Annotated in this window: 138 protein-coding genes, 1 tRNA gene, 2 pseudogenes and 1 riboswitch (2 of these 142 only partly in view); of the genes and pseudogenes, 122 read left to right on the top strand and 19 right to left on the bottom strand. The window is 46.7% G+C overall.

Annotated elements, in window-relative coordinates; translation table 11 throughout:
* The 13 genes and pseudogenes from araD to ACQXR1_RS11800 form a co-directional block, all read left to right on the top strand.
* A protein-coding gene (araD, locus tag ACQXR1_RS11860; RefSeq protein ID WP_014664917.1) for an L-ribulose-5-phosphate 4-epimerase crosses the window boundary here: on the top strand, positions 1-136 show its end. It extends 554 nt beyond the left edge of the window; only the last 136 of its 690 coding nucleotides appear in the window; its start codon lies beyond the left edge, outside the window; the stop codon is at positions 134-136.
* Positions 114-932 carry a sugar-phosphatase AraL gene (gene araL, locus ACQXR1_RS11855; protein ID WP_430772230.1) on the top strand — a complete coding sequence of 273 codons (819 nt, stop codon included), beginning with the start codon at positions 114-116 and terminating at the stop codon, positions 930-932. The genes araD and araL overlap by 23 nt, the downstream gene beginning before the upstream one ends.
* On the top strand, positions 929-2,113 hold the full coding sequence (gene egsA / locus ACQXR1_RS11850) for a sn-glycerol-1-phosphate dehydrogenase (protein WP_430772229.1): 1,185 nt from the start codon (positions 929-931) through the stop codon (positions 2,111-2,113). Before araL ends, egsA begins: the two co-directional genes overlap by 4 nt.
* Before the next feature lie 30 nt (positions 2,114-2,143).
* Positions 2,144-3,445, top strand: coding sequence for an ABC transporter substrate-binding protein (locus tag ACQXR1_RS11845; RefSeq protein ID WP_306645229.1), 1,302 nt, complete (start codon positions 2,144-2,146; stop codon positions 3,443-3,445).
* A 35-nt stretch (positions 3,446-3,480) separates the two neighbouring features.
* Positions 3,481-4,422 (top strand): carbohydrate ABC transporter permease, encoded by a 942-nt coding sequence (locus ACQXR1_RS11840; protein ID WP_014664913.1) that lies wholly within the window; start codon positions 3,481-3,483, stop codon positions 4,420-4,422.
* Complete coding sequence (gene araQ, locus ACQXR1_RS11835; RefSeq protein WP_071581566.1) at positions 4,423-5,268, top strand: arabinose ABC transporter permease AraQ; 846 nt, start codon at positions 4,423-4,425, stop codon at positions 5,266-5,268.
* Between the two features lie 18 nt (positions 5,269-5,286).
* Entirely contained in the window at positions 5,287-6,789 is a 1,503-nt protein-coding gene (gene abfA, locus ACQXR1_RS11830; RefSeq protein ID WP_014664911.1) for an alpha-L-arabinofuranosidase AbfA, read from the top strand.
* Between the two features lie 150 nt (positions 6,790-6,939).
* Positions 6,940-7,266, top strand: a complete 327-nt coding sequence (locus tag ACQXR1_RS11825; protein ID WP_134975959.1) for a PadR family transcriptional regulator — start codon at positions 6,940-6,942, stop codon at positions 7,264-7,266.
* Positions 7,263-7,817 carry an HAAS signaling domain-containing protein gene (locus tag ACQXR1_RS11820; RefSeq protein WP_134975960.1) on the top strand — a complete coding sequence of 185 codons (555 nt, stop codon included), beginning with the start codon at positions 7,263-7,265 and terminating at the stop codon, positions 7,815-7,817. The genes ACQXR1_RS11825 and ACQXR1_RS11820 overlap by 4 nt, the downstream gene beginning before the upstream one ends.
* Complete coding sequence (locus ACQXR1_RS11815) at positions 7,814-8,707, top strand: DUF4097 family beta strand repeat-containing protein (protein WP_243572147.1); 894 nt, start codon at positions 7,814-7,816, stop codon at positions 8,705-8,707. Before ACQXR1_RS11820 ends, ACQXR1_RS11815 begins: the two co-directional genes overlap by 4 nt.
* A gap of 111 nt (positions 8,708-8,818) precedes the next feature.
* Positions 8,819-10,615, top strand: coding sequence for a carbon starvation protein CstA (gene cstA / locus ACQXR1_RS11810; RefSeq protein WP_172640516.1), 1,797 nt, complete (start codon positions 8,819-8,821; stop codon positions 10,613-10,615).
* Positions 10,558-10,745: pseudogene (locus tag ACQXR1_RS11805) on the top strand (hypothetical protein). Before cstA ends, ACQXR1_RS11805 begins: the two are co-directional and overlap by 58 nt.
* A complete protein-coding gene (locus tag ACQXR1_RS11800; protein WP_227099012.1) occupies positions 10,660-11,028 on the top strand; it encodes a VOC family protein in 369 nt (122 codons plus the stop codon). The pseudogene ACQXR1_RS11805 and the gene ACQXR1_RS11800 overlap by 86 nt, the downstream one beginning before the upstream one ends.
* 38 nt (positions 11,029-11,066) lie before the next feature.
* Here the strand turns inward: ACQXR1_RS11800 and ACQXR1_RS11795 are convergent, their stop codons facing one another.
* The 4 genes from ACQXR1_RS11795 to sspI form a co-directional block, all read right to left on the bottom strand.
* The gene (locus ACQXR1_RS11795) at positions 11,067-12,401 is read right to left on the bottom strand and encodes a (Fe-S)-binding protein (RefSeq protein WP_430772228.1); all 1,335 of its coding nucleotides are present in this window, start codon (positions 12,399-12,401) and stop codon (positions 11,067-11,069) included.
* Complete coding sequence (gene glcD / locus ACQXR1_RS11790; protein ID WP_430772227.1) at positions 12,398-13,810, bottom strand: glycolate oxidase subunit GlcD; 1,413 nt, start codon at positions 13,808-13,810, stop codon at positions 12,398-12,400. The genes ACQXR1_RS11795 and glcD overlap by 4 nt, the downstream gene beginning before the upstream one ends.
* A gap of 103 nt (positions 13,811-13,913) precedes the next feature.
* Positions 13,914-15,020, bottom strand: a complete 1,107-nt coding sequence (locus ACQXR1_RS11785) for a CdaR family transcriptional regulator (protein WP_134975964.1) — start codon at positions 15,018-15,020, stop codon at positions 13,914-13,916.
* A gap of 68 nt (positions 15,021-15,088) precedes the next feature.
* A complete protein-coding gene (gene sspI / locus ACQXR1_RS11780) occupies positions 15,089-15,304 on the bottom strand; it encodes a small acid-soluble spore protein SspI (RefSeq protein ID WP_003222464.1) in 216 nt (71 codons plus the stop codon).
* 118 nt (positions 15,305-15,422) lie between these two features.
* Here sspI and ACQXR1_RS11775 point away from each other — a divergent pair, with 118 nt between their 5' ends.
* The gene (locus ACQXR1_RS11775; RefSeq protein WP_014664902.1) at positions 15,423-16,169 is read left to right on the top strand and encodes a TrmH family RNA methyltransferase; all 747 of its coding nucleotides are present in this window, start codon (positions 15,423-15,425) and stop codon (positions 16,167-16,169) included.
* 66 nt (positions 16,170-16,235) lie between these two features.
* Here ACQXR1_RS11775 and ACQXR1_RS11770 read toward each other — a convergent pair.
* A pseudogene (locus ACQXR1_RS11770) lies at positions 16,236-16,443 on the bottom strand (hypothetical protein).
* Positions 16,444-16,524: 81 nt separating this feature from the next.
* On the opposite strand from ACQXR1_RS11770, the gene pheS reads away from it, so the two are divergent.
* Both pheS and pheT read left to right on the top strand, forming a co-directional pair.
* Positions 16,525-17,559 carry a phenylalanine--tRNA ligase subunit alpha gene (gene pheS, locus ACQXR1_RS11765; RefSeq protein WP_227098903.1) on the top strand — a complete coding sequence of 345 codons (1,035 nt, stop codon included), beginning with the start codon at positions 16,525-16,527 and terminating at the stop codon, positions 17,557-17,559.
* A gap of 15 nt (positions 17,560-17,574) precedes the next feature.
* Positions 17,575-19,989: a phenylalanine--tRNA ligase subunit beta gene (pheT, locus tag ACQXR1_RS11760; protein WP_227098902.1), complete on the top strand. Its 2,415-nt coding sequence runs from the start codon at positions 17,575-17,577 to the stop codon at positions 19,987-19,989.
* Positions 19,990-20,025: 36 nt separating this feature from the next.
* Here pheT and rnhC read toward each other — a convergent pair whose 3' ends face one another.
* A complete protein-coding gene (gene rnhC / locus ACQXR1_RS11755; protein ID WP_430772226.1) occupies positions 20,026-20,967 on the bottom strand; it encodes a ribonuclease HIII in 942 nt (313 codons plus the stop codon).
* A 133-nt stretch (positions 20,968-21,100) separates the two neighbouring features.
* On the opposite strand from rnhC, the gene zapA reads away from it, so the two are divergent.
* The 14 genes from zapA to ACQXR1_RS11685 all read left to right on the top strand — a co-directional run bounded on the left by zapA (position 21,101) and on the right by ACQXR1_RS11685 (position 37,472).
* The gene (gene zapA, locus ACQXR1_RS11750; protein ID WP_003229534.1) at positions 21,101-21,358 is read left to right on the top strand and encodes a cell division protein ZapA; all 258 of its coding nucleotides are present in this window, start codon (positions 21,101-21,103) and stop codon (positions 21,356-21,358) included.
* A 6-nt stretch (positions 21,359-21,364) separates the two neighbouring features.
* On the top strand, positions 21,365-21,898 hold the full coding sequence (locus ACQXR1_RS11745) for a CvpA family protein (RefSeq protein WP_014664899.1): 534 nt from the start codon (positions 21,365-21,367) through the stop codon (positions 21,896-21,898).
* Between the two features lie 72 nt (positions 21,899-21,970).
* A complete protein-coding gene (gene polX / locus ACQXR1_RS11740) occupies positions 21,971-23,683 on the top strand; it encodes a DNA polymerase/3'-5' exonuclease PolX (protein ID WP_227098900.1) in 1,713 nt (570 codons plus the stop codon).
* 20 nt (positions 23,684-23,703) lie between these two features.
* Positions 23,704-26,061 carry an endonuclease MutS2 gene (locus ACQXR1_RS11735; RefSeq protein ID WP_430772225.1) on the top strand — a complete coding sequence of 786 codons (2,358 nt, stop codon included), beginning with the start codon at positions 23,704-23,706 and terminating at the stop codon, positions 26,059-26,061.
* 14 nt (positions 26,062-26,075) lie between these two features.
* The gene (locus ACQXR1_RS11730; RefSeq protein ID WP_003222485.1) at positions 26,076-26,480 is read left to right on the top strand and encodes a DUF350 domain-containing protein; all 405 of its coding nucleotides are present in this window, start codon (positions 26,076-26,078) and stop codon (positions 26,478-26,480) included.
* A 189-nt stretch (positions 26,481-26,669) separates the two neighbouring features.
* Entirely contained in the window at positions 26,670-28,352 is a 1,683-nt protein-coding gene (gene lcfA / locus ACQXR1_RS11725; RefSeq protein WP_430772224.1) for a long-chain-fatty-acid--CoA ligase LcfA, read from the top strand.
* Between the two features lie 101 nt (positions 28,353-28,453).
* Positions 28,454-29,038 (top strand): fatty acid metabolism transcriptional regulator FadR, encoded by a 585-nt coding sequence (gene fadR, locus ACQXR1_RS11720; RefSeq protein ID WP_040082234.1) that lies wholly within the window; start codon positions 28,454-28,456, stop codon positions 29,036-29,038.
* Positions 29,039-29,052: 14 nt separating this feature from the next.
* The gene (locus ACQXR1_RS11715; RefSeq protein WP_103030797.1) at positions 29,053-29,829 is read left to right on the top strand and encodes an enoyl-CoA hydratase; all 777 of its coding nucleotides are present in this window, start codon (positions 29,053-29,055) and stop codon (positions 29,827-29,829) included.
* 14 nt (positions 29,830-29,843) lie between these two features.
* Positions 29,844-30,617 (top strand): electron transfer flavoprotein subunit beta, encoded by a 774-nt coding sequence (etfB, locus tag ACQXR1_RS11710; protein ID WP_014664893.1) that lies wholly within the window; start codon positions 29,844-29,846, stop codon positions 30,615-30,617.
* Between the two features lie 35 nt (positions 30,618-30,652).
* Positions 30,653-31,630 (top strand): electron transfer flavoprotein subunit alpha, encoded by a 978-nt coding sequence (gene etfA / locus ACQXR1_RS11705; protein WP_069839677.1) that lies wholly within the window; start codon positions 30,653-30,655, stop codon positions 31,628-31,630.
* Positions 31,631-31,844: 214 nt separating this feature from the next.
* Positions 31,845-33,332 (top strand): alpha-N-arabinofuranosidase, encoded by a 1,488-nt coding sequence (gene abfB, locus ACQXR1_RS11700; protein ID WP_227098895.1) that lies wholly within the window; start codon positions 31,845-31,847, stop codon positions 33,330-33,332.
* A gap of 322 nt (positions 33,333-33,654) precedes the next feature.
* The gene (gene trxA, locus ACQXR1_RS11695) at positions 33,655-33,969 is read left to right on the top strand and encodes a thioredoxin (RefSeq protein ID WP_014664890.1); all 315 of its coding nucleotides are present in this window, start codon (positions 33,655-33,657) and stop codon (positions 33,967-33,969) included.
* Positions 33,970-34,104: 135 nt separating this feature from the next.
* Positions 34,105-35,877 carry an excinuclease ABC subunit UvrC gene (gene uvrC, locus ACQXR1_RS11690; RefSeq protein WP_430772223.1) on the top strand — a complete coding sequence of 591 codons (1,773 nt, stop codon included), beginning with the start codon at positions 34,105-34,107 and terminating at the stop codon, positions 35,875-35,877.
* Positions 35,878-35,941: 64 nt separating this feature from the next.
* Positions 35,942-36,121: riboswitch (Lysine riboswitch) on the top strand.
* A gap of 124 nt (positions 36,122-36,245) precedes the next feature.
* Entirely contained in the window at positions 36,246-37,472 is a 1,227-nt protein-coding gene (locus ACQXR1_RS11685) for an aspartate kinase (protein WP_014664888.1), read from the top strand.
* A gap of 43 nt (positions 37,473-37,515) precedes the next feature.
* On the opposite strand, the gene ACQXR1_RS11680 is transcribed toward ACQXR1_RS11685, so the two are convergent.
* The gene (locus tag ACQXR1_RS11680; protein ID WP_003222508.1) at positions 37,516-37,962 is read right to left on the bottom strand and encodes a YslB family protein; all 447 of its coding nucleotides are present in this window, start codon (positions 37,960-37,962) and stop codon (positions 37,516-37,518) included.
* Positions 37,963-38,254: 292 nt separating this feature from the next.
* Here ACQXR1_RS11680 and sdhC point away from each other — a divergent pair, with 292 nt between their 5' ends.
* The 27 genes from sdhC to ACQXR1_RS11545 all read left to right on the top strand — a co-directional run bounded on the left by sdhC (position 38,255) and on the right by ACQXR1_RS11545 (position 56,511).
* Positions 38,255-38,863, top strand: coding sequence for a succinate dehydrogenase cytochrome B558 (gene sdhC, locus ACQXR1_RS11675; protein WP_003222512.1), 609 nt, complete (start codon positions 38,255-38,257; stop codon positions 38,861-38,863).
* Between the two features lie 33 nt (positions 38,864-38,896).
* Positions 38,897-40,657 (top strand): succinate dehydrogenase flavoprotein subunit, encoded by a 1,761-nt coding sequence (sdhA, locus tag ACQXR1_RS11670; RefSeq protein WP_014664887.1) that lies wholly within the window; start codon positions 38,897-38,899, stop codon positions 40,655-40,657.
* A gap of 2 nt (positions 40,658-40,659) precedes the next feature.
* Positions 40,660-41,421 carry a succinate dehydrogenase iron-sulfur subunit gene (sdhB, locus tag ACQXR1_RS11665; RefSeq protein ID WP_069839675.1) on the top strand — a complete coding sequence of 254 codons (762 nt, stop codon included), beginning with the start codon at positions 40,660-40,662 and terminating at the stop codon, positions 41,419-41,421.
* Between the two features lie 60 nt (positions 41,422-41,481).
* Complete coding sequence (locus ACQXR1_RS11660) at positions 41,482-41,925, top strand: acyl-CoA thioesterase (protein ID WP_040082240.1); 444 nt, start codon at positions 41,482-41,484, stop codon at positions 41,923-41,925.
* A 115-nt stretch (positions 41,926-42,040) separates the two neighbouring features.
* The gene (gene gerE, locus ACQXR1_RS11655; RefSeq protein WP_003184172.1) at positions 42,041-42,265 is read left to right on the top strand and encodes a spore germination transcription factor GerE; all 225 of its coding nucleotides are present in this window, start codon (positions 42,041-42,043) and stop codon (positions 42,263-42,265) included.
* Positions 42,266-42,510: 245 nt separating this feature from the next.
* Complete coding sequence (locus ACQXR1_RS11650; protein ID WP_304592468.1) at positions 42,511-42,951, top strand: MarR family winged helix-turn-helix transcriptional regulator; 441 nt, start codon at positions 42,511-42,513, stop codon at positions 42,949-42,951.
* A 7-nt stretch (positions 42,952-42,958) separates the two neighbouring features.
* Complete coding sequence (gene racE / locus ACQXR1_RS11645; RefSeq protein WP_080488111.1) at positions 42,959-43,777, top strand: glutamate racemase; 819 nt, start codon at positions 42,959-42,961, stop codon at positions 43,775-43,777.
* A gap of 114 nt (positions 43,778-43,891) precedes the next feature.
* On the top strand, positions 43,892-44,992 hold the full coding sequence (gene gerM / locus ACQXR1_RS11640; RefSeq protein ID WP_014664884.1) for a spore germination protein GerM: 1,101 nt from the start codon (positions 43,892-43,894) through the stop codon (positions 44,990-44,992).
* A gap of 110 nt (positions 44,993-45,102) precedes the next feature.
* Complete coding sequence (gene rph / locus ACQXR1_RS11635) at positions 45,103-45,840, top strand: ribonuclease PH (protein ID WP_003246039.1); 738 nt, start codon at positions 45,103-45,105, stop codon at positions 45,838-45,840.
* A 12-nt stretch (positions 45,841-45,852) separates the two neighbouring features.
* Positions 45,853-46,449, top strand: coding sequence for an XTP/dITP diphosphatase (locus ACQXR1_RS11630; protein ID WP_083252880.1), 597 nt, complete (start codon positions 45,853-45,855; stop codon positions 46,447-46,449).
* Positions 46,450-46,464: 15 nt separating this feature from the next.
* A complete protein-coding gene (locus ACQXR1_RS11625; RefSeq protein ID WP_416723276.1) occupies positions 46,465-46,974 on the top strand; it encodes a metallophosphoesterase in 510 nt (169 codons plus the stop codon).
* Between the two features lie 129 nt (positions 46,975-47,103).
* Positions 47,104-47,177 (top strand) — tRNA-Arg (locus tag ACQXR1_RS11620).
* 271 nt (positions 47,178-47,448) lie between these two features.
* Positions 47,449-48,393, top strand: coding sequence for a tyrosine-type recombinase/integrase (locus ACQXR1_RS11615; protein ID WP_430772222.1), 945 nt, complete (start codon positions 47,449-47,451; stop codon positions 48,391-48,393).
* Positions 48,394-48,602: 209 nt separating this feature from the next.
* Entirely contained in the window at positions 48,603-48,980 is a 378-nt protein-coding gene (locus ACQXR1_RS11610) for a helix-turn-helix domain-containing protein (protein WP_059336237.1), read from the top strand.
* A gap of 358 nt (positions 48,981-49,338) precedes the next feature.
* On the top strand, positions 49,339-49,668 hold the full coding sequence (locus tag ACQXR1_RS11605; protein WP_430772221.1) for a hypothetical protein: 330 nt from the start codon (positions 49,339-49,341) through the stop codon (positions 49,666-49,668).
* A gap of 35 nt (positions 49,669-49,703) precedes the next feature.
* A complete protein-coding gene (locus tag ACQXR1_RS11600; protein WP_430772220.1) occupies positions 49,704-49,904 on the top strand; it encodes a DUF7695 domain-containing protein in 201 nt (66 codons plus the stop codon).
* Entirely contained in the window at positions 49,894-50,277 is a 384-nt protein-coding gene (locus ACQXR1_RS11595; protein ID WP_430772219.1) for a hypothetical protein, read from the top strand. Before ACQXR1_RS11600 ends, ACQXR1_RS11595 begins: the two co-directional genes overlap by 11 nt.
* Positions 50,278-50,289: 12 nt before the next feature.
* Entirely contained in the window at positions 50,290-50,691 is a 402-nt protein-coding gene (locus tag ACQXR1_RS11590) for a hypothetical protein (protein ID WP_430772218.1), read from the top strand.
* A complete protein-coding gene (locus ACQXR1_RS11585) occupies positions 50,691-50,924 on the top strand; it encodes a hypothetical protein (RefSeq protein WP_430772217.1) in 234 nt (77 codons plus the stop codon). The genes ACQXR1_RS11590 and ACQXR1_RS11585 overlap by 1 nt, the downstream gene beginning before the upstream one ends.
* Positions 50,911-51,261 (top strand): hypothetical protein, encoded by a 351-nt coding sequence (locus ACQXR1_RS11580; protein ID WP_172861209.1) that lies wholly within the window; start codon positions 50,911-50,913, stop codon positions 51,259-51,261. The genes ACQXR1_RS11585 and ACQXR1_RS11580 overlap by 14 nt, the downstream gene beginning before the upstream one ends.
* A gap of 16 nt (positions 51,262-51,277) precedes the next feature.
* Positions 51,278-51,448 carry a hypothetical protein gene (locus ACQXR1_RS11575; protein WP_430772216.1) on the top strand — a complete coding sequence of 57 codons (171 nt, stop codon included), beginning with the start codon at positions 51,278-51,280 and terminating at the stop codon, positions 51,446-51,448.
* A gap of 20 nt (positions 51,449-51,468) precedes the next feature.
* On the top strand, positions 51,469-52,119 hold the full coding sequence (locus ACQXR1_RS11570) for a hypothetical protein (RefSeq protein ID WP_430772215.1): 651 nt from the start codon (positions 51,469-51,471) through the stop codon (positions 52,117-52,119).
* Entirely contained in the window at positions 52,116-52,328 is a 213-nt protein-coding gene (locus ACQXR1_RS11565; RefSeq protein ID WP_430772214.1) for a hypothetical protein, read from the top strand. Before ACQXR1_RS11570 ends, ACQXR1_RS11565 begins: the two co-directional genes overlap by 4 nt.
* A gap of 19 nt (positions 52,329-52,347) precedes the next feature.
* Entirely contained in the window at positions 52,348-53,130 is a 783-nt protein-coding gene (locus tag ACQXR1_RS11560; RefSeq protein ID WP_430772213.1) for a DNA replication protein, read from the top strand.
* Between the two features lie 218 nt (positions 53,131-53,348).
* Complete coding sequence (locus ACQXR1_RS11555) at positions 53,349-53,996, top strand: hypothetical protein (RefSeq protein WP_430772212.1); 648 nt, start codon at positions 53,349-53,351, stop codon at positions 53,994-53,996.
* Entirely contained in the window at positions 53,993-55,387 is a 1,395-nt protein-coding gene (locus ACQXR1_RS11550) for a DnaB-like helicase C-terminal domain-containing protein (RefSeq protein ID WP_430772211.1), read from the top strand. The genes ACQXR1_RS11555 and ACQXR1_RS11550 overlap by 4 nt, the downstream gene beginning before the upstream one ends.
* A gap of 110 nt (positions 55,388-55,497) precedes the next feature.
* Positions 55,498-56,511, top strand: a complete 1,014-nt coding sequence (locus ACQXR1_RS11545) for a toprim domain-containing protein (RefSeq protein ID WP_430772210.1) — start codon at positions 55,498-55,500, stop codon at positions 56,509-56,511.
* On the opposite strand, the gene ACQXR1_RS11540 is transcribed toward ACQXR1_RS11545, so the two are convergent.
* A complete protein-coding gene (locus ACQXR1_RS11540; RefSeq protein ID WP_157680846.1) occupies positions 56,508-56,747 on the bottom strand; it encodes a helix-turn-helix transcriptional regulator in 240 nt (79 codons plus the stop codon). The genes ACQXR1_RS11545 and ACQXR1_RS11540 overlap by 4 nt on opposite strands.
* A 53-nt stretch (positions 56,748-56,800) precedes the next feature.
* Positions 56,801-57,010: a helix-turn-helix domain-containing protein gene (locus tag ACQXR1_RS11535; RefSeq protein ID WP_100274961.1), complete on the bottom strand. Its 210-nt coding sequence runs from the start codon at positions 57,008-57,010 to the stop codon at positions 56,801-56,803.
* A gap of 93 nt (positions 57,011-57,103) precedes the next feature.
* On the opposite strand from ACQXR1_RS11535, the gene ACQXR1_RS11530 reads away from it, so the two are divergent.
* The 28 genes from ACQXR1_RS11530 to ACQXR1_RS11395 all read left to right on the top strand — a co-directional run bounded on the left by ACQXR1_RS11530 (position 57,104) and on the right by ACQXR1_RS11395 (position 76,275).
* On the top strand, positions 57,104-58,282 hold the full coding sequence (locus ACQXR1_RS11530) for an AimR family lysis-lysogeny pheromone receptor (RefSeq protein ID WP_430772209.1): 1,179 nt from the start codon (positions 57,104-57,106) through the stop codon (positions 58,280-58,282).
* A gap of 292 nt (positions 58,283-58,574) precedes the next feature.
* Positions 58,575-59,102: a hypothetical protein gene (locus ACQXR1_RS11525; RefSeq protein WP_430772208.1), complete on the top strand. Its 528-nt coding sequence runs from the start codon at positions 58,575-58,577 to the stop codon at positions 59,100-59,102.
* A 141-nt stretch (positions 59,103-59,243) separates the two neighbouring features.
* On the top strand, positions 59,244-59,399 hold the full coding sequence (locus tag ACQXR1_RS11520) for a hypothetical protein (protein ID WP_430772207.1): 156 nt from the start codon (positions 59,244-59,246) through the stop codon (positions 59,397-59,399).
* Entirely contained in the window at positions 59,396-59,962 is a 567-nt protein-coding gene (locus ACQXR1_RS11515; RefSeq protein WP_430772206.1) for a hypothetical protein, read from the top strand. Before ACQXR1_RS11520 ends, ACQXR1_RS11515 begins: the two co-directional genes overlap by 4 nt.
* Before the next feature lie 343 nt (positions 59,963-60,305).
* The gene (locus ACQXR1_RS11510; RefSeq protein WP_430772205.1) at positions 60,306-60,968 is read left to right on the top strand and encodes a single-stranded DNA-binding protein; all 663 of its coding nucleotides are present in this window, start codon (positions 60,306-60,308) and stop codon (positions 60,966-60,968) included.
* Between the two features lie 34 nt (positions 60,969-61,002).
* Positions 61,003-61,428: a hypothetical protein gene (locus tag ACQXR1_RS11505; RefSeq protein ID WP_430772204.1), complete on the top strand. Its 426-nt coding sequence runs from the start codon at positions 61,003-61,005 to the stop codon at positions 61,426-61,428.
* Positions 61,428-61,697 carry a hypothetical protein gene (locus ACQXR1_RS11500; RefSeq protein WP_430772203.1) on the top strand — a complete coding sequence of 90 codons (270 nt, stop codon included), beginning with the start codon at positions 61,428-61,430 and terminating at the stop codon, positions 61,695-61,697. The genes ACQXR1_RS11505 and ACQXR1_RS11500 overlap by 1 nt, the downstream gene beginning before the upstream one ends.
* Before the next feature lie 13 nt (positions 61,698-61,710).
* Entirely contained in the window at positions 61,711-62,958 is a 1,248-nt protein-coding gene (locus ACQXR1_RS11495; RefSeq protein ID WP_430772202.1) for a hypothetical protein, read from the top strand.
* A 165-nt stretch (positions 62,959-63,123) separates the two neighbouring features.
* Entirely contained in the window at positions 63,124-63,276 is a 153-nt protein-coding gene (locus tag ACQXR1_RS11490) for a hypothetical protein (RefSeq protein WP_164972506.1), read from the top strand.
* Positions 63,277-63,448: 172 nt separating this feature from the next.
* On the top strand, positions 63,449-65,602 hold the full coding sequence (locus ACQXR1_RS11485) for a DNA polymerase (protein ID WP_430772201.1): 2,154 nt from the start codon (positions 63,449-63,451) through the stop codon (positions 65,600-65,602).
* Entirely contained in the window at positions 65,599-66,660 is a 1,062-nt protein-coding gene (locus ACQXR1_RS11480) for a hypothetical protein (protein ID WP_259607505.1), read from the top strand. Before ACQXR1_RS11485 ends, ACQXR1_RS11480 begins: the two co-directional genes overlap by 4 nt.
* Positions 66,660-66,872, top strand: coding sequence for a hypothetical protein (locus ACQXR1_RS11475; protein ID WP_430772200.1), 213 nt, complete (start codon positions 66,660-66,662; stop codon positions 66,870-66,872). The genes ACQXR1_RS11480 and ACQXR1_RS11475 overlap by 1 nt, the downstream gene beginning before the upstream one ends.
* Positions 66,869-67,429, top strand: a complete 561-nt coding sequence (locus tag ACQXR1_RS11470) for a hypothetical protein (RefSeq protein ID WP_430772199.1) — start codon at positions 66,869-66,871, stop codon at positions 67,427-67,429. The genes ACQXR1_RS11475 and ACQXR1_RS11470 overlap by 4 nt, the downstream gene beginning before the upstream one ends.
* Positions 67,429-67,647 (top strand): hypothetical protein, encoded by a 219-nt coding sequence (locus ACQXR1_RS11465; protein WP_430772198.1) that lies wholly within the window; start codon positions 67,429-67,431, stop codon positions 67,645-67,647. The genes ACQXR1_RS11470 and ACQXR1_RS11465 overlap by 1 nt, the downstream gene beginning before the upstream one ends.
* A complete protein-coding gene (locus ACQXR1_RS11460) occupies positions 67,648-68,010 on the top strand; it encodes a hypothetical protein (protein ID WP_430772197.1) in 363 nt (120 codons plus the stop codon).
* A 196-nt stretch (positions 68,011-68,206) separates the two neighbouring features.
* Positions 68,207-68,368, top strand: coding sequence for a hypothetical protein (locus tag ACQXR1_RS11455; protein WP_172861190.1), 162 nt, complete (start codon positions 68,207-68,209; stop codon positions 68,366-68,368).
* The gene (nrdI, locus tag ACQXR1_RS11450) at positions 68,362-68,730 is read left to right on the top strand and encodes a class Ib ribonucleoside-diphosphate reductase assembly flavoprotein NrdI (RefSeq protein ID WP_430772196.1); all 369 of its coding nucleotides are present in this window, start codon (positions 68,362-68,364) and stop codon (positions 68,728-68,730) included. The genes ACQXR1_RS11455 and nrdI overlap by 7 nt, the downstream gene beginning before the upstream one ends.
* Before the next feature lie 10 nt (positions 68,731-68,740).
* On the top strand, positions 68,741-70,795 hold the full coding sequence (gene nrdE, locus ACQXR1_RS11445; RefSeq protein ID WP_430772274.1) for a class 1b ribonucleoside-diphosphate reductase subunit alpha: 2,055 nt from the start codon (positions 68,741-68,743) through the stop codon (positions 70,793-70,795).
* A 20-nt stretch (positions 70,796-70,815) separates the two neighbouring features.
* The gene (locus ACQXR1_RS11440; RefSeq protein ID WP_168781792.1) at positions 70,816-70,992 is read left to right on the top strand and encodes a hypothetical protein; all 177 of its coding nucleotides are present in this window, start codon (positions 70,816-70,818) and stop codon (positions 70,990-70,992) included.
* 31 nt (positions 70,993-71,023) lie between these two features.
* Positions 71,024-71,989, top strand: a complete 966-nt coding sequence (nrdF, locus tag ACQXR1_RS11435; protein ID WP_430772273.1) for a class 1b ribonucleoside-diphosphate reductase subunit beta — start codon at positions 71,024-71,026, stop codon at positions 71,987-71,989.
* A 96-nt stretch (positions 71,990-72,085) separates the two neighbouring features.
* A complete protein-coding gene (locus ACQXR1_RS11430; RefSeq protein WP_430772194.1) occupies positions 72,086-72,244 on the top strand; it encodes a hypothetical protein in 159 nt (52 codons plus the stop codon).
* The gene (locus ACQXR1_RS11425) at positions 72,241-72,792 is read left to right on the top strand and encodes a dUTP diphosphatase (RefSeq protein WP_430772192.1); all 552 of its coding nucleotides are present in this window, start codon (positions 72,241-72,243) and stop codon (positions 72,790-72,792) included. Before ACQXR1_RS11430 ends, ACQXR1_RS11425 begins: the two co-directional genes overlap by 4 nt.
* A gap of 98 nt (positions 72,793-72,890) precedes the next feature.
* Entirely contained in the window at positions 72,891-73,103 is a 213-nt protein-coding gene (locus ACQXR1_RS11420; RefSeq protein ID WP_430772190.1) for a hypothetical protein, read from the top strand.
* A 204-nt stretch (positions 73,104-73,307) separates the two neighbouring features.
* Positions 73,308-74,138, top strand: coding sequence for a thymidylate synthase (locus tag ACQXR1_RS11415; protein ID WP_430772189.1), 831 nt, complete (start codon positions 73,308-73,310; stop codon positions 74,136-74,138).
* Between the two features lie 129 nt (positions 74,139-74,267).
* On the top strand, positions 74,268-74,741 hold the full coding sequence (locus tag ACQXR1_RS11410; RefSeq protein WP_430772187.1) for a 3D domain-containing protein: 474 nt from the start codon (positions 74,268-74,270) through the stop codon (positions 74,739-74,741).
* A 15-nt stretch (positions 74,742-74,756) separates the two neighbouring features.
* The gene (locus ACQXR1_RS11405; RefSeq protein ID WP_430772185.1) at positions 74,757-74,921 is read left to right on the top strand and encodes a hypothetical protein; all 165 of its coding nucleotides are present in this window, start codon (positions 74,757-74,759) and stop codon (positions 74,919-74,921) included.
* Positions 74,922-75,599: a hypothetical protein gene (locus ACQXR1_RS11400; RefSeq protein ID WP_430772183.1), complete on the top strand. Its 678-nt coding sequence runs from the start codon at positions 74,922-74,924 to the stop codon at positions 75,597-75,599. It begins immediately after the preceding gene.
* 94 nt (positions 75,600-75,693) lie between these two features.
* Positions 75,694-76,275, top strand: a complete 582-nt coding sequence (locus ACQXR1_RS11395; RefSeq protein ID WP_430772181.1) for a dephospho-CoA kinase — start codon at positions 75,694-75,696, stop codon at positions 76,273-76,275.
* Here the strand turns inward: ACQXR1_RS11395 and ACQXR1_RS11390 are convergent.
* Entirely contained in the window at positions 76,248-76,628 is a 381-nt protein-coding gene (locus ACQXR1_RS11390; RefSeq protein WP_430772179.1) for a hypothetical protein, read from the bottom strand. The two genes, ACQXR1_RS11395 and ACQXR1_RS11390, sit on opposite strands and share 28 nt — an antisense overlap.
* 95 nt (positions 76,629-76,723) lie before the next feature.
* Between ACQXR1_RS11390 and ACQXR1_RS11385 the strand changes: the two genes are divergently transcribed.
* The 3 genes from ACQXR1_RS11385 to ACQXR1_RS11375 all read left to right on the top strand — a co-directional run bounded on the left by ACQXR1_RS11385 (position 76,724) and on the right by ACQXR1_RS11375 (position 78,399).
* A complete protein-coding gene (locus ACQXR1_RS11385) occupies positions 76,724-77,092 on the top strand; it encodes a sigma factor-like helix-turn-helix DNA-binding protein (protein ID WP_430772177.1) in 369 nt (122 codons plus the stop codon).
* Positions 77,092-77,721: a hypothetical protein gene (locus tag ACQXR1_RS11380; RefSeq protein WP_430772175.1), complete on the top strand. Its 630-nt coding sequence runs from the start codon at positions 77,092-77,094 to the stop codon at positions 77,719-77,721. The genes ACQXR1_RS11385 and ACQXR1_RS11380 overlap by 1 nt, the downstream gene beginning before the upstream one ends.
* 249 nt (positions 77,722-77,970) lie before the next feature.
* Positions 77,971-78,399 (top strand): helix-turn-helix domain-containing protein, encoded by a 429-nt coding sequence (locus ACQXR1_RS11375; protein WP_430772173.1) that lies wholly within the window; start codon positions 77,971-77,973, stop codon positions 78,397-78,399.
* A gap of 274 nt (positions 78,400-78,673) precedes the next feature.
* Here the strand turns inward: ACQXR1_RS11375 and ACQXR1_RS11370 are convergent, their stop codons facing one another.
* From ACQXR1_RS11370 to ACQXR1_RS11340, 7 genes are all read right to left on the bottom strand, one after another.
* Positions 78,674-79,483, bottom strand: coding sequence for an ATP-dependent DNA ligase (locus ACQXR1_RS11370; RefSeq protein ID WP_430772171.1), 810 nt, complete (start codon positions 79,481-79,483; stop codon positions 78,674-78,676).
* Positions 79,484-79,569: 86 nt separating this feature from the next.
* Positions 79,570-79,992 (bottom strand): hypothetical protein, encoded by a 423-nt coding sequence (locus tag ACQXR1_RS11365; protein WP_129093150.1) that lies wholly within the window; start codon positions 79,990-79,992, stop codon positions 79,570-79,572.
* A 15-nt stretch (positions 79,993-80,007) separates the two neighbouring features.
* Positions 80,008-80,190 carry a hypothetical protein gene (locus ACQXR1_RS11360; RefSeq protein ID WP_129093151.1) on the bottom strand — a complete coding sequence of 61 codons (183 nt, stop codon included), beginning with the start codon at positions 80,188-80,190 and terminating at the stop codon, positions 80,008-80,010.
* 175 nt (positions 80,191-80,365) lie between these two features.
* Positions 80,366-80,803 carry a hypothetical protein gene (locus ACQXR1_RS11355; RefSeq protein ID WP_430772170.1) on the bottom strand — a complete coding sequence of 146 codons (438 nt, stop codon included), beginning with the start codon at positions 80,801-80,803 and terminating at the stop codon, positions 80,366-80,368.
* Between the two features lie 105 nt (positions 80,804-80,908).
* The gene (locus tag ACQXR1_RS11350; RefSeq protein WP_430772168.1) at positions 80,909-81,112 is read right to left on the bottom strand and encodes a hypothetical protein; all 204 of its coding nucleotides are present in this window, start codon (positions 81,110-81,112) and stop codon (positions 80,909-80,911) included.
* Between the two features lie 364 nt (positions 81,113-81,476).
* The gene (locus ACQXR1_RS11345; protein ID WP_430772166.1) at positions 81,477-83,243 is read right to left on the bottom strand and encodes a right-handed parallel beta-helix repeat-containing protein; all 1,767 of its coding nucleotides are present in this window, start codon (positions 83,241-83,243) and stop codon (positions 81,477-81,479) included.
* The gene (locus ACQXR1_RS11340) at positions 83,243-84,007 is read right to left on the bottom strand and encodes a poly-gamma-glutamate hydrolase family protein (protein WP_430772164.1); all 765 of its coding nucleotides are present in this window, start codon (positions 84,005-84,007) and stop codon (positions 83,243-83,245) included. Before ACQXR1_RS11340 ends, ACQXR1_RS11345 begins: the two co-directional genes overlap by 1 nt.
* Before the next feature lie 130 nt (positions 84,008-84,137).
* Here ACQXR1_RS11340 and ACQXR1_RS11335 point away from each other — a divergent pair, with 130 nt between their 5' ends.
* From ACQXR1_RS11335 to ACQXR1_RS11175, 33 genes are all read left to right on the top strand, one after another.
* Positions 84,138-84,362, top strand: coding sequence for a helix-turn-helix domain-containing protein (locus ACQXR1_RS11335; protein WP_129092601.1), 225 nt, complete (start codon positions 84,138-84,140; stop codon positions 84,360-84,362).
* Between the two features lie 99 nt (positions 84,363-84,461).
* The gene (locus ACQXR1_RS11330) at positions 84,462-85,490 is read left to right on the top strand and encodes a glycosyltransferase family 2 protein (protein ID WP_430772162.1); all 1,029 of its coding nucleotides are present in this window, start codon (positions 84,462-84,464) and stop codon (positions 85,488-85,490) included.
* A 450-nt stretch (positions 85,491-85,940) separates the two neighbouring features.
* Entirely contained in the window at positions 85,941-86,111 is a 171-nt protein-coding gene (locus tag ACQXR1_RS11325; protein WP_326330373.1) for a hypothetical protein, read from the top strand.
* Between the two features lie 485 nt (positions 86,112-86,596).
* Positions 86,597-86,809, top strand: coding sequence for a hypothetical protein (locus ACQXR1_RS11320; protein ID WP_430772160.1), 213 nt, complete (start codon positions 86,597-86,599; stop codon positions 86,807-86,809).
* Positions 86,809-87,090 (top strand): hypothetical protein, encoded by a 282-nt coding sequence (locus tag ACQXR1_RS11315; RefSeq protein ID WP_430772159.1) that lies wholly within the window; start codon positions 86,809-86,811, stop codon positions 87,088-87,090. The genes ACQXR1_RS11320 and ACQXR1_RS11315 overlap by 1 nt, the downstream gene beginning before the upstream one ends.
* Positions 87,090-87,311 carry a hypothetical protein gene (locus ACQXR1_RS11310; protein ID WP_430772157.1) on the top strand — a complete coding sequence of 74 codons (222 nt, stop codon included), beginning with the start codon at positions 87,090-87,092 and terminating at the stop codon, positions 87,309-87,311. Before ACQXR1_RS11315 ends, ACQXR1_RS11310 begins: the two co-directional genes overlap by 1 nt.
* Entirely contained in the window at positions 87,308-87,538 is a 231-nt protein-coding gene (locus tag ACQXR1_RS11305) for a hypothetical protein (protein ID WP_430772155.1), read from the top strand. Before ACQXR1_RS11310 ends, ACQXR1_RS11305 begins: the two co-directional genes overlap by 4 nt.
* On the top strand, positions 87,535-88,074 hold the full coding sequence (locus ACQXR1_RS11300) for a hypothetical protein (protein WP_430772153.1): 540 nt from the start codon (positions 87,535-87,537) through the stop codon (positions 88,072-88,074). Before ACQXR1_RS11305 ends, ACQXR1_RS11300 begins: the two co-directional genes overlap by 4 nt.
* 332 nt (positions 88,075-88,406) lie before the next feature.
* Positions 88,407-88,703 (top strand): hypothetical protein, encoded by a 297-nt coding sequence (locus ACQXR1_RS11295; RefSeq protein WP_430772151.1) that lies wholly within the window; start codon positions 88,407-88,409, stop codon positions 88,701-88,703.
* Positions 88,693-89,034, top strand: coding sequence for an HNH endonuclease (locus ACQXR1_RS11290; protein WP_430772149.1), 342 nt, complete (start codon positions 88,693-88,695; stop codon positions 89,032-89,034). Before ACQXR1_RS11295 ends, ACQXR1_RS11290 begins: the two co-directional genes overlap by 11 nt.
* A 121-nt stretch (positions 89,035-89,155) precedes the next feature.
* Positions 89,156-89,479, top strand: a complete 324-nt coding sequence (locus ACQXR1_RS11285) for a P27 family phage terminase small subunit (RefSeq protein ID WP_065180427.1) — start codon at positions 89,156-89,158, stop codon at positions 89,477-89,479.
* Positions 89,454-91,235, top strand: coding sequence for a terminase large subunit (locus ACQXR1_RS11280; protein ID WP_430772148.1), 1,782 nt, complete (start codon positions 89,454-89,456; stop codon positions 91,233-91,235). Before ACQXR1_RS11285 ends, ACQXR1_RS11280 begins: the two co-directional genes overlap by 26 nt.
* Before the next feature lie 11 nt (positions 91,236-91,246).
* Positions 91,247-92,545, top strand: coding sequence for a phage portal protein (locus tag ACQXR1_RS11275; protein ID WP_430772146.1), 1,299 nt, complete (start codon positions 91,247-91,249; stop codon positions 92,543-92,545).
* Positions 92,499-93,245, top strand: coding sequence for a head maturation protease, ClpP-related (locus tag ACQXR1_RS11270; RefSeq protein ID WP_088110608.1), 747 nt, complete (start codon positions 92,499-92,501; stop codon positions 93,243-93,245). Before ACQXR1_RS11275 ends, ACQXR1_RS11270 begins: the two co-directional genes overlap by 47 nt.
* Entirely contained in the window at positions 93,245-94,399 is a 1,155-nt protein-coding gene (locus ACQXR1_RS11265) for a phage major capsid protein (RefSeq protein ID WP_371149623.1), read from the top strand. Before ACQXR1_RS11270 ends, ACQXR1_RS11265 begins: the two co-directional genes overlap by 1 nt.
* Positions 94,389-94,928, top strand: coding sequence for an Ig-like domain-containing protein (locus tag ACQXR1_RS11260; RefSeq protein ID WP_430772272.1), 540 nt, complete (start codon positions 94,389-94,391; stop codon positions 94,926-94,928). Before ACQXR1_RS11265 ends, ACQXR1_RS11260 begins: the two co-directional genes overlap by 11 nt.
* A 2-nt stretch (positions 94,929-94,930) precedes the next feature.
* Entirely contained in the window at positions 94,931-95,170 is a 240-nt protein-coding gene (locus ACQXR1_RS11255; protein ID WP_172861161.1) for a head-tail connector protein, read from the top strand.
* A gap of 4 nt (positions 95,171-95,174) precedes the next feature.
* Positions 95,175-95,516 (top strand): phage head closure protein, encoded by a 342-nt coding sequence (locus ACQXR1_RS11250; RefSeq protein ID WP_172861160.1) that lies wholly within the window; start codon positions 95,175-95,177, stop codon positions 95,514-95,516.
* On the top strand, positions 95,513-95,941 hold the full coding sequence (locus ACQXR1_RS11245; protein WP_239795043.1) for an HK97-gp10 family putative phage morphogenesis protein: 429 nt from the start codon (positions 95,513-95,515) through the stop codon (positions 95,939-95,941). Before ACQXR1_RS11250 ends, ACQXR1_RS11245 begins: the two co-directional genes overlap by 4 nt.
* Entirely contained in the window at positions 95,938-96,282 is a 345-nt protein-coding gene (locus ACQXR1_RS11240; RefSeq protein WP_129092588.1) for a hypothetical protein, read from the top strand. The genes ACQXR1_RS11245 and ACQXR1_RS11240 overlap by 4 nt, the downstream gene beginning before the upstream one ends.
* Positions 96,283-96,284: 2 nt before the next feature.
* The gene (locus ACQXR1_RS11235; RefSeq protein ID WP_239795042.1) at positions 96,285-96,887 is read left to right on the top strand and encodes a major tail protein; all 603 of its coding nucleotides are present in this window, start codon (positions 96,285-96,287) and stop codon (positions 96,885-96,887) included.
* Positions 96,888-96,968: 81 nt separating this feature from the next.
* On the top strand, positions 96,969-97,307 hold the full coding sequence (gene gpG / locus ACQXR1_RS11230) for a phage tail assembly chaperone G (protein WP_232567262.1): 339 nt from the start codon (positions 96,969-96,971) through the stop codon (positions 97,305-97,307).
* A 241-nt stretch (positions 97,308-97,548) separates the two neighbouring features.
* Complete coding sequence (locus tag ACQXR1_RS11225) at positions 97,549-103,041, top strand: phage tail tape measure protein (RefSeq protein ID WP_430772144.1); 5,493 nt, start codon at positions 97,549-97,551, stop codon at positions 103,039-103,041.
* The gene (locus ACQXR1_RS11220; RefSeq protein WP_129110663.1) at positions 103,041-103,859 is read left to right on the top strand and encodes a phage tail family protein; all 819 of its coding nucleotides are present in this window, start codon (positions 103,041-103,043) and stop codon (positions 103,857-103,859) included. Before ACQXR1_RS11225 ends, ACQXR1_RS11220 begins: the two co-directional genes overlap by 1 nt.
* A 9-nt stretch (positions 103,860-103,868) precedes the next feature.
* Positions 103,869-105,395 carry a phage tail protein gene (locus ACQXR1_RS11215; protein WP_430772142.1) on the top strand — a complete coding sequence of 509 codons (1,527 nt, stop codon included), beginning with the start codon at positions 103,869-103,871 and terminating at the stop codon, positions 105,393-105,395.
* 17 nt (positions 105,396-105,412) lie between these two features.
* Positions 105,413-106,990 carry a hypothetical protein gene (locus tag ACQXR1_RS11210; RefSeq protein ID WP_430772140.1) on the top strand — a complete coding sequence of 526 codons (1,578 nt, stop codon included), beginning with the start codon at positions 105,413-105,415 and terminating at the stop codon, positions 106,988-106,990.
* A gap of 36 nt (positions 106,991-107,026) precedes the next feature.
* The gene (locus ACQXR1_RS11205; protein WP_430772138.1) at positions 107,027-108,148 is read left to right on the top strand and encodes a BppU family phage baseplate upper protein; all 1,122 of its coding nucleotides are present in this window, start codon (positions 107,027-107,029) and stop codon (positions 108,146-108,148) included.
* 15 nt (positions 108,149-108,163) lie between these two features.
* Complete coding sequence (locus ACQXR1_RS11200) at positions 108,164-108,457, top strand: hypothetical protein (RefSeq protein ID WP_259606953.1); 294 nt, start codon at positions 108,164-108,166, stop codon at positions 108,455-108,457.
* The gene (locus tag ACQXR1_RS11195) at positions 108,458-108,628 is read left to right on the top strand and encodes an XkdX family protein (RefSeq protein WP_430772136.1); all 171 of its coding nucleotides are present in this window, start codon (positions 108,458-108,460) and stop codon (positions 108,626-108,628) included.
* Between the two features lie 24 nt (positions 108,629-108,652).
* Positions 108,653-108,856, top strand: coding sequence for a BhlA/UviB family holin-like peptide (locus ACQXR1_RS11190; protein WP_033881227.1), 204 nt, complete (start codon positions 108,653-108,655; stop codon positions 108,854-108,856).
* A gap of 72 nt (positions 108,857-108,928) precedes the next feature.
* Positions 108,929-109,864: an N-acetylmuramoyl-L-alanine amidase gene (locus ACQXR1_RS11185; protein WP_430772134.1), complete on the top strand. Its 936-nt coding sequence runs from the start codon at positions 108,929-108,931 to the stop codon at positions 109,862-109,864.
* A gap of 19 nt (positions 109,865-109,883) precedes the next feature.
* Positions 109,884-110,141: a holin gene (locus tag ACQXR1_RS11180; RefSeq protein WP_017695214.1), complete on the top strand. Its 258-nt coding sequence runs from the start codon at positions 109,884-109,886 to the stop codon at positions 110,139-110,141.
* 121 nt (positions 110,142-110,262) lie between these two features.
* On the top strand, positions 110,263-110,583 hold the full coding sequence (locus ACQXR1_RS11175; RefSeq protein WP_430772132.1) for a hypothetical protein: 321 nt from the start codon (positions 110,263-110,265) through the stop codon (positions 110,581-110,583).
* Here the strand turns inward: ACQXR1_RS11175 and ACQXR1_RS11170 are convergent.
* Both ACQXR1_RS11170 and ACQXR1_RS11165 read right to left on the bottom strand, forming a co-directional pair.
* Positions 110,580-110,915, bottom strand: coding sequence for a YolD-like family protein (locus ACQXR1_RS11170; RefSeq protein ID WP_430772130.1), 336 nt, complete (start codon positions 110,913-110,915; stop codon positions 110,580-110,582). The genes ACQXR1_RS11175 and ACQXR1_RS11170 overlap by 4 nt on opposite strands.
* A 45-nt stretch (positions 110,916-110,960) precedes the next feature.
* Positions 110,961-111,185, bottom strand: a complete 225-nt coding sequence (locus tag ACQXR1_RS11165) for a transcriptional regulator (protein ID WP_129092577.1) — start codon at positions 111,183-111,185, stop codon at positions 110,961-110,963.
* Between the two features lie 441 nt (positions 111,186-111,626).
* Between ACQXR1_RS11165 and ACQXR1_RS11160 the strand changes: the two genes are divergently transcribed.
* Positions 111,627-112,393 carry the 5' portion of an FtsK/SpoIIIE domain-containing protein gene (locus ACQXR1_RS11160; RefSeq protein WP_430772128.1) on the top strand. Its footprint extends 511 nt past the window's final position, so only the first 767 of its 1,278 coding nucleotides appear in the window; it begins with the start codon at positions 111,627-111,629; its stop codon lies beyond the right edge, outside the window.

Here is a 112,393-nt window from a genome sequence, read left to right as displayed (position 1 = left end):
TGTATTAGAAACGGTTGCCGAAATGGCCTATCACTCCATTATGCTGAACAAGGATGTAACCCCAATCAATACAGTCCTGCATGAAAAGCATTTTTATCGAAAACACGGAGCAAATGCGTATTATGGCCAGTCATGATACGCCTGTGTCACCGGCTGGCATTCTGATTGACTTGGACGGTACTGTATTCAGAGGAAATGAGTTGATCGAAGGAGCAAGAGAAGCGATCAAAACGCTTAGGAGAATGGGAAAGAAAATCGTCTTTTTAAGCAACCGGGGGAATATCTCCCGTGCCATGTGCAGAAAAAAACTTCTTGGAGCGGGGATTGAAGCGGATGTAAACGACATTGTTCTGTCGTCGAGTGTAACGGCGGCCTTTCTGAATAAACATTATCGTTTTTCAAAGGTATGGGTGCTTGGAGAACAAGGTTTGGTTGACGAGCTGAGACTGGCCGGTGTGCAGCGTGCGAACGAACCGAAGGAAGCGGATTGGCTCGTCATCTCCCTTCATGAAACGCTTACGTACAAAGATTTAAATCAAGCTTTTCAAGCGGCCGCCGGCGGCGCTCGTATCATTGCTACAAACAAAGACCGCTCTTTTCCAAACGAAGACGGAAATGCCATTGATGTGGCCGGAATGATTGGGGCGATAGAGGCTTCCGCTCAAGCGAAGACTGAACTTGTTGTCGGAAAGCCGTCTTGGCTGATGGCTGAGGCTGCCTGTACAGCAATGGGGCTGTCCGCACATGAATGCATGATTATAGGAGACAGCATTGAATCTGACATTGCAATGGGAAAGCTTTATGGCATGAAAAGCGCCTTAGTGCTTACTGGTTCTGCGAAACCGGGAGAACAGCGTTTGTATACGCCGGATTATGTGCTGGAGTCCATAGAGGATGTAATCAAATTGGCTGAGGAGGGGATTCTGATATGAATCGTATCGCAGCTGACGTTCAGCGTGCTTTTGAACACGCCGGAGAAGAGACGTCTCCTATAGAAGTTGAAGAAATTGTCCTCGGTAAACAAGCAGCTGATTCGCTTTTGGATTATGTAAAACGAAAAAACTACAAACATATTGTCCTTCTTTGCGACGTGAATACACACCGCATTGCAGGAATTGATTTGGAAAACCGACTGAATCAAGCAGGATTTCAGGCCGAGTGCCTGATCATTCCAGAAAATGAAGCCGGAGATGTGACAGCTGATGAACGATCGCTCATTCATGCGCTGATCCATACGAAACAAACAACGGATGTCATGATTGCAGTCGGTTCGGGCACGATTCATGATATCGTCCGCTTTGCGGCGTTTCAGAGAGAGTTGCCGTTTATTTCTTATCCGACTGCTCCATCTGTAGACGGTTTTACGTCAGCCGGGGCGCCGATTATTTTATACGGCACGAAAACAACCATTCAAACGAAGGCCCCATCTGCGCTGTTCGCTGATCTGGATCTATTAAAAGCGGCACCGCAATCAATGGTGGCGGCTGGCTTTGGTGACATGCTCGGTAAAATAACATCTTTAGCAGATTGGGAAATATCCCGGCATCTTGCCGGCGAGCCTTATTCGCCAGCAGGAGCTAAGATCGTTCAGGAGGCGCTTGACGCCTGTATCGCACACACAGAAGACATCGCGATGAAAACGGAAACTGGCATACGGGTGTTGATGGAGTCTTTAATCGTATCGGGGCTTGTCATGCTGGCCTTAGATCATTCCCGTCCGGCATCAGGCGGCGAGCATCATATTTCACATTGGATTGAGATGGAATTAATGGAGAAAAAACGGCCTCAGATTCTTCATGGGGCAAAGGTGGGCTGCGCCGCTGTTTTATTAACTGACACATACAGAAAGCTCGCAAAGGATGAGGGATTGAATGAATTTTCACCAAACCGGCGGCAAGCCATCCAATCGGCTTATCAAACGCTCCCGGAAGGAGAAGTGCTCGCTGACTGGCTGAGATCAGCCGGAGGCCCTGCGTATTTTGACGAAATCGGTGTCGGGCAGGATTCCGTCAAAAATGCCTTCAGACACGCGCACACCTTAAGAGACCGCTGCACCGGATTAAGAATGATCAATGAAAACAAAACGCTGATCAATCATGGTCTATATGAATAGCCCGCACCTCGAATGGAAGGGGTAACGCAGATGAAAAAAATGACTGTCTGTTTTCTTGTGCTCATGATGCTGCTGACATTACTCATTGCCGGGTGTTCAGCAGAAAAATCATCCGGCAAATCGGGTGAAACTGAGCTGACCTTTTGGACATTTAACGGGCTTCATGAGCAGTTCTATGTGGAAATGGTGAAGGAATGGAACAAAAAATATCCTGACCGCAAAATTAAGCTGAATACGGTCGTTTATCCGTATGGACAAATGCATGATAACTTATCTATCTCCTTAATAGCTGGAGAAGGCGTCCCTGATATTGCCGATGTGGAATTGGCCCGTTTTTCAAACTTTTTGAAGGGCTCTGACATACCGCTTGCCGACTTGACTCCGCTGATTGAAAAGGACCGCGATAAATTCGTAGAGGCGCGGCTGACCCTGTACAGCAAAAACGGAAAGCTTTACGGACTCGATACGCATGTAGGGACAACAGTCATGTTTTATAACATGGATGTGATGAAAAAAGCCGGCGTCAATCCTGACGATATTAAAACATGGGATGATTACCATAAAGCCGGACAGAAAGTACGCAAAGTGACCGGGAAGCCGATGGGAACGGTGGAAACAAATGATTCCGGAACCTTCTTATCTATGATTTCACAGCAAAACTCAGGCTATTTTGATAAAAACGGCAAGCTGATCCTCAATAATGACACCAACGTAAAAACACTTCAATATTTAAAAGACATGATCAATGATAAAACGATGATTCCTGCTCCAGGCGGCGGGCATCACAGTGAAGAATACTACGGTTTTATGAACCAAGGAGGAGCTGCTTCAGTCCTCATGCCGATTTGGTATATGGGAAGATTTATCGATTATATGCCTGATCTGAAAGGGAAGATTGCCATCAGACCGCTCCCGGCATGGAAAGAAGGGGGCGACCGCTCGGCAGGCTTGGGCGGTACGGCAACCGTTGTACCGAAGCAATCCAAGCATGTTGAGTTAGCAAAAGAGTTTTTGGACTTTGCGAAGGGCTCTAAAGAAGGAAATAAAAAACTCTGGAGCGTACTCGGGTTTGACCCGCTTCGCTGGGATGTTTGGAGCTCCAAGGAATTGAAAGAGAAAAACAAATACACGGATTACTTCCAAAACGGAACAGGCATTTTTTCCGTGCTGCTCGATATCAAGGATGAAATCAATCCAATTTATTTACATGAGGATTTTGCTAAGGCTTCAGACCTTGTCAACAGAAGCGTATTGTTCGACGCGCTTAAATCCCAGCAAAAAACGCCTAAACAAGCCTTGGACAGAGCGGCAGGTGAACTGAAACAGAATTAGAATCCCATTCAAAAAGTGAAAGCGGGGAGGTTCTCATGAAACCTGTGAAAACGGGAACGGTTCATCCCGTTCCTTCAGCTGCGAAACAATCAGGCTGGCGAGATCTATTTTATTCGAAAAAAGCGGCGCCCTATCTGTTTACAGCGCCATTCGTTTTATCCTTTCTCGTATTTTTTCTATACCCCATCATTAGTGTCTTCATCATGAGCTTTCAAAGAATTTTGCCGGGAGAGGTGTCGTTTGTCGGATTGTCTAATTATACAGCGCTAAACAACCCGACGTTCTATACCGCCCTTTGGAATACGCTGGAATACACCTTTTGGACGCTGATCGTGCTGATTCCTGTCCCATTGCTTCTAGCCATATTCCTGAATTCAAAGCTGGTCAAATTTCGAAATATATTTAAATCAGCGCTATTCATACCGGCATTGACCTCCACCATTGTCGCGGGGATCATTTTTCGGCTGATCTTCGGAGAAATGGAAACGTCTCTGGCTAACTCCATCCTACTCAAACTCGGCTTATCACCTCAGAACTGGATGAACAATGAACATACCGGCATGTTTTTGATGGTGCTGCTTGCTTCGTGGAGATGGATGGGAATCAACATCCTTTACTTTTTAGCAGGCCTGCAAAATGTGCCGAAAGAGCTGTACGAAGCCGCTGATATAGACGGGGCGAATACGATGAAAAAATTCCGACACATCACGCTGCCGTTTCTCAAGCCTGTTACCGTATATGTGCTGACCATCAGCATTATCGGCGGCTTCAGAATGTTTGAGGAAAGCTACGTGCTTTGGCAGAATAATTCCCCGGGTAATATTGGTCTGACTCTTGTCGGATATTTGTATCAGCAGGGGCTTGCCTACAACGAAATGGGGTACGGAGCGGCCATCGGCATTGTGCTTTTGATTGTGATACTTGTTGTCAGCCTGATTTCATTAAAGCTTTCAGGCTCGTTTAAGGGGGAGGGATAAATGTTGCGGCACAGTCCTCAGTTTAGCGTTTACAGAATTGCGCTGACCTTATTTTTTATGATGCTGAGCCTATTGTATATTTTTCCAATTTTCTGTTTGCTTTTAGGATCCTTAAAGCCGTCATCTGAGCTTTTGCGTGTGGGGCTGAATCTTGACATTGATCCTAAAGTAATGAGTCTTGATAATTATACATTTCTGTTTAACGGCGGCAGCATTTATTTCAAATGGTTTTTTAACAGTCTTGTACTTGGGCTTTTCACAACCGTGCTCACCCTGTTTTTTTCTTCAATGATCGGGTACGGGCTTGCGGTTTATGATTTTAAGGGCAGAAGTATCATCTTTGTTCTTGTGCTGATTATCATGATGGTTCCGCTGGAGGTTATGATGCTTCCTCTGTTTAAGCTAACCGTCGGACTGCACTTGATCGATTCATATACGGGTGTCATATTGCCGTTTATCGTTTCACCTGTTGCCGTATTCTTTTTTAGGCAATATGCGCTTGGTCTTCCAAGGGATCTGTTGGATTCTGCAAGAATGGACGGCTGTACGGAATTTGGCATCTTTTTCAGGATTATGGCACCGCTGATGAAACCGGCTTTCGGCGCGATGATCATCCTTCAGTCCTTAAACAGCTGGAACAATTTCTTGTGGCCGCTGATTGTGCTTCGGTCGAAAGACATGTTTACGCTTCCAATTGGGCTGTCCAGCTTGCTGAGCCCTTATGGAAATAATTACGACATGCTTATCTCCGGCTCGGTATTTGCGATTTTGCCGGTAATTATCATTTTCTTGTTTTTCCAAAAATACTTTATCTCCGGCCTGACGGTAGGGGGAGTCAAAGGTTAATGAAGGAGGAAACGTGTGATGAAAAAAGCACGAATGATTGTAGACAAAGAATATAAAATTGGTGAAGTAGACAAACGGATTTACGGATCGTTTATCGAACATATGGGGCGTGCGGTATACGAAGGCATATATGAGCCTGATCACCCTGAAGCGGATGAAAATGGGTTTAGAAAAGATGTCCAGTCGCTGATCAAAGAATTACAGGTTCCGATCATCCGTTATCCGGGCGGAAACTTTTTATCCGGATACAACTGGGAGGACGGTGTCGGACCAGTTGAAAATCGCCCGAGACGGCTTGACTTGGCATGGCAAACGACAGAAACCAATGAAGTGGGAACAAATGAATTTTTAACTTGGGCAAAAAAGGTGAACACCGAGGTCAATATGGCCGTCAACCTTGGCACAAGAGGCATAGATGCCGCCCGTAATCTTGTTGAATATTGCAACCATCCGAAAGGCTCTTACTGGAGTGATTTAAGAAGATCACATGGCTATGAACAGCCGTACGGCATCAAAACATGGTGTTTAGGAAACGAAATGGATGGACCGTGGCAGATCGGCCACAAAACAGCTGATGAATACGGACGGCTAGCCGCAGAGACGGCAAAGGTCATGAAATGGGTTGACCCATCAATTGAACTTGTTGCCTGCGGCAGCTCAAACAGCGGCATGCCGACCTTTATCGATTGGGAAGCGAAGGTACTTGAGCATACGTACGAGCATGTCGATTATATCTCCCTTCACACCTACTACGGAAACCGGGATAACAATCTGCCAAACTACTTGGCCCGTTCCATGGATCTGGATCATTTCATTAAATCTGTCGCCGCAACCTGTGACTATGTAAAAGCAAAAACACGCAGCAAGAAAACAATCAATCTCTCTCTGGATGAATGGAACGTATGGTATCACTCAAATGAGGCTGATAAAAAAGTCGAGCCGTGGATCACTGCGCGTCCGATTTTAGAGGATATTTACAATTTTGAAGATGCTTTATTAGTCGGCTCGCTCCTCATTACGATGCTGCAGCACGCAGATCGTGTGAAAATCGCGTGTCTTGCGCAGCTTGTCAATGTCATTGCGCCGATCATGACGGAAAAAGGCGGAGAAGCATGGAGACAGCCGATTTTCTATCCATACATGCATGCTTCTGTTTACGGAAGGGGCGAGTCACTGAAACCGCTTATTTCTTCTCCGAAGTACGACTGTTCTGATTTTACTGATGTGCCATATGTTGATGCTGCTGTTGTGTACTCTGAAGAGGAAGAAACCCTCACTATTTTTGCGGTAAACAAGGCTGAGGATCAGATGGAGACGGAGATTTCGCTCAGAGGCTTTGAATCCTACCAAATCGCAGAGCACATCGTACTTGAGCATCAGGATATCAAAGCGACAAACCAGCATAACAGAAAGAATGTCGTCCCGCATTCCAACGGAACATCGTCTGTTAGCGAAAACGGCTTAACTGCTCATTTCACGCCGCTTTCCTGGAATGTAATCCGCCTGAAAAAACAATCATAAGAGAAGCAAAGCCGGAGATTTCTCTCCGGTTTTTCTTTTTTCTCAGTAGATATCATTCAGTACCTTGTAATGTTCAGTAGTGGATGTTACCATATGGATAAGTGATGGGAAAAATAAACAAAATTGACCAGCCGCAGGGAGGATCTTATGATGAATGCTCAATTCAAAAAGGGAGCATTAGAGCTATGTGTGCTTGTATTAATATCCGAAAAAGACCAATACGGATATGAGCTTTCTCAAAACATTTCCAGACACATGGCGATAGCTGAAGGCACCTTATATCCTCTTCTCAGGAGACTGACGAAAGAAGAATATTTAGAAACATATATGGCGCCGTCTTCCGAAGGGCCTGCCAGAAAATATTACACGATGTCAAAGCTTGGTTTCATGCGAATGAAACTGCTGCTGGGAGAATGGGATCAGTTCACAGCATCTGTCAATCAAATCATTGATGCGGCAAGGGGAGGAGAACGATGAATCAAGAACAGTTTTTACAGGAGTTAAGTAAAGCGTTACAGCCGCTTTCTAAAGAAGAGCGGAATGAGGTCTTATTTGATTTTGAAGAACATATTACAGAAGGGATGAAAGAAGGCAGGCCGGAAGCGGACATCATCAGGGAACTCGGCTCACCAAAACAAATAGCAAAGGAATTGGTGCCAGATGTCACGGAAACTGCTTCAGCAGTGCAGCGCCCTAAGAAGAACCTCTTTCAGATGGCATGTTCAGCAGCAGCGATAAGCATCTTAAATTTGATTTTTGTGCTGGGACCAGCTATTGGCATTTTTGGAGTGTACGTGGGTTTATGGGGGGCGGCGCTTGCACTTTCTGTATCACCAATAATGTTTGTCGGCATGGTAATGTTTCAAATGAATACGCACATGATGCTGGAGTTCTTTTTATCACTCGTGTTTGGCAGTCTGGGGCTGCTCTTGTGTATAGGGCTGTGGCATTTAGGCAAGCTGCTGTATGGCATGAGTTTGCGATATATCAGATATAATTTAAAGCTGGTGACGGGGGCGCAGACATGAAAAAAATCATAATAGGATTGATCGCAGTATTTGCAGTCGGGGTAATCGGGGCTGTTATCTCTGCAGCTGCCTCGGATTTTACAAAAGAAGAGGTGAAAGCTGCCGAAACATATGATCCTGCAGATATTAAAAAAATTGAGGTAACAACGAGCTCGATGCATGCAGAGGTCAAAAGCGGGCAAACGGATGATATTCAGGTAGCTGCTGAAGGGCAGGTCAGTGATAAAAGCAAAAAGCTGTTCGATGTGAGCCAAGATGGAAATTCATTAACAATCAATCAAATAGCACGCGAGAATATCATCTCTTTTATACCGTGGGGCAGCGAAAAGGATATGAAAATCACAATCACGATTCCGGAAAAGAAGTATGATGAGATAACCGTAACGACAACCTCTGGCGATATTTTGATAGAAAATACGCAAGCGGATCAATCAGCTGCTGACTCTACATCAGGAAATATTGAGCTGAAGCATACACGCATCGAAAACGAGCTGACGCTAAAAACAACGAGTGGAGAAATTCAAACTGACCAAAATTCATTCGGCCAAGGTGAGGTAAAGACAACAAGCGGATCAATAAAAAGCAACCGCACAACAGCTGAAAAGGTGAACTATAAGACAACTTCCGGGGATATTGATCTTTTTCAGGATCATCAGAACGAAGAGGTCGACATCGTCACTACGAGCGGAAGTGTGTCAGTAGAGTATCAGAAAGAACCTGCATCTTTGGCAGTGGATTTTCAGGCTGACTCAGGTGATGCCGCGGCCAATCTCGATCACATCTTGTATAAAGAAAAATCAGAGCACCGTATTGTAGGTTATGTAGGTGATAGCGGAACCTCTAACCGTTTAAAAGTTCGTACAACATCTGGAGACATTGAACTAAACTAACTGCCTCAAGCCGGCCCATCCCAGCCGGCTTTTTTGTATAGGAAAAAATGACCGCTTTTCCCCATGAAATTATGATATATTTATGAAAAACAGCAAAGGGGATGGGAGAAAATGAATGCGGTTACAATTGTGATAGCGTCAATGTGTATTTTGGCTATTGCCTATCGTTTATACGGAACATTTATGATGGTGAAGGTTCTCAAAGTGAATGATGACAAGCCGACACCCGCTCACACGCTTGAGGATGGGAAAGACTATGTGCCTACAAATAAATGGGTTTCGTTCGGCCACCATTTTGCCGCGATCGCAGCGGCCGGGCCGCTGGTCGGACCCATTCTGGCGGCGCAGTTTGGCTATTTGCCGGGGCTATTGTGGCTGTTAATCGGGGCGGTAATAGGGGGAGCCGTCCATGATATTGTTGTGCTGTTTGCATCAATGCGCAAAAACGGAAAATCGCTGTCGGAAGTGGCGAAGGATGAGCTTGGCCCTGTTGCAGGCTTTTGTACGGGACTTTCCATGCTGTTTATTATCACGATTACGATGGCGGGTCTCTCGATGGTCGTGCTGCACGCGCTTGAACGCAATCCATGGGGAACATTTGCAGTAGGGATTACGATTCCGATTGCGATGGGCGTGGGCTTATTTTATAAGAAAACGGGAAATTTAAAGCTCGCGTCAACGGTCGGTTTTCTCTTTTTAATGACAGGAGTCTTTATCGGCCCATGGGTACAGACTACCGCGCTCGGTGACTTTTTAACACTAGATACGAAAACGCTTGCAATCGCGCTTCCTGTTTATGCGTTTTTTGCCGCTGCGCTTCCTGTTTGGCTGCTTCTCGCACCGCGTGATTATTTAAGCAGCTTTATGAAAATCGGTGTTTTTATCGCTTTGATTGTTGGTGTGTTTGTCGTCAATCCGTCCATTCCGTTTCCTGCGTTTACAGAATTCGTAAAAGGCGGCGGGCCTGTGCTGGCAGGACCTGTCTGGCCGTTCATCTCAATAACCATCGCCTGCGGGGCGATCTCTGGGTTCCATGCCTTTGTCGGCTCAGGAACAACACCGAAAATGCTGAATAAATGGAGTGATATGAAGCCGGTGGCGTTTGGCGCAATGCTTGTTGAGTGTCTTGTCGGCATCATGGCGCTGATTGCGGCAACCGCCTTACAGCCTGCTGATTACTTTGCGATTAACAGCACGCCGGAGGTTTTCCGTACGCTTGGCATGAATGTCGTCCATCTGCCTGAATTGAGCAGGGAAATCGGCTTGGACTTAGAAGGGAGAACTGGGGGAGCCGTCACGCTTGCGGTGGGTATGACTTATATTTTTACCGGAATGCCGTTTTTCAGCCATTTGGCCTCATACTTTTTCCAATTTGTCATTATGTTTGAAGCGGTATTTATTTTAACAGCGATTGACGCCGGCACACGTGTTGCCCGTTATTTGATCCAGGATTTCTTCGGAGAGGTGTATAAACCGCTGAAGAAAACAGACTGGATTCCGGGCTCTGTATTTGCCAGCGCGCTTGCCTGTTTGATGTGGGGGTACTTGCTGTATTCAGGAGATATCGGTTCCATTTGGGCGCTGTTCGGCGTTTCCAATCAGCTGATGGCGTCAGTAGGGCTGATTATCGGAGCGACCATCGTGTTGAAAATCGCCGATAAACGCCGATACATTTTGACCTGCCTTATCCCGCTTGCCTATTTATATGTCACTGTCAACTATGCGGGCTATTGGATGGTGCGCCATGTGTATCTTAATCCTGAAGCAGCAGGATATAGTGTATTGAATGGCGTATTATCTATCATCATGCTGGTGTTAGGCTTCATCATTATCGTAGCGGCCGTGAAAAAGTGGGCGCAGATGTGGAAAGATCCGAGTTTAAGGATGGAAGCATCTATACCGGGCTAGAAGGACTATTGAAAATGCTGAGGGGGTTGGCGATGAATCTATCAATGAAATATCTTATTCTATACGTATCGGACAGCAAGCGGGCTATTCATTTTTATCGGGATATTTTAGGACTGCCGATTCGTGCTGAACACGGCACGTATGTCGAATTTGAAACAGGATCGACGATATTGGCGCTTAATACACGGGAAAGTGCCAGAGATATCACAGCGCTGGATATTCCGGAAACATCTGCTTCAAACACATTTGAAATCGGGTTTGTTACTGAAAATGTAGAAACTGTCATCAAAAGGATGAGAGAACAAGGCGTCTCGATTATCGGGGAGCCGAAAGTGAAACCATGGGGGCAGACGGTCGCCTATATCGCAGATCCGGATGGACATTATATCGAAATTTGCAGTCCGATGGAATAACGAACAAAAGCCCAAAACAATTTCTGTTTTGGGCTTTCTCATGTTGTTTTCTGCCCGGTTGCTTCTAATAGCAAATCAGCCAGGTGAACGGCTCTGACTTTACCGCTTAGTCCTTCGCGTTCAATCCCGAGCTTCATCTGCAGCAGGCAGCCCGGGTTTGCTGTTACAATGAGGATCGCGTCGGTTGCTTTGACGGCAGCCATTTTACTGTCCAGTATTTTCATAGACATTTCAGCTTCGACGATGTTGTAAATTCCCGCTGATCCGCAGCAGCTGTCTGCTTTCTCCATTTCTCTGAATTCAGCCCCTTTGATGCTCTGGAGCAGCTGGCGGGGCTCAAGCGACGTATGCATTACATTTCTTAGGTGGCATGAATCTTGATAGGTAACGACCTGAGGCGTCCTGAGCGCTAAGTCCATTTGATGGAAATCCAGTTCAACCAAAACGGAAGAAAAATCCTTCAGCTTTTGAACAAAAGCGGCGGCGCGCTCCGACCACTCCGGCTCATCCTTCAGCAAATGATCATATTCAGTAAGAAAGGCTCCGCATCCTCCGGCGTTTGTGATGACAGCCTCCACGTCTAACGCTTCGAAAGCAGCGATATTTTGTTTCGCGAGCTCTTTCCCTGCGTTTTTTTCACCGCTATGCCCATGCAGTGCCCCGCAGCAAGCCTGTTCAGGCGGGATGACAATATCGCAGCCTGCCAGCTGCAGCAGCTTCAATGTGGCATTGTTAGTCGGTAAAAACATCGTATCCATTAAGCAGCCCGAAAAAAAGGCGACCCGTTTTTTCATGGGGCCAATGGACGGCAGGAAACGCGGCCGATTGTTCATTTCTTTGCTTTTTGGAACATCAGGAAGAACAGCTTCCATCGTCCGCAAATGCTCAGGCAGGACGCGAAGCATACCGGTTTTTCGCACAGCGGTTTGCAGTCCTGAACGCTGATACAAACCGATAAGGCTTACAGCTGAGCGCATGCGGCTTTGGTGCGGAAACAGCTCGTGAAAAGCCGTCTTTCGCATGACACGTGCGCCAAGCGAGTGTTTTTTATTTTGGTGGATAATATCTCTGGCTTCCTCCAGCAGCTGACCGTATTTCACGCCGGATGGGCATACGGGTTCACAGGCTCGGCAGCCGAGGCAAAGTGACAGCGAACGTTCGACATCATCATCCGGTTCAATCATACCGTCCGCCACGGCTTTCATTAAGGCGATACGCCCGCGCGGAGAGTATGTTTCCTGAAACCCTGATTCGATATAGGTCGGACAGGAAGGAAGACAAAATCCGCAGCGCATACAATTTAATAACTCACCTTCATCCATACGCTCTTTAAATTCATTTTGGATCTGTTTCATTTCTTTTTCTGTTGTCATCTTTGTGCCACCACACGTTTTCTGGCATCTTTTGCAAACACCTTGCCCGGATTTAATATGTTCTGGGGATCAAATGCCGCTTTCAACGCTTTCATCGCATCAATGCCTTCTTTTTTTAGCTTCATCTCCAAGTAAGGCGCTTTCATGGCCCCGACTCCGTGCTCTCCGGTTATCGTGCCGCCAAGTTCAATCGCTTTCTCAAAAATCTCGGCAAAAGCCTGTTCAACACGCTCCATCTCATCTTCATTGCGTATATCTGTCGTGCATGTCGGATGGAGGTTCCCGTCTCCTGCGTGGCCGAAGGTGCAAATGGAAATATCGTATTTAGCAGCAATATGATTAATCGCTTTGACCATATTGGCGATTTCTGAGCGAGGTACAGTCGCATCCTCTAAAATCGTCGTCGGCTTGAGGCGTGCAAGGGCAGAAAGGGCGGAGCGCCGAGCTTCAGTCAGGGCGAATGCCTCCTCCTCCGTTTGTGCGGTCTGAACGGAAACGGCGTCGCCTTTTTTGCAGATCGCCTCAATCTTTTCCATATCCCGTTCAACGGTTTCAAGCGGCCCGTCTTGTTCAATTAACAGAACTGCTTTTGCGCTTGTCGGAAGTCCGATTTTGGCATAATCCTCAATTACCAATAGTGTAGGCTGGTCGAGAAATTCAAGCGTTGCGGGTATCATTTTCGCGGCAATAATGTCCGATACCGTTTGAGCAGCGGCATCGATGCTTTCATAAAGGGCAAGCAGCGTCTTCTTGGTTTCCGGTTTTGGAACAAGTTTGACGATGGCTTCTGTCACAATACCGAGTGTTCCTTCTGAGCCGACAAAAAGACGCGTCAGATCGTATCCGGCCACATCCTTCGCGAGTTTTCCTCCGGTGCGGATGATGTCTCCATTTGCGAGCACAACCTCCAGACCAATCACATAGTCGCGGGTGACGCCGTATTTTAATCCGCGGAGCCCGCCGGAATTTTCATTGATGTTTCCGCCGATGGTTGATATTTTCATAGAACTCGGATCGGGCGGATAAAACAAACCTTTGCTTTCAACCGCGCGGATCATATCCAACGTAATGACGCCCGGCTGAACTGTGGCAGTTAAATTTTCTTCATCAATCTCAAGAATTTTGTTCATGTGCTTAAAGAGAAGCACAAGGCCGCCTTCAGTCGGGCACGTGCCGCCGCATAGGTTTGTCCCTGATCCTCTCGGAACGATCGGCACGCGATGTTCTCTGCAAATCGTTAAAATTTGTGAAATTTCATCTGTATTCCTGGGCGCAATCACGGCATCAGGCATAGATTGAAACTGCGGCGTCGCATCATAAGAATAAACGAGCCGGCCGGCTTTTGAGTCATCAAAGTTTTCGGGTCCGACGATTTGAATCAGCTGTCCTTTTACATCCTTTGTGAGCATTTTCACCAATCCCCCTGTTGAAAAACGCTTTCAATCTATTGTAAAAGAAAAAAAGAAAAGCTTTCCATGGAGAAACATACAAAAAAAGAATCTAAAACTCTTTCTATTTTGTATCTTGATCTAAAAAATAGAGTGCGACGTACATCGTGACGATATCCTCGGTGCGGTCAAAGTGCAAACCGGTCAGCTGTTCAGCCTTAGCCAGACGATAACGCAATGTATTGATATGAATATGCATATCTTCTGCGGTTTGTTTCAAAGACAAATCATGTAGAAAGAAGGTCCGTATCGTTCTCATTAGTTCCTGATGCCGAAGCGTCTCTCTGAATACTCTTTGCGGAAATTCGTTTCTGGTCCCTGGGCTGATTTCCGTCAGACACATATCAAGCTTCAGATCCTCTTCGAATATGGGCGTTTTTCGCTTAAGGCTGACAGCCAGCGCTTTTTCCGCTTGCTCGTATGAATCTGTCAGGCTGGAGCTTGCGACAGTCCTTCCAGCGCCAGCTGCTGTCAATTGGCTGTTTGCGGTATTGGCAAACGAACAAATGTGAAGGATCTGCCGTAAAAGCCGATCTCTTTGTTCATGCTGTGGCACTTCGTGATTAATCAAAATCCGTTCATTTCCCCACCTGATGAACAAATCCGCAGGGTACGAGGATTTCCAGCTACGTGCCATTTGCTCAATATCATGAGGTGACCACTCATACCCCTGAATCAGAATCATTTGACGCCGGGAGGCAAGGTCAACACCAAGAAGCTGAGCTTTCTCAAGAAAACCCGAAGACCACTCTTTTAATTGCAGCCAATCGATCATAAAAGATTCCAGCATTCTTTCACGCCACTGGGACTGCTCTAAATGCCATGATTCCTTAATGAACAGCTCTGTCATTTTTCGAAGCAGCTCCCCGTAAGGCTGAATCTCAGCGGGCTCACCTGTCAGCCCGAAGACAGCAATCACATCATGATCAGAAAATACAGGGAGGTTAATGCCCGCCTTTACTCCTTTTAACCTTTTTTCATCTTCCTTTGTAATAATGACGCTGCGTTTTTCTTTTGCGCAGAGAAGCGCTCCCTCATGAAATTGTCCGACTCGCTCATCGTTTGTGCTCGCCATAATAAGGCCATCCGTGTTTACGATAATGACCCCACGTTCGTACATTTTTTTGACTTCAGCAATAATTTTTTTCGCTAATAATGGCTGTAAAAACATGGCGTTCCCCCTCATCATGTTTTTATTATATAAGAAAAAAACCGGGCGCAGTCACCCGGTTTCATGTCTTATTGGGCGGGTTTTAATCCGCCTTCAAGCGTTTTCAGCATTTCGTTTTTCTCACTTTCGGATGCGTGCTGCCAAATGACTTCAAATAAAACGCCGAGCCCTGGAAGCATTTTTTCTTCACCGCTTTGAATCGCATCTACAATTGTATGCTCAAGCTGTTCCTGATTATTGCCGGTTACGTTGGCAATGACGGCATGACGTAAATTAAGATCCATGTAAAACGCTCCTTTTCCTAAAATGTAATACGTATATTCTAACCCTGCACCTGGTTTATTATGTGCTGTTCTTGCGATATAATAACATCATGTTAAAAAAAGGAGCGCCACACAGACAGTGAAACATATAGAATCAGCAAAAAACCAAAAAGTGAAGGATTGGAAAAAGCTTCACACAAAAAAAGAACGAACAAAAACAAATACATTTCTGATAGAGGGAGAACACCTCGTTGAAGAGGCGCTGAAAAGCCCGGGTACGGTGAAAGAAATTCTTGTAAAGGATGAAACAAAGATTCCTTCAGATCTTGAGGCGGGTATCCAGTGCTATGTGCTGAGCGAAGATGCGTTTTCAGCTGTGACTGAAACCGAAACGCCGCAGCAGATTGCCGCCGTATGCCATATGCCTGAAGAACAGCTGGCAACGGCACGTAAGATGCTGCTGATTGATGCCGTTCAAGATCCGGGAAACCTAGGCACAATGATTCGAACGGCTGATGCGGCCGGTTTGGATGCAGTTGTACTCGGTGACGGCACGGCCGACGCCTTTAACGGAAAAACACTGCGATCTGCGCAAGGATCTCACTTTCATATTCCTGTTGTGAGAAAAAACCTGCAGTCATATGTGGACGAATTGAAGGCAGAGGGCGTAAAAGTGTACGGCACGGCGCTGCAAAACGGAGCGCCTTACCGGGAAATCCCTCAGTCTGAATCCTTTGCGCTCATTGTAGGAAATGAAGGCGCAGGGGTGGATGCTGCATTGCTGGAAAAAACGGATTTGAACCTGTACGTGCCGCTTTACGGACAGGCTGAATCACTAAACGTCGCAGTTGCGGCTGCCATCCTCGTGTATCACTTGCGAGGATAGTATTGCGCCAAGCGGTGGATTTCTCTATAATAGAACATAATATTTTAAAAACCGTGACAGAGGACCTCAATTTCTGATCAACTGCTTTCCAGGGAGAAAATGCCGCTGACTGAGAGCATTTTTAACGCAGCCGGAAATTGGCTTCACCTCTTGAGTTGTCGCCGGGACCGCGCCACACTGCGCGTAAAGGTGAACCGGAATCTGATTCCGTTATGTCAATGAAGCTGACGACAGCATCAGTCTGTCTGAAATAAGGGTGGTACCGCGGCCACAACTCGTCCCTTGTATAAGGGACGGGTTTTTTTTATTTTCCAAAGACATATGACGGTTTGTTTACATAAAAGGAGGATGCAAAATGGAAGAAAAGCTAAAACAGCTGGAACAAGAAGCCATAGAACAAGTAGAAGCAGCAAGCTCATTAAAGGTTGTCAATGATATTCGGGTGCAATATCTCGGAAAAAAAGGGCCGATTACAGAAGTGCTGCGCGGAATGGGCAAGCTTTCTGCTGAGGAACGTCCAAAAATGGGGGCGCTCGCGAACGAAGTAAGAGAGCGTATCGCTAATGCGATTGCTGACAAAAACGAGAAGCTTGAAGAAGAGGAAATGAAGCAGAAGCTTGCGGGACAGACAATTGACGTCACGCTGCCTGGGAATCCTGTTGCAGTCGGCGGCCGCCATCCGCTCACTGTTGTCATTGAAGAAATTGAAGATTTATTTATCGGGATGGGCTACACAGTCGAGGAAGGGCCAGAGGTTGAAACGGATTACTACAATTTCGAATCGCTCAACCTGCCAAAAGAACACCCTGCGCGCGATATGCAGGACAGCTTTTACATCACAGAGGAAACTTTGATGAGAACGCAAACTTCTCCTGTCCAAACACGGACGATGGAAAAGCATGAAGGCAAAGGGCCTGTTAAAATCATTTGCCCGGGTAAAGTTTATCGCCGTGATAACGATGACGCGACGCACTCTCATCAATTTATGCAAATTGAAGGGCTTGTCGTTGACAAAAACATCAGCATGAGTGATTTAAAAGGAACGCTTGAACTCGTTGCGAAAAAAATGTTCGGGCAAGACCGCGAAATCAGACTCCGCCCAAGCTTCTTCCCGTTTACTGAGCCTTCAGTAGAAGTGGATGTGACATGCTTTAAATGCGGTGGGAACGGCTGCTCAGTATGTAAAGGAACAGGCTGGATCGAAATCCTCGGCGCCGGCATGGTTCACCCGAATGTGCTTAAAATGGCTGGCTTTGACCCGAAGAAATATCAGGGCTTCGCATTCGGAATGGGTGTTGAGCGCATCGCGATGCTGAAATACGGCATTGATGATATCCGCCACTTCTATACAAACGATGTCAGATTTATTTCGCAGTTTAAACAGGCGTAAGAGGAGGATGCAAGGATGTTTGTTTCTTATAAATGGTTAGAGGATTATGTTGATTTAAAAGGCATGGACCCGGCTGTTCTTGCTGAAAAAATTACAAGAGCCGGTATTGAGGTTGAAGGAATTGAATACAAAGGAGAAGGCATCAAAGGCGTTGTCATCGGCCATGTGCTGGAGCGCGAGCAGCACCCGAATGCTGATAAGCTGAATAAGTGCCTTGTGGATATCGGAGCGGAAGCCCCTGTGCAAATCATTTGCGGCGCGCCGAATGTGGATAAGGGACAAAAAGTCGCAGTTGCAACAGTCGGAGCGGTGCTGCCGGGCAATTTCAAAATCAAAAAAGCCAAGCTTCGCGGTGAAGAATCAAACGGCATGATCTGTTCTTTACAGGAGCTTGGGATTGAAAGCAAACTTGTGGCAAAGGAGTATGCGGAAGGCATTTTCGTATTCCCGAACGACGCTGAAACAGGAAGCGATGCTTTAGCGGCTTTACAGCTTGACGATGCGATTCTTGAGCTTGGCTTAACACCAAACCGCGCGGATGCCATGAACATGCTTGGTGTTGCTTACGAGGTTGCGGCGATTTTAGACACTGAGGTAAAGCTTCCGCAAACGGATTACCCGGCTGCTTCAGAACAAGCGTCTGATTACATTGCTGTCAAAATCGAAGATCAGGAAGCAAACCCGCTGTATGCTGCAAAAATCATAAAAAATGTCACGATTGCTCCGTCACCGCTTTGGATGCAAACAAAGCTGATGAATGCAGGCATTCGTCCGCACAACAACGTTGTTGACATCACAAACTTTGTCCTGTTGGAATACGGACAGCCGCTTCACGCGTTTGATTATGACAGATTTGGCTCTAAGGAAGTCGTAGTAAGAAAAGCAGCTGAGAATGAAATGATCGTCACTCTTGATGATCAAGAACGTAAGCTGTCTGCCGATCACCTTGTCATTACAAACGGAACGAAAGCGCAGGCCGTTGCCGGTGTCATGGGAGGAGCAGAGTCAGAGGTTCAGGAAGATACGAAAACGATTTTGCTTGAGGCTGCTTATTTCAACGGGCAGACGGTTCGCAAGGCTTCCAAGGACCTTGGTTTGAGAAGTGAATCAAGCGTAAGGTTTGAAAAAGGAATTGATCCTGCGCGCGTGCGTCTTGCAGCAGAACGGGCTGCACAGCTGATCCATCTGTATGCCGGCGGTGAGGTGCTTGCTGGAACGGTTGAGGAAGATCACCTGACAATCGAAGCAAATAACATTCACGTGTCTGCTGACAGAGTGAGCAGCGTTCTAGGCATGACGATCAGCAAGGAAGAACTGATCAGCATTTATAAACGTCTTGGTTTTACGGTTGGTGAAGCGGATGATCTTCTCGTTGTGACCGTCCCATCACGCCGCGGCGACATTACAATAGAAGAGGATTTAATCGAAGAAGCGGCAAGACTGTACGGCTACGATAACATTCCGTCTACGCTTCCTGAGACAGCGGGAACAACAGGCGGATTAACGCCATATCAGGCAAAACGCCGTAAAGTCAGACGTTTCCTTGAAGGCGCAGGCTTATCCCAAGCCATCACTTACTCATTGACAAATGAGAAGAAAGCGGCAGCGTTTGCGATTGAAAAATCACTGAACACTGTGCTTGCGCTTCCTATGAGTGAAGAAAGAAGCATTCTCAGACACAGTCTTGTTCCGAATCTGCTTGATTCTGTTTCTTACAACCTCGCGAGACAGACTGACTCAGTTGCACTGTACGAAGTCGGTTCCGTTTTCCTGACGAAGGAAGAGGACACAAAACCTGTTGAAACAGAACGCGTGGCAGGAGCTGTTACCGGATTATGGCGCAAGCAGCTATGGCAGGGTGAGAAGAAACCAGTTGATTTCTTTGTTGTCAAAGGTATTGTCGAAGGGCTGTTAGACAAACTCAACGTCCTAGACAGCATTGAATTTGTACAGTCTGAACGCAAACAGCTGCACCCGGGCAGAACAGCGAACATTTTACTGAATGGCTCTCTGATCGGCTTCATCGGCCAAGTCCATCCTTCATTGGAAAAAGAACTGGATATAAAGGAAACATACGTATTTGAGATTGATCTTCATGCGTTACTTGCAGCAGAAACAGCACCGCTTGTTTACACGGCGATTCCGAAATATCCGTCTGTTACACGTGATATCGCTCTTGTAACAGATAAAACCGTCACAAGCGGCCAGCTCGAGAGCATCATTAAAGAGGCTGGCGGCAAGCTTCTGAAAGAGGTAACCGTATTTGACGTATACGAAGGAGAGCATATGGAGGAAGGCAAGAAGTCAGTCGCTTTCTCACTCCAGTATGTTAACCCTGAACAAACACTGACTGAAGAAGAAGTGACAAAAGCGCACAGTAAAGTGCTGAAGGCGTTAGAAGACACATATCAAGCTGTTTTAAGAGGCTGATAAAAAAAGCTTGCAGAGAAATCTGCAAGCTTTTTTCTATGAACGTTTTTTATCAGCAAGGCGCTGCGCTTTTTGCGTATTGGCGAAATGGAGTTTTGTAAAGGCTCTGAGTGCGGATGCCCCTTTTTTGAGGATCAGCTTGGCTGCCGCTTCATCGACGTGCGGACCGGCTCCTTTCGGCAGCGTCATTCCTGCCTCGCGTGATAGTTTATCCATTTCCATTAAAAATGAAAATCTTGCAATGATTGAAGCAGCGGCGACAGCCAGGTGAATACCTTCAGCTTTTGTGCTAAAATAGGTCCGCTCCTTCACAATGTCTCTGCCCTTTAAATGATTGAAGTAGACGCCTGGCTCAGCGAATTGGTCAATCAAAATGGCCTCAGGCTTTATTCCATCCATTTTCCTTAATAAATGGGTGATCGCCTGATTGTGCAGCAATGCTTTCATTTTCCCTTGGCTCATGCCTTTTTCCTGCATGCTGTTATACTTTTCATTCTTTAACACCAGCAGGCTGTACGGAATGGTTTTAATCAGGTTTCGGGCAATCTCAATGATTTGCGGATCCTTTAAATCCTTAGAATCCTTCACACCGAGTTCCTTCATTAAAGGAAGCATGGTTTTGTCGACGTACGCGCATACAACCGTCATTGGACCGAAGTAATCTCCTGTTCCGACTTCGTCAGAGCCGATAACAGACATGCCGGCGATATCCGCCGGAGGGGCATAGCGGGGATCAGCGGGCTTTTTGGCCGGTTTCTTCTTTTCCTGAGGCTCAGCTGTTCCCCAGCGCGCGGATTCTGCCGCTGCGTTTTTACCTTGAAACAAGACCTTGCCTGATTGATATGCTGTAATGGTACAGCCGGGCGGTTTCGCCTGAAAAACGGCTCCCTGTGGAACAGAGGCGGTAAGCGAACCGCTGTACGTCATTTTCATTTGGTCAATAGCAGACAACGATACTTTTATCACTGAATGGGACACGTAATAATCTCCTTTTTTTACACTTTTCACTGTATATACCAGTGTATCATAACAGCGGGAGGCTCGTCTTTCCATTCATTTAATAAACGTGTTATGATAAGAACTAGGATTCTCGCGGAATGGAGGAGAAACGTTGTCTGACGGCAAAAAAACCAAAACAACCGTTGACATTTACGGCCAGCACTTCACGATAGTCGGTGAAGAAAGCAGAGCCCATATGAGGTATGTCGCCGGAATTGTTGATGATAAAATGAGAGAAATCAATGAAAAAAATCCATACCTTGATATAAATAAACTTGCAGTGCTGACAGCGGTAAATGTGGTGCACGATTATGTTAAGTTACAAGAGAAATGTGAAAAACTGGAGCGTCAGCTTAAAGAAAAGGATTGAACAACTATGCTGGATATCATCATCTTAATCTTGCTCCTGATGGGGACTTTACTGGGGTTAAAACGCGGTTTTATCCTGCAGTTTATCCGCTTGACGAGCTTTATTTTATCGATCGCCTTTGCGGCTTTATTCTATAAAAATGTGGCGCCGCATTTAAAGTGGATTCCCGCACCCGACTTTTCAGCGGGACAGCCGGCTCTTTCTTTTTTTACGGGAAATTTAGAAGCGGCCTATTATAATGCGATTGCGTTTATCGTTTTATTTATCATCGCTAAAATCTTACTGAGAATCATCGGCTCGTTCTTGAGTATTGTCGCCGGCATTCCGGTGATCAAACAAATCAACCAGTTGCTGGGCGCCGTTCTCGGTTTTCTAGAAGTCTATTTATTTACATTTGTGCTGTTGTATGTCGCATCCGTTCTGCCGGTAGATGCGTTGCAGCAAATGATGGGGCAATCGTCTCTCGCAAATGTGATCATTAACCATACACCGTACTTGTCAGGGCTTTTAGAAGAGCTGTGGACACAGTACGGGGCATAAAAAACTTCTCTTGTCCGGAGAAGTTTTTTTCGAGTATGATGGAAACATATGTGAACGTCTGGGGGTTATTGTATGCATAAAAAAGATATTATCCGGCTGCTTGAAACCATTGCAGTCTATATGGAACTAAAGGGGGACAACCCGTTTAAAGTGTCCGCATTCCGAAAAGCAGCGGCAGCCCTGGAACAGGACGACCGAAGCTTATCAGAAATGGACGATATGATGTCGCTGTCCGGCATTGGAAAAGGAACGTACAGCGTCATTAAGGAGTATATAGATGAAGGAAAGTCAAGCACGCTCGAATCGTTGCAGAAAGAAGTGCCGGAAGGACTCGTGCCTTTATTGAAGCTGCCGGGGCTCGGCGGCAAAAAAATCGCAAAGCTGTATAAAGAGCTCGGCGTACATGATGCAGAATCTCTGAAGGAAGCCTGTGAACAGCAAAAAGTGCAAGGCCTTGCGGGTTTTGGCAAAAAATCAGAAGAAAAAATATTACAGGCGCTCGGAGAAGCCGGAAAGCAGCCTGAGCGGTTCCCGATCGGATATGCCCTCCGGATCGCGCGGGATATTGAGGAGCATCTTTCTCAATTTACGCATATCATCAAATTTTCTCGTGCCGGAAGTCTTCGCAGAGCGCGGGAAACGGTGAAGGATTTGGACTATATCATTGCTACAGATCAGCCGGCTGAAGTAAGGGAACAGCTTCTTGCACTGCCAAACATCAACAGCGTGATCGCGAGTGGAGATACGAAGGTGTCCGTCATCCTTTCCTTTGAATATGAAACGAGCGTCGATTTCCGTCTTGTGACGGAAGAGCAGTTTCCGACAACACTCCATCATTTTACGGGATCAAAGGATCACAACATTAAGATGCGCCAAATCGCAAAAGAACGCGGCGAGCGGATCAGTGAATACGGCGTTGAGACAGTTGAAACCGGTGAGATCAAAACATTTCCGAGCGAACGTGAATTTTATGCGCACTTCGGCCTGCCGCTGATTCCGCCGGAAATTCGTGAAAGCGGACAGGAAGTGGAAACCTACAGCGATAGCATTGAACTGATAGAGCCAGGGCAAATCAAGGGAGATCTCCACATGCACTCAACGTGGAGCGATGGTGCGTTTTCGATCAGAGAGATGGCTGAAGCATGCATCAAAAAAGGCTATCAATACATGGCGATCACCGATCACTCACAATATTTAAAGGTCGCCAACGGGCTTACTGCAGAAAGACTTAAACAGCAGGCAAAAGAAATTGACGCGCTGAATGCTGAGTTCGAAAACTTCCGTATCTTGAAAGGCGTCGAGATGGATATCCTGCCTGACGGTACGCTCGATTATGATGACGATGTGCTGGCGGAAATGGATATCGTTATTGCATCGATTCATTCCAGTTTTAATCAGCCGGAACACGTGATTATGAAGCGGCTTGAGACGGCACTGACAAACAAACATGTTGACATTATCGCACACCCGACCGGACGCCTGATCGGCAGACGGGCCGGTTATGAAATCGATATTGATAAGCTGATTGATCTTGCGAAAAAAACAAATACGGCGCTTGAACTCAACGCTAACCCTGCGCGCCTCGATCTGCGCACAGAGCATTTACTGAAAGCAAACGAACAAGGGGTTACATTGGTGATTAATACTGATGCCCATAACATTGAGATGTTAGACGATATGAAAACTGGCGTTACTGCCGCGCGCAAAGGATGGACGGAAACGAAAAACGTTCTGAATGCCCGGTCGCTTGAAGACGTAGAGGCATTCCTGAAGCGCAACGATTAAGTAAGGAGGCTCACACAATCGTGCAGCAAAAAGTATTATCAGCTCTTGAATTTCATAAAGTGAAAGAACAGGTTATTGAGCATGCCGCTTCATCGCTCGGAAAAGAAATGCTTCTCCAGCTTAAGCCTTCTGCTTCTATAGACGAAATCAAAAAACAGCTGGATGAAGTAGACGAAGCTTCTGCCATTATCCGGCTGAGAGGCCGAGCGCCGTTTGGCGGTCTTGTTGATATCAGAGGAGCATTAAGACGAGCGGAAATCGGCAGCGTTCTCAGTCCTTCAGAATTCACTGAAATCTCAGGCCTGCTTTATGCAGTTAAACAGATGAAACATTTTATCACCCAAATGGCTGAAGACGGTGTTGACATTCCGCTGATCCATCAGCACGCTGAACAGCTTATCACGCTGTCCGATTTAGAACGGGACATTAATTCCTGCATCGATGATCACGGAGAAGTGCTTGATCATGCATCGGAAAAATTGAGAGGAATCCGCACGCAGCTCAGAACCCTCGAATCGAGAATCAGAGACCGGTTAGAGTCAATGCTGCGTTCCTCTTCCGCTTCAAAAATGCTGTCTGATACGATTGTTACGATTCGGAATGACCGCTTTGTAATCCCGGTCAAACAGGAGTACAGATCAAGCTACGGCGGAATTGTGCATGATACTTCGTCCTCCGGCGCAACACTATTCATTGAACCGCAGGCAATTGTAGATATGAACAATTCCCTTCAGCAGGCGAAAGTGAAAGAAAAGCAAGAAATCGAACGGATTTTGCGTGTGCTGACAGAGAAAACGGCAGAGCATACAGAAGAGCTATTTCTAGATTTGCAAGTGTTGCAGACGCTTGACTTTATTTTTGCAAAAGCAAGATATGCAAAAGCGGTCAAAGCGACAAAACCGATGATGAACGACACTGGCTTTATCCGCTTAAAAAAAGCCCGCCATCCATTGCTTCCGCCTGATCAGGTTGTTGCCAATGACATTGAGCTTGGCGGCGATTTTTCAACCATTGTCATTACAGGGCCAAACACCGGGGGGAAAACAGTCACCCTTAAAACGTTAGGCCTGTTAACCTTAATGGCACAATCAGGTCTTCATATCCCGGCAGATGAAGGGTCAGAAGCGGCGGTATTTGAGCACGTATTCGCTGATATCGGTGATGAACAGTCGATTGAGCAAAGCTTAAGTACGTTCTCATCCCATATGGTGAACATTGTCGGCATTTTAGAACAGGTCAATGAAAACAGCCTTGTGCTTTTCGATGAACTTGGTGCAGGGACAGATCCGCAGGAGGGGGCGGCCCTCGCCATGAGCATCCTGGATGACGTGCATCGCACCAATGCACGAGTGTTAGCTACGACGCATTATCCGGAATTGAAGGCGTACGGCTATAACAGAGAAGGCGTCATGAATGCGAGCGTTGAATTTGACATCGAAACGCTGTCACCGACCTATAAACTTTTAATTGGTGTGCCGGGACGAAGCAACGCTTTCGAAATTTCAAAACGCCTTGGACTTCCAGACCATATTATCGGGCAGGCGAAGTCAGAAATGACGGCTGAGCATAACGAAGTTGATACAATGATTGCGTCGCTGGAACAAAGCAAAAAACGTGCGGAAGAAGAGCTTTCTGAGACAGAGTCAATCAGAAAAGAAGCGGAAAAGCTGCACAAAGAGCTGCAGCAGCAAATCATCGAGCTTAACAGCAAAAAAGACAAAATGCTCGAGGAGGCTGAACAGCAAGCGGCTGATAAAGTAAAAGCGGCAATGAAAGAAGCCGAAGATATTATTCATGAATTGCGCTCCATAAAAGAAGAACACAAATCCTTCAAGGATCACGAGCTGATCAACGCGAAGAAACGGTTAGAAGGCGCAGTTCCTACCTTTGAAAAGTCCAAAAAACCGGAAAAAATGAAAACGCAAAAACGTGACTTCAAGCCAGGTGATGAGGTGAAAGTCCTCACCTTCGGGCAAAAAGGAACATTGCTTGAAAAAACCGGCGGCAATGAATGGAATGTACAAATCGGCATATTAAAAATGAAAGTAAAGGAAAAAGATCTGGAGTTTATCAAATCAGCTCCGGAGCCAAAAAAAGAAAAAATCATTACGGCGGTCAAGGGAAAGGATTATCATGTATCGCTTGAGCTTGATCTTCGCGGCGAACGCTATGAAAATGCCCTCAGCCGTGTTGAAAAATATTTGGACGATGCAGTGTTAGCCGGATATCCTAGAGTGTCAATCATTCACGGAAAAGGAACCGGCGCTTTAAGAAAAGGCGTGCAGGATCTTCTGAAGAACCACCGCAGCGTCAAAAGCTCCCGTTTCGGTGAAGCAGGTGAGGGAGGATCAGGCGTTACGGTTGTTGAACTAAAATAAAAGGGAGTATGGCCATGAGTGATTTTTGGGAAAACGAGCTTGTGGAAATCGCGGCGTATTACAGTGTCGCGGTTCTCTGCCTCGTCCTCTTTTTGACTGTGTTTGAGCTGGTGACGGCTTATAAAAACTGGGAAGAGATTCAAAAAGGAAATCTTGCGGTGGCAATGGCGACCGGCGGAAAAATTTTAGGAATCGCAAACGTGTTTCAGCATTCCATCTCCCAGCACAATTCGCTGCTGCAAATGATCGGCTGGGGCGTTTACGGATTTGTTATGCTTCTTTTAAGCTATTTTATTTTTGAGTTTTTGACTCCGCGGTTTAAAATTGATAAGGAAATCGAAAATGATAACCGGGCTGTCGGCTTTATTTCATTTGTCATTTCTGTCGGGCTTTCATTTGTGGTGGCAGCCGGAATATAAGGGGACGGAGAATAGATGGAAAAGCTTGCAAAAGTACTGCTCGCCGCGGCGGGAATCTTTTTGTTAATTGGTCTTATATATCTGTTCGTATGACGAGAAAAAGAAAGATTTACCTTTCTTTTTCTTTTTTTTGTCGTCCATCTGCTATAATGATAGGGTGGAACTCTAAAATCGAAAGGGGGAGATTTTATGCAGTCTCAAAAGCCGTGGCTTGCCGAGTATCCCGACGATATCCCGCATGAGCTTCCGTTGCCGAATAAAACCCTGCAATCCATCCTGACAGACTCCGCCGCACGATTCCCTGACAAAACCGCAATATCTTTTTATGGAAAAAAACTCACCTTTCATGACATTCTGACGGATGCTCTTAAACTCGCAGCTTTTTTGCAGTGCAATGGCCTGCAAAAAGGAGACAGAGTGGCTGTTATGCTGCCCAATTGCCCACAAACAGTGATTTCTTATTATGGTGTCTTGTTTGCTGGCGGCATCGTGGTGCAGACGAACCCGCTTTATACCGAGCATGAGCTTGAATATCAGCTCAGAGACGCTGAAGTAAGTGTGATTATCACCTTAGATTTGCTTTTTCCGAAGGCAATAAAAATGAAAACGTTATCAATAGTCGAACAGATTTTGATCACCAGCGTAAAAGACTATTTGCCTTTTCCGAAAAATGTTCTTTACCCGCTCACGCAAAAACAAAAAGTGCATATCGACTTTGACAAAACAGCTAACATTCACACGTTCGCTTCCAGTTTGAAGCAGGAAAAAACTGAACTCCTGACAATCCCGAAGATCGATCCTGAGCATGATATCGCTGTCCTCCAGTATACCGGGGGAACAACCGGAGATCCCAAAGGGGTCATGCTTACGCACCAAAATATTTTGGCCAATACTGAAATGTGCGCCGCTTGGATGTTCGATGTGAAGGAAGGCGCTGAAAAAGTGCTGGGCATTGTCCCGTTTTTTCATGTCTACGGACTGACGGCAGTCATGAACTATTCGATTAAACTAGGCTTCGAAATGATTCTTCTTCCTAAGTTTGATCCGCTTGAAACACTTAAAATCATCGACAAACACAGACCGACGCTCTTTCCAGGGGCACCGACAATTTACATTGGCCTTTTGCATCACCCCGAATTGCAGCATTATGATCTGTCATCCATTAAAAGCTGTCTTAGCGGATCAGCCGCGCTCCCTGTGGAGGTAAAGCAGAAATTTGAAAAGGTGACTGGCGGAAAACTTGTGGAAGGCTATGGTTTGTCTGAGGCATCCCCAGTGACGCACGCCAACTTTATCTGGGGGAAAAACAAGCCGGGCAGTATCGGCTGTCCTTGGCCGAGTACGGACGCCGCGATCTATTCTGAAGAGACGGGTGAGCTTGCCGCTCCGTATGAGCATGGAGAAATCATTGTAAAAGGTCCGCAGGTCATGAAAGGATATTGGAACAAACCAGAGGAAACCGCCGCTGTTCTGAGAGATGGCTGGCTGTTCACCGGGGACATGGGCTATATGGACGAAGAAGGTTTTTTCTATATTGCTGACAGGAAAAAGGATATCATCATTGCCGGAGGTTACAATATTTACCCGCGTGAAGTAGAAGAAGCGCTTTATGAACATGGAGCCGTCCAGGAAATTGTCGTCGCAGGTGTGCCCGACTCCTACAGGGGAGAAACAGTAAAAGCATTTGTCGTATTAAAGAAAGGCGCAAATGCCGATGCAGAAGAACTGGACGCCTTTGCGAGATCCCGACTGGCGCCATACAAGGTGCCCAAAGCCTATGAGTTCAGAAAAGAGCTGCCGAAAACGGCGGTCGGAAAAATTTTAAGAAGGCGTTTACTTGAAGAAGAAGCCGAAAATCATCATATCAAATAAAAAAGAACGCCTATGAATAAACTTGACAAACCCGAAAATCCTTCTTATCATGAAATTATGAATGAATAGTCATTCATTTCTATAGGAAGGAACGATGAACATTGAAGCAAAAACGGCCAAAGTATATGCAGATTATTGATGCAGCAGTAGAAGTCATTGCGGAAAACGGCTACCACCAGTCACAGGTATCCAAAATTGCCAAACAAGCCGGAGTAGCGGACGGCACCATCTATCTCTATTTTAAAAACAAAGAAGATATTTTAATTTCTCTTTTCAAAGAAAAAATGGGCCAATTTATTGAGCGGATGGAAGAGGACATTAAAGAAAAAACAACAGCAAAAGAGAAATTGGCGCTTGTGATTTCAAAGCATTTTTCCCTTTTAGCAGGTGACCATAATCTCGCGATTGTCACTCAGCTTGAACTACGCCAATCCAACTTGGAGCTGCGCCAGAAAATCAACGAAATATTAAAAGGCTACTTGAATATTTTGGATGGCATTTTGACGGAAGGTATACAATCAGGCGAAATAAAAGAAGGCCTCGATGTCCGCCTCGCCCGGCAGATGATTTTTGGAACGATTGACGAAACCGTGACAACTTGGGTGATGAATGACCAAAAGTACGATCTCGTTGCGCTTTCAAACAGCGTTTTAGAATTATTGGTATCCGGAATTCACAATAAGTAAAGGAGTTCTGTCCTATGAATGCAATTTCACTTGCGGTGGATCAATTTGTGGCAGTCTTGACGATTCACAATCCGCCGGCAAACGCGCTTTCCAGCCAGATATTAGAAGAGCTGTCTTCCTGTCTTGATCAATGTGAGACAGATGCCGGTGTACGAAGCATTATCATTCACGGCGAGGGAAGATTTTTCTCAGCCGGCGCTGATATTAAAGAATTCACATCGTTTAAAGGCAATGAGGATTCCTCATTGCTCGCTGAGCGCGGCCAGCAGTTAATGGAGAGAATTGAAAGCTTTCCAAAACCGATTATCGCAGCGATTCACGGCGCTGCTCTCGGAGGCGGGCTGGAGCTTGCAATGGCCTGTCACATCAGAATCGCGGCAGAAGATGCTAAGCTGGGGCTCCCAGAGCTTAACCTTGGTATCATCCCGGGTTTTGCAGGAACACAGCGTCTTCCGAAATATGTCGGTACAGCCAAGGCACTAGAGCTCATCGGCTCAGGAGAACCGATATCCGGAAAAGAAGCGCTTGATCTCGGACTTGTCTCAATTGGAGCAAAAGATGAGGCAGAAGTGCTTGAAAAAGCAAAAGCACTTGCTGCTAAGTTTGCAGAGAAAAGCCCGCAAACGCTTGCGTCTTTGCTTGAGCTTCTTTATTCCAACAAGGTGTATTCCTACGAAGGAAGCTTAAAGCTTGAAGCAAAACGATTTGGGGAAGCATTTGAGTCAGAGGACGCCAAGGAAGGCATCCAGGCATTTCTCGAAAAAAGAAAGCCTCAGTTCAAAGGCGAATAAAAGGGGATATGATCATGAATCTATTTGTACTGATGAAACGGACGTTTGATACAGAGGAAAAAATCGTCATTGAAGCAGGAAAGATTCAGGATGACGGAGCGGAATGGATCATTAATCCATACGACGAGTATGCAATAGAGGAAGCCATCCAACTGAAGGAAAAGCACGGCGGTTCGATCACCGCCGTCACGGTCGGCGGTGAAGAAGCGGAGAAAGAGTTGCGTACTGCGCTTGCCATGGGATGTGACCAAGCCGTTTTAATCAACATAGAAGATGATCTCGAAGAACCCGACCAATATTCCATTTCTCAAGTGTTATACCATTATATGAAGGATCAGGAGTTTGACTTGATTCTCGGCGGAAATGTTGCCATTGACGGAGGCTCAGGACAAGTGGCGCCTAGGCTTGCCGAGCTCCTGGACATTCCGTGTATCACTACGATCACCAAACTCGACATCAACGGAACTGATGCAGAAGCAGAAAGGGATGTCGAAGGGGATGTTGAAAAAATCAAAACGACGCTTCCATTGCTTGTCACAGCTCAGCAGGGCTTAAACGAGCCGCGCTATCCATCACTTCCGGGAATTATGAAGGCTAAGAAAAAGCCGCTTGAAGAGCTTGAGCTTGATGATCTTGACCTGGACGAGGAGGACGCCGAACCAAAGCTGAAAACCATTGAACGTTTTCTGCCGCCGAAAAAAGAAGCCGGGAAGCTTCTGCAGGGAGAGCCTGCCGAACAGGCAAAAGAGCTTGTCTCATTGCTCCGCAGCGAAGCTAAAGTCATTTAAAGCTTGGACATTCAAAGAAACAGGGGGATGTTAGAATGGGAAAAAAAGTGATCGTACTCGGAGAAATACGCGACGGAGAATTGCGGAATGTCACCTTTGAAGCAATAGCTGCAGGAAGGACCATTTCAGGCGATGGAGAAGTTATCGGTGTTCTGATCGGCGAAAATGTACAAAGCATTGCACAAGAACTTATCCACTACGGAGCAGATAAAGTTCTCACAGCCGAGGATCCGAAGCTGAAATCATACACGGCAGACGGATACAGCCAGGTCATGAGAGGTGTGATTGAGCAAGAAAAGCCTGATTCAGTCATATTCGGGCATACGGCAATGGGGAAGGACCTTTCGCCGAAGCTTGCTGCCCGGCTGCAAACAGGCTTAATTTCTGATGCTACAGATGTAAGCGTTACCGGAGGGAATGTTGTGTTCACACGCCCGATTTACTCGGGGAAAGCTTTTGAAAGGGTCATTTCCACCGATCCGATGATTGTTGCAACGATTCGCCCTAATAACATTCAAGCCTTAGAAAAAGACACAAGCAGGTCGGGAAACATCGAAAGCGTTGATGTTTCTCTAACTGATCTCCGTACCGTGATCCAAGAGGTCGTGAAAAAAACAGCCGACGGTGTTGATCTTTCTGAAGCGAAAATTATCGTTGCGGGCGGCCGCGGAGTCAAAAGCAAGGAAGGATTTCAGCCGCTGGAGGAGCTTGCTGAGGTCCTAGGAGCCGCAGTCGGGGCTTCTCGCGGTGCATGTGACGCTGATTATTGCGATTACGCTCTCCAAATCGGGCAGACCGGGAAAGTCGTCACCCCGGATTTGTACATTGCATGCGGCATTTCCGGCGCCATTCAGCATTTGGCCGGCATGTCAAACAGCAAGGTGATCGTCGCCATCAATAAAGACCCTGAAGCCGACATCTTTAAAATAGCCGATTACGGCATTGTCGGAGATTTATTTGAAGTCGTCCCGTTATTAACTGAGGAATTCAAACAGTTGAATATACACTCATAAAGAAAACCCGGACTTTAAAAGTCCGGGTTTTTTACATTCATAAATACATACGTACAAATATAAATAAGATAGAAAATATCGTTGACATGTACGAACATATATAATATGGTTACTTTAAAAGCGCTTACATTCATGCTGACTCCTCAGGCAAACGACAGATCACATATTTGACTGTGGTGCTTTTCATATTCGTATGAAAGGAATGATCAGAGGCATGTCTGAACATCAAGCAGTGATTCAAACAGATATCGTAAAAGGAACCATTAACAAAAATATATACGGTCATTTTGCTGAGCATTTAGGAAGAGGGATTTATGAGGGGATATGGGTCGGGACGGACTCAGACATTCCCAATATCAACGGAATACGAAAGGACGTGCTGGAAGCGCTCAAACAGCTGCATATTCCTGTCCTCAGGTGGCCGGGCGGGTGTTTTGCGGACGAATACCATTGGGCAAACGGTGTCGGTGACCGTAAAACAATGCTTAACACTCACTGGGGCGGTACAATTGAATCAAATGAATTCGGAACGCATGAATTTATGATGCTTTGCGAGCTGCTTGAATGCGAGCCATATATTTGCGGCAATGTCGGAAGCGGAACCGTTCAGGAAATGGCGGAATGGATTGAGTACATGACATTTGAAGAAGGCACGCCCATGTCAGACTGGAGAAAACAAAATGGAAGAGAAGAGCCTTGGAAGCTGAAATATTTTGGCGTAGGCAATGAAAACTGGGGCTGCGGCGGCAACATGCATCCCGAATACTACGCAGATCTGTACCGCCGTTTTCAGACTTATGTCCGCAATTACAGCGGGAATGAAATTTATAAAATTGCAGGCGGCGCAAATGTCGATGATTTTAACTGGACGGACGTGCTTATGAAAAAAGCCGCTGGCCTGATGGACGGATTGAGTCTTCATTATTACACGATTCCGGGTGATTTCTGGAAGGGCAAAGGATCAGCCACAGAATTCACGGAGGATGAATGGTTCATTACAATGAAAAAAGCCAAATACATCGATGAATTGATTCAAAAACACGGCACGATTATGGACCGGTACGATCCGGAGCAGCGGGTCGGGCTGATTATTGATGAATGGGGCACGTGGTTTGATCCTGAGCCAGGCACGAATCCAGGTTTCCTTTATCAGCAAAACACCATACGTGATGCTCTGGTGGCGGCTTCCCATTTTCACATTTTCCATCAGCATTGCCGCCGGGTGCAAATGACCAACATCGCTCAAACAGTAAACGTTCTTCAAGCGATGATTTTGACTGAGGGAGAGCGGATGCTTTTGACACCGACGTACCATGTGTTTGATATGTTTAAGGTGCACCAGGATGCTTCTCTTTTAGATACAGAGGTATTGTGTGCCGACTATGAATGGAAGGGTGAAACGCTCCCGCAAATCAGCATGTCAGCGTCAAAACAAGCTGGAGGCGATATCAATATCACGATTTGCAACATCGATCACCAAAACCAAGCGGAGGCTGAGATCGAGCTGAGAGGCTTACACAAGGCAACGGACCATTCCGGAGTCATTCTTACGGCAGAAAAAATGAATGCACATAACACATTTGACGATCCTCATCACGTCAAACCGGAAGCGTTCAGACAATACACGCTCAGCAAAAACAAACTGAAAGTAAAACTCCCGCCAATGTCAGTCGTCTTGCTTACGCTGCATGCTGATTCATAATCGTGCGAGAGCGCCGGCGCTTTGTCCCGGCGCTTTTTCATGTTTTAAAACAGCAACAAAAGGGCATGGTAAAGTACATGACAGTGAAGAGGAGATGTTATCCTATGCTTCGTACTATTCTAATGATTATCGGGGCTATTGTAGTAATCGGTGCCATTATCAGATTCGTGTTTTAATAAAAGTGACACATCCCATTCAGCCCGGATAAAAATGAGTAAACCGGTTATGATCAGGAAAAAATAATTTGTAAGCATTAAGATAGCGTGAACGAATGGGAGATGCTATACTAAAAATCATCATTTCACATTGGAGGAATTCAATAATGGCTATCGTAAAAGCAACTGATCAATCTTTCTCAGCTGAAACAAGCGAAGGCGTCGTACTGGCAGACTTCTGGGCTCCTTGGTGCGGACCTTGTAAAATGATTGCACCTGTTCTTGAAGAACTGGATCAAGAAATGGGCGACAAACTGAAAATCGTAAAAATCGATGTAGACGAAAACCAAGAAACAGCTGGAAAATACGGCGTTATGAGCATCCCGACACTTCTTATCTTAAAAGACGGAGAAGTAGTTGAAACTTCAGTCGGTTTCAAACCGAAAGAAGCGCTTCAAGAGCTTGTAAACAAACATCTTTAATTTTCGGCTGCTTACATGCCAGAGCGATTCCGATTGAGGGATCGCTTTTTTTATTCGCCAATTGTGAATCATAGAGAAAAACAAACGTTCGTGTTAAACTGGAAACAAAGGATTAAATATAAGGAAGGGTACTATATGAACAAACAACTGAAAGAAAAACTCGCCCTCCTTCCCGATCAACCGGGTTGTTATCTCATGAAGGACCGGCAGCAGACTGTGATCTACGTAGGAAAAGCAAAGGTGCTGAAAAACAGAGTGCGCTCCTACTTCACCGGTTCTCACGACGCGAAAACCCAAAGGCTTGTGACGGAAATCGAGGATTTTGAATATATTGTGACGTCCTCCAATCTTGAAGCGCTTATTTTAGAAATGAATCTGATCAAAAAGTATGATCCGAAATACAACGTCATGCTCAAAGACGACAAAACCTATCCTTTCATAAAACTCACCCATGAACGCCACCCAAGGCTGATTGTCACCCGCAATGTCAAAAAAGACAAAGGGCGATATTTTGGACCGTACCCGAATGTACAGGCAGCAAGGGAAACAAAAAAACTGCTCGACCGTCTGTACCCTCTCAGAAAATGCTCCAAGCTGCCGGACAGAGTGTGCCTTTACTATCATCTGGGCCAATGTCTTGCTCCGTGCGTAAAGGACATTTCCGAAGAGACGAACAGAGAGCTGGTTGAAAGCATTACCCGTTTCTTAAGGGGCGGCTATAATGAGGTCAAAAAAGAGCTCGAAGAAAAAATGCACGAAGCCGCTGAGAATCTTGAGTTTGAACGGGCAAAAGAGCTTCGTGACCAGATCGCCCATATTGAATCAACGATGGAAAAACAAAAAATGACGATGAACGATCTAGTCGACCGGGACGTATTTGCGTACGCATATGACAAGGGCTGGATGTGCGTGCAGGTCTTTTTCATCCGCCAAGGGAAGCTCATTGAGCGCGATGTCAGCATGTTCCCGCTTTATCAGGAAGCGGATGAAGAGTTCCTTACATTCATCGGACAGTTCTATTCAAAAAACAACCACTTCCTTCCGAAGGAGATTTTAGTTCCGGACAGCGTAGATCAATCCATGATCGAGCAGCTGCTGGAAACAAACGTTCACCAGCCGAAGAAGGGCCAGAAAAAAGAACTGCTCATGCTGGCCCATAAAAACGCGAAAATTGCACTGAAAGAAAAATTCTCCTTAATCGAACGGGACGAGGAGCGTTCAATCGGGGCTGTGCAGAAACTCGGTGAGGCATTGAATATTTATACGCCGCACAGAATTGAAGCGTTTGATAACTCAAACATACAGGGGACAAACCCGGTTTCCGCGATGATCGTGTTTATCGACGGCAAACCGTACAAAAAGGAATACCGCAAATATAAAATCAAAACCGTTACAGGACCTGATGATTACGGTTCTATGAGAGAGGTCGTCAGAAGACGATACACGAGAGTGCTTCGTGAAAATCTGCCGCTGCCTGATCTGATCATCATTGACGGAGGAAAAGGGCAGATCAACGCTGCAAGGGATGTCATTGAAAATGAACTCGGCTTGGATATTCCGATCGCCGGTTTAGCGAAAGACGAAAAGCACAGAACCTCAAACCTACTGATCGGGGAGCCGCTGGAGGTGGTGTATCTGGAACGAAACAGCCAGGAATTTTACCTCCTGCAGCGCATTCAGGACGAGGTGCACCGTTTTGCAATCAGTTTTCACAGACAAATCCGCGGAAAAAGCGCGTTTCAATCCGTATTGGATGATATCCCGGGTATCGGAGAGAAAAGAAAGAAAATGCTGTTAAAGCATTTCGGTTCCGTTAAAAAAATGAAGGAAGCAAGCCTTGAGGACATCAAAAAAGCGGGTGTTCCCACTGCGGCGGCTCAGCTCCTTTACGATAAATTGCAAAAATAATGTTGTCCTTTTCAATAAGATCTGATAAAATGTGAACTAATTTCATAGTTAGATCGTGTTATATGGTGAAGATAGAGGTGCGAACTTCAAGAGTATGCCTTTGGAGAAAGATGGATTCTGTGAAAAAGGCTGAAAGGGGAGCGTCGCCGAAGCAAATAAAACCCCATCGGTATTATTTGCTGGCCGTGCATTGAATAAATGTAAGGCTGTCAAGAAATCATTTTCTTGGAGGGCTATCTCGTTGTTCATAATCATTCATGATGATTAATTGATAAGCAATGAGAGTATTCCTCTCATTGCTTTTTTTATTGTGGACAAAGCGCTCTTTCTCCTCACCCGCACGAACCAAAATGTAAAGGGTGGTAATCATGGGTCTTATTGTACAAAAATTCGGAGGTACTTCCGTCGGCTCAGTCGAAAAAATTCAAAATGCGGCAAACCGCGCAATTGCAGAAAAACAGAAAGGCCATCAAGTCGTTGTCGTCGTGTCAGCTATGGGAAAATCCACTGACGAATTGGTCAGCCTTGCAAAAGCCATTTCTGACCAGCCGAGCAAACGCGAAATGGACATGCTGCTGGCGACAGGCGAACAGGTCACGATTTCACTCCTCTCAATGGCATTGCAGGAAAAAGGCTATGACGCCGTGTCTTATACTGGCTGGCAGGCGGGAATCCGTACGGAGGCCGTTCACGGAAACGCCAGAATTACAGATATCGACACATCGGTTTTAGCAGACCGGCTTGAAGAAGGAAAAATCGTCATTGTTGCAGGATTTCAAGGCATGACAGAGGATTGTGAAATTACGACATTGGGCCGTGGCGGTTCAGATACAACAGCAGTAGCTTTGGCTGCCGCTTTAAAAGCTGATAAATGTGACATATATACAGACGTGCCCGGCGTGTTTACAACTGATCCGCGCTATGTGAAATCAGCGAGAAAACTTGCCGGCATCTCATACGATGAAATGCTTGAGCTTGCCAATTTAGGCGCCGGCGTTCTTCATCCGAGAGCTGTTGAGTTCGCGAAAAATTACCAAGTGCCGTTAGAAGTGCGTTCAAGTACAGAAACCGAAGCGGGGACATTAATTGAGGAGGAATCATCCATGGAACAGAATTTAATTGTCAGAGGCATTGCATTTGAAGATCAAATCACAAGGGTAACCATTTACGGGCTGACTAGCGGCCTGACAACGTTGTCTACTATTTTTACGACACTTGCCAAAAGAAACATAAACGTGGATATCATTATCCAAACGCAGGCCGAGGACAAGACTGGAATTTCCTTCTCTGTCAAAACAGAAGATGCAGACCAAACCGTTGCGGTGCTTGAAGAGTATAAAGACGCGCTGGAATTCGAGAAAATCGAGACAGAAAGCAAATTGGCCAAAGTATCCATTGTGGGATCAGGCATGGTCTCAAATCCCGGTGTAGCGGCTGAAATGTTTGCTGTACTGGCGCAAAAAAACATTTTAATCAAAATGGTCAGCACATCTGAAATCAAAGTGTCAACCGTCGTAAGCGAAAACGATATGGTGAAAGCAGTCGAATCGCTTCACGATGCATTTGAGCTTTCAAAACACCCTTCAGCTGTGTAATGACAATCAAAAAGGCGGGACTAAGCAGTCACCGCCTTTTTGATTACACTGGGTCTTTCATATCCCATTTCACAGTCAGAACCACTTTATCGGCTCTCTTTTTCACTTGTTCGTATGATTCGGCAATCTGATCATTCATCAATTGAATTTGTTCAGCGATAAAACCAGCTTCCAGCTGAAAGCAAGGTTCTTTCTGATGTTTAAGCCGGTTGGAAATGATCGGCCCTTCGAGTTCAAATTCAAGCTCCTGTTTTTTAGCGCTTACGTTGGTGAGGGTTCCCCAGCCCGCTTCTTCAAAGAAGGCCGGAAATTCCTCCCATGATTCAAGAGGAAACTTACGGGCGAGATGTTTTCCTGCCCAATACATCATGGAAGAGTAATCTTGGCCAAGCATGTCTGGGAGAACGATCTCTCGTATTAGTTCGTAGGCATAGGCGTTCATTTCAATTTCTTTTAGGTTGTCAATAGATGCTTCAAATTTAGACTTCATATCTGTCTCCCCTCTCTCCTGCGTATATTATAGCTCAAACAGGGGGGAGGATTACAGAATGATCCTGTAATTCTTATGAAAAATTAAGCGAGAAATATATATTGATAAAATAAAATTTTTCAATCAACTAATCAATTCGGAAAATTATAATTTATGTACGCGTTTTCTTGACGCCCTTTTGAGGGAGGAGTAAAATGAAATTGTCAATAAATCTTAATAAAGTGCTTACAATTGAAAGAAGTGGAGGAAGAGATTTAGCACATTTCGCACTTATCAAACAGGGGGTAAAGTAATGTCTGGGAACAGAGAGTTTTATTTTCGAAGATTGCATTCCTTGCTTGGCGTCATACCGGTCGGCATCTTTCTCATTCAGCATTTAGTCGTCAACCAGTTTGCCGCAAGGGGCGCTGAAGCATTCAATAGCGCTGCTCATTTTATGGATAGCCTGCCTTTCAGGTATGCCTTGGAAATTTTTATTATCTTCTTACCATTAATTTATCATGCAGTTTATGGTGTGTACATAGCGTTTACTGCGAAAAATAACGCAGGCCAATACAGCTATATGAGAAACTGGCTATTTGTCCTGCAACGTGTAACCGGTATCATCACTCTTATTTTCGTCAGCTGGCACGTGTGGGAAACCCGCATTGCCGCACAAATGGGCGCTGAGGTCAATTTCGACATGATGGCGAATATTTTGAGCTCTCCGGCTATGCTTGGCTTTTACATTGTCGGTGTTTTATCAACAATTTTCCACTTCTCGAACGGTTTATGGTCTTTCGCTGTTACATGGGGCATCACGGTCACGCCTCGTTCTCAAAGAATTTCGACATACGTTACGCTGATTATTTTTGTTGCACTGTCATACGTAGGCTTAAAAGCGATTTTTGCATTTGTTTAAGAGTACTAGATTACTAGAGGGAGAGGGGCTATCATGAGTCAATCAAGCATTATCGTAGTCGGCGGAGGTCTTGCCGGCCTCATGGCGACAATTAAAGCAGCGGAATCAGGAATGGCGGTTAAGCTGTTTTCCATCGTTCCTGTCAAACGTTCTCATTCAGTTTGTGCGCAAGGCGGCATAAACGGAGCGGTCAATACAAAAGGGGAAGGTGACTCTCCGTGGGAACATTTTGATGACACGGTATACGGGGGAGACTTTCTTGCCAACCAGCCGCCGGTCAAGGCAATGTGTGAAGCGGCGCCTTCGATCATCCACTTATTAGACCGGATGGGTGTTATGTTTAACCGGACGCCTGAAGGCCTGCTTGATTTCCGTCGATTCGGGGGTACACAGCATCACAGAACGGCTTATGCGGGTGCGACGACGGGACAGCAGCTGCTTTATGCACTGGACGAGCAAGTGCGCAGATACGAAGTTGCAGGTCTGGTCACAAAATACGAAGGCTGGGAATTCCTTGGCGCTGTATTAGATGATGACAGAACCTGCCGCGGAATTGTTGCGCAAAACCTGACAAACATGCAAATTGAATCCTTCCGTTCTGACGCGGTCATTATGGCGACCGGCGGACCGGGGATCATTTTTGGAAAATCAACGAACTCCATGATTAATACAGGATCTGCTGCTTCCATCGTTTATCAGCAGGGAGCGTACTATGCAAACGGAGAATTCATTCAAATCCACCCGACAGCCATCCCGGGCGATGACAAACTAAGACTGATGAGTGAATCAGCGCGTGGTGAAGGCGGCCGCGTGTGGACATATAAAGACGGCAAACCGTGGTATTTCCTCGAGGAAAAATATCCGGCATACGGAAACCTGGTGCCGCGTGATATTGCGACACGTGAAATATTTGATGTGTGTGTGAACCAGAAGCTTGGCATTAACGGTGAAAACATGGTCTATCTCGATCTGTCTCATAAAGATCCGAAAGAGCTGGATATTAAGCTTGGCGGCATCATTGAGATTTATGAGAAATTCATGGGAGACGACCCGCGCAAGCTTCCAATGAAAATCTTCCCGGCGGTCCATTATTCTATGGGCGGTTTATGGGTGGATTACGATCAAATGACAAACATCCCTGGACTGTTTGCGGCTGGGGAATGTGATTACTCTATGCATGGCGGCAACCGCTTGGGAGCAAACTCCCTGCTGTCTGCGATTTACGGAGGCATGGTGGCCGGACCGAACGCGGTGAAATATGTAAACGGCTTAGAATCTTCAGCGGAAGACATGTCTTCTTCTTTATTCGACGCTCACGTTAAAAAAGAAGAAGAAAAATGGGCTGATATTATGAGCATGGACGGAACTGAAAATGCCTATGTTCTTCACAGAGAGCTCGGTGAGTGGATGACGGCGAACGTAACGGTTGTCCGCCATAATGACAAGCTTTTGAAAACGGACGACAAAATTCAGGAATTAATGGAGCGCTTTAAAAAGATCAACATCAATGACACGACAAAATGGAGCAACCAGGGGGCGATGTTCACACGCCAGTTCTCGAACATGCTCCAGCTTGCGAGGGTGATTACCCTTGGCGCTTACAACCGTAATGAAAGCCGGGGCGCCCATTATAAACCGGATTATCCTGAACGTAATGATGATGAATGGCTCAAAACAACAATGGCTAAACATGTAAGCCCGTATGAAGCGCCGGAATTTGAGTATCAGGATGTCGATGTATCACTGATAACGCCTCGGAAACGGGATTACTCGAAGAAGAAGGTGGCGAAATAATCATGAGTGAACAAAAAACCATACGATTTATTATCACACGTCAAGATACAGCCGACAGCACGCCTTACGATGAAGAATTTGAGATTCCATACCGCCCGAATCTGAACGTCATTTCCGCTCTGATGGAAATCCGCCGGAATCCGGTTAATGTCAAAGGTGAAAAGACAACCCCTGTCACATGGGATATGAACTGTCTTGAGGAAGTATGCGGCGCATGTTCAATGGTCATAAACGGAAAGCCCCGCCAGTCTTGTACGGCGCTTATCGACCAGCTTGAGCAGCCGATTCGTTTAAAACCAATGAAAACATTCCCAGTCGTTCGTGATTTGCAGGTTGACCGCAGCAGAATGTTTGATTCATTGAAAAAGGTAAAAGCGTGGATACCGATTGACGGCACGTACGATCTAGGACCGGGGCCGAGAATGCCGGAAAAACGCCGTCAATGGGCATATGAATTATCAAAATGCATGACGTGCGGCGTCTGCCTCGAAGCCTGCCCGAATGTGAACAGCAAATCGAAGTTCATGGGGCCGGCACCGATGTCGCAAGTCCGCCTGTTTAACGCACATCCGACAGGCGCCATGAATAAATCTGACCGATTAGAAGCACTAATGGATGAAGGCGGCCTTGCAGATTGCGGCAACTCGCAAAACTGTGTCCAATCCTGTCCGAAGGGCATTCCGCTTACCACTTCGATTGCAGCCTTAAATAGAGATACAAACTTACAAGCGTTCCGCAATTTCTTCGGAAGCGACAGAGTATAAGAAGAAAAAACCTCTTCCGCATGGGAGAGGTTTTTTTAAACAATAAGGAGATGAAAAAAGATGAAGCTTCCCGCTTATATTGATATGCCGTTTCCAGAATGGAAAAGATCCTTTTCTTTTTTTAATGAGGTATCCGTAAGATTTTCCGAGACGGACATGTTTGGGCATATGAATAATGTAACCCCTTTTATATATTTTGAGGAGGCGCGAATTTCTTATTTTAAAAAGCTGAATATGATGAGTGAAAACAAACAGACCATGACAGTTGTGGCAAGCCAGCAGTGCGATTATTTGCGCCAAGTCATGCCTTATGAAGAGCTGCGCATCTATGTGAAAACAAGCGCTGTCGGCAGTTCATCTCTTACCTTGCATTATCTCGGAGAGAACCACAAAGGCGAACCTTGCTTCACCGGAGCAGTCGTGATGGTTCAAGTCTCGAAGGAAAGCGGCAAGGCTGTCAGCTGGACGGATGATGAGAAAGAAACGCTTCTCCATACACGATAAACTAATTCTCTTGTAAACGTCACCTCCTGTGCCCTTCTTACATATGATATCTCGACTATATCAAAACCCATTCGTTTCTGATTCGCTCTCACCTTAGCAAGGAGGGTTACAATACTTGAAGGAGAAAGAATTTCAATCGAAGCCGCTGCTAACGAAAAGAGAAAGAGAAGTGTTCGAATTGCTCGTTCAAGATAAGACAACAAAGGAGATTGCAAGCGAGCTATTTATCAGTGAGAAAACCGTTCGAAACCATATTTCAAATGCCATGCAGAAATTGGGTGTGAAAGGGCGTTCGCAAGCCGTTGTTGAGCTTCTTAGAATGGGTGAGCTAGAGCTTTAATTCTTGCCGGTATTCCTTCTTTTCAGGAAGGAGCCGGTTATTGCTGTTTGTTTGGAACATCGAAACCATATTTTTGAATGCTGTGCAAAACGTAGGCAAGTCATAAAATGAATTTTTTTGCTTGATGTTGTTTGACTAAAGTCCTCTATTTCTCTCCTGCGAGTCTTGCATTTTCTTCAAAAAAGAAGGAAAATAGACACGGAACGCTTTTGTGCGTAAGAGATCCTTGAGTGAGGGATGGACAAATGACATCAAAACCTTTGGAGCATGTTGCGGATATTGAAAAGTCTCTCCGCCACATTGCCGCGATCATTAAGCAAAAAGGACGAGAAATCCTTAACCAATATGCAATTACGCCGCCGCAATTTGTCGGCCTGCAATGGCTTTATGAACTGGGAGATATGACAATCGGCGAACTATCGGGCAAAATGTATCTGGCATGCAGCACGACAACGGACTTAATCGACCGCATGCAAAAAAATCAGCTTGTTGAGCGGGTCAAGGACCCGGCGGACAGACGTGTTGTCCGGATACATCTGCTGCCTGAAGGAGAACGGATTATCCAAGAGGTCATTACAAAAAGGCAGGAATATTTGCGTGATATGTTCGAATCGTTTACAGATGAAGAAATAGCCATCTTCGAAAAATCTTTGATGAAACTGCAGCATGAAATGAAGAGAAAATGAGGCGATTTTGTTGGAACAACCAATAGGAGTCATTGATTCCGGGGTTGGCGGTTTAACCGTTGCGAAGGAAATCATGAGACAGCTACCTAAAGAAAATATTATCTACGTCGGGGATACGAAACGGTGTCCTTATGGGCCGCGCCCTGAAGAAGAGGTGCTTCAATATACGTGGGAGCTGACGAATTATTTACTCGAAAACCACCACATCAAAATGCTCGTGATCGCCTGTAACACAGCAACAGCGATCGCATTGGATGACATCCAGCGCAGCATCGGTATACCAGTGGTCGGAGTCATCCAGCCTGGTGCGAGAGCAGCGATAAAAGTGACGGATAATCAGCATATCGGTGTCATCGGTACAGAGAATACAATTAAGAGCAATGCATACGAAGAGGCGCTTTTGGCATTAAATCCTGATCTGAAGGTTGAAAACCTTGCCTGCCCGCTGCTTGTGCCTTTTGTGGAAAGCGGGAAGTTTCTCGACAAAACAGCAGACGAGATTGTTAAAACCTCGCTGTACCCGTTAAAAGACACATCGATTGATTCGCTGATTTTAGGCTGCACCCATTACCCTATTTTAAAAGAAGCCATTCAAAGATATATGGGAGAGCACGTAAACATTATTTCGTCCGGCGATGAAACAGCCCGGGAAGTCAGCACAATTCTCTCTTATAAAGGGCTGCTGAACCAGTCTGCGATTGCCCCGGATCATCAGTTCCTGACAACAGGGGCGCGTGATCAGTTTGCAAAAATCGCAGACGATTGGTTTGGCCATGAAGTGGGGCATGTGGAATGTATCTCACTGCAAGAACCGATTAAAAGATAGTTTTTTCCCGCAACGGAATGTTGCGGGTTTTTTCTGTTTTGCCGGAATTCTTCGGTCTATTTCCTAAAGAGGCTCGTATACATAATAGTACAAACATCCTTAGGAGGGAAAAGTATGCTGAAAAAAGGACCTGCAGTCATTGGTGCGACTTGTCTCACCTCTGCCTTGCTTTTATCCGGATGCGGTTTGTTTCAATCTGATAAGGCAGCCAAGGAAATTGATCCGCCTCAAGACGTTACATACGTGAACGATGAAGCGGGGGCTAAGTCAAATACTACAGCAGCCGAAAAAACAGAGAATAAAAAGAGTGATACCGCAAAAACGGATCAAGCCTCATCTGCTGTTATGAGGGAGCTATATCTTATTGATAAAAACGGGTATGTCGTCGCGCAAACGCTGCCTCTTCCTAAAAGTGAGAGCACGGCTAAGCAGGCGCTTGAATACCTCGTACAGGGCGGGCCTGTGTCTGAAATTCTTCCGAATGGCTTCAGAGCGGTATTGCCGGCTGACACAACGGTTAACGTTGACATCAAAAAAGATGGAACCGCGATAGCTGATTTCTCTAATGAGTTCAAAAATTATAAGAAAGAGGACGAACAGAAAATCGTTCAATCTGTGACGTGGACGCTGACGCAATTCAGTTCGATAGATAAAGTGAAGCTGAGAATAAACGGGCATGAACTGAAGGAGATGCCTGTAGGAGGTACGCCGATCTCAGATGATTTAAGCCGCAAAGACGGCATTAATTTGGAAACAGCCGGTGTAAATGATCTCACTGCTACCCACCCGCTGACAGTCTACTATTTGGCGGAAAACGAAGACAGTGAGTACTACGTGCCTGTGACGAAACGAATCGACAATTCGGAAAAAGACGACATTACAGCAGCCATCAATGAATTGGCTAAAGGCCCAAGCAAGGTGAGCGGGCTGTTAACAGACTTCAATGAAGATGTAAAGCTGGTCAGCAAACCGAAAATGAAAGACGGTCGCGTGACGTTGGATTTCAATCAATCTATATTCGGCAGCGCCGATGAGAAGACGAAAATGATTTCTTCAGAAGTGCTGAACAGCATTGTGCTGACGTTAACGGAACAGCCGGATGTAAAAGGCGTCTCTGTTAAAGTGAATGGAAAATCAGAGCTTGTAAACGAAAAAGGCGAAAAGCTCACAGAACCGGTCTCCAGACCTTCTCAAGTGAATACGGGTAGTTTTTAAATTGGGATTTTTGATATACTAGAAAGAAAGAGGTTAGCGTTCCGGCTGCCTCTTTCTTTATTCAATTCCGGGACAAAAATGGTTTATGTACATACAATCGGAGGTAAAACATGAGACATGACGGAAGACAACACGATGAGCTGCGTCCAATCACATTCGATTTGGATTTTATCAGCCATCCGGAAGGTTCTGTTCTAATAACAGCGGGAAATACAAAGGTAATCTGCAACGCGTCTGTTGAGGACCGCGTACCGCCGTTTTTGCGGGGCGGAGGAAAAGGCTGGATTACAGCAGAGTACAGCATGCTGCCGCGGGCAACTAATCAAAGAACAATTAGAGAATCTTCTAAAGGGAAAATTTCCGGCAGAACAATGGAGATCCAACGCCTGATCGGCCGCGCGCTTCGGGCTGTTGTAGATCTGGAAAAGCTTGGTGAACGGACGATTTGGATTGACTGTGATGTCATTCAGGCTGATGGCGGAACAAGAACAGCTTCCATTACAGGCGCATTTCTTGCGATGGCGATTGCCATTGGCAAGCTGATCAAAGCAGGAACAATCAAGACAAATCCGATCACTGATTTTCTCGCTGCGATCTCTGTTGGAATTGATAAGGAACAGGGAATTTTGTTAGATTTAAATTATGAAGAAGATTCCTCTGCTGAAGTTGACATGAATGTTATCATGACAGGCAGCGGCCGTTTCGTGGAACTGCAGGGAACCGGCGAAGAGGCGACTTTTTCAAGAGAGGATCTGAATGGTCTTCTCGGTCTTGCGGAAAAAGGAATTCAAGAGCTGATTGACAAGCAAAAAGAAGTGCTGGGGGATTCTCTGCCAGAACTGAAATAAAGACAGAAAGGCTTGATCATCATGATAGAAGCAATTATTGCGACACATAATCCGGGAAAAGTGAAGGAATTTAAAGAAATTCTTGAGCCAAAAGGCTACGATGTCAAATCGTTAGCTGAAATTGGATTCACAGAAGAAATTGAAGAAACAGGCCATACATTTGAAGAAAATGCCATTCTGAAAGCGGAAGCTGTTGCCAAAGCAGTGAACAAAATGGTGATTGCGGACGACTCCGGTCTATCCATTGATAATCTTGGCGGCAGACCCGGGGTTTATTCAGCCCGCTATGCAGGGGAACAGAAAGACGACCAGGCAAATATCGATAAAGTGCTCAGCGAGCTGAAAGGAATCGAAAAAGAACAGCGCACCGCCCGTTTCCGCTGCGCATTGGCCGTGAGTATTCCGGGAGAGGAAACAAAAACAGTCGAAGGCCATGTTGAAGGGTATATTGCTGAAGAACCGAGAGGAGAATATGGCTTTGGCTATGATCCAATCTTTATCGTGAAAGATAAAGATAAGACAATGGCTGAACTGACTAGTGATGAAAAAAATAAAATCAGCCATAGGGCTGACGCGCTTAAAAAGCTGTCTAAGCTTTTGGAGGCATAAGGAGGAAGCTTGTACATGAACGTGCTGATTATCAGTGACAGCCATGGGCTTGAAGAAGAACTCCAGACCATTGCGAAACGGCATGAAGCAGAAGTTGACCTTATGATTCATTGTGGGGACTCTGAGCTTGAAACGGGGCACCCTGCATTGGAGCCTTATGCGGTTGTAAAAGGCAATTGCGATTTTGCCGGCGATTTTAAGGACGAGCTTCTTCTAACTGCCGGTTCAAGAAAAATACTGGTCACACACGGCCACCTTCACGGTATAAAACAGACCTTGTTAAACGTATACTATCGTGCAGAGGAGCTCGGAGCGGATATTATCTGCTTCGGGCATTCGCACATCGCGGGAAGCGAAGTGCTGCGCGGAAAACTGATGATTAACCCAGGCAGCATCCGGCTTCCAAGGGTGCGCAAGACAGAAAGCTATGCTATACTGACATTAGAAAATGATGCTGCGACAGTCCGTTTTTACGACCAAGCAGGCAATGAAATTGAGGATCTGCAAAACCGAGTCACACTATGAAAATGTCATGAGGAAGAAAATTTTCTTCCTCATGAAAAAAATTCTAAAAAACCGTTGACTTATTGTTGCATCCCATATATAATAAATCTTGTCGCTGATAGTTAAAGCGAAAAACAAAAAACATAACGTGTCCCAGTAGCTCAGCTGGATAGAGCAACGGCCTTCTAAGCCGTCGGTCGGGAGTTCGAATCTCTCCTGGGACGTACCCATCATGACCCGTTATGGATTGCGGATTGTCTACGTTGAATCAACGATGACATATTCGCTGACATAGCGGGTTTTTTCGTTGTACGTAGGACTTACGCTGTCGTTTACGTAGGATCAAATGGCGCCCGACCGAACGATTAAGGAGGCGCAATAGACGTGGCACGAAAATTTATTACGGAAAGACGTCCGACGGCTAGTCGAGGAGTCCAACGGTCTCCGGAAGACCGACGTACGCCCGTTGACGTTAAATATTCGCTAGAAGAGGCGTTGGAAATATTCGTACAAGCAAAAGAAGCGGAAGGACTCCGGCCTCGAACGATTAAAGATTACCGGCAGCACATTTCGTATTTGCGCGAATTTTTATCGGAAGAATACCAGGAAGTCATCGAGGACATTAACGCTTTAACAGCGCAAATTATTCGCGCATATATTAACTACCTGCGGAAAGACAGGCGACCATATGAAGGCGCAGAACACCGGAAAGTAGTAGAGCGCGAAGGACTGTCCGTTAATACAATTAATATGCGATTGCGTACGCTGAAAACGATGTGTCGTTTTTGGTATGCGGAAGGTCTTACCGGGAAAAATGCGATGGAATCAATTAAACCGGTTCGCGACGATCAGCAAAAAGAAGTTCGCGGACTGACAGACGAAGAGATCGGTAAGATTTTCAACGCGCTTGATGACCGTCAATTTGCGGAATGGCGCGACAAGGTTTTAATGTACTTAATGTTAGATACGGGGCTCAGACCGGAGGAAGCCGTTTCGGTACACATATCGCAATTTGATTTCCGCAGTATGTCCGTATTGGTTCCGTCACAGATCGCAAAGAATCGAAAAGAACGCGAGATTCCTATTTCACGAGAAGTCGGCAGAATGGTCCGGGAACTTTACGAAGAGATACGCCAATATTTCGGCGAGCCCGATCAAGTATTTATGAATGCGTATGGAGATCCGTTCACTGCTGACGCTTTTAGGAAACGGTTGAATCGGATGAAAGTCCGACTTAAATTAGACGAACTGCATCCGCACATGTTCCGCCATACATTCGCAAGAAATTATCTATTAAATGGTGGCGATATATTTACGCTGCAGAAAATCCTCGATCACGCCGATATTAAAACAACGCGCAAATACGTTCAGATGAGTAACGCTGACGTGAAGGCGCAGCATAATAAATACTCACCAATACGAAAATTTTTACGTCGCTGATTAAGTTCAGCGGCTTTTTTTTCGTCCATTTTTGCGCGGTATTTATTTTGCGCGCATATTATCGGTCGTAAAAAAGTTTTGCTTCGGATGTCGCAAAATTGACGACAACCTACCCGTTATATAAATGAGTGAGGGAAAACTCGAATTTAAAACTAAACGTGAAATACGCGAATTTCAATCAAAAGTATGTTATGGCGAGGTGATAACGCATGACAAACGCAAAGCGTCCGATCGACTTTCACGACCACAGATTCGTACGTGTTACGAAGTCGGTTATCGCAGACGAAACGTATTTAGATAAGCCGGTCCAGAAACTCGTATACGCCGTACTTTGTTTCCACGCAGATAATACGAGTAAGAAGTCGCATCCAAGCGTTCAGACTATCGCGGATAAATGTCGGTGCTCAACGAATACAGTGCGGTCAGCATTGCGTAGGCTGAAGGAACTCGAACTTATTGACGTCAAAGAACGCAAAAATGGTAACGGTCAGACTTCGAATGAATACACGCTATGGGAGCCTCCGGATTGGTTCGTGGCGGGCGGCACTTCAAAAAACGATAATAGCCCCCTGCAAGATTTGAAGTAAGGTACTTCACAGTTTGAAGACGAACTAAACTCATTTAACTAGACTTATTTAACTAAACTAATAATAGCGCTCAATTAAAACCTTTCGCGCAGATACTTATTAATTAATAGAATCTTATCGCGATAAAGAATATCTGCAAGAGGGAGCGAAAGCGAACGATTGCTATGTCTTATTAATAACGAAAGGAGGGCGAGTATGTGCGAAGGTAACTCGACCCTATCCGAAGAACAGGCGCGGAAAATTCTCGCAACTGCCCCGATTAAATTGTCGAAATCCCAGTACGAAATGGGCGAAATTGAAAAGGCCCGAAATATCCTCGAATCGCGACGGCTAATTAACGAAAGGAGTAACGATAACCATGACGATTAACATTCCGGTATCACCCGATTACAAACTCACGTCAGACGAACGCAATATCATCGTAAAGGAGCGCTACTTCAGCGACCCGACCAAGGCGCCTACATTTGCGAAACGTATCGCAAAGGGCGAATGTCTCTATCCGGTTCCTAAGCACGTTGAGAATTGGCGCGAGGTAGCGTTTCACTCGACGGTCGAACGGGCGCTAATGGACGTAATGAACCGGAGGCTGCGGGCTTCGGATGAGCAATCGCTGGCGGAATTAGCACGATTAATACGGGAATTTCGCGGCGAATTAGCGGCGTTACTGACGGTCGAGGGTATTCGGTAGGGAAGACGATAAAACGGCGGAGAGGCGGCGAAAACATGAAGGGAAAGCGGATAATACGTAACGCAATTAGATGTAAACATTGCGGGGACGTAATCGAATCCAAACGGTCACATGAGTTTCGGAGGTGTAAATGCGGGGATGTTTACGTAGACGGCGGACTGGATTATCCTCGTCGTGGCTTCCCGGAACATCCGGCTGAGAATCATTACGAGGAGTTGATCGAGTATGAAAAATGAAATCGCAGACCTACGCTGCACTATTGCCGGATTGATTGCGGAGAACGAGCGGTTGAATAAGGAAAACAAAATGCTTATCGGAGAGCTAGCGACTATTCGCGATATGTTGCCGGACGAATATGGATTCGAAGAGGGCACGGTCGAGTATGCGGTAGGTCATCCGGAGGGCGTAAAAGACCTCGTAAAGCAGACGTTAGAGCGTATGAAGGGACGCATTGATATTAACCTGTGGTTATACGAAGAGGCCGACAAGAATATCTGCGATCTAATGGAACTGCTCGATAAATGTCTCCCGGCATTAGATAAAAGTAAGACCGGTTTTAGCGAACTATCAAAAGCGATACGCAGAGAAATCGAATCATTTTATATATAAGGAGGCGCTAAAATGAAGCCGACAATCACGAAGGAACAGGCGGAGGCAATCGAATTATGTATCGAAGTTTATGAACGTCAAGGACTGAAACGCGGGAATGAAATAAACGCTCAAATGCTAATACATCACGCAAAGGTATGCGATGGAGAGACAACTCCGTGGTTCGGACGTTTTGAATGTCTAAATCAACTCGACATCATGATGCTAGCAGCCGCATTGGTCAACGGATACGAAGTCAAAAAGACGCCGGAGGAAAAGGTTCGGGAGTATTACGAAAAGACAAAAAGAACGCGAGACGAGCGGCATTCGGCAGGTGATCGCGGAGGCAGGCAGTTTCATAACGGGGTATTGGACGGAATAGTCAGCACTATCAGCATTCTCGGAATCCATATCGAAGGAGTGAACATGCATTGATGAGTAAATATACGATTCTTAAAAACGAGGATGTTGCTCGGTATGGAACAGATGAACAGCAACAAGCGCTCTATGATCTTGGCGTAGAGATCGCTTTAAACCGAGTGATAGACGATAAACAATCCTTCCCTCAATACCTAGTGATTAATCAAGATGAGCCTTATGCGGAAGAGGTAATTAGCATAATGAGGAAGCATGGTCATTGGGAAGGTGACGAAGATGACAACGTATGAATCAAAGCCGGTCGCCAAGTGGAACACGCGCGATTTTATCGGCTACCTACACGCCAAGCACAAAGAAACTTACGGAATTCCTTACGTAACGAACAATCGCGGCATGGAGGCGAAGAACCTAAAGCTGATGATCGACGAGCAAGGCGCCGAGGTTACGCGGAGGTTCATCGATAAATGTTTCGCGGAGAAAAAGCCGACGCTGAAATATCCGGGCTGTAACTTTGCGTTCATGTTCTCGTATATGCGCGAAAGTGTTTTATCGCGTGTGCTTACGGAAGTCCAGGCCGAACAGCAAAGAGCCGAACGCAATGAAGGCGTAGATAATACGTGGTTTTAAACGAGGAGGGGTTGCGGTGGATATGAGAGTCGTAATTAACACGATAAACGATTCGTATTTTGACGAGGATCAGAAAACGATAGCATTCGAGATTGAAGGCGAAGTGATCCGAATTGGCGAAGGTTACGATCAGGTTTCAGTCCGCAAAGAGGACTTCGCAAAAGTAGCGGCGATTTTATGCGAGTAAATTACGAGGAGGCTGACGGAATGAAAATCGATTTGAACGCAATGGGATACGACGAGTTAATCGCACATGGCGATGCGGTAATGGAGGCGATTAAAAAGCGCACATTTCAAGAAGGATTTCGAGCGGCTAAACAAGTTCAGCGAAAGTTAGCGAAAATGAATGCCGAGAAAAGCGCCCAAGCCCGCCGTGATGAAATCGTTGAGCAGGCGAAGGCGGACGCTGAGGAATTGGTCATGGATAACACGTCAGAATGGTGCGGGATTGATTTCATTGTTAATCGTAATAAACGCACCGTTGTTGCGTTAATTAAAGGTGAGTACACCAGTGAGGTCTTTGCGAGAGGAATCGCTAAAGCTGCACCATCCGACTGTTTCAACGTTCACATCGGTAAAGCAATCGCTCTAAGACGTGCGCTAGACTTGGCGGTGCCAGACGAATACTTGAACGCGCCACAACCGACTGAGGTTCGTATAGGCGATGTTGTTCGCGGAAAGTACGAGGAGATTTATTATCAGTTATGCCGCGAAGACGAAGCCGGCGATGACAGCTACGAAAGAAAGATAAAAGAAATTGCGGATGGTAGATACCGATACGTCGGGGGAGGTTTCGATTTTATAGACGAGGCTGACCTAACGATTATCGACGACTCACGCGAAGAGGTGGGCGAATGAAGACGGTAAACGTTACGTATTTCAAACCAACCGGAAAATTTTATACGCATGAAACAATCGAAATCTCCGAGGAGCTTACCGGATATCATGCGTTATTTGAAGAGATACCGAAGCATCATCGTATTAAGGGTATGCGAATGCTCGTACAGGATAGTGGAGACGGAAAAGAGCCGTATATCGTACCGAATCTATACGATCCGATCTATTAATGAAAGGAGGTCCACGAATATGACTAACGAAAATAATTGCGTACTTGCTAACGGATGCATGGGGGCAGGTACGGCGGCTTGTACGAAACACTGTACGGCTTTCATTCAGATGCACGGCGTAAGCGGAAATGGAGGACGGTCGGGGGCGGCAGGACTTCCGCGTGAGTATCGGCTCGTGACGCTACAGAATTCGCCGGCGCGTGGTGACCAACCGGAGGCTTATAAAGCGGCTTATGCTTACGCGTCTACATTTAACCGCCAATTCGATCATCAAACCGGATCGGTAGCGGCAGCCGACCGCATAAAGTCGCTGTACCTCGTAAGTGAATCGCCCGGCACCGGTAAGACAACGACGGCCGCGGCGCTCCTTAACGAATGGCTGCGCGTTCATTACAGCGGTTCGTTGCGGCGTGGACTCGAACCGTTACAGCGGCCGGCGTATTTCCTCGACGTAAACGCGTGGCAGAACGACTATAACGAATTCAACCGTCCGCGTGTTCCGGATTCAGTCGCAGAGCCGGCGGCGGCTCGTTATTATCGCGCGTTAGAAGCGGCTAAGACGGCGCAGTTTGCGGTGCTGGACGATATAGGGGTGCGTGATGCAACGGACGGGTTCCGTGGCGATTTGCACGCTGTAATCAACGCGAGAGTAACGAATCAGCTGCCGACTATCTATACGAGTAACGTTGCGCTTGGATCGCTGGCGACCGTGTTCGGGGAAAAGCGGCTGGCCGACCGTATTGGCGACCTGTGCCGCGAGATTGAATTCGTAGGTGAATCGAAAAGGGGGATGCGTAGATGAAGCCGAAATTCGCTATCGGAGATATCGTCGCAGTAGACGGCTACAAAGATCGAATTTTCTACGTAGATTGCTGGCGCGAAGTAACTCAGCACGAAGAATAGGGCGCTTTTGATTACGTCGAGTACGACCTGACCGACGCGATTAACGGCGAATGGCTGGAAGCCGATAGCGATGATCTGCGTTTGGTCTGTCGGAAGGCAGCGTCGGAAGATTTCTTGATGACGTATGACATGACGAGCTATCCGGAGCCGACGAGCACGGCGTTTCACTTTACGGAAATCAACTTCGCAAAAGAGGAGGCGGTTGGGATGGCGAAAGAACCGAAGGAAACGCCGAAGACGGCGCGGGCGGCAAGTGCGCAAGAGGTGGCGAAACGCAAGCGAGAGACTGACGGGTTACTAGACGAATATAACGATTACATGCGCCTGTACGAGACGTTTGGGGATGCGGAATATAAAACGAAGGCTGACGGTGTGATGACGAAATTGAGACGGGAAGCAGGGCGAATAGTGGCTAACCGGTATGTAACGTCAGAGTATAAATGTTGGAACTTAACTAATCCGGTAAACCAACGGATACTTGAACCTAAAAATTCTTTGAACGACAAAATAGAAAGCGCGGTAACTTCTCACGTAGAATTTCTGGAAAGCGAATATAAAAAGGCATTCGAGCATTTTAACGTGCCTATTAACGAAGTACCAAACCGAGCGAAAATAGTCCGCAAAGTAGTAGATCGTAGTGAAGAATTACACATCGATGACATACCGGTTCTTGTAGCGTACGAACCAAAAGTGACCAGCGATAATTTATTTGAACACAGTGTTGTTTTTGAATACAAACGGTTGTACGAGGAGGTTAGCGAATGAACTACGGAACTTTACTAATATCGAAAGCCATCGAAGCGAACGATCCGAACGCTTTGTTGCGTTTTAATATCGCTGAAAACGACTTACCAACGCAAGGCGAACGCAAAGCCTTCCGGTACGTCATGCAATACGCCGAGCAGCACCGAGGCCAGGCGCCGACTGCCGAAATGGTTACGAATGAAGTGCCGGATTTCGAACCGAACTTTAATATCGAAGCAAGCTGGGATTACCTCGCGAAGAACCTTAAGGACCGGGCAGCCGAGCGCCAATTTATCGAGCTTGTTAGCGGTCGGGTTGATCCGGAAAATGGCCGCCAATTACAGGAACCGCAACTCGAAAAACGATTTATTGAAGCGCAAAAAAGCGGAGATATGGGAAGTTTCTTCGAGTGGTTGACGGAGCAGGCCGAAAGTCTTAAAATGAGAACAAACGTTCGAAATTCGGTTGGGACGGACATCAAGCGCGACATCGATAAATTCAAAGCCGAATACGAAAACCGCAAGGCCGGCGAGTCTTTCCGGATCTGGCGCAGCAAGTTCGACTTTATTAATCGGGCTATGGGCGGCTATGTATCGTCTAACGTTTACGTTATTTACGGAAAGTCGGGGCGCGGTAAATCGGCCATTGCGTTGGAGGAAGTCGTTAACTGTGCGATGCAAGGCGCGAACGTTCTAATTTGGTCGATGGAAATGGGCTGGTACGAAGTCCTAGTGCGCCTATACGTTTCAATTTCCGGAAGCCTGGGCGTTACGACTGCGACTCTTAATGGCGTCAATATGGAGGCCGGCTTTAATTCGCGCGATGTACGTCAGGGAAATTTAAACGAAGAATTCGAAGCGGGCTTTATGGAGTTCCTCGGACGGCTTAACGATATACTGCCGGGTAATATTACGGTACGCGGCGTGGATGACGAAGACTTTGGCTCCCGTACATTGCGCGATCTGAAGTCGGATATTATCGAAACGAAAGCCGACGTGGTGCTCGTAGATCCATTTTATTATTTAGACTACGAAGCCAATACGTCTAAGACGGCGGGCGGTGACGCGGCCAATACATCGCAAAAGCTCCGTCGTTTAGCGGGCCATACAAAGGCGACTATATTTGCGCTTACCCAGGCGGACGAGGAAGACGAAAAGGCGGGCGAAGATGGCGAGCGAGAACTTAAATTGCCGCAGCGTAAAGACGTTAAGAAGACGAAAGCCTTACTCGAAGATGCTGCGTTATTGATCGCGGTTGATACGAACGCAAAGGAAGGGCGCGGTATGATCGGCCTAAATAAAGGGCGTGACGGTGGCGAAGGAGAGTCTGCGGAGATTATCTACCTACCGCAAATAGGCGTTGTGAAGCAGCCGGAAGCCGGGGAAGCAGCGGCCGCACAGTTCGATTTCTAGACTGGAAAGAATTTCATATAAAATTCTGAATAGTTTCGACAAATTACGACTGTATGAAATGTAACATTCGTGTAATATGTTTTACAAATACATCTTTAGGAGGTGTTCGCATGCCTACTTTAATACTAAACGGACGCCACGTCGACGTAGATATCCGTTATGAGCTCGAGCAATTCGAATGGACGCGTCCTACGTGGACGGAAGACCGTTTGCTCGCAGCCAGTCCGTTCCGTTACGATCGAACGCCGAGCTTCTACGTATATCTCGAAGATACACCGTCAGCGAAAGCCGGCTACTGGGGCGATTCAGGCGCTTATGATGCCGAGTTTGCGCGCGGTGGGTTCGTTAAATTGCTCTCTTTCCTGCGCGCTGAAACCGAAGAGGAAACCGTTGATTACTTATTGGAAACGTATGCACCGACGGCTAAAGACGGGCGCCTAACGCTTCGCCTTCCGAAACTTAAGGCTGTCTCAAAGCCGGAACCTTTGTCGGAGTCTTTGTTGGCGGACGTTCAGGCCGGACCTAACGATTATCTGACCGGGCGCGGCATATCGGCTGAAGTACAGCGCGAGGCCGGCGTGGGTATCGTAGGCAATGCGGTCGCGATTCCGTGGCGGCTGCCGAATGGTCGGTTAGCCAACTTGAAATATCGTTCAACGCGCGGCAAAGCTTTTTGGTACGTAAAAGGCGGCTGGCCTATTCGCGATTTAGTTTACGGGATTGACCTCGTTTATGCGAAGCGGTTAAGGCGCGCGGTGATCTGCGAGGCGGAAATCGACGCTATGGCGTGGCGTTCGGTGGGGGTTCCGGCGATTGGAACCGGCGGCAGCGCATTTAATTTGAAAAAGGCGGACATAATTACGCAGTCACCTATCGAATATTTAACGGTAGTTACAGATAACGACAAAGCTGGCGATAAATTACGTGCGGCGATCGAGCGTTATTTAAACGGAAAGGTGCGGCTTGCGCACGGTTATATAACGGAGGTGAAAGACGCTAATGAACTATTGGTAAAGCGCGGTGCAGAGGCGTTGAGAAACGTTTATGATCGTGCGGAGGGTGTACGTACTGTATTACGTGTCGGTTCGGGAATTTCCGAACTTCAGGTCGGCCGGAGGTTCTAGCCCTCCGTTTCGTCGCCGGATACCTCTACCCATTCGTATAAGTCTTCGAGTCTACAACCGAGTGCACGAGCGATATTATAGGCGAGCTCGATATTCGGTATATTGCGAAGACTGGCGTAATCGGAAATACGCGATTTATCTAGTCCGACCTTGGCTGCGAGTTGTGCGTGTTCAATTCCGATATCTTTGCATAATTCGGGTATCCGGCATTTGCCGACCTTAAACGTAATAAACACCTCCGTACTACATCAGATAAGGTGTCACGCAGGAAATTATAGACTATAAACAGTTATTTTTCCACTTCATCAGGTAAAATTCGAACCACTTTCTCAATTGGTATGTCTAGGTGTAAGCAGATTGTCTCAATAGTTGCTAAACTGACGTGCTTATCCTCATTAATTTTAGTAACAAGGTTTCGGTGGATTACTTTGTCTCTTAGAATTCCAGTGGTTTCGCCACGTTCTTTTAAATAATTCCGCAAGGGTTCAAAACTAATCATAAAAAAATCTCCTTTTTCTAAATAATTCCGCACACAAAAGTGTGCATATGTAGTATACTATGGTTAAACAACTAAGTAAATTGTATTTGAGGGGTGTTCTGTTTGCAAACAATAGTTGATGAAGTTGTAAATTTACGGAATGAACTCGACTTGAATGTTCGACAGTTGGCTGAAAATACAGGGATAAAGTCAAGCTGTCTTTACGATTTCGAAAATGATGGAAAGATCGGTTTTAGAAAATTATTGAAGTTATCGCAATTTCTTTTCCAAGAAAAGTACCACGAGAAAATGAGGGAGTGGTGCATAAAGCTTCCTACTACTGAAGCGACCAAGCAGGCTTTTGAGTACGCAGCGGTTAAGCGGGATGTTGAATTGCTCGGAGAATTGCTTGAAATGTCTGAAGGTGATGAAGCACTTGTCCCCTACGTACGCACTTATAGAATACTCCACGACTACATGACTTATAAAACAGACTTCAAACAATTGTCTTCACAGATGTCTAAGCTTAAGGTTTATGGAAATAAAGAACTCAACACTCTAAAGAGGATCTATAAATGTGTATCTTACTATTACTATAAGGACTATTATGGAATAACTCGCGAAGCTGAAGAGGTAAACAAAGAGTTAAGTAAAATGAATACAGAAAGATCTTTATTTTACAAAGAATGCTATTCATATCGTTTATCAGAAGTGTTAGCTCCTGCATACTTAAGCTTAAATGAAGTGGCACTCTGCACATATCATGCAAACGTCCTTATAAAAGGGGAAGTTAACTTAAAGCATCAGTCAGATGGTTATTATTACTTGGGAATGATTAATCTAGATTCAGATAAAGACGCAAGTTTGCGTTATTTTAATAAAAGTTATGAAATTATGAAACAGGTTGGCGAATCCGTATTAGTAAGAGAAACCAAACACAACTTGGATTTAGCTAACATTTATTTCGCTCACAAGGAGGGTAGCGCGATACCAGATTTAACAAAATTCGAAAATGAATTACTTTTAGGAGGTGATGCTGACTTTTTGGTATATTTTAAGTATGTTCAGTGCCGTTCTATAGAGAAAATTCACCAAGGGTACGTGCACTTTCATACAGGGATGAACTATTTATTTGCTTCTTTAATCGCGAATGATTTAGTTTCCTTGGGTGGAGATGCAGGACATGCTTCAGTTTTAAAAACACTAAAAATCAAATCGAGAGGGGAAATTTTTTATGAAAAAGACTTTATTAATTGTTTTAGTTTTAGGAGCAGTTTTAGCAGCGTTGCCTAACCATCAGGTGAAGGAGGAAGCTTCTGGAGGGGTCCAGACTGCTGAAGTTAGAGTCGGAGGATAAGCTTAGCGTTTGGACCACTCTTTGTGGTCTTTTTTTATTTGTAGAAAATTCCGTCAAATAAAATAAAACAAAGAAAACTGAAAATTTATCAATGCACATAAACTCTATGCTAATATTTACATATAGAGGACAAACAATCTAAAAAATGAAAACTTTTTAGAAACAATGTCGCAAAATCAAAGGTAGCCTACCCGTTATATAAGTGTAGGGCGAAAGGGGAAAAGAAAATTGGAAGAAAAACAATTTAATAGACTGCAGCTCGCAGCTGAAAGTGGCGCAATTCCTTACGTAGTAAGAGAAGCGGAAAAGTTGGCGCATCTAATTCCGGACTTTACGTCATTCGAGCAGGAGTGTTATCAAGCGATTGGGAGGTCGTTAGAAAATCTCTCTAATAACGGACGCGAAAAGAAGGCGCTCATCAGGCAGATCATACGCGAAACTAGAAGTAGGTTTTTGAAAAACAGGCGATCGCGTAACGAAGTTGCAATCGAAGCTATAGGCGAAGAAGGTGCCGTTTGGGAGCCGGTAGACACTTTGGCGAGTGTCGAAGGCGAAGTTTTACTAAAAGAAAAGGCCGCCCTGTTGGCGCAGGACGACCCAAGAAAAACTCTTATTCTCGATACTTGGATTCGCGGATGTACAAACGATACGGAGATTTCCACGTTGTTGGCGCAACGTTTTGGAGGAAATGCTCCGGCACATCGAAAGTTTATCCAACGATTCCGATCAAACTGTCAACGCGAATTAACAGCTTAATATTTTTCGTAACTAGGTCCAGGGGACGTTCGTTACTCCTCTATAATACAATCTGTTGCCAACGGATTCAAGCGAACAATATACGAACGCATCCCCGCGACCTAGTACGATAATCTCAATTAAAACGGAGGCTAACGTACTATGACTACTTCAAATTTACCCAATCCTAACGAAATCCAAACGTTAATCGCGCTAGATGAGCGCAAACTTACCGAATTTATTTACCAAGGCGCATGGCCGCACGACGAAGATCCGGCCGATTACTATCCGTCTATAAAGGCGGTGCGCGTCGGATGAAACATTACGAGGTCACAAAGCACGCTGTTGACCGCGCTGTAGAACGATTAGGCATCAGTCGCCCACAGGCCGCTGGACATATTCGGCAGCTAATGCAAACGGCTTTCTATGTAGGCGATCTTACTAACGAATATGGGAAACGAGTAAAAGCTTTCGATCATATTAGATCAAGAACACGATTGATCGTCGATGGTATTCGCGTAGTGACCCTTTATAAAATGGCCGATCCTTTAGCGCCGGTTGAAGATAAACCGACCGCAAACACACCGCCAATTACCGATCTTCCTGACGAACTCAAGGCGGTACTTAAACGCAAGTCTGACGCTTTGATTGTCCGTCGTAATCGCGAATTACGAACTCTTACGATTCAGCTTGCGGAAAAGAATCTCGAAATCGCCCAACTCGAATTGAATCGCGCTAGAGCAAGAGCGCACAAGATTATCGCTGTTATCGACGCGAAAATAGACATTGCGAAGAAAGAATACGCAACTATTAACGAAAAAGTTAACGTGATTAAATCCGAAATCAAGTCGATTGAAAAAGGAGTGGCGGCATATGTCTGACGCAGTATGGATCGTTCCTATAGTCGCGATTATCAGCGCAGTCATTATCGGCGGCATGGCGTGGCAATTAAACGAAGACGAAGCGAAGAACACGCAGTAAGGGCGCCAGGCCCTCGGAGAATGTCGGGGTGGCCGTTAAGTAATTCGGGTCGCGTCGCTACTGCCAAGCGCTGGCGGCGTTTCGGGCGCAGATACCGGCATTTTGCGAGGGCTTAACGCTCAATATTAAATCGTAGGGGGAAAACGAATGAGCTTAAGAGATACTTTGAAACAACGTGAGGCACAACGTGAAGCGGCGCAATCAGGTGGTGAATTTCCGGAAGGTGTAACTCGATATGTTCGTATGGGTAAGCACGGAGAAGTGAACGCGGAAGGTCGTACATTCGTTATTCTCGCAGATCCAGACGATTGGTTCGCGTATTACGTCCACGAACACAGCACTTACAACGGTCAGAGAAATATTTATCACTTCCGTAAGCATACTTGTCTGCACTCGCCGAAAGCAATCCGTCCAGATCACGGCGCATTTAAAAAACCAAATCCGGAAGTTTGCCCGTCTTGCTTAGTCGGAGCACCACGTAAGCTTTACGCAATGATTCCGGTTTATGATCTCGAATATAAAACATATCGCGTAATTGATACGAAGGATTTCCACATCAACAACCTTGTAGCCGACTATGACAAAGCCGAAAAGATGGGCCGCAAGTTTAATCCGGATTATTCACTCGTAGGAGAGGCGATCCATATCAAGCAAGTAGACAAAACGTTCTCTATCGAATCGGGAGATGCGACGGAAGAACAGTTGGCTGAAGCGAAGAAGTTTATCGGAATTGATTACGGGTACGAAGAACTCGCTAACTTCCGTGAACAAGCGGATATTATCGGTCTATTACACGAGGCTGATGAGGATGCGAAGATTGATCGCGCTAAGTTACCGCCAGTTCCAGCGGATAAAGAATCGGCTGCCGAATCTAACGAACCTGCTTCCGAAGAATTACCGTTCTAATCGCAAATCAACCAAACGAAAAGGAGGCGCTTAGATGGCGCATAAAACAGAAGATACCGGCAAGTATTCGGAACTGATCGCTCGTGCTGCGCTGCTGGCTAGCGGCTGGCAGGCGGTCAGTACGTCCGAAACGGAAGAGGCGTTCGATATTAGCGCGAAAGATCCGTTGAGTGGCGAATGGAAAACGTTCCAGGTGAAGACGATTATCGTACGTGAAAAGCGCGGCGGCAAGCGGGTCGTCCAGGCGCGAAAGAATGACGGCACACCTTATACGCTTGATGAAGTCGATTATTTTATCGGCGTCGAGGTCGGCGCGGGTCCGGCGCCCGCCGTCTGGATGTTCGAGAACCGCGAGCTAACGGAGTATTGGGGGCCGCAGTCGAAGGAAGGCAAGCGTTGGGTACGGATGGACTTGGCGTTCAGTCGCGAAGATATTATTAACGAAGCGGAGGCGGTATGATGGCGGAATATAAACTGTTCAAAGTCGGCCTAGATGGTTGTTACGACATTATTGCGGCAGAAACAGCGGAGCAAGCACTAGCGCTTCAGCTGAGCTTAGTCGAGCCGAATCACTATTCGGTAGATGAAGTGCCGGAAGTTTCCGAAGTGGATAAGGATGCCGAGGGGATGTTTGAGACGGAAACGGGCGGATTTGAGCGCATGACATTTGCGGAATACTTGGCGGATTTTAAATACGAACAGCCGGCTATTGTTTGCTGGTTCGAATAAGGAGGACGAACGGATGGCGAAATTAGAAGGCGTTAAGACCCTCGATATGGTGAACGGTGAAATTACGAAGGTTGCGTATGGCGGTGCGGAATATGTGAAGACGGATAGTCCCGTTCAGGAAGGCGACATATTCCTATTAACGGAAGGACATCTCGTAATCGGTGGCGATACTGGAGCGTTTTACATGGCGAATAAACGTCCTGGCGGTGGTATCGAAATCCCAACGATATATAGAGGGAACGCTTCAGCCGTCCAAAAGAATGGTAACGGTATCGCTTTCCGCAAAGTGGCCGCCAGCACCAACCCGTCCGTAGAAGAACGCGTAGCAAAGGCGGAAGGCGAAATCGAATCGTTAAAATTCGACGTGGCTACGTTGAAGGGTGAAGCGGAATATAAGCGGATCAGTAAAAGCGAAGCGCGAGCGGGCGATTACGTAAAGTTCGATGATCCTCCGAGCTATCAAACCGATAAGGAATATTACGAAATTAAAGAATTTGATGACGGAGACCCCGTAATTATTGACGATGATAACGATGAATATGACACCTACAGTGACAATTTCGAAGTCTACCGCAAAGTCAGCGCCTCAAGCGTAGAGGCCGAGCCGAAGCCTGAGCGTCTGAAGGTCGGTGATTATGCGAAGGTGGTTCAGGAGCCTCATCGCCAAAACGGCGAAATCGTACGCCTTCGAGCTAACGAATTAGCGTGGCCAGATGCGTTTCCTTTCCGATCCGAAAGGCTTGACGGAACAACCGGCGATATTTTCGGACATAAAAATCTAGTACGCGCCACTGACGAAGAAGTTGCCGAAGCTAAACGCGCAGTAGAACTCGCTAAATTTAAGGAAGGCGCAAAGGTTCGACTGAAATCGGGCGGTGGTGAGTTTCCTCTTAACGGATATGAAAACGGAAAAGTTTACGAGATTTCATACGCCCATCTCCAACGTAACCGTATCGGCATCATTGGTGGCGAAATCACGATGGGATTTGCAACGCCAGACCAACTCGAAATTTTATCCGAAGAGGAAGCCTCCGAGTACAAGAAATGGGCGGGAATCGGACGCGAGGTTGGCAGCCTTAAGAAAGGCGATTTAGTACGAGTCGATAATTCTTGCGGAGCCCCACTGGAATTGTGTGAACTCGTTGAAGTAGTATCCGATTCAACCGAGGAAAGAGCGAGGGTTATCGGACAGCATGTTGACGGTGTGTGGAGCGTTTACGCAAAACTTGTAACGCCAGTCGAGGCGCGCTTTGACCGCTAAAGTCGCCGCCGTCTGCGCCAATTGCAACGCTAACCTCTACGAAGGGCGATCCGCCATTTACGATTCGCTCTTCGAGGTCTATGCATGCGACGCGACGTGTTGGTCGGAGTGGTATGCGGATAATGCCGATGAATATAAACGAAGATGGACGGAGGCGGTCGATTTATGAGGACGCTATGCTACGCGACGAATGTAATATTCGCGATATGTCTCGTCTTTTGGGTAATCGACGGAAATTGGCCGTTAGTTGCGGCGAACGTGATGCTTCTCCTATTGAACGGATTTTACTTAATCTACGAAGGCAATAACGAAAAGTAACCCGCAATTACTTCGCGAGGAAGGAGGACGACGGATGGAAGGCTTACGGTTAAACTTGAACGCGCTTAAGCCGGCGGCACCGAAAACGGACGCGGTCCAGGCGACGGCCAAGCGGAAGGCGAAAGCCAAGACCGCCGAGCCGATCGAGGAAAGCTGGCGCAAGATATTCGCGATGAAGCTATCGGATGCCGACCGTAAACGGCTCACCGAAGTCAAGGCGGCTATGGATGCGGGCAATCTGGCGCGAGATCCGGCTGACTGCGTTAATAAGGCCGGCAATCCTAAAGCGTTCAGCAAGGCGGAGGCGCTCCGGTTGTGGAAGTCTTTACAGGAAGCCCAGCGCGAAGAAACCTTGCGGCAGATGGTTGAGAGCACGCCGGATAATTACGAATTAATCACTACTGATGAACGATTCCGGGCACTGATCGATGCGTTAAATAACGAAACAGAGATCGCAGTCGATACCGAAACAACCGGCGTAGATGTTTATACGGACGTAATCGTCGGGCTTTCGCTGACGTTACCAAACGCTGACTGGCACGTTTATATACCGGTGGATCACGTTGATTGCGAGCAACTAAGTCGCGAATATGTACTCGAAGGTCTGGCGCCTGTATTTAACGATGAATCAATCGGCAAGGTTTTACACAACGCGATATTCGATATTGCGATGCTTCGGCGGCACGGATTCGATTTGAAAGGCGTCGCTTGGGACACGATGACCGCGATGCACCTTCTTAACGAAAACGAGAGTGATCGGACATTAGGCGGAGCCGGTTCGTTTAAGCTCAAAGACTTAGCGCCTAAATACTTAAAAACACCGGCAGACACTTTCGATGCTTTGTTCGGCAGGAATGCGCAATTTAAAGAAGTTCCGTTAGATATAGCGCTAGTTTACGCAGCGAAGGATACGGAATTAACGTGGAAGCTGTGCGAATTTCAGCGTTATCACATGGCGAAAATGCCGACGATTTTGGAATATTACCAAACCGTTGAAGTTCCGTTACTGTACGTAATCGTTGACTTAGAAGCTAACGGTTATATTCTCGACCTGGATTTCGCTAAGGAATACGGAGAAAAACTGCATAGACGTGCGGAAGAGTTGCGCACGGAATTGGTTGCAGAGTTGACGCCGTTCCGTGAAGGCGACGAACCGATAAATCTAAACTCGACCCAGCAGATGCGTCCAGCCCTTTCGAAGGCGATCGGCAAGGAGCTACCGAATATGGACGCGAAGAAAACACTCAAGCCGCTGAAAGACGACCACGAGATCATCGCTAAACTTCTCGAGTATAAAAATATCGTTAAGCTAAGCGGCACGTACATTGATACGCTACCTACAAAGCAGAATCCGACAACTGAGCGTTGGCATTCGCGGTTCAATCCGATGGGAACCGTTACGGGACGGTTCAGCTCCGGTAAGGACGAAGAGGATAAAACGCAGCAAGGGTTTAACGTGCAGAATCAGCCGCAAGAAGCACGTCCAATGTTCGGTCCTCCTCCCGGAAAGGTGCTAGTAGGCGCCGACTTTAAAGCGCAGGAAATTCGCTGTGTTGCGTATTTGTCGGGAGAGCCTGTATTGATTGACGCGTTTTTGAAGAATCTCGATCCGTACGCAACAATGGCCTCAAACTTTTATAAGCGTCCGTACGAGGAAGTTTATAAAAACCCTGACGGTTCTGATACGAAAGAGCGTAAGCGAATGAAAGTTGCTTGGCTTGCGACATTGTACGGTATGAGCGATTATTCACTCGCGGATATGCTTGGCGTTAGTAAGAAAGAAGCTACCGAGTTTAAGGAAGAATTATTCGGAAGCATGCCGGATTTATCGGCGTGGCTTAAAGAGAACGAAGAATTTGTGCGTAAGAACGGATATGTATGGGCGGACTTAAAAGCGCGTAAACGCCGGCTTCCCGACGCTAAACTGCCACGCAAAAACATTCCGTATGGAAAATGGAATGATCCGAAATATGATGCCGCAAGGAAACATAACTCACGGATCAATCGCGCTTTACGCCAAGCGACAAATGCCCGCGTACAAGGATCGTCGTCTATCCAAACGAAGGTCACGATGATTAAGGCGCACGAATATTGCGCTAACAAACCGGGATGGGCGCTGTGGTCAACGGTGCATGACGAACTCATTTTCGAAGTTCCGGAGGATTTTACGTGGGAAGAAGCGCAAGAAATTCGCGATATCATGCTTAATTCTTACCGATGGGGTGACGTTGTGCCGAACGGTACAGATATCGAAGTAATGCGCAAATGGGGCGAAGGTGTGCCCGTAGAAGAATGGTTTAAAACGAAAGGGGACGTGATTAATTGACGAACGCAAACGCACGATCAGCCGCAAACTCACTGCGCGCCCAATTAGCGCCGGCGCCGCCCGAGCCGACCACATACGCGCAGCAGATTGCGGATGAACTCATCGAATATCTAAACGAATGGCACTCGCAGCCCGAAGCTTGGGACAACGACTTGGATGCGCAAATACACCGATGGTATGCGGATGCTCCGAATATCAAACCGAAGTTTCCGTATTTCTCACCTTCGTCTGCTAACGCATGTGCTCGCGAATTATACCATAAAGCAAAGTACGGAAAGAAAGATAAATTCAAGATACCGCCATATCAAGGACGCTGGCAACGAATCGGTACCGCAATTGGGGACGTTATTCAACGCGATATTTTATTCATGGAAAAACATTTCGAAAAGTTAGTCGGACGACCGTGTCCGTTTAGTTTTGAGCGTAACAAGGACGGCACGCCGATGTTTGAGGACTTCGCGAAAAAGAATCACTTAGTAACGCATAATGGACAGTCGTTTCACCTTTTCGGAACATGTGACGGGATCATGCGCTATGTAACGGAGGACGGAGAAGTCTTACGCGTCGGCCTCGAAATCAAATCGAAGCAAACAAGCGCGGCGCGGACGTCTTATTACTCGCTGAAAAAGCCGGACGAAAAGCACGTAAAACAATGCTACTCATACGCGGTTATGTATGACGTTGATCTTTACGTAATCCTTTACGTTAATGGTTCGAAGAAGGCGTGGGAATACGACGAAGGTGAGTTCGAAAAGTCTCCGGATATTCGTGCTTTCGGATTAGAGATCGGAGAGTCCGAGATTAATTCCGTTCTTGATAGATTCGCAGATATCCAAGCATCTATCAACGCAGGAAAGCCGCCGGAGCTCGACCTTAACGGATGGACATTTAACGGATATAAAACGGAATGTGCGAAATCGCTTACGGACGCAGAACTGGAGGACGTACGCGATAAAGTTTCACGGGTCATGCGATCGAATGTGTACCCGTCTACTAAGCAACAGTACGCCGGGGCGTTAGAGTTTATCGAAAAAGTACGCAAAGGGGAGGCGGTTTGATGAGGACAGTTGCTAAAGCGAAAGTTATAGGTGGCTGTTTTGAAAATTTCAATAAAACCTTACAAAAGTTTATTGACGAATGTACAGCTGAAGGATTGATTGTTACAGTGCGGGATCACAAAAGTGTAGTTTATGGAGAGTTTGAAGGCTCAGGTGGCTACGGTGGAATTCGCGAGAGAGTGTTAGTAGTTGCTTATAAGGAGCTCCGATGAGTAGCGCCAAGCCTATCCGGTGCCTCGCGTTCGATACGTCGATGACTTGCCCGGGCGTCGCGATAATCGAGGTGCGCAACCGAAAGCCAACGATCAAAGCGCTGTCGCACGTTAAGCCGAATTCCAGTCGATCACATGCGCACCGGGCGGAAGTTATTGAAGGATGGGCGATGATGTTTCTCGACAAAAACTGTCCGCGGGATGGCTTCGACTATGTGGTGCGAGAGGACTTCGCAGGCAAAACGTCGACCTCAAACTATCCGGTGCTGGCGGCATGGAATGCGTGTGAACGGGCAACGTCGCGATTCGGGCTGACGTTCGATAAGTTCCGGAAGCCGGGCAAGCGTACGGCGGATCTCGGGATATCCGCAACGACGGTCAAGTCGAAGGTGGCCGGATCAGGCAAAGCGGAGAAGGACGAACTACAGGCGGCGGTGCGGCGCATGACTGGATATACCGGCGAGTTCGCTAATTTCGATGAAAGCGATGCAGCTGCGATTGGGCTTGCGTGGTTGATTCATGAAGGCGTAATAGATAAACCGAAGGAGGATAAATAATGTCAGCGATTATTTTAGCGGTATTATTGGCGTTTGGGCTACAGTTAGTCGTTTGGGAGTGCGTAGTTCTCGGAATATCTTACGGGATTCATTTGCTATCGGGAGCCGATGTTCCTTACGGATTAATTGCGCTGATTGTATTCGGAGTCTGGTTCGTGATTCTTTTAATCTACGGTTTATTTGCATACGGAGCACACCGTTTAGAAAGGGGCGAGTAGATGGAGCGCTTAATTAAATGGGGAACGATCGCGATAATCACGTTGGTTGTAATTGCTCTCGTAGTTGTGGCGCCGTTATTTACGATCGCGTCTTACAATAACGAAAACACTTACGTAATAAAGGTGACGGATAAAGAAACGAAAACCACCGAAGATTCCTCGAAGTATCTAATTTTCGGAGAGGACGAGAAAGGTAACGCAAAAGTATTCGAAAACACGGACGCTTTGTTTGCGCGAAAGTTTAATTCCAGTGATCTGTACGCGGAGATTGAGGTCGGTAAGACTTACGAGTTTAAGACGATCGGTTTCCGTGTTCCGTTTATGTCGCTTTACGAAAATATCCTGACAATAAAGGAGAAGTGATACGTATGATGGGATCAGCGACGGACGCACAACTACAGCAGATGTTACGGATTCATCGCGAAGGACTTGCCGAAGATGATTACGCAATCAGTCGGCACGAACGTCAGCTAATCGAATTGCGGATCGAAAGAGATCGTCGACTTGCGAATATAGCGGCACTGGAAGAAGAAATCGAGAGACGGAAGGGGTCGGTTAGATGACGTATCTAGCAATCGGATGTTTGGTCTTGCTGCTTGCGCTCGTAGCAAGTGCGGAAGTATCGAATGATGGAAGCTTCGACGAAAAAATAGTGAAAGGTATCCTCGTCCTGCTGATCGTGATTCCTCTCGCGGTCTTGGTGGCGGACGTCGTATGTTAATCGCCTATTATTCGCGGACCGGCAACGTACACCGATTCGTCGCAAAGACCGGCCTGCCCGCCGTTGGGATCACGCCAGACCTAACGCTTGCCGAGCCGTTCGTTTGCGTAACTGGAACGTACGGATTCGGACAGGTGGTGCGGCCGGTTGCGGATTTTCTTGCAGCTAATAGCGCGCACTTGGCGGGCGTGGCTGCGTCGGGGAATCGTATATGGGCGGATAATTACGCAAAGGCGGCGGACATAATCGCAGCACAATACGGCGTACCGGTGGTCGGGCGCTTTGAATTGGCGGGCACGGACGCAGATGTACGACAATTTATCGAAAGGGTGAATGCGCTTGACGAGTTACATCGAACTTAATAACGAAATTATGCTACAGAAGGACGGCCGGTTCCAATTCGAAAAGGATCTCGAAGCCGTCCGCGCTTATTTTATTGACTACGTAAATCAAAACACCGTATTTTTCCACGACCTTCGCGAAAAACTCGATTACCTACGCGATAACGATTATTACGAAACCGAATTCCTGGACGCCTATACTTTCGGGGAAATCAAGGCGGTCTATAAAGCGGCGTATGCGCACAAGTTCCGTTTCCCTTCGTTTATGAGCGCGTTCAAATTCTATAACGACTACGCGCTGAAGACGAACGACGGCAAAAAGATTCTCGAACGCTACGAAGATCGGGTCGCTTGCTGTGCGTTGTTCTTCGCGGAAGGCGACGCAGCCAAGGCGCTTGAGTACGTCGATTTAATGATGCGCCAGGAATACCAGCCGTCCACGCCGACGTTCTTGAATGCGGGCCGTAAACGACGAGGCGAATTAGTTTCGTGTTTCCTGCTCGAAGTTAACGATTCCCTTAACGATATTAGTCGCGCGATTGACATTTCGATGCAGCTCTCGAAGCTTGGCGGCGGCGTATCGCTTAATTTATCGAAGCTCAGAGCGAAAGGTGAGGCGATTAAAGACGTAGAGAATGCGACGAAGGGCGTTGTTGGCGTTATGAAGCTGCTCGATAATGCGTTCCGTTATGCGGATCAGATGGGTCAGCGGCAGGGCTCCGGCGCAGCGTACCTAAACGTATTCCATGCGGACATTAACGATTTCCTTGATACGAAGAAAATCAGCGCAGATGAGGACGTACGCGTTAAAACGTTATCCATTGGCGTTGTCATTCCGGATAAGTTCATCGAGTTAGCGCGAGAAGATCGGCCGGCTTACGTTTTCTATCCGCACACCGTTTACAAAGCATATGGCCAACACCTTGACGAAATGGATATCGGACAAATGTACGATCAGCTCGTCGATAATCCGGCCGTGTGTAAGGAAAAAATAAACCCGCGGAAGCTACTCGAAAAGCTTGCCGTGTTGCGGTCCGAATCGGGCTATCCGTATATCATGTTCGAAGGCAACGTAAACGCGGCACATGCGAACAATCACATTTCGAAGGTTAAGTTTTCGAACCTCTGTAGCGAAGTGCTTCAGGCGTCGAAGGTATCGGAATACACGGACTACGGCGAACCAGACGATATCGGCCTCGATATTTCGTGCAACCTCGGCTCGCTCAACGTTGCAAACGTAATGAAAAACGGCGACTTCGGTAAAATCGTTAAGCTGTCCGTCGATGCTCTAACGCGAGTCTCGGAAACTTCGAATATCAAGAACGCGCCGGCTGTTGCGCGAGCTAACCGCGAGATGCGTTCGATTGGGCTTGGCGCGATGAACTTGCACGGATATTTAGCGCAGAACGGAATCGCTTATGAGTCCGAGGAAGCACGCGATTTCGCTAACGTATTCTTCGTGCTGGTGAATTATTGGTCGCTTGTGCGTTCGAATGAATTAGCGCAAAAGACCGGCAGCACGTACGAAGGATTCGAGGGATCAACGTATGCCGACGGTAGTTACTTCGATAAATACGTCGCGGGAGATTTCCGCCCTAAAACGGAGAAGGTTGCGCGACTATTTGAAGGCGTAACGATTCCGGCACCGATCGAGTGGGAAGCGCTTCGAGACAACATTGTGATGCACGGACTATACCATTCGTACAGACTTGCGATTGCGCCGACGGGATCTATTTCGTATGTGCAGTCGGCTACGGCGTCGGTCATGCCGATTATGGAGCGCATTGAGGAGCGTACGTACGGTAATTCGAAGACGTATTATCCGATGCCGGGACTATCGCCGCAGAATTGGTTTTTCTACAAGGAAGCGTACGACATGGATATGTTTAAAGTCGTCGATATGATCGCAACGATTCAGCAGCACGTCGACCAAGGCATTTCGTTTACGCTGTTCTTGAAAGATACGATGACGACGCGCGATCTGAACCGGATTGACTTATACGCGCATCATCGCGGTATCAAAACGTTGTATTATGCGCGAACAAAAGACACCGGCCAGGATTCGTGCTTGAGTTGCGTAGTTTAAACGAAAGGGGAGGCGGATAGATGCGCTTGATCTTACTGAAAATTGTCGTCGTAATTTTCTGCGTACCACTTTGCGGTTTCCATTTGCTCGCATATTGGTACGACAAGTCAGGAAACGGAATAAAAGTGCAAAGAAGCGATATCAAACGAGAATTCACGGAGTACTGGATCGATTTTTGGAAATCTTTACGCTACTAAGGAGGACGAATAATTGACGAACGCAAATGCAATCCACACGGCGGCCGATTGGTCGCGCCACGAAGACGACTTTACGCAAATGTTCTACGCGCAGAACGTTAAGCAGTTCTGGCTTCCGGAAGAGATTTCGCTAAATGGTGATCTCTTAACGTGGAAGTCGTTGAGCCCGACCGAACAACTCGTTTATATGCGTGATCTCGCGGGCCTGACGCTTCTGGATACGGAGCAGGGAAACACCGGAATTCCTATCATCGCGCAGCACATCGCCGGTCACCAACGCAAGGCCGTCCTTAATTTCATGGCGATGATGGAGAACGCTGTCCATGCGAAATCCTATTCGAATATTTTCATGACGCTCGCTCCTACCGAAACTATTAACGAAGTTTTCGAATGGGTTAAAGAGAACCCGTATTTGCAGCGGAAGGCGGCGCGAATCGTCGGTTTATACAACGCGATTGAGCCCGGCGATGATATTTCGCTATATAAGGCGCTGGTCGCATCCGTGTATCTCGAAAGCTTTTTGTTCTACAGCGGATTTTATTATCCGTTATATTTCGCGGGGCAAGGCAAGCTAACGAACTCAGGCGAAATTATCTCGCTTATTATTCGCGATGAGGCGATTCACGGCGTTTATACCGGCTTGCTCGCGCAGGAAATTTATAATCGCCAAGCTCATAGCGTTCAGTTAGAATTACGCGACTTTGCGGTTGATTTGCTAACGGAGCTGTACGATAACGAGGTCGCATATGCCGAGGATCTTTACGATACGGTCGGTCTGACGCACGACGTTAAACGGTTCATGCGCTATAACGCGAATAAAGCGCTGCAAAACCTCGCGTTCGATCCGTACTTCGAAGACGAAACGCCGAATCCGATCGTGATGAACGGACTTAGTACGAAAACCAAATCGCACGACTTCTTTTCGCAGAAGGGTAACGGTTATAAGAAGGCGACGGTCGAGGCGCTTAAAGATTCGGATTTTTATTTCGGGGAATAACTGCGCGATTTTACTCCTAGGCGCATATTATTTTACGAAAGATGTCGCAAAACAGGCGCCCACCTACCCGTTATATAAGTAAGGAGGTAAACGCCAATGAAACGACATATAAGCATAGCGGCCACATGGATCGCCGGATTCCTTTTCGTCCTGCCTTATATCCATACGATAGGCTTTCGGTGGTTCGCTGCGGTGGCTGTGTTCGCCTTGATCGCGATATTAACGCATGAGAGTACGAAGGAGGAAACGAAATGAACGTAAATATAAAACGCTTATCACCGGACGCTCAAACGCCAACCTACGCACACGCAACGGACGCTGGCTTCGATCTAGTCGCGGCGGCCGACGTAATTATCTATCCGGGCGAGACGGTGTGTGTGCCTACGGGCTTGGCGTTCGAGATTCCGGAAGGCTACGAAATGCAGATCCGACCGCGCTCGGGGATTACGCTGAAGACGCCTTTACGCGTGCAGCTCGGTACGGTCGACTCGGGATTCCGGGGCGAGGTTGGCGTGATTGTCGATAATATTTCGCGGGGAGACTGGGGATCGACGCCTAGGTTGCGTGAACTAAACGGGGAGACAGAGCACCTTGACGACACTTATTATCCGAAATCTACGTATATCATCCGCAAAGGTGATCGCCTGGCGCAAGCCGTAATCAAGCCGGTCGAGCAGGCGGTGTTTACGGAGGTTGATACGCTCGGCGATAGCGATCGAGGTGCGGGGGGCTTCGGGAGTAGCGGAGTCGGCAGTCCACATCCGGAATATTTCGGAGAACCTACGGGGAAGGAACGGATATAATGGCGCCACTCCCTCGCAAAAGTGGTAAAACGCGATGGGCTATGCAGTTTCCGTTCCGAATACTTGACGAAAGAGCGCCGGAATTCATCGCGCTACACATGTCCGTGTATCACAAGCCGTTTAAAACTACGTTGCGCTGGATTGCGAAAAATAGACGTGGGTTATTCGTTAATCTGAACGCAATCTCAGCCGAACAGTACGCGGAGCTTGAGCGCGAAGTTGGATTGCATACATTGGCGCTTGCTGGGGCGAGTAGAAACGCAATTAAACGAGAATACAGACGATTGTTACAACGATTGGAGGACGAATAAGTGCGGTTTTGGATTATATACGGGGCATGTGTTTTCTTTTTCACATATTTGATCACACAGCTTATTACGTTTGAGTCGGATACCTATACAGGCTTGGCAGTATTTTTTATTCCTATTACAATGTCGGCGCTTATAACAGCCTTTATTGTTTCAATCGGATTATTCGGAAGTAGTTCTCATAGTGGATACGGAGGAGGAGAATAAATGGCGGATAAACAGTACTTAGACTTAGCGCGACACATACTAGAGAACGGCGTCGAGAAGTCCGATAGAACCGGAACGGGCACGCTCTCAACATTCGGTTATCAGATGCGCTTTAATCTTCGCGAAGGCTTTCCGTTACTTACAACGAAGAAGCTGCACTGGCCATCAATCGCGTATGAGCTGCTATGGTTTCTAAGCGGAGATACAAATACGAAATATCTAACGGACAATGGCGTACGAATATGGAATGAATGGGCGGACGAAAATGGCGACTTAGGTCCGGTATATGGTCAACAGTGGCGTAATTGGGAGTCGCAATACCGGCTAGATTGCATCGATAATAGTTTTGTTGAATTATCGACCGATCAAATTGCCGATGTTATAAAGCAAATTAAAACGAATCCAGATAGCCGTAGGTTACTAGTTAACGCTTGGAATGTCGCTGACTTACCGCATATGGCTTTACCGCCTTGTCATTTCGCCTTTCAATTCTACGTTGCAAATGGGCGATTAAGCTGTCAGCTATACCAACGATCTGGCGATGTTTTCCTTGGAATTCCGTTCAATATCGCAAGCTACTCGCTACTAACGCACATGATCGCGCATGTCACCGATTTAGAAGTCGGCGAATTTGTTCATACGATTGGTGATGCGCATATATACACGAATCATATCGATCAAATAAAAACACAATTGACGAGAGAGCAGCGAAGTCTTCCAGAGTTGCGTATAAAAAGAAAAGTCACGAATATCGACGACTTTAAGTTCGACGATTTTGAGATTATCGGATACGATCCGCACCCTAAATTAACCGGAAAAGTAGCGGTATAAGAAAGGACTGATTTTATCGGTATACTAACGAATCTAGCGATGTCAACGCAATTACTTACGAACCCGACCGCCAAGCCACCCGAACCTCCGCCGCCAGACCCGCCACGCATTACCGAAGAAGAGGCGGCGTTGCAGAAAGCAGAGCAAGAGAACGCGAAGGCAAACGAACGCATCAAGGCGCTTGAGGACGAAGTGGCGGCGTTAAAGGCGGAGGTCAAAGCGAAGCCTAAGGCGCGATCTAACGAAAGTGTTAACGAAAAGCCAAACGCGAAGGAACCCGCAAAGCCAAACGCATGGCAAACGTTCGAGGCTTCGGCTTATACGGCGGATTGCCCCGAAGGTTGCAGCGGCATCACAGCGACCGGCATAGACGTAACCGGAACGATCTACTACGCAGGCAAGCGCATTATAGCGGTTGATCCGTCAGTGATTACGTTGGGTTCGACGGTTGAAATAAAACAGGCGGACGGCACTACGTTTGAAGCCGTGGCGCAGGATACTGGAGGCGCGATTAAGGGCGCCAAGATTGACGTATTAGTTGCGCGAGAGACCGAGGCGGTACAGTTCGGACGGCAGTCGGTGCAGGTTCGCGTAATAAATTAACGGGAGGGCGATCGGATGGAGATTAAATTAAGTCATGCGGAGATACAGACCGCGGTAAACGATTATATTCGTAAGAAAGGATTAAACGTAGATGTGAAACGGGTTGAATACGTCGGTCCGTACGGAATCTTTCTTGACGATCTTGATGCGGTAATAAAATTCGAAAAGGAGGCGGAATAAATGACGGAAACTAACGCAAACGCAAGCGCAAATATCCACGTACTGGCTGACGAAACACTAGGAGGCATCAAGCGCGAATACGTAGAGGTGGGGCGGGATATAAGCGCACGAAGCATGGGAAGATACGTTCAGTTCACAGAGACACCGAATCTCGAGCCGACCGACATCGTACACATTGACGGACCTGACGGTACGACGCAACGCTACGCTTTAACCGATCGCAAGGCGGAAGTGGGCGAGAAGGTTATTATTACGAGGAAATTAGACTGCTGTATGCTCGATATGAAAATCGGATGTATCTACGAGGTTGTACGTCTAGTTGAGGGATCGCACGGAGACGTGAACGTAATCGATGATACAGACGAAGAAGCAACGGCGTCGTTTGGCGGCTATCGCGTACTCGTCCCGGTTGAAACCGAATCCGACGAACCGCAGCCAGCCGATCTAATCGATGTCGTATCTAATCTGGCGACGCGAGTAGCGGACTTAGAGCGTACGATCAAGCACCAAAAGGACGAAATCGACACGCTGCACAAAGACAACCTGACGCTCGGCGAGGAATTGGAACGGTTGAAAGAGCCGAAGGATAACGAAAGCTGGCCGGCGGCGGTTTCATTCGCGGATTTTTGTGAAGGATTTATCGCATATTCTAAAGCGATGCGGGAGGCGCAAAAGTGAACGATGTAGATTACGTAATCTATTACGGAGAAGATATCTGCCTCAGAACTTACATTTATTACGAATATTTCGAAGATACAGAGGAGGAACGCCCATGAAACTCGCCCTAACCGCACCGTTACGCGCTGGCAAGTCGGAAGCCGCCGGTTATTTATCGCTACATTACGATTTTCATCCATTCGCATTCGGCGACGAACTTAAAGCCGCCTTTCACCGTGCCTTCCCTTCCGTACCCGAAAAGCCGAAGCCACGCGCGTATTATCAAAAGTTCGGCCAGTGGGCGCGAGAAGCCTTCGGTGAGGACGTTTGGTTAAACGCAACCATGACGAAGGTGGACGCTTACCTGGCGCGGCATACTTGCGACTGTGGTGGCGGCCTAGCGCCGATGTTAAAGAACCGTGTGCTGATCGAGGACTGCCGGCAGCCAAACGAATACGCCCGACTACGAGCCGAAGGTTTTACGCTAATACGCATCACGGCACCGGAAGCCCTACGGATTGAACGCGCGAGAAAAGCCGGCGATGACTTCGACTTGGCGGCGCTGAAGCATCCGACCGAGCTTGCGTTACTAGATTTCGAAGTTGATTACGAAATTACAAACGATGGTACGATCGATGAATTATACGCGAAACTGGACGCGTTGATGGATCAACTGCGGCTTAACTCGAAAGCATAAACGCCTTCAGGATACGCCATATACGCCTGTTTGGCGGCCTCACCTTCGCCGATCATGTAGAAGCGCAACGGTAAGTCTTCTTCGCGGAATCCCGCGGTTTGTAGAACTTTGCTGGCGGACTTATTATACGAACGCTTATCGAACTTGAACGGGGAGACGTCAGCTTTTATGTTCTCAGGCTTTGCGCAAACAAGCCGGCGTGATTCCTCGTCGTATCCAAGCGTTAGATAAAACGGCGCTTTGTTAGGAAGTCCGATAATATTACGAGCGCCAGACGATATGTAGATTCTTCTTTGCGAATCAAGCGTTATATACGCGTCGTTATTCTGCGCTGATATCCAATTAATTACCACGGAAACCACCTCGATTATACATTATACGGAAATTATATTCGCTTTCAGGGCGAAAGTCAAACGATAAGGGGGCGATTGTTATAGGAACGGTAAAGGTGGATCTACACCGAAAGGAGCGCGAATTCGACGTAGCCTATGCGCTCGATAACGCAGAAGGTGTCAAGGTATTACTCGCCGATTATCAGAAGTTCGTCAGCCGGAAACGCTGCGGAGATTACGATGCAGCTACGATTCTTATCGATATTCACAAGGCGTTGGAATTAGCGAATCTAACGGACCGCCAGCGACAAGCGATCGAGCTTGTTTACTTCGGCGAACTAACGCAAGCTGAGGCGGGCGAACGGATGTGCATTACGCAACAAGCCGTCGTATTTCATTTAAACGCAGCGGTCGATAGTTTAACGGATGTATATTACTACTGGGCGAGCCACGGCGAAGGCTACGCGATAAGGGGGACGAATTAATGGATAACGCTTTATTGCATGAAATGATTACGGAATTGCAGCTCGAAGTTAGACGCGATTATAGGACGGGCGGTCCGTTAGCTTGGCGCTGCGTTTCCGGCCATCCGCAAGAAGGCGATCGGGTGCTCGTTGATGGCGAAATTGTTACGTATAAAGCTGATGAGCACGCCGGTCTTGAATTGCGGTCCATCTATATTTCCGATCGTGTAGCGCGCCTAGAACGAATCACAGCGCTTACTGACGCTTATATGGACGCGACTGACAAAGAACCGGACTCTATCGCGTTAGATCGCATGGCTGACCTAGTACTTTTCGAAGAATTAGCCGATACGAATAAAAACAAAATGAAGGCGGAATATCCGATCATGAGCGAACGACTGGAAACGACGCGCAAGAACGGAGAGCGGTCCGGAAAGCTTGCGGAAGAATACGATCAGAACGGTCGCAATCGTTCCGAACCAAAGCGCCGGTCGTTATCAACTTACGAATCTATTTTCGTTGATGCGCGCGCCAAGTCGCTAAATAAGCAACGCCGCAAGCGCTATAACGATTTCATTAGTGGACGCACGGACGGCCAGTTTACGGTCAATATCGCAACAGGCGAAAGGGTAGAGCATACGGGCGCATAGGCGCCTTTTTATTTATATATTTACGGAGGTGCGACCGGATGCCAAACGGCTATTATTACTGCTATTCTGCGAATCTATACGAATTCCTACGCGACCATAACCAACGCTATATCTGCGTAGGCTTAAACGAAAATACTTTACGGAAGTTTTGGCAATATGCGCGTACACCCGAACTCGATCGTTTATTGACGGAGTGGCAGCGCCGTAAGCCGGCTTAAGTCGAATATTATTTAAGTGGAGGACGATTATATGAGCGATAAAGCGAAGGCCCTTCCGTTTGATACTGCGGCGGGCTATACGGGCATACCTAACGTTATTCTTACGCATTATCAATACTTTCCGAAGCTAAACGGTAACGCCGTGTTGGTATACGCGTTTCTGCTGAAGTTTTATAACGCGGATTACGGTTACGCCTTTCCGACGCAAGAACAGGCGGCTCGGGCGCTGGCCATGAGCGATTCAACGTACCGTAACGCGGTTAAAACGCTAGTCCAGGCGCAACTTATACAAACGGCAGAGAACGGAGGCGGCGCGAAGAACCTCGTTTATTATTTCCGAAAGCCGATCGAAGACGAAGCCGAGTTTTTTCGCATGTTTCCGGAAGCTGCCGAGAATAAACGAAAGCAGGACGCGATATGGTCGAATATAGGTGCGAAAAGGAAAGCGCGCGTGGTATAATTTACCTACGCTGTTCTTAATATAGCGGAATTAACTTAAGGAGAAGATATACATGCCGAATAAAAATGTAGACGACTTAAAACATGAAGGCTCTCGGTGGGCTGCGCAGCAATGGAAAGACGCATTGGGGTTAGATAAGATGACTACAAGAGAGTGGAATCACGCTGCAGATCGCGCGGCTAATGGCGACAGTGACCAAACGATTCGAAAAAGTATCCTAGATAGTCGGAGAAAATAAAGTTAAAGGACGCCCGTCAAGGCGTCTTTATTTGCGTCAAAGCCACGTATCAAACGAAGGTATCCGTAGCAATCCTTTCCGCGTCCTAAACCGATGCTTCACACGGCACTTCAGCGGCTCTATATTCACGTACTTATCCGTTTCTCCTACGTCCTTACGCTGCGAATGAAATCTCCGCCGTTCATCGTACGGCATAAACTCCATCAGCCCCGCGTAATTGCCGTCCTCATACGCAAGCACCAGCGCATTATCTTCTTTGCGGTATCCCGTAATCCATACATCCGTATATTCGTAATTAACGATCTTCAGCCAGCGGTCCGACCGTTTACTTTCCGCATAAGACGAATCAGCGCGCTTCATAACGATGCCCTCGATGCGATTCTGCCGCACTAGCTCGAAGTAATCGGCCGCGTGTCCTCGCATGCCTTCGATGACCTTAATGTTAGGATGATCGATTGCGAGGCCGGCCAGTAACGCCTTTCTTTCGTACAACGGCTTAGACGTAACCGCGGCGCCATCCAACCGCAAGATATCGAACACGCAGAATACTATCGCGTGAAAACTTTTGCGCGACTGGAATCGTTCCATCATCGCTTCGAAATCGCCAGCGCCCGTCGGTCCGGGCACGATTAATTCGCCATCTAAAACGGTGCCGTCCGGTATTTGTAGCGTGTGGAGTTCGGGGAATTTAGCGGTGACTTCGTTGTTGTGGCGCGTGTAGAGGTGTATTTGTCCGTTAGTTTTAGACGCGATCAGACGGATGCCGTCGAACTTGGTTTCCGTAATGTAGTCGTCAGAGTCGAACGGGGCTTTGGTGGACTCTAATAACATTGGCGAAATAAACAAAAAATCACCTCGTTTCAGCTTCGTATTACTTTAATGATATAGTAATAGTCTGCGAGAACGAAGTGATTTGGTGTTGGTAATGTTTGTTACGAAATTATTTTATAACTGATCGTGTTATCAAGTATATAATCAAGCAATTCACTTGCGCTTATTTCCAATCCGTCAGACGGTTTTACTATATCTTCTGTGACTGTTAAAACAGTAAATAATCTTCCTCCTGTTTCTCCATCAAGTACGTCGATATTAGGTAAGGCGCTATCTATATCGCAGACTATCAATGTTTTAATTCCTGCGATTGAAATAAGGATTTTATCTTTTCCTAAATTATCACCCTCGTTATAGGCTAATTCTTGAGGATCAAAATCTATGCTGCTGTTCGAGGCTTTTAAAATGGTTTTATTCTTTTCTTCGAAGTTTTTAAGGTCTGTTGCTAATTTTTCAAACACCAAAACAGTTTGGATGTCTTTTTTAAACCTCTTTTGTAGTTTTCCTAGAAGTATTTCTGACATTAATAAATCGCTCCTTTATATATTCTTTTTCATTCCGCATCTTCTACACTCACGTAAAAACTTCCCGTGCTTTACCGAACTTTTAAATAACGTATAATCGCAGTTATCGCATCGCCCTGCACGTACGTCCGGCATTTCCTTGTACTCGTACGTTATCGTCGTATCGTATCCCTTTGTTTCGTAGTCTTTTTCCTCCATTTTTCGTTAACCTCCGTGTCCTACATCGTTGTTTAGGTAAATTATAACACGTTGTTTTAGCGTTGTGTGGCGGTCAGGTTTACGTACAGATTCCCACGAAATCAAAACGAAAGAGCCGCCTTAACGCCGACCAGGTACGCTAAGTACCCCGCAGCTTAAAACGGCTCACACACGCTTATTTCACGTTAAAACGCGCTGACTCAAAAGTCCCGATATAATGGCGCTTGCCCGAATCCGTATAACAATCGATCTGAATCACGTAGCTACCGGCGCCAGTTTTACCACGAATCGACTTTACGCTAAACGACTTCAGCGGAGTTGCGGTCTTAAAGCTTCCGCGCTGCACTAAACCCGTATCGGTCAGCCCGCCACCTGAGCGCTTTTTATAAACGCCGGCCGCATAATAAAGCGTGGCCGCGCCTTTCTTTTCGGCCTTCCAATCGACCGTTTTTGCGCTGCTTGTGTACGTAGTCGCATCCGTATAAACGCGCGCTTTGTGTCCGAACTTTTCCGTCTGCCAGCCCGACCAGGCTGCGTCTGCTTGCGGCGCCAAAGCGATAGTACTCGTCAATAAAGCCGCAGTGATTACGATTGATTTAAATAAACGTTTCATACGATTTCCTCCTCGACCTGCAGGCGCGATCCACACGTAGGGCAGCACGCGTCAGGTTTAATTTCTACGTCAAGTCTTGCGTAATTACATTCGTTACAAGCGTATTCAATCATCGTTCATAGACTCCGTTTCGACTTCGATCCGATAGCCGAAATATTGTAGCATCGAATTGATCCCAATTTGGTAAGCGCGCCCACATCGACCGAAATTGGCGGCGGGGCGCTCGTATAGATCGAGGATCTGCGCTTCCTGCTGCGGTGTAAGTGCCGGTGTATCCGACCATATTTCGCGAATCATAAGCTGCTGCATACCGTTATCGCCTCCGTTTGAGTGCGACGACCAGGCCCGCGATTGCAACGATCAGGGCCGCCGCCGTAATTACGATTGATAAAGCCGTTAACATGGCGCGCTCGCCTCCTTGTGTTTTCGTTTTTGATACGGTACTATAGGAGACACGGGGAGGACTCTCACATCTATCCCCGTATCAACGTTTCTGGCGCTAGTCGTTTTTGCGATTAGCGTTTTTTGCGTTAACGCAGGCGGTTGCCAAATTCGTTAGCGCAATGACGAAGTTTACTATCGCCGTTATAATTAGTACCGTGTCCGCGTTCAATTCGTTTTTCCCTCCTTTCTATAATTCTATTATACGATATCGTATAACGTAAGTCAACGATTAAATTGGAATATTATTCGTTTCAATGTCGGTTTTGTTTAGTGCAAGGTTGCCGGATATTTTGTTTCCGATAACTCGCGAATTAATAGATTCATCGGTCTTTATCGGACTGTATAATTTAAAGCCGCTGACGGAATGTACAACGTTTTCTTTAATTAGGGCGCCGTCTGTGTTTTTCGTTTGGATTCCATAGCCGCCGGAAGCTGTTCGATTAAACGTTATATCATTACCGGATATCTCGTGTTTTTTACCACCGATAACGTAAATTGGTATCAAACACTTCCCGTCAGTTATATCGTTGTCTTTGATGCGCACCGTACGACCTTCGGCGCTTTCTCCGTATATAGCCATATTTGTTGGCGTAGGAATTCGATTGTCTTTAATAAATACGTCGCTGCCTTTATCGAAAGCTACCGCATATCCCGTAGCGTTAGGATACTCGGTAAGATCGACGTCATTATCGAGTACTTTCGCGGAGGACCTCGTAATTACGACGCCTTGTTTGCTTCGCTTTATATCATTCGACTTTGCTTTAACGTTGGTAGAATCAATGATCTCCATCGCGGTGATATCCGAGTCATTTAATTCGTTACCTTCGAACGTTATATCTCTAGAATTGCGTGCGCAACACAGCTTTCCTGGACAGTGGTTTACGGTATTATCCGAGAATTTAACGTTCTTGGCTTCGAATGTGGCTAAGGCAATACCGTCCACGCTTAATTCTGAAATCGTATTGTCTGAAACAGTAACGTCAGCGCCGCGAACATCTATACCACTGCTGAAGCCTTTTATCGTATTACCAGAAATGGTTGCGTTATTTCCTATAAAACCTGCCGAAACACCGAGCCCCGCAATTGCAGTGTATTTTTTATCCTTACGAACAAATATATTATTTTCGATGTTTGTATCGGTTCCGTAGCCGTAAGAGATCGTATTGTCCGAATGGTTTTCGGATATAACGACCCCATAACCACTGAAGTTACACACCGACTGTGCCACGTTGCCCGCGAAGGTATTATTCGTTATCTTTACGTTGCGCGGTTCTTCGTAATCAATGTCGCCTTCACCATAGCCCTCGATATCTATACCGAACATCGGCATACAACCATCGTTTATGCCTGCGTTGGTAATTTCGTTATCGTGAATTTTAACGTCCTCGCCGCCTGTAACCGATATATTATTTCGGCGTGCTCCGTCTAACTTGCAGTTCTTAATCGTTATATTGCGAGCAGGGCGGTAAGTCGTCCAGGAAACGTTAAGCATGCCTTGCGCGTTAACCATAATGCAGTCGCCCGTACAATCGGCAATATCAACGCCTTCAATTACGACATTCCTAGCGCCGTGTACGTTTATTCCGTAACCCCATTCGTGCGTTTCTTTCTTTTCGAAGTCGCCGTGACCGGTAAAGTCGTGCTGATAACGTTCACCGCGTATCTTGCCGCCTCTCAGCGTCACATTTTCGACTTCTCCGATATAGAAGCACGAATACCCGAACGAACTATTCGGCACCACGCGGAATTCAGCCTGCGGATGTTTTGTTATCGTAATATTACCAGGCACGATGATTCCCGCGCCTTCTTCCGGTTTTAGTGCCGATTCTTTATTAACAGCATCGATATAATAAATACCTCGCGGAATATAAATCTCCGGATAGCCGATCTCTACTGCGTCAAGGAGGGCGCGGTTAAATCCATCCGTAGTTCTGTCTGCCTGCGTGATATCGCTACTAATACCGTACTTTTCGACTTCCAAAGTATATCGCATCATTATTCGTTACCTCCAACGTTATAATTTTCGTCAATAAAGGCCGACAGCAACCCGGTAAACTTATAGAACGTTGCGGTTTCGGTTCCAGCGCGTCCAGTAAGCGAGAACGTTCCGAACATGCTTCTCCGCAAACCGGTGCTAAGTTCCAGCTGCAGACTTTCGCCGGTTACGCACTTATTCGCTATGTTCGCAGCACTGGCGCCCGCAAAGCGATGTCCTTCGCCTACGAGTTCGGCGCTAAAGCCGGCGGCATTCAAGCGGTCAACTAGCGCCTGGCCGCGTATAGGATCGGTGCCGCCTACGATTATGTGTTCGGCACTGTCGCTATAACCGTGGAGCGATATAACGCGTTGGTGGCGCGTAACCAGGTCAAGCGCAGTCGGTTCGTCAAAGTGGGTGCTCGTGATGTGGAGGTCGAAGCCGTTCGGCGTCTTAAGCGATTCGAAAAGATACGTTGAATAGTCGTTGCTGAGTTCGCGAGCAAGTTCGCTGGTGCCGCCTTCAATACTCCCGCCGTGTGGCGCAAGTATCAAAACTGGCGTGGCGTGGTCAGTCGCGAATATATTGTAGTTCGTCTCGGGTTCGTTAGCTTGGAGTTCGGCAAAGTTGCGGTAAACATCGGTGGCTTTCGTGGTGGCTGAAGTTGTGATATACTGGAAGTGCTTCGCTTGATTCGGACGGTGCAGCTTTGCTTTGGTCGGTGGGGCTGCGCCTCCGTTTCGTTCTAAAATCGCCTTATTCAGTTTTTGTGGTACGTTAATCATTTCGTTACCCCTCTCGGATTTTATTAACGAGGGCCCTTCGTTGACCTAAATATACGATATACGATATTGTATGTCAACGGATTTGCGGAAATTTATTCGATATCGTATAATAGTCGCAGAGGTGATCGAAATGAAATTAAACGCTACGCCGCGCCTAAACGCCGTCATGAAGGCGAAAGGATGGACGCAGGTAAGGTTGTCGGAAGCATCGGGCGTTCCGCAAGGTTCGATATCGCGATTCGATAAGAACAGCCGCCACGAAGATTGGCACGTTTTTTCAATTGCGAAGGCGCTCGAAGTAGAGGTCGAGGAGCTATTCGAAATTGAAGAAGCTACGGAAGAAGACGCTAAATAAACTGGCGTCTTTTTTTTTGTCTTGAATTCCTGCCCTTATCTGGTATAATTATCCTATTAACGTTAGTACGGGAATTCCCGAACCGAAAGGGTGGACGAAATGAAACCGAAAGTCAAAGTGAGCGTTATTATACCGGTATACAACGGCGAAAAGTACCTGCGCGAATGCTTAGACAGCGTGCTCGGACAAACGCTTAAGAATATCGAAGTTTTGATCGTAGACGACGGCTCGACCGATTCAACGCGCAATATTCTGAAGTGTTACGAAGCTGTCGACGAACGTATTAAGCCGATCTATCAGGCGAATCAAGGACCGGCCACGGCACGCAATAATGCGCTTAAACAGGCGCGCGGCGAATTCGTTGCTTTTATTGACGCCGACGATTGGATCGAGCCTGAGGGTTACGCGACTATGTACGAGGCTGCCGTCGCAAACAATGCCGATATTGTATTTACGGACATATGCTGGGATTACGAAGATACAACGAAAAGCTACACGAAAAGTTATCGCGCAAAAGCAAATACGCCGTTGGACCGTGACGCGATAAAGGCGGAAATACTAACGGACTTTTTATATAACGGATCGTACGGCGGCGTATGGAAGGTAATCCGCAAAAGTTTAATAGATACGTATGGCTTAACGTTCCCCGACGGCAAGTATCTCGGCGAGGATTGGCTGTTTAATATGGACGCGTTTACGTACTGTCAGACGGCTTATTATATCGATAAACCGTTGTATCATTACCGGCAAATAAACGACGAGAGCTTGATGCGCAAATATAACCCGCAGCTATTCGATTCTTACATAAACGGCAATACGCTGGAGACGTACGCGAAACGGTGGGGTTTGTACGACGAAAAGGTTGCGGTTGATCTGGCGCGGCGGAAGTGTTATATCGCGGTGAACGGGTGTATACAGAACGAATTTAAGCCGGGCTGCGATAAAGGGATGCGCGAAAAGTTAGCGCTGATTGAGCGCATAGTCGAGCATCCGAACGTAGGGAAGGCGGTGGAGATAGCGTTGCAGTACGAGGAAAGCTGGGCGCGGCGGATTTACCTGGCGATGCTAAAGCGGAAGGCGGTTTTCGGGTTATTTCTGGCGGGGAAAATACTGTCGATGCGGTCATAGGCGGATTTGTCCGGTGATTTTCACTGGATCATACAGCGATTTTTACTGGACGTTCCAGTGATTTTCACTGCGTATAAAGACTTACTATATATACTTACTTATAAAGACTTACTTAAATAATAGCGCCACTATTCGCTTACGCTCATTAGCGGACGCAGATATTAATTACATAGTACTTTGATCGCGATTAGAATTTAATAATACAAAGAGAAGCCAAATTACGTTGTCCGGTGATTTTTACTGGATGAAAATAATTTGGTTTTTTATTTGAAAAATACTTGTTAAAGTGCCCAATATGCTGTCTTACGTTATGAAACCCGATCGAGGTTTACGGTATTCAGTATGTACGGTAAAGGACGCCACCCCTACGGAATAACAACGGGCACTAGCCGCAACTTGGCGTCCTTTTAATACATATTGCGGCGTTATATTAAACGGAGGTGTTCGCGAATGAAAGCTAAGTTTGCCGTATTTAGTGATTACGGACCGGACGCTGGTCAAGTCGTATGTGAAACGTATGAAGAAGCATTAGCCGAATACAACGAACGTATCAACGAAGATTCTTGGAACGGCGTAGACGCGTATCTCTGCGTAGTAATTGACGAATATAAAGCGAAATAAGCGCGCCACAGCCGTTTTAATCCAGTCGGAGGGTATTTACTTCGCTCGTTAATATACGGGCAAATCACGCATATATAATGCGATTCAATCACGAATGCGGTGGCGGAATAGGTAGACGCAAATTCGCGGGTGCATCGAGAGAGTGAAAGACTCCTGCCTTTGCTGGTATACGAAGCACACACGGCCCGGGATAACCAGTATGCTAGGTGCAAATCCTAGCCCGCATATCCGATAGCGACGTCGGATTCTCCGCCGGTGGGGACGTTAAATACGTACCGGAAAGCGTGTAATATTGTCGCGTATATCTGCGATAGGTAGCTTCGCATTCCCTCGTCTTAGGGACGCTATACCCGTCTTGACTGCGGATAGATATAAGGCAGTCGGCTACCAAACGCAATCAGAACGAGGCTTCTGCCAATACGGCGGAGGTCTTTTTGTGCTTGCGTTAAGGCGAGCGAATAAGAAACGAAAAGGAGACGATGAAGATGACGAAGATAGAGGAATTGTTCGCATATTTAGATCGCCTGATTGCGTTGCAGTCTGCCGGACATGCGGTGCGCAAAGAGATTGCGGAAGTTATAGCCGAGATTAGGCACGAAGTTGGACTCGCTAAAGAGAACGATGAAACGACGGTATTGATTGACGGTAAGACTGTTGGCAACTCTAGTACGAAAAGCATCTGGAAGGGGATGCTTTGATGAGCGAGAAGGAGCAGCGTACATTGCACATGTATTTAGGCGATGAGTATATCGGGCCTGTAACGCCACTCGATCCCGAAGTGAATAGCTTCGAAGATTTATCGCGAGGACCTCGAGTTTTCGTACTGCAAAATAAAGATGGCACAATTACCAACGGGTGGTACAAGGATGAGGTCAAAAGCATCGAGGAAGAGGATGGGGAAACGGTCATTAGATTCTATTGCGGTTCTTGGATTTCTGTAACTACACCGCGATTAAGTTTCGGAAAGGGAGTGCGCTGATGAACATAAACGTTAATCAGATGGAGCGTATGCGAGACTCGATATTTTTTGACGATAATGGCGGATTGCCTCATCGGCAGAGTATAGGAACCAAAGTCGAAGCCATTATCGAATTTGAATCCGGTAATCGCGCACAAGCCGTTTTTGAGTTTCCGAATGACGCCGACCTTTCTTTCGAAGAAGCCGAGCGATTGATTCGGAAGGAGTTGGGCGCAGAGTGAGCCGATATTTCTTATTCGCGTTTGACGACTTTTATCCAGGCGGAGGGCTAAACGATTTACACTTAACGTTTAATACAGCCGAAGAGTTAGCGGTTTATTTAGCGACAGCAAATCCGCGCGACATGTATCAAATTCTCGATACGAAGACCGGTAAACAAAGGACGTTTTATTCTGCGGAAGAGCTATCCGAAATAAATAACAGCGCATTGGGCGGGGATAGCCGATGACTAACGTTGTAGCGCTTAACAGCGGCGATCAACCAGAACGAAAGCCAATGCCGAATGACAAAGCCGCGCTCTTAGACAGTCCGCAAGGGTTCGAAGTATACAGCCGCGAGCTTATGCGCAAGGTATTTCCGCGCTTGATTAACGAAGCCTGTGACGTAGCTTATACCGATTACAAACGTAAGCCGGAGATACGCGATGTGGTGGCGTTTTATTTCCTGCTGCAGTCGTACATTGACGGTAATCATACGCGTAGTGACGGTAGCACAAACGACAGGTTCGGCGCATGCTTCTTAAACTACGAAACTATTCAGCAGCACCTTCGCGTAGATCGTAACCGGATTAATTTGCTGGCCGCGATCTTAGAGACTAACGGGATCATACGAACGACCGGACACTTCGAAGGTACTAAGCGATTCAAGTGGTACTTTCCGTCATTCTGTCCGCACATAACTGACGATGGGTATATCGTTAATGAGTTCGGTGAAACGGTGCGGCCGGACTTTAGCGTGTACTTGCCGAAGCGTCGCAAACGTTGATATGACGCATAGTATGCGCAGGACATACTACCGGTGATATGCGCAGGACATACTATCGATCGTATGCACAGGACGGACTGTAAAAAGAGAAAGAAGTAAAAGAGCAATACGTAAAAGAGAAACAAATAATAGCGATCTATTCGCTGCGCTCATACGATACGCAGATATTAGTAATCATCTATTAAATACCTTATCGCGATAAAGAACTTATATAAAGACAAAGTGCAACGGTATTGGTGGGGCGCGCTAGGTTTTATATCTATTAGAACGGAGGGATAGCGTTGAAAGACGGATCATCACGGTATATCGATATGAAGTCAAGTGGTCTAACGGTGAATAGTTTTCGTCGGTTATACGATAGGGAAACGGAAGGGGATTCGGATACTAAGGCGTCAGCATCACCGAACCTACTAACGATAGAACTAACAGATGAGCAATCGATACCACGCATCGTATACAAAGGCGAAGATATTACTGCTCTTGTTGCGGTAGACTTCGAATGGCGTACGAGAGATGAGGATCAGATCGGCTCTACCTACTTCCGTATCAAGCACGCTAATACAAACGTTAAGAAGCCGGTTGTAGAGACGAAGGAACTGGCGGTAGGCGAACGGGCTTATGGCGCATAACTACTACGACAAGCACAAGCGCGATCCTGAAGCACGAGCGTTCTATAAGTCGAAGGCATGGACGGAATGCAGAGCGTTGGCTCTTACGCGCGACCACGGCTTATGCCAAGACTGTCTCAAAGAACGTAAGATAACGAAGGCTCAGACGGTTCATCATATCAAAGAGCTACGTGATCATCCGGAACTCGCGCTAACGCTCGAAAATCTCGTAAGTTTGTGCAATCCGTGCCACAACCGAAGGCACCCGGAAAAAGGCGCTGGACCGGCTGCGAAAACGGCTAAGAAGCGCAGAATAAACGTGGTGAAGGCGCAGGCTAATCCGGAGCTATAGCCCCCCGTACCTTGGGATTTCGAAGGCAAAAACGTAGGGACCGGCGGGGCCCCTTCGCTTGTAGCGCGACCGGAAATTTTACATTAAAGGGGGTAAATCCCCGGACGAAAGGAGCGATCATATGGCGGTACCCACTGCGAAAAGGCTACGCGAATATCTTGGCGACAGGTATACGGAATCGGACGAAGAGCTTATCGAACTTTACATCGATACGCATAAGTTCTACCGCCGATTAAAAAAGGAAGTGGCGGAAAACCCTTTAATGATGCGGCATACGAACAAGGCAGGCGCGGAAAACCTCGTCAAAAATCCGTTAGCGATTGAGCTTACGAAGACGGTTACGACGTTAAATAACCTTCTGAAATCGCTCGATCTTACGCCGGCACAGCGCAAAGAATTAAACGCGGGCGGTGATGACGATGACGACGATTTCAGTAAATTCTAACGCTACAGAGGTCGAAAAATGGTACGAAAACTGGCTAAAAACGCAAAAAATAGCCGGATTTATACGCGAAAAACCGTCCGAAAAGTTGCTAACGACTTGGTATGCGGAAAAGGTAGCGTCAGGTGAAATAGTTGCGAGCAAGAAAAATATTCTCGCTTGCAAACGTCACCTTCGCGATCTTGAACGCGCCGGCACAGACGAGTTCCCTTACGTTTTTGACGAAGAAAAAGGACACCGGCCGATACAATTTATCGAGCGGTACTGCAAGCCGTCGCAAGGCCGGTATTCAAACTTAACGCTTCAGCCGTGGCAGCATTTCGTAATTGGATCGCTGTACGGGTGGGTTCATCGCGATACTGGGCTACGACGTTTCCGCGAAGGCCTGATTTTTGTTGGCCGTAAGAACGGAAAAACCACGAAAATCAGCGGTTTAGCCAATTTCGCGATCACAAAAGACGGCGAACCAGGCGCCAGAGCCTACGTTTTAGCCAACTCGAAGCAGCAAGCGGGCGTGCTTTTCGAAGAGAGTCGCGCAATGATTAGAAAGTCGCCAAAGCTTCGTAAACATATTCGCGAAAATCAGAAAGGCATTTATCACGACGCGTCAATGAGTCAGATCGAAGCGCGGGCGTCAGATAGCGAAAAGTTGGACGGCTTAAATACGCACCTCGGCATATTCGATGAGATCCACGAGTTCAAAGATTCGAAGCTTATCAGCGTAATCAAGAACTCGAGGGCTGCGCGGACTCAGCCGTTAATCATCTACATTACGACGGCGGGATATCAGCTCGACGGTCCATTAGTCGAATATTACGAAATTGCCTCCGATGTTCTTGACGGAAGTAATGTACAGGAGCGAAATTTCTACTTTATGGCGGAATTAGACGACATATCCGAGGTCGAAAACCCGGAAATGTGGATCAAAGCGAACCCAAACATCGGCGTAACGATGGATATTCCGTCAATGATCCAGGACTTTAATGCGGACCGACACGTACCACGCGAATACAACGACTGGCTGGTCAAGCGGTTCAATATCTTCGTTGACAACGGCGAAGAAAGCTTTATCGACTTCGAAGTCATTAAGCGCAATAACGGACATGTAGATCCGGAATCATTGCGCGGAATGAGATGTATCGGCGGATTCGACTTATCGCAAACGGAAGACTTTACGAGCGCGTGTCTGGAATTTATTTTGCCGGATAATCGCGTTTTTGTTTTGTCTCATTCGTGGGTTCCGGCGGCAAAAGTACAAAAAGATAACGAAAAAATCGACTACCGTGGGTTTGAATCCGACGGTTATTTGACGATTATTCCGGGCGAATACGTAGAATACGAGTACGTTTACGACTGGTTCGTGGAAATGTCGCGCAAATATCAGATCGAAAAGATCACGTTTGACCCGGCGAATGCGATGCGGTTGGTGCAAGACCTGCAGAACTACGGATTCCAAACGGAGGTCGTGCGGCAGGGTTACATTACGCTAAGCGATCCGTTGAAGAACGTTAAAGAATTATTGCTCGACGGAAGAGTCGTATATAACGAAAACAAACTCTTTACGTGGTACTTAAACAACGTCAAGCTGGTCGAAGATCGTAACGGAAACTGGCTGCCGACCAAACAGACACGCTACCGAAAAATAGACGGCTTTGCTGCGTTCCTTAACGCCCATTCGCAGGTATATCTCGATATGACGAAGCCGGTTGGAGGCGGGAGCGTCGGGTTTATCTCGATTAACGATCTATTAAACGGTTAGGAGGTGAGAAAATGGGCTTTTGGAGCAACGTACGAAGCTTTTTCGGAGGCGCAACCGAAGCAAAGGCGGCCGTTAAAAAGGATTTAACGCGTTGGTTTATTCCTCGCGCTACATTGTTTGGAACTTACGGAGAACATGCGCTGGCGGATAACGAAACAGTCTTTTCGGCTGTATCGCGGCTATCAAATACGATGGCGAGCTTACCGATAAAAGCGTACAAGAACTATCAACCGATCGAGTCACAGGCATCCGAACTATTAACGTACGCGCCGAATCATAACATGACTTCCGGTGAAATGATCGGACTTTTAGAGACGCATCGAGCTGTTTACGGTAATGCTTACGCGATAAAACGGTACAACATTCGTTACGAAGTCATCGGATTAGACGTTTTAGACCCTTCGAGGGTGCAGCCGGTCATTGAAGAAACGTCTCGTGAGCTCTGGTACGAGATATTCGGAGACAATGGAAACTACTTAGTTCACAACATGGATATGATTCACGTTAAGTATACGTCGGTTGACGGCCTCAAAGGAATCTCGCCCTTAAAGGTATTGCGGAATGCACTCGACTTTGATCGCGATGTAAGGACGTTCAGTCTCGAACAGATGGACGGCGCCAAGATATCGTTTATTCTCAAAGTCGCTAATCAACTCGATGATGACCGGAAAACAGCGATGTTAGAGAACTTCCGGAACTTTTATTCGAACAATGGCGGCATTCTAATTCAAGAACCTGGCGTTGAAATTAAGGATTTAAAGAAGGAATTTATCGATACAAAGGCGTTCGAGGTCGAAAAAGTGACCCGTTCAAGGGTTGCGCAGGCTTTTAACATTCCGTTATATATGCTCGGTGAAACGCAAGGCAGCGTATCGAACATGGAGCAACTTTACATCGATTATGTACAAGGCACGTTGATGCCTATCGCAACTCAATACGAAAAGGAATTTAACCGGAAGTTGCTGACCGAAAAGGAACGCAAGGCCGGTTATTATTTTAAGTTCAGTATGAACGCGTTATTGCGCGGAGACATGCAGACTCGCGGTAATTTCTATCAACAAGGCATCCGGAGCGGTTGGTTTAAGCCGAACGAGGTGCGTGCATGGGAGGATTTACCGCCAGAAAAGGGCGGAGATACGCTTTATTTAAGCAAAGACTTATTCCCGATCGATCAAGTCGCGCAGCAGAAAATCACAAGCACCGACGCGCCAACGCCTCCAACGTTAAAAACTAACGAAGATGATAACGAAGACTCGAAAGGAGGTGAGGACGATAAAGAAGTTCTGGGAAATCAAAGCGGCGAAGAATGACGCTAAAGCTGGAGAGGTATACATTTACAGCGAAATTAGTTCGGCTCAATTTTGGGGCGACGAAGTAACAGCGCAGACTTTTAAGGCGGATTTAGACGAACTTGGCGACGTTTCTACGCTAAATATCTATATTAACTCGCCTGGCGGGTCCGTTTTCGAAGGAAATTCGATCTACAACATTATAAAACGGCACAAAGCCCACGTTAACGTTTACGTCGACGGGCTGGCAGCCAGTATCGCAAGCGTCATTGCAATGTCCGGTGACGCTATTTTTATGCCCGCAAACGCGATGATGATGATTCACAATCCGTGGACGTTAGCGCAGGGAAACGCGGACGAACTCCGCAAGCAGGCCGATGACATGGATCGTATTCGCGAAAGTCTTATCGAGGCTTATCTCGGAAAAGCAGGCGAAAAGCTTGATCGCGACCGTTTAATCGCGCTTTTGGACGCTGAAACGTGGCTTACAGCGCAAGAATGCCTCGAATTAGGGCTTTGTGACAGTATCGAAGCACCTAAGCAAGTGGCTGCGAAAGTAGATACGAAGTTATTCGCGAGTTATCGGAATACTCCGGACGCTTTACTTAATCAAACGCAAGAAGACGAAAAGCAGGCGGAAAGAGAGCGCCTGGAACGCGAGCAATTAATCGCGGAAGCACAAACCAACTTACTAAAACTCAAAAATGGGGGAATTATTTAATGGAACTATTTGATCTGAAGGCTCACTTAAACACAGTAGGTACACAATTAGCGGCAGTTGAAAAAGAAATCATGGATAAAGCGGCAGATCCAACTATCTCTATCGACGATGTTAAAGCACTTAAAGGAAAAAGAGAGGACCTTAAAGAGCGTATGGACATCCTTCAAAACCAACATGATTCTTTAGAGCGCGAGCAAAAAGCCAAAATCCAAGCGAGCTTAGAAAAAGCAAAAGCTGGTGTATCTGCGGGGCTATCCAGTAACGATCCTGAAGTACAAAAAATCTCTGCTAAAGCCGGATTCATTCGCGCAGCTGTACGTAAAGAAGTCCCTGCACAAGAAGTTAGAGCGGTTTTAGGAGACAACAATGGAACTGGTGGCGAAAAACTCCTTCCTAAAACAGTTTCACAAGAGCTTTTACACGAGCCTTTTGTAACAAACCCACTACGCAGTGTATCAACTTACACTAACGTTACAAATCTTGAGATCCCTAAAGTGGACTTTTCTTTAGATGATGACGACTTCATTCAAGATACACAGACTGCTAAGGAACTAGAAGTTGAAGGCTCAGTCGTTACTTTCGGCCGTCGTAAGTTCAAAGTTAAAGCTAAAATCTCTGAAACTATTTTGGCTGCTACTGATACTGACTTGGTTTCAACTGTTGAGAGAGCGCTTCAGTCTGGTTTGGCTGCAAAAGAAAAGAAAGTTTCTTTCGCTGTGACTCCGAAAACTGGTGAAGAAGAAATGTCATTCTACGGTGCGGGAATCAAAGAAGTTCAGGGAGACAGCACATATAAAGCAATCAAAGCGGCAATTGCTGATCTTGCGGAAGACTTCCGTGATAACGCAAAAGTTATGATGCGCTACTCTGATTACCTAGAAATGATCGAAACTCTCGCAAACGGCAGCGCAACTCTTTACAACGCTCAGCCAGAGCAAATCATCGGTAAGCCGGTTGTATTCTCTGATGCTGCGGTTAAACCAATCGTGGGTGACTTCCGTTACTCTCACTTTAACTACGATCCAGCGATCACTTACGAAAGCGACAAAGACATCAGCACAGGCGAAAACTTATTCGTTCTGACTGCTTGGTTCGATCACAAAATCAAACTTAAATCTGCTTTCCGTATCGCATCTGTCGTAACTGCGCCCTAATGCGCCCCAAGGGTTAACGGCGACTCCTAAAGACACAACGGTGTCCCTTAGTTGGGACGCCGTAACCTTTAATGGGGGCATCAAAGAATATGAAGTATATAGAGACGGATTATCAATCGGAACACGCGTAGGCACATCGTTTGCAGACAGCGGCTTGACGCAATTAACGACGTATAAATACCAGGTTCGCGCAATTCCTAACGTCGGTGATCCGTCACCACTTAGCGCCGAGCTTTCGGTTACAACGTTAGCGACCGAACCTACGAGCGTTAACGTAACGGAATCATCTAAGACATTAACGGTCGGCGATACGTACCAGATTAACGCAACAGTTTCGCCAGCAGGCGCAGACCAAAACGTGACCTATACGTCTAGTAGCACCGCAACAGCAACCGTATCAAGCTCCGGCTTAGTAACGGCTAAAGCGACCGGCACAACGACGATCACAGTCGCGTCTAAGGTTAAACCTTCGGTTAAGACAACGGTTGCTATTACCGTTAACGAACCGACACCACCGGCAGGTGAATAACGATGGCTCTTACGCTTGATGAAGCAAAAGAATACTTGCGGATTGACGGAGATGAGGACGACAACCTCGTCTCCTTTTTTATTTCCGCAGCAGCCAAGCACATGGAAAACGCAGGCGTAAAGGATACCGAATCGGACCTATACAAAATGGCGGCGCTAATCTTTGTCGCGGATGCCTACGAAAATAGGACGACAGCCAACAGCGGCACAAAAATCGCCGGTATGATCCTTCAATTGAGGTGAAGCTATGGCGGTAAATATCGGAAGTTTAGACAAGCGAATCACGTTTTTACAATACGCAAACACAACGAATGACGAAGGGTTTGAGATCGATGGCTGGACGCCAGTCGCTACGGTATGGGCGGCAGTAAAGACGTTACAGGGCCGGGAATATATCGCGGCGGCTACGATTCAGGCCGAGAGAACGACCCGTTTTATCATTCGGTACTCAAAGCGGATGAATTCGCTGCTCAACAATAAGATGCGCGTTAAGTATGGTGCACGAGAGTTCGAGGTTGATAGCTTCATTAACGATAACGAAGCGAACGTTACCTTCACGATTATTGCGAAGGAGGTCAACGTTAAGTGAGTTCAAGATCAAATGTAAAAGGGATGCGCGAATTAATGGCGCGGCTTAATCGGCTGGGGCGCGAAGCTCAATCCGTTAAGAAAGGCGCTCTCGAAGCCGGCGCTAAACCGGTATTTGACGAGATGGAAGCGCGAAAGCCTAGCGAACAAAGCAAGATCCTAGTCAGCGACGTTAAGAACGACATTATCGAAATCGGACCGAGCGACCTCGACTTTATATCGCGATTCGCTGAGTTCGGCACTAGTCCGCACTTAGAGAAAGCGAAGAACAAAAAGGTCATGAGCGACGGTTCTACGTTTTACGGAAGAGAAGTCGACCACCCCGGACACCAAGCGATGCCTTTCATTGAGCCGTCTTTCAACGCGAAAAAGAACGAAGCACAGCGCGAAATCAGACGCTATTTAGAAAGGGAGTTATTGCGATGAGTGCACGGGCAATCGTTAATTCGGCGCTTAAACCGTTGGGCGTGCCCGTTGTTTTTCTGAAGTATCGCGGAGAGGACGAAACGTATATCCGTTTTTTCTTCTACGACGAAAAGAGCGCACTCAATGCGGAAGATGCCGAGGAAGCGACGGGCTTTTACGTTCAAGTTGATATTTATACGAAGGACCCTAGCGAATACGCACGGCTAGAAACCGGCGTTAAGAAACAGCTCGTTGATGCGGGCTTTGGGCGCTTAGGACAGTACGACCTATACGAAAACGAAACGGAGATCTATCACAAGGTGCTCCGTTTTTATTATGCGCAAAATACAGAGGAGGAATAAATTTGGCAGGAACACGCATGGGATTACGCGATATTTACTTTGCGAAATTGATTAAGGACGATGCTACGGGTGCCACTTACGATACGCCGGTTAAGGTCGGTAAGGCAATCGAGGCATCTATTTCACCGAATACAAACAGCGAAACTTTGAACGCGGATGATGGTCCGTCAGAAATCGAAACAGCTTTCGGAGGCGTTGAGGTAGAAATCGGCGTTGACCAATTATCTCACGATATCCAGGCGTTATTGCTCGGTCACACTATTAACGCTGACGGTGTACTCGAAAAGAAAGACACTGACTTGGCGCCATATGGTGCGTTGCTCTTTAAGTCGCAAGTATCGGGCGGCGGCGATAAGCTTTACGCGTTATATAAAGGTAAATTCCAGTTGCAAGAAGAAGAATTCGCAACTAAAACGGATAGTCCGGAATTCCAGACGGATTCAATTTCCGGAACATTCATGCGTCGTGAATTTGACGGCGTTTGGGGACGTTCAGTTTACACGAAAGGTGAAGGCGTTAATCAGACGGTCATTAACGATTGGTTTAAGAAAGTTTACGAGCCTTCTACGTCTGCACCTGCACCGGAAGAAAATACAGGAGCTTAATAGATTCAACGGAGAGTTCGGCGCAAGCCGGCTCTCTTTTTATTTGACTACTTAAAAAACAAAAACTAGGAGAGTGTTTATATGCAAATTACATTACTAATCAACGGTGAAGAAAAAGTATTTAGCGCGCCATTCATTAAAGGAAGAATGCTTCGCGAAGCTATCAAACTTTCGAAAACAAGCAACTTCGATGACCTGGACGTTGGCGATCTTGACAACCTCGTTGATTACGTTGTTCGCGTTTATGACGGTCAGTTCTCCCTTGACGAATTCTACGACGGCATTTCTTCCGAAAAGATGATCTCAACTATTTCCGATACGATCCAAGGCGTCGTAGGAACGGTTAATGCAGGCGTTGAACCGTCAGAAACTGCGAAAGGTGAAGGCGAAGCCACTGCGGAGACTCCGGCAAAAAACTAACGCCGGGGTACCTTTTCCCCTTAGACTTCCTCGAAAAGCTCGAACACGACATTAAAAAGCTTTATCTCGACAGCATGGAACGCCCGCAGGACATCTATTACCTAGACGAAATGGACATCGGCTGGTTCTTCGAGCTCATGCAATATTCCGATAGTGGCAAAAACAAGCGCAGCAATTCAAGCGGCGGGAAGCAGGAAGTCTATATCGATCAGGTACTCGGTTTTTAGAAAGGAGGTAAAGCATGGCGGAATCACTCGGCTCATTGCGAGTCAGTATCGGACTAGAAAGCGCAGACCTAACGCGAGGACTTGCAGATATCAACCGAAAGCTCGGTGCGCTTAATAGCGAATTCAAGGCGACTATGGCTGGCGCAGGTAAATTCGATAATAGTCTCGATACTCTTAATCAGAAAGCGAACGTACTAAATCGGACGCTACAAGTACACAAAGCGAAACTAACCGATCTTAAGCGTCAGTACGAAGAAAGCGTGCGGACAAAAGGAAAAGATGCGGCTGCCTCCGTTAGGTTACTAACGCAGTACAATAAAGCGTTAGCGGCCATGAGGAAAACCGAGGACCAACTCGATCTCGTCAACAAACGGATTAAGGAACAGAGTACAGGTTTCGCACAGCTAGGCGCTAAGCTAAACGCGAGTGTCAATACGATCACGACGAAAATGCGTGCGCTTGATGCGGCGTTTAAAGCGTCAACGGCTGGCGTTGATAACTTCGGATCGACCTCGGACCAACTGAGGCAGAAAGCCGACCATTTAAATAAATCGATTGATCTTCAGCAGCAGCGCCTCAAAGACCTTCGCCGTTTATATCTCGAATCTAAACGCGCAAAAGGTGAGGACGCACAGGAAACGCAGGAACTTAGCGCTCGTATGAACGAAGCGACCGCACAGCTTCGCGAAACGCAGGCGCAATTAAGATCGACCAATACGCAAATAGAACAGCAAGCCAACGCATGGCATCGCATGGGAACGCAAGCACAAGAGAGCGGCGAAAACCTCCGGACGGTCGGCGGAAATTTACAGTCGATCGGCTCGGAAATCGCGACATCATTCGGCGCGGCTACCTTAGCGGTTGGTGGAGCGCTTGGCCTTGCGACTAAAAAGTCGATGGACTTCGAACAGCAAATGTCGAACGTTAAATCGGTTATGAATCCGGAAGAAGCGAATAAGTACAGCGATGCTTTAACGAACCTTGCGGTCAAACTCGGTGCTGATACGAAATACAGCGCACTAGAGGCTGCGCAGGGTATGGAAGAGCTAGTAAAAGCCGGTGTAACTACGCAGGATATTATAAACGGCGGGCTTTCCGGAGCGCTATCGTTGGCAACGGCGGGCGGTCTTGAATTGGCGGATGCGGCAGAAATCGCTTCGACTGCGCTTAACGCGTTTAAGGACGACAATCTCAGCGTTGCGCAAGCAGCGGATATTCTGGCAGGGGCGGCCAACTCTTCGGCAACCGACGTTCAAGAAATGAAGTACGGGTTATCGATGACTTCTGCGGTTGCTGCCGGAATGGGGCTGACGTTTAAAGATACGGCGACGGCGCTTGCTGTTTTCGCGCAGAACGGTCTTAAAGGATCGGATGCGGGTACGTCACTTAAAACGATGCTAAGCCGTTTGGTACCGATGACTGAAGGCGCTTATACAACGATGGAATCTCTCGGTCTAGTAACGTTGGATACGAATAAGGCGTTCGATGTCCTTTCTAAGGAAGGATTTAAGCCGGCAAGCAAGAACCTCGGCGACGTATATAATGCGTTAGACAAGTACGTAGAAAAAAGTACCGGACTTAAGAAAGGAACGGACAGCTTCGAAAAGGCGTTTTCTAAGGCGTCTAACGCACTCGGCATAATGGACAACAAATTTTTCGATGCGCAAGGGAACATCAAAAGTATGACGGAAATCTCCGGAGAGCTTTCGAAAGCCCTTGACGGCATGACTGCGAAGGATAAGCAAGAAGCGCTGTATAAAATATTCGGTTCTGACGCAATCCGCGGCGCGTTGATCCTCGGAAAAGAGGGCTCTAAAGGATTTAACGACATGGCGAAAGCGATGGGAAAAATCAAAGCGGCCGATGTTGCGGCTGAGCGGATGAATAACCTTAAAGGTCGGATCGAAGAGCTTTCGGGCGCATTCGAAACAGCGCAGATTAACATCGGTAAAGCCTTAACTCCGGTCGTATCGGCGTTAGTGGCCGTGCTTCAAAAGGTCGTTGACGCGTTCAATAATCTATCGCCAGGTATGCAGAAATTCGTTGCTATCACGCTAGCGGCGACTGCGGCAATTCTCGGCGTCGTAACCGTTCTCGGCGTTCTACTGGCCGGAATCGGAGGCGCGCTTGTCGGTTTAGGTTCTTTACAAATCGCGTGGGGTCTTTTGTCGGTTCAGATTGCGGCGGCAGGCGGCATGATGGGAATATTTACGTCGATATTAGCGGCCCTAACGAGTCCAATTTCGTTAACAATAGCGGGCATAGCCGCACTAGTTACCGTCTTTGTTCTCGTATACAAACACTCGGAACAACTACAGAAACTCCTTGGCGTAGTGTTTAACGCAATCAAAGCCGGAGCCTTAGTCGCATATAACGGCGCGAAGGTAGCTTTTGACGGAATCGTAGCGGCAGTCGATCGCGTAGCAGCGTATTTGCTCGAAAAAGGGCCGGCCATGTGGAACGGGTTTGCAGCGGGAGCGGTTAACATAGGTACCGCAATACAAAGCGGATTTAATGCGGCCATTAGCGCAATCGGATCGTTCTTTTATTCAATCGGCCAGAAAGCATCGGAGTCTTTTGCTCAGGGAATCGGAGCTAAAGTATCGGAAGCTGCGGGCGTGTTCTTCGCACAACTTAAGACGGCATTCTCAAGCGTAAGCGGCGTTATTTCTATCGTTGCGCCGACGATCACAGCGTTTGGTTTGGCGTTAATGGGCGTATCTGGGCCGATTGGCTTCGCGATTACAGCGTTGGTCAGCTTGACCGGATTCTTATTCCGACTTTACCAATCTAACGAACAGTTTCGCAACTCGGTTACAACTGTTTGGTCGCAAGTATCAAGCGTCATTAGTAGCGCAATGACGTCGTTGCAACCGGTGTTTGATGCGTTTAGCCTATACTTCGGACAGATTGCGGCTGAACTAGCGCCACAGTTTGCGGAAACAATGAACGTTATGGTTACGAGTCTAGCTACGTTAAAGCCGGCATTTTCGGATTTAGGTACAGCGATCGCAGAGCTCGGTCCAGCATTCGCGCAATTAGGTACGACGTTCGTAAGTTTAGCGGGTTCTTTAGGAGCTGCGTTTTCTGATGCGGTTGTTCAAATTACGCCTTTACTCGGAGAATTGGCGGGTGCTTTTGCGCAGGTTCTTCCGGGAATCATAAGCTTGGTTGGTGGACTAGTAAGCGTGTGGGCGCAGGTCCAAGGCACGTTGTTACAGGTCGTTACAGAAATCGTAACGGCAGTAATTCCGATACTTGTTCAAGGTTTTACGTCACTACTTCCACCGATACTGAGCATTGTTCAATCAGTATTTCCACCAATATTAAGTATCATTAAAGCGCTTGTTCCTGTAATTCAAGTAATTGCGAGCGTTTTATTACCACTGCTATCGAGCGCAGTTCAAACGATTTTTCCAGTTATTCTGTCGATAATCCAAGCGGTTATGCCAGTTGTCTTAACGATAATTAAGTTATTCGCCTCAGTAATAAATGATTTAGCAGTTAATATACTTCCACTCATTCTTAGTGCAGTGCAGGCAGTATTTCCAATAGTTTTGGCTGTTATACAAGCATCAGTTCCAGTTATTGTAGCAATACTTCAAACTGTTTCTTTTATAATTCAAAATGTCTTGATACCTGCAATACAATTCATACTCAAAGTCGTGCAGATAGTATTCCCTGTTATTGTTGGTGTAATAAAGGGCGCTCTGGGCATTGTTACAAACATTATCAATCTGTTCTCATCTTTACTTAAAGGGGATTGGGAAGGTGTCTGGAATGCGGTTTTAGGGATACTGAAGAGCGTGTGGACAATTATTGGTTCTGTTATAAAAGGTGCCGTTAACTTAGTTTTATTAGCTGTTACAACTGCGTGGAACCTAATAAAGTCTGTAACTTCTTCTGTTTTTAATGCGATATGGGGATTTCTGAAGAGTATATGGAACAGTATATGGGGAACCGTTAAAAACCTGGCAGGAAAAGTAGTCGACGGTGCGGTAAATGCTTGGGACTCTTTGTGGGGAAATACTAAAAAATTCTTTAAACGAATAAAAGATTTTGCGGTTGAAACTTTTGACAAGATGGTTACAAATGCGAAAGAACTTCCCGGTAAGATAGGCGATGGAATTAAAAACATGGCGCATAAGGCTATGGGTGGAGTTAAATCTTTAGGTAATAAACTTCTTGGTGGCATCGAAGGAATTGTCAATGGTTTAACGCAGAGCGGAATCAACAAAGTTCTAGGGCTAATCGGCGTTGACAAAAAGCATTACATTCCGAAATTAGAGATTCCTAGATACGCGAAAGGTACGTCAGCAGGCGGACATCCAGGCGGTCCCGCAATCCTCGGCGATGGTGGCGGTCCTGAATTATTCCGTACACCTTCCGGATTTACCGGCCTAAGTCCCGGCAGAGATACGCTATTTAATTTGCCGAAAGGAACGCAAGTCCTTCCGCATAACATGACGAAAAAACTTATCGCGCAAGGTATCCCGGCCTTTAAGAAAGGTACGAAGAAGAAAAACCTATTCGAAAAAGGCGTCGACGCAGTTTCAGGTGCGAAAGACACCGTCGTTAATGTCGCGAAGGGTGCCGTTAACAAAGTCAAAGAATTCGCTTTTGACGTATGGGATTACGTTTCAGATCCGAAGAAACTAGTCTCGAAAGTTGCCGACAGTCTCGGCCTAAAACTTCCGGAAATCTCTGGCGTATTCGGTAGTATGGCGAAAGGGGCCTATGAAAAGATTAAGTCGTCAATGGTCGGCTTCGTCAAGAAGCAAATAGATGATTTTGGCGGCGGTTTCGGAAGCGGAGAAAAAGCGACAGGCAACGTTAAACAGTGGATTCGGAAAGCGATGGAGATTACGAAGGTTCCGAGCAATTGGTTCGGTCCTTTAACGACCATGGCGATGAAGGAATCAGGAGGACGTACTGGACCTTCTACGATCAACAAATGGGATAGCAACTGGAAGCGCGGAACACCGTCGATGGGGCTTATGCAGACAATTAGAACAACGTTTGATTCGCATAAGATGAAAGGCATGGGCGATATAATGAATCCGGTCCACAATGCGGTTGCAGCAATCCGGTACATCATTTCGCGCTACGGAACAGTATTCAATACGCCGGGCATCAAGTCAATGCGCGCAGGTGGCCCGTATAAAGGTTACAAAATCGGCGACATCGTAACGCAGAAACAGCTTGCTTGGGTTGCGGAAGAAGGTCCGGAAGCTGTTATTCCGTTAAAGAACAACCGTCAACGAGCGCTTCAGCTTTATAAAGAAACCGGTAAGAAATTAGGCGTAGAAAGCGGAACAGATCAGACGGTTGTAGCGAACCTACTTGAGCGCTTAGTTAGTGTTGAGCAACGATCTTTGGCGGCACTTAATATAATCGCGCAAAAAGATCCGAGCGTACGCGTAGACAAGGACGCTTTAACTAACTACGTCGACAGCTCGCAAGCGCAACAAGCTACGATGAAAAGATTATTTAGGGGTGATCGGTAGTGCATCTAATAATTATAAAAAACGGTGAAACGATCGATCACCGTAATTTCGGTTTGCGTCTCCTTAGTTTTCGCAAGGACTCGTTAACCCACCGTACAGATCTTCAGGAAGTAGACGGCCGCAACGGATCAATCGATATGGGTACGACCTTCGATGTTCGTAAGCTAACGGCCGTCTTTCTTTTTAAAGGCGTCGATCATATCGATTATCATTTACTATTAGACGAGGTGTACGATTTATTCGCGACGCAGAACGAAATGGAAATAATAGATTCGCGACAGCCCGGAAAGGTTTGGTCCGTAAAGGTAAGCAGCACGTACGAACCGGAAGATATCACGCCGAGGAGCGGGAAACTTACGGTTGAGTTTACGGCTGCTTTTCCTTTTGCGGCTTCTTTAGGTTCGACGCTCGACCCGTTAACGTTTGATTCCGATAAGTGGCAAATATCGCAAGGGATGATTTTATCTGACGATATGAAATATCGGTTCACAACGACTAGGTTTCGTGTCTATAATGCCGGCAATGTTACCGTAGATCCCTCCGAAGACGTTCCGTTAAATATCGTATATAAAGGCGCTTCAACTAACTTCGCGATTACAAACAAAACGACAAATCAATCGGTATCATATACGGGGAGCTCCGGAACTAGCGATACTATCACACTCGAAGGCCTTCGCCATTTAAAGAACGGTGCGACCATATACGCTAATACGAATCGAGGTTATATTTCGCTTGCGCCCGGTTGGAACGAGGTTGAACTTTCCGGCACGTCGGGAAGCTTCGAAATATCTTTCGATTTCCACTTTCTATATAAGTAGGTGTATGCGATGACTATATTAGCAGTTAAAGACATATCGGGAATCGCCGAACCTCTGCCGGGATTTTATGTAACGCGAAGTAACGGTGTCGAAGGCGAGAAGACGTTAAGTGTGACGGGCCATAAGACGGAGATTAATCAGCACGGTTATAAACTTGTGAAAAACGAAAATATCCTCATCTATAAAGACGAGGAGTACGTGATCAAAACGCATAAGGAAAAAACGTTTAAAAACGGTGTGGGCGTCGAAGTGACGGCCCTTCATCGCATATTTGACGACTTGATAAACTATCGAGTTTACGAAGAGAAATCGGGCACGCTGCGAATAAATGCGATGCTCGATTTTGCGTTAAAGGGCACCGGCTATACGTACGAGGTGGATAATACGGACTTGCCGACATCGGTTGAGGTTCAGAACTTCGGTTGGGATAATTCGTTAGCTTTACTGCGAAGCATTCTCGAAAAGTTTGGCGCGGAATTTGATTACGTCGGAAAGCACATTTTCATTGCGAAGAAGATCGGCAGCAAAAAAGACGAACCTTTCCTGCGGTATAAATACAACGTCAGTGAGCCGGAGAAAGAGATTGATACGAGTAGCTTTGCGACATACATTCGCGGTTATGGTAAGCAAAGAGAGGACGGCACCTATGTTGTCCAGGCGGAGTATACAAGTCCCTTAGCATCGATCTACGGAATAAAGCACGCTGAACCGGTCAAGGACGAGAGATTTACGGATAAAGCTTCGTTACTAGCGGAGATGAAAAGCAAACTTGGCGACAGTATGGAAATATCGCTTACATTCACGGCTATTGAACTCGCAAGTATGGGCATTACAGACGTAAGAAAAGGCGATTATTTATGGTGCGTTATTGAGCCGTTTGATATAAACGTTCAACTGCGTGTCTTAACTATCGAAGACTATTCAAACGATAAAAAGCCGCCGGTATTTACATTCGGATCAGTTACGAAAAAGGCTTCGGACTTAATCGCGGACTTTGATACGACTAAGAAAACGGTTGATAAAGTAATCGATCCTTCGACCGGTACCATTAAAACAAGCGCGATCAACACGTCCGGTTTAGCACTTAAGAGCGACTTAGATGCTCACGTGAAAAACACGGACATCCACGTAACTGCAGCGCAAAAATTAACATGGGATTCAAAGGAAGCTGGAGGAGCGGCCGCCGCACTAGAAGCGCGATTAACGAATATAACGTGGACGGCACCGACTTTTAAAAACGGATGGAGTCAATACTCGGACGCCCGCGGAACCTCCGTAGTGCAATTCGGCAAGGATATGGTAGGGACGGTAGTGTTACGGGGTGTTGTCGCGAATGGGACGATCGGGACATCTACGCCAATCTATACGCTGCCTATAGAATATCGACCTACTTATCCGTATTATTTCTGCGGTTCGGCTGGACCGGGTTATATTTTCACCGGAGTTGTAAAGACGAACGGGGATGTGTGCGTAGAGAGTAGTACCAACCCGACTCCGAACGCTTTCATCGCGATAAATACGCAATTTAAAATTTAGCATGAAGGAGGAGACAAATGCCGAATTACCCTTACAAAAAAGCGGGCAGCGCTTTCGATCGTAATTTTAGAAACAGCTATAATGACAATCTAGAAGATATTGCGGAAGACATTAGCGGAGCATACGGCGATCTAAGGGCTCACATTAAAGGTCCTGCAGCCCATACGTCCGAGCAAATAATCCATTTTGACGGATTAACAGTCTCAGACGAAATTGAGAAAGCGAAAAACCGAATAAACAATTTAATTTTAAATGCTGATGGAACCAACATAAAAGAGGTTGTGGATGCACGCGTAGACGATGATGGTTTTGTGTATCCTGTATTGAAAGAAAGATTGGATGCAGATAAGGGAGAAATTAAGACTCAACTAGAAGCAAATAAGAACCAACTAGCAGAAATGTACAAGACGGTTGAATTAATAACCAATTCGCAGGATGCTTTAAGCTATTTGAATAATGTGGAAGCGATGACTACATTTAAGGCGCGGGAAGAAGCTTTATTTTGGCCGCAATCTGCAAATATAAACGAGCTGACAAATGAAATCTATGTTGCTTCCCAAGAAAATGAAGGAACAGAACTGAGAATTGAAATTCGCGATCTTGATACAGGGAGTTTCAAAGAAAGAAAATCAATCCCTATAGAATCTGGCGCATACACTGAGGGGCTGTCATTTTTTTATAATGACCAAGGTAACTTATGCTTTATCGTCAAAGCTTCAAAAATGTCTGGATATAACATTTTTAATTACGATACAGGAGAGCTCTCGGATTTAATTATAGCTGATGTAAGTAGTAAATACGCGGCTAGCAAATATTATTTTGCTTCGATAACCGTAAATCAATCTAGCATTCATGCTTATGTGTACACTTGGGAATCGATAAAGATAGGGAATCCCGTTCTATACACCGATTTTACTGTAGACTATATTCCTAACTTGGAGAAGGTACAAGGCATAACCCTAAATGATGGGTTCCTATTCATGTCACACGGTAAAAGCAACGGGAGGCCAGCTATATCCGTGTACAACCTAGCTGGGGAACTCTTAAATTACTATATCTACACAAAAGACTCACTCGCTAGTGCGATCAATAAAAAGTTTTCTAACTTCATTCCGAATATTTACAACTATAACTTTGAAAATGAATCGTGCTGTGTGTACAAAGGAGATTTAGTTGCAGTTCAGGTCGTGAATAACGCCGACGTTGTTCTTGTACGGCATAATCGAATGTTGGGATATTCCTTGGATGTAAACGCAAACCAATCTCGCAAAGATACGGGATGGATGGGCACAGAATTATTAAATGGTGCAACTGCCTACTCTCTAGAACGCCTACCAAGAATAAGAAGAATAGGAAATAAAATACGTCTAGAGGCCGAACTAAAAGGCATAACGACTATGGACACAGAGTATATAAGCTACTATCCTGAGTGGTCGCCTGATAGAGTGTTGGCCTTTACGATTCCAACATCAGGAGGGTACAATGCCGTTTGTCAAATCCAACCGAACGGAAAAGTTAAAATATTATCCACAAGACACCCTAGTCCTGATGTGAATTCCTGGTACCCAATTGTTTTTGAGTGGTATTTGAATTAATTCACGCGGCGGCTATTTAAAGGGAGGTAACGGATATTGGCTATTTATAAAAATGGCTCTTACGCGTTTGATATAAACGCAATAACAGAAGGAAATTATCACTCGGCTTTTATATTTTCAACGCAAGATATTAATACAGCAAAGTTGATATTTTATTTACGTAAGGACGGAATCCCATTGCCACTATCAGCCGTGACCGGAAAAGTAATCCTCGTTCCGTCCAACGGTAAGCAGAGAATACGGGATGTCACGATAGTTGATCCATTGAAAGGTATCGCAGAGTATGTTTTAGATGAAGATGAAATCAAAATGTACGGCAAATTCAACTGTCAACTCATTCTGAAATATACGAACGGGCAATCACTCTCTGCTCACAAATTCGGGTTTGAAGTATCGCAAAGCCTTGCGGACCAGAACATCGCATCTCTCGCAGAGTATTACGTCGATGATTTCGAATCATTAAAGGCGTTAATCATAGCGATGTATGACGAAGAAACAGCAATTCTGGACGAATTAAAAGCGAAGTTCTCCGATCTCGACCAAATTGAAACGAAAGAGGGAGCGCAAGAAAAGGCAGATACAGCGGAAGCTAACGCAAAGGCTTATACGTCTGAACACGCAGCTAAGACGGATAATCCTCACAAGGTAACAAAAGCGCAGATTGGCTTATCGAATGTAGATGACGTGCAGCAGGCGAGTAAGATAGAATTTAAGGCGCATGACGATGATACTACACGGCATATCACGGCTGATGAGCGAACAGCTTGGAACGCTAAAGAAACAACGAATGGCGCGCAAGAAAAAGCGGATAAGGCGCTTGCTGACGCCAAGACTTACGTATCTAACTTTTCGTGGGTTGTTGCGACTTTGCAGAACGGCTGGTCTCACTACAACGGCGGCGAAGATGTAGTTTTTGGAATTGACGCGTCGAAAACAGTATGGGTGCGAGGGGAAGCAAAAGGAGGCGTTGTTGGAACGACTGTTTTTACACTCCCTGAAAACATGCGGCCGCCACGATCTATGGGTTGTATACAAATAGCGTCAGGGTCGGCACAGGTTGCTCGGATTGCATACAAATCTACTGGTGAAGTCATCGTAGAAAGCGTATCCAGTAACACGAACTATATTAAATTTGATTTCGCATTTAAAGCGTTGTAGAGGAGGAGTTATCGAATGAAACAAATATACAAATACGACAACAAAATGAATTATGTGCCGTCAGAAAATATGATTATCAATGACGGCGAGGATATTCCGGAAGGGTACACAGATATCCCTCCTGTTAATCCCGACGGCGCCGGCATGTATAAACCGGTGTTCGATAAAGGCAAATCGGAATGGCGCGAAACAGCTACACAAGAATACATCGACAGCTTACAGCCGCCTGACCCCGGACCGTCAGAAATCGAAGTCCTTCAGAAACAAGTGGCGGATCTATACTACTTAATCGCGTTAGGAGGAGCGTAAATGGCAATCGATTGGTTTACGTATATTAAAGGGTTTTATGAGAACGGCCTTTGGACGAAAAAGCAGGTCCACGACGTCGTCGCAGTAGGTCGGATCACACCGGAACAATACGAAGAGATTACCGGAGATCCTTACGATCCGGATAATCCGCCTAGTGAAGATATTGCTTAATTAACGGAAAGGAGGGCGCCATAATTGGGCGAACTAGACGTAATTAAATATTTTTTAACGCAAGGGCCCTTCGCGGTCCTTTTTACGTGGCTTCTTATTTACGTCATGAAGTCGAACCGGGAACGCGAATCAAGGCTGCAGGATCTACTCGATAAGTTTAGCGATAAGTATGATGTCATCATCGATAAGATCGATAGACTCGAAGAAAAATTTCGCGGAAGAGAGTAACCAAATAAACGCAATACGCCCGTCAGGTGAGAGTCCCGGCGGGCTTTTTTAATTTCGAAAGGAGACGATAAAATGGCGATTTCAGTACGAAAAAACTTGGTGGCGGGAAATAAGCGCGAATTAAAGTGTCCGTATTCCATGAACGCAAAGTACATTACGTTCCACAATACGGCAAACGACGCATCGGCAGACGCAGAGATCCGATATATGATCGGAAACACAAGTTCAACGAGCTATCATTTTGCGGTCGACGATAAGGAAGTCGTTCAAGGAATTCCGACGGATCGTAACGCATTCCATTGCGGAGATGGTGACGGAGTAAACTCCGGAAACCGTACGTCTATCGGCGTAGAGGTTTGTTATTCGAAATCAGGCGGCGCTAAGTACAAAGCGGCCGAAAAGCTGGCGATTAAGTTTATTGCGCAACTGTTAAAAGAGCGCGGCTGGGGCGTTGATCGTGTCCGAAAGCACCAGGATTGGTCCGGCAAATATTGTCCACATCGCGTGCTCGCTGAAGGACGTTGGGAATCTGTAAAGGCGGCAATCGCAGCGGAACTTAAAGCGCTCGGCGGTAAAACGCCTAAACCGTCTGCTTCAGCGCCCAAGACTTCCGGCTCTACCTATACCGTTAAGAAAGGCGACACACTTTCCGAAATCGCGCAGAAAACAGGCGTAAGTATGGCGAAGCTTCAATCGTACAACGGTATCAAGAACGCGAATAAAATTACGGTTGGTCAAGTGCTCAAGCTTAAAGGCGGTTCAACGTCGACCTCTAAAGGAAAGAAATACGTTTACCTTCCGGCTTCGGCCGATTCTTGGCGTATCTATCCGACTAACAAAGCGCCGGTTAAAGGAAATGAATGCGGCTACTTGCGCCCTCAGAAATTCGGCGGTCTGAAGTACGAAGTCCTTGCGAACCCACAAACGGACGTCTATACGATCAAAACGGATCAGTTCGGAAAAGTAAATATCTATGCTGCGAAATCAACCGGCGCAACAATAAAATAACCAAAAGGGAGACGATAACATGCAAGACGTTTTAATTTTCGCGACTGTACTGGCGCCTATTTTAACGGCGCTTGTTCAACTCGTTAAGAAAACGGTTAAGCTTCCGACTAATGTAATCCCGGCGTTAAGCTTCGTGATTGGCATCGGACTAGGTGCGGTAGCATATCCGTTTACTGACCTCGACTTGGTGTTGCGGTTATGGGCCGGCGGCTTTGCGGGATTAGCTGCGACAGGTCTTTTTGAACTCGGAGCAAAACGCGAAGGTACAACGAAATAACGAAACTTTTAGCGAGTGCTTACGTATGATAACGTAGGTGCTCGCGTACATAAAAACTCATTGCGGATAAGTTTGACGCCGTAGTATAATTTTACTAACTCATATAACGGAGGTAAGGCGGATGGATTTTGTACGGGTAGAGGTAGAACGAAGGCGAATGACTGCTGGGCGGTGGGTTCCTCGTTTAATTATGGGAATGCTCGGTTTAGCACTTTTGTTGTTGAGCGTCATTTTGATCGTCACAATTATCGGCATCTTGCCTGGGCTTGGTCTCGGCGCCATTAGCGTATTTCTTCTTTTAGGAGCCTTCGTTGGTGGTGAGCGCTTAGAATGTCCGCAATGTGAATTTAAGAACAACTTTGTCATGTATGGCAAACATAACGTAACTTGCCGTAAGTGTAAGCAGAATATAGCGATAGATTGGAAGAAGCCCCGTCCTTAACCGGATGGGGCGTTTTTTACGTTTATGATATCCGCAAACCTAACGAAATTTGTATCGCCTTTGGCGTCCTTCACGCGAAACTCCTTCCGTATGTGGTCCACGTAATGTACTGCGCCAATTACCTCGCGTATGTACCCCTCGTCGTAAAGCTCGAATGCGAGCGGCGCACCGAACTCCATCGACTCAGCGACCGTCATTTCCATATCCTCGATCTGCTGCGCATCTAGCTGTGGCTTTTCAACTTTCCGTTTCTCTTCGGCTTGGCGTGCTAGGTCGGCTCTGTGCTCCGGTAATATAATGCGCATCGCCCACCGTTTATCCTCGATCTCCATGGCGAACACCTCCGCATTTATTATATGCGAATATGTGTTCGGTTATCAACAGTCAAAATAATCCTCTCGATCGACTTCGTATCCCAGCGACCTTAAAGCGCGCTGTACTTTTACCCACGTTGAAATACGCGGCGCATAATCGCGATCATTACACATGCTCGTCATTGTGCCGTGACCTATACCGGCCTTTTGGCGAACTTCCTCCTGCGCGATTCCTTCTCGATCTAAAAAGCGGCCGAATCGGCTGCGTCGTTTACCTAGTCCAAACATCGGACAACACCTCCTAAAATCAGCGTGTCCAAAAAATCGGAAAGTTAAACGTGGGCAAAAAACTGTGATATTGGACGATCCGTATCGCGTAACGTTTATTAAACGGCAACTACACGGCAGCTAAACGGTAGGGTGCGGGTAGGTTCGGCAGAGTTGCGAAAAGGTTACCGCACTTGGTGGCGACTTCCGTAATGGTTATTACCGTGTTAACCTACCGCACTTTATCGCGTTTAACGCCCATAACGAAGCCGTTTACGAAATTTGTTAAGGAGTGAGGGAGATGAGCGAAGCGAGACGAAGGAACGACAGGGCGGGGCTCACACGGGCGTTTTCGTTCGTGCCCGACGGATTCACAGCGGCAGGATTTTTCGATATGTCTCCGGAGGTAGTCGGCTTGTACGCGTTAGTAGGTGGCGCGGGCTTGGTCTGCATCGGAGCGGCTTGGCTAGAAGGTCGCTTGTTCGGCGGCAAATTTGCGTATATTGGAGACGCAGTAAACGGGCTCTTACGGTTCGTCCTACCTGCGGGGTATGCCGTGTTGCTACTGCGTTTTTTAAACGCGATATGAAACGGTTTTTGCGCAATCTTCACGCCAAGCAGACGCTAAAGTACGCCTTTGATGCCGCCGGCCTGTGCGCAGCCAAACGCTTGTCTAGCGGAAAAGAAGCGCGCCGATATCCGAAAATCCATGACGTTGATATTAACGAAGAGAGAACGCGATATGTATTTACGTTGCTAAACGGAATGGACCCGAAAGAAATCGCGAAAAAGGAATTTGTGTTCCGGCAAGTATTCGGACGCAACGTTGAACTAAGCGGCGATCTAAAGCGTTATGTGCTTACGGTTTACAGCGCCGAAATGCCGGCCGTATTGCGCTATGACTTTGCGGAAATCCAGCCGGTTATAGAGCGCCATAAGCTAGGCATTATTGCAGGCAAAGATCGCCACGGCCGTTACGTCAGCTTCGATTTATTAACGCAGCCACATATTCTTATTGCGGGCGAAACAGGTAGTGGAAAGTCAACGCAGCTACGATCGATCTTGACGACGCTGATTAAACAGAACCGACCCGACCGACTGCAATTATACCTCGCCGACTGTAAGAAATCGGAGTTTCACGTATTCCGGAAAGTCGAACACGTACAGTGCGTTCTAACGAGCGCAGAAGACATACGAAGAATGTTACGAAGCATAAAACGCGAATTAGA

This window comes from Bacillus sp. ATD, assembly GCF_050585765.1.
Taxonomy (GTDB): Bacteria; Bacillota; Bacilli; order Bacillales; family Bacillaceae; genus Bacillus; species Bacillus stercoris.
This window is presented reverse-complemented; position numbering and strand designations above follow the sequence as displayed.

Bases quoted from the DNA above. Each gene is read 5' to 3' on its own strand.
- ACQXR1_RS11650 (WP_304592468.1), top strand. From the start codon at position 42,511: ATGACATCAAAACCTTTGGAGCATGTTGCGGATATTGAAAAGTCTCTC.
- ACQXR1_RS11595 (WP_430772219.1), top strand. From the start codon at position 49,894: ATGAAAAATGAAATCGCAGACCTACGCTGCACTATTGCCGGATTGATT.
- ACQXR1_RS11625 (WP_416723276.1), top strand. From the start codon at position 46,465: ATGAACGTGCTGATTATCAGTGACAGCCATGGGCTTGAAGAAGAACTC.
- ACQXR1_RS11730 (WP_003222485.1), top strand. From the start codon at position 26,076: ATGAGTGATTTTTGGGAAAACGAGCTTGTGGAAATCGCGGCGTATTAC.
- ACQXR1_RS11415 (WP_430772189.1), top strand. From the start codon at position 73,308: ATGGCGGATAAACAGTACTTAGACTTAGCGCGACACATACTAGAGAAC.
- ACQXR1_RS11820 (WP_134975960.1), top strand. From the start codon at position 7,263: ATGAATCAAGAACAGTTTTTACAGGAGTTAAGTAAAGCGTTACAGCCG.
- sdhC (WP_003222512.1), top strand. From the start codon at position 38,255: ATGTCTGGGAACAGAGAGTTTTATTTTCGAAGATTGCATTCCTTGCTT.
- lcfA (WP_430772224.1), top strand. From the start codon at position 26,670: ATGCAGTCTCAAAAGCCGTGGCTTGCCGAGTATCCCGACGATATCCCG.
- ACQXR1_RS11800 (WP_227099012.1), top strand. From the start codon at position 10,660: ATGAAATATCTTATTCTATACGTATCGGACAGCAAGCGGGCTATTCAT.
- ACQXR1_RS11500 (WP_430772203.1), top strand. From the start codon at position 61,428: ATGGCGGAATATAAACTGTTCAAAGTCGGCCTAGATGGTTGTTACGAC.
- ACQXR1_RS11515 (WP_430772206.1), top strand. From the start codon at position 59,396: ATGAAACATTACGAGGTCACAAAGCACGCTGTTGACCGCGCTGTAGAA.
- ACQXR1_RS11180 (WP_017695214.1), top strand. From the start codon at position 109,884: ATGCAAGACGTTTTAATTTTCGCGACTGTACTGGCGCCTATTTTAACG.
- araL (WP_430772230.1), top strand. From the start codon at position 114: ATGCGTATTATGGCCAGTCATGATACGCCTGTGTCACCGGCTGGCATT.
- ACQXR1_RS11550 (WP_430772211.1), top strand. From the start codon at position 53,993: ATGAACTACGGAACTTTACTAATATCGAAAGCCATCGAAGCGAACGAT.
- ACQXR1_RS11570 (WP_430772215.1), top strand. From the start codon at position 51,469: ATGAAAATCGATTTGAACGCAATGGGATACGACGAGTTAATCGCACAT.
- ACQXR1_RS11585 (WP_430772217.1), top strand. From the start codon at position 50,691: ATGAGTAAATATACGATTCTTAAAAACGAGGATGTTGCTCGGTATGGA.
- ACQXR1_RS11165 (WP_129092577.1), bottom strand. From the start codon at position 111,185: ATGTTTGGACTAGGTAAACGACGCAGCCGATTCGGCCGCTTTTTAGAT.
- ACQXR1_RS11330 (WP_430772162.1), top strand. From the start codon at position 84,462: ATGAAACCGAAAGTCAAAGTGAGCGTTATTATACCGGTATACAACGGC.
- ACQXR1_RS11845 (WP_306645229.1), top strand. From the start codon at position 2,144: ATGAAAAAAATGACTGTCTGTTTTCTTGTGCTCATGATGCTGCTGACA.
- pheS (WP_227098903.1), top strand. From the start codon at position 16,525: ATGGAAGAAAAGCTAAAACAGCTGGAACAAGAAGCCATAGAACAAGTA.
- ACQXR1_RS11225 (WP_430772144.1), top strand. From the start codon at position 97,549: ATGGCGGAATCACTCGGCTCATTGCGAGTCAGTATCGGACTAGAAAGC.
- abfB (WP_227098895.1), top strand. From the start codon at position 31,845: ATGTCTGAACATCAAGCAGTGATTCAAACAGATATCGTAAAAGGAACC.
- glcD (WP_430772227.1), bottom strand. From the start codon at position 13,810: ATGCTCACAAAGGATGTAAAAGGACAGCTGATTCAAATCGTCGGACCC.
- ACQXR1_RS11465 (WP_430772198.1), top strand. From the start codon at position 67,429: ATGTCAGCGATTATTTTAGCGGTATTATTGGCGTTTGGGCTACAGTTA.
- ACQXR1_RS11340 (WP_430772164.1), bottom strand. From the start codon at position 84,007: ATGATTAACGTACCACAAAAACTGAATAAGGCGATTTTAGAACGAAAC.
- ACQXR1_RS11265 (WP_371149623.1), top strand. From the start codon at position 93,245: ATGGAACTATTTGATCTGAAGGCTCACTTAAACACAGTAGGTACACAA.
- sspI (WP_003222464.1), bottom strand. From the start codon at position 15,304: ATGGATCTTAATTTACGTCATGCCGTCATTGCCAACGTAACCGGCAAT.
- ACQXR1_RS11310 (WP_430772157.1), top strand. From the start codon at position 87,090: ATGAACATAAACGTTAATCAGATGGAGCGTATGCGAGACTCGATATTT.
- egsA (WP_430772229.1), top strand. From the start codon at position 929: ATGAATCGTATCGCAGCTGACGTTCAGCGTGCTTTTGAACACGCCGGA.
- ACQXR1_RS11255 (WP_172861161.1), top strand. From the start codon at position 94,931: ATGGCTCTTACGCTTGATGAAGCAAAAGAATACTTGCGGATTGACGGA.
- ACQXR1_RS11365 (WP_129093150.1), bottom strand. From the start codon at position 79,992: ATGTCAGAAATACTTCTAGGAAAACTACAAAAGAGGTTTAAAAAAGAC.
- sdhA (WP_014664887.1), top strand. From the start codon at position 38,897: ATGAGTCAATCAAGCATTATCGTAGTCGGCGGAGGTCTTGCCGGCCTC.
- ACQXR1_RS11495 (WP_430772202.1), top strand. From the start codon at position 61,711: ATGGCGAAATTAGAAGGCGTTAAGACCCTCGATATGGTGAACGGTGAA.
- abfA (WP_014664911.1), top strand. From the start codon at position 5,287: ATGAAAAAAGCACGAATGATTGTAGACAAAGAATATAAAATTGGTGAA.
- ACQXR1_RS11580 (WP_172861209.1), top strand. From the start codon at position 50,911: ATGACAACGTATGAATCAAAGCCGGTCGCCAAGTGGAACACGCGCGAT.
- trxA (WP_014664890.1), top strand. From the start codon at position 33,655: ATGGCTATCGTAAAAGCAACTGATCAATCTTTCTCAGCTGAAACAAGC.
- cstA (WP_172640516.1), top strand. From the start codon at position 8,819: ATGAATGCGGTTACAATTGTGATAGCGTCAATGTGTATTTTGGCTATT.
- ACQXR1_RS11840 (WP_014664913.1), top strand. From the start codon at position 3,481: ATGAAACCTGTGAAAACGGGAACGGTTCATCCCGTTCCTTCAGCTGCG.
- ACQXR1_RS11680 (WP_003222508.1), bottom strand. From the start codon at position 37,962: ATGAAGTCTAAATTTGAAGCATCTATTGACAACCTAAAAGAAATTGAA.
- ACQXR1_RS11520 (WP_430772207.1), top strand. From the start codon at position 59,244: ATGACTACTTCAAATTTACCCAATCCTAACGAAATCCAAACGTTAATC.
- ACQXR1_RS11555 (WP_430772212.1), top strand. From the start codon at position 53,349: ATGACGTATGACATGACGAGCTATCCGGAGCCGACGAGCACGGCGTTT.
- ACQXR1_RS11185 (WP_430772134.1), top strand. From the start codon at position 108,929: ATGGCGATTTCAGTACGAAAAAACTTGGTGGCGGGAAATAAGCGCGAA.
- ACQXR1_RS11660 (WP_040082240.1), top strand. From the start codon at position 41,482: ATGAAGCTTCCCGCTTATATTGATATGCCGTTTCCAGAATGGAAAAGA.
- etfA (WP_069839677.1), top strand. From the start codon at position 30,653: ATGGGAAAAAAAGTGATCGTACTCGGAGAAATACGCGACGGAGAATTG.
- ACQXR1_RS11285 (WP_065180427.1), top strand. From the start codon at position 89,156: ATGGCGGTACCCACTGCGAAAAGGCTACGCGAATATCTTGGCGACAGG.
- ACQXR1_RS11455 (WP_172861190.1), top strand. From the start codon at position 68,207: ATGACGTATCTAGCAATCGGATGTTTGGTCTTGCTGCTTGCGCTCGTA.
- ACQXR1_RS11250 (WP_172861160.1), top strand. From the start codon at position 95,175: ATGGCGGTAAATATCGGAAGTTTAGACAAGCGAATCACGTTTTTACAA.
- ACQXR1_RS11290 (WP_430772149.1), top strand. From the start codon at position 88,693: ATGGCGCATAACTACTACGACAAGCACAAGCGCGATCCTGAAGCACGA.
- ACQXR1_RS11300 (WP_430772153.1), top strand. From the start codon at position 87,535: ATGACTAACGTTGTAGCGCTTAACAGCGGCGATCAACCAGAACGAAAG.
- ACQXR1_RS11815 (WP_243572147.1), top strand. From the start codon at position 7,814: ATGAAAAAAATCATAATAGGATTGATCGCAGTATTTGCAGTCGGGGTA.
- ACQXR1_RS11360 (WP_129093151.1), bottom strand. From the start codon at position 80,190: ATGGAGGAAAAAGACTACGAAACAAAGGGATACGATACGACGATAACG.
- etfB (WP_014664893.1), top strand. From the start codon at position 29,844: ATGAATCTATTTGTACTGATGAAACGGACGTTTGATACAGAGGAAAAA.
- ACQXR1_RS11275 (WP_430772146.1), top strand. From the start codon at position 91,247: ATGGGCTTTTGGAGCAACGTACGAAGCTTTTTCGGAGGCGCAACCGAA.
- ACQXR1_RS11685 (WP_014664888.1), top strand. From the start codon at position 36,246: ATGGGTCTTATTGTACAAAAATTCGGAGGTACTTCCGTCGGCTCAGTC.
- ACQXR1_RS11490 (WP_164972506.1), top strand. From the start codon at position 63,124: ATGAGGACGCTATGCTACGCGACGAATGTAATATTCGCGATATGTCTC.
- ACQXR1_RS11560 (WP_430772213.1), top strand. From the start codon at position 52,348: ATGACTAACGAAAATAATTGCGTACTTGCTAACGGATGCATGGGGGCA.
- ACQXR1_RS11460 (WP_430772197.1), top strand. From the start codon at position 67,648: ATGGAGCGCTTAATTAAATGGGGAACGATCGCGATAATCACGTTGGTT.
- ACQXR1_RS11325 (WP_326330373.1), top strand. From the start codon at position 85,941: ATGAAAGCTAAGTTTGCCGTATTTAGTGATTACGGACCGGACGCTGGT.
- ACQXR1_RS11395 (WP_430772181.1), top strand. From the start codon at position 75,694: ATGAAACTCGCCCTAACCGCACCGTTACGCGCTGGCAAGTCGGAAGCC.
- ACQXR1_RS11745 (WP_014664899.1), top strand. From the start codon at position 21,365: ATGCTGGATATCATCATCTTAATCTTGCTCCTGATGGGGACTTTACTG.
- ACQXR1_RS11280 (WP_430772148.1), top strand. From the start codon at position 89,454: ATGACGACGATTTCAGTAAATTCTAACGCTACAGAGGTCGAAAAATGG.
- ACQXR1_RS11350 (WP_430772168.1), bottom strand. From the start codon at position 81,112: ATGCAGCAGCTTATGATTCGCGAAATATGGTCGGATACACCGGCACTT.
- ACQXR1_RS11605 (WP_430772221.1), top strand. From the start codon at position 49,339: ATGACGATTAACATTCCGGTATCACCCGATTACAAACTCACGTCAGAC.
- ACQXR1_RS11210 (WP_430772140.1), top strand. From the start codon at position 105,413: ATGCCGAATTACCCTTACAAAAAAGCGGGCAGCGCTTTCGATCGTAAT.
- uvrC (WP_430772223.1), top strand. From the start codon at position 34,105: ATGAACAAACAACTGAAAGAAAAACTCGCCCTCCTTCCCGATCAACCG.
- ACQXR1_RS11400 (WP_430772183.1), top strand. From the start codon at position 74,922: ATGACGGAAACTAACGCAAACGCAAGCGCAAATATCCACGTACTGGCT.
- ACQXR1_RS11485 (WP_430772201.1), top strand. From the start codon at position 63,449: ATGAAGCTATCGGATGCCGACCGTAAACGGCTCACCGAAGTCAAGGCG.
- ACQXR1_RS11200 (WP_259606953.1), top strand. From the start codon at position 108,164: ATGAAACAAATATACAAATACGACAACAAAATGAATTATGTGCCGTCA.
- ACQXR1_RS11425 (WP_430772192.1), top strand. From the start codon at position 72,241: ATGAACGTAAATATAAAACGCTTATCACCGGACGCTCAAACGCCAACC.
- ACQXR1_RS11215 (WP_430772142.1), top strand. From the start codon at position 103,869: ATGACTATATTAGCAGTTAAAGACATATCGGGAATCGCCGAACCTCTG.
- ACQXR1_RS11825 (WP_134975959.1), top strand. From the start codon at position 6,940: ATGAATGCTCAATTCAAAAAGGGAGCATTAGAGCTATGTGTGCTTGTA.
- nrdE (WP_430772274.1), top strand. From the start codon at position 68,741: ATGCTACAGAAGGACGGCCGGTTCCAATTCGAAAAGGATCTCGAAGCC.
- ACQXR1_RS11430 (WP_430772194.1), top strand. From the start codon at position 72,086: ATGAAACGACATATAAGCATAGCGGCCACATGGATCGCCGGATTCCTT.
- ACQXR1_RS11170 (WP_430772130.1), bottom strand. From the start codon at position 110,915: ATGGAGATCGAGGATAAACGGTGGGCGATGCGCATTATATTACCGGAG.
- ACQXR1_RS11375 (WP_430772173.1), top strand. From the start codon at position 77,971: ATGAGCGATAAAGCGAAGGCCCTTCCGTTTGATACTGCGGCGGGCTAT.
- ACQXR1_RS11610 (WP_059336237.1), top strand. From the start codon at position 48,603: ATGACAAACGCAAAGCGTCCGATCGACTTTCACGACCACAGATTCGTA.
- ACQXR1_RS11405 (WP_430772185.1), top strand. From the start codon at position 74,757: ATGGAGATTAAATTAAGTCATGCGGAGATACAGACCGCGGTAAACGAT.
- ACQXR1_RS11510 (WP_430772205.1), top strand. From the start codon at position 60,306: ATGGGTAAGCACGGAGAAGTGAACGCGGAAGGTCGTACATTCGTTATT.
- ACQXR1_RS11565 (WP_430772214.1), top strand. From the start codon at position 52,116: ATGAAGACGGTAAACGTTACGTATTTCAAACCAACCGGAAAATTTTAT.
- ACQXR1_RS11195 (WP_430772136.1), top strand. From the start codon at position 108,458: ATGGCAATCGATTGGTTTACGTATATTAAAGGGTTTTATGAGAACGGC.
- ACQXR1_RS11535 (WP_100274961.1), bottom strand. From the start codon at position 57,010: ATGATTAGTTTTGAACCCTTGCGGAATTATTTAAAAGAACGTGGCGAA.
- ACQXR1_RS11175 (WP_430772132.1), top strand. From the start codon at position 110,263: ATGGATTTTGTACGGGTAGAGGTAGAACGAAGGCGAATGACTGCTGGG.
- polX (WP_227098900.1), top strand. From the start codon at position 21,971: ATGCATAAAAAAGATATTATCCGGCTGCTTGAAACCATTGCAGTCTAT.
- nrdI (WP_430772196.1), top strand. From the start codon at position 68,362: ATGTTAATCGCCTATTATTCGCGGACCGGCAACGTACACCGATTCGTC.
- ACQXR1_RS11380 (WP_430772175.1), top strand. From the start codon at position 77,092: ATGGATAACGCTTTATTGCATGAAATGATTACGGAATTGCAGCTCGAA.
- ACQXR1_RS11715 (WP_103030797.1), top strand. From the start codon at position 29,053: ATGAATGCAATTTCACTTGCGGTGGATCAATTTGTGGCAGTCTTGACG.
- sdhB (WP_069839675.1), top strand. From the start codon at position 40,660: ATGAGTGAACAAAAAACCATACGATTTATTATCACACGTCAAGATACA.
- ACQXR1_RS11240 (WP_129092588.1), top strand. From the start codon at position 95,938: ATGAGTGCACGGGCAATCGTTAATTCGGCGCTTAAACCGTTGGGCGTG.
- gpG (WP_232567262.1), top strand. From the start codon at position 96,969: ATGCAAATTACATTACTAATCAACGGTGAAGAAAAAGTATTTAGCGCG.
- rph (WP_003246039.1), top strand. From the start codon at position 45,103: ATGAGACATGACGGAAGACAACACGATGAGCTGCGTCCAATCACATTC.
- ACQXR1_RS11600 (WP_430772220.1), top strand. From the start codon at position 49,704: ATGAAGGGAAAGCGGATAATACGTAACGCAATTAGATGTAAACATTGC.
- ACQXR1_RS11505 (WP_430772204.1), top strand. From the start codon at position 61,003: ATGGCGCATAAAACAGAAGATACCGGCAAGTATTCGGAACTGATCGCT.
- araQ (WP_071581566.1), top strand. From the start codon at position 4,423: ATGTTGCGGCACAGTCCTCAGTTTAGCGTTTACAGAATTGCGCTGACC.
- ACQXR1_RS11355 (WP_430772170.1), bottom strand. From the start codon at position 80,803: ATGAAACGTTTATTTAAATCAATCGTAATCACTGCGGCTTTATTGACG.
- ACQXR1_RS11315 (WP_430772159.1), top strand. From the start codon at position 86,809: ATGAGCGAGAAGGAGCAGCGTACATTGCACATGTATTTAGGCGATGAG.
- ACQXR1_RS11440 (WP_168781792.1), top strand. From the start codon at position 70,816: ATGCGCTTGATCTTACTGAAAATTGTCGTCGTAATTTTCTGCGTACCA.
- ACQXR1_RS11345 (WP_430772166.1), bottom strand. From the start codon at position 83,243: ATGATGCGATATACTTTGGAAGTCGAAAAGTACGGTATTAGTAGCGAT.
- ACQXR1_RS11795 (WP_430772228.1), bottom strand. From the start codon at position 12,401: ATGACAACAGAAAAAGAAATGAAACAGATCCAAAATGAATTTAAAGAG.
- ACQXR1_RS11785 (WP_134975964.1), bottom strand. From the start codon at position 15,020: ATGTTTTTACAGCCATTATTAGCGAAAAAAATTATTGCTGAAGTCAAA.
- ACQXR1_RS11545 (WP_430772210.1), top strand. From the start codon at position 55,498: ATGCCTACTTTAATACTAAACGGACGCCACGTCGACGTAGATATCCGT.
- ACQXR1_RS11335 (WP_129092601.1), top strand. From the start codon at position 84,138: ATGAAATTAAACGCTACGCCGCGCCTAAACGCCGTCATGAAGGCGAAA.
- ACQXR1_RS11470 (WP_430772199.1), top strand. From the start codon at position 66,869: ATGAGTAGCGCCAAGCCTATCCGGTGCCTCGCGTTCGATACGTCGATG.
- pheT (WP_227098902.1), top strand. From the start codon at position 17,575: ATGTTTGTTTCTTATAAATGGTTAGAGGATTATGTTGATTTAAAAGGC.
- ACQXR1_RS11420 (WP_430772190.1), top strand. From the start codon at position 72,891: ATGTCCGTGTATCACAAGCCGTTTAAAACTACGTTGCGCTGGATTGCG.
- ACQXR1_RS11320 (WP_430772160.1), top strand. From the start codon at position 86,597: ATGACGAAGATAGAGGAATTGTTCGCATATTTAGATCGCCTGATTGCG.
- gerM (WP_014664884.1), top strand. From the start codon at position 43,892: ATGCTGAAAAAAGGACCTGCAGTCATTGGTGCGACTTGTCTCACCTCT.
- ACQXR1_RS11590 (WP_430772218.1), top strand. From the start codon at position 50,290: ATGAAGCCGACAATCACGAAGGAACAGGCGGAGGCAATCGAATTATGT.
- ACQXR1_RS11475 (WP_430772200.1), top strand. From the start codon at position 66,660: ATGAGGACAGTTGCTAAAGCGAAAGTTATAGGTGGCTGTTTTGAAAAT.